Raw genomic sequence first — 115,343 nt, forward strand, 5'->3', positions numbered from 1 at the left:
AGGTCCAGTCATCCATGCCGCTGATTACGGCTGATATACATAAAAACAGGATTTCTTCCAACGGGTAAAGATGATGCCCTTTGTTCGTTCTGCGCGGGTCTTTCATGCTGGAAAAATAAGGACAAAAAACTTGGTGGGCTCGATATTCGGGATTTGAAAAGGCCATTTTTTTGACCTGAATCACTTATATCCTAAATATACACCTTTTTTCCTATTTCAAAAAGTTAAAAGCGATTTCCCTGCGGGTAAAATGTAACTCAGGTGTTTTACTACCGCAACCTCATTGCCCTTTAATCAAATAGCGTGTATTCGGCCGTATTTTAACGATATATCGCAGCGCTGTTATAAATTAATATTTATTAACTATTTGATTTTTAGTTATTTGTGTAACTGGCATTTGTTTGGTAAATGATGATGTAAAAAACAAACTCATTTACACTTAACACTACTACCATGAACGCATTATTTGTACTCACCCACATTACCATGGCCGTATGCCTGTTTGCCATTTTATATGAAGCCGTGTTACAGAGCGGTAACCCGCAGGCCGAAATAAAAAAATGGTTTACACTGTTTACCTCCTTAAAATTAAAACCTATCCGGCTAACCCGGCTCCAGCTTTACCGTGCGGCCATTGGGCTTATAACGATAATTATGAGGTAATGCTGCAAATAGTACCTTGTTCCAGGAGTCCCGGCGGTCTTTTGCAGGTACCATTGTTGTGGCTGGCTTATTGTTAATGTAAAAGCAGACTTGCCTTGCTACTAAAAAAGTAGCCAAGGTGCAGCAAAGCTGCAAACTTAGTGCCGGCGGTGAAAGCAATTCCGTCAACAGGCGCCTTGTTTTTTAGCCGGGTAATGGTTTCAAACTGGGTTTCTTTCCACCGCACGTTAAACAGGTTATTGACGGTTAGGCCAATTTCGTATTTGGGCCGGGTATAATTTAATACCAGGTCATTTATAAAATAGCCTTTGGCGGTAAGGCTATAATCGGCATTTGCGGGGCGGTCGCCAAGGTAGCGGTAGCGCAAGCTACCGTTGAATCCGTTTTTAAGCGTGTAGGTTATACCTCCTGTGCTGCTCCAAACCGGCGCCAGCGGAATATAATTTTCACCGGCCGGGTCACCGAGCGAGCGGCCTTGGGCGTAATTTACATCTGCATCAAAATACAGGGAATTAAGCGGCTGGTAACGGCCGGACAGATCGAACCCAATACGGCGGGTTCGGCCGCTAAACTCTACCGAGCCGCCATCGCCCGCATATACATATTCCTTCTGCAGGTAACTATACCACAAGGCAGCGTTAAACAACAGGTTTTTGAGTGGTTTAAATACAGTACCGGCATCTGCACCGTAAGCAGCGGGCAACGTTTGGAAACCACCTTGAGCTACTACCACACGGGTATCATTGGAGTGGAAGCCCCTGCCTGTTAATAAATAGAATTGGGTTTTATCATTAGCACGGTAGTAAAAGTTGAGTTTAGGGCTAATGGTGTTGTTATTGGCGGTATACATGCCAATGCCATTAAGTGTAGTGTCGGTAGCCAGTTTATTGTTATACCGGTAATAAAACTGGTCAAACCTTAACCCGGCATTCACCAAAAATTTTGAGCTGAACTGTACTGTTTCGCCCAGGTAGGCCCCGGCGCTCAGTTCGGTAATGTCGCCCAGTTTAATTGGGTTGATGACCGTGAAGTTATTAGCGGTATGGGATAATTCCGAACCTTTGGTCATATCCAGCCGGGTATTAATACCCACCTCCGTTGTTAATTTGGTATTGCCGATGTAGCCTTCGTGCTGGTAACTGCCGTTGTAGCCGTACAAATTGCGGGCTTCCCGTTGCCGTATCTCATCGCCGTTAACGGTATCTGCCAGGTAAAATGTAAAGTTGGTGTGCAAATCAAATTTATAACGCGAATAATAAAGCTGGTTTTTGACGATATCGTGGTTTGGAAGCGTGGTTAAAAGCTGGGCGTTTACGTTTGTGCGTGACGTCACCCCGCCTTCGTTGGGGTCAAGTGAGCCGTAAAAGCCTATGAGTCCATCATTTACTGCGCTTTCCGGGACCTGGCCCGATGCTTTCCACTTGCTGTACAACGTGGATGCGCTGATGGTAAGCCAGTTGTTGGCATTTAATCTTCCGTGGTATTTGGTGAAAAAGTTAAAGCGTTTAAAATGCTGCGGGTTGTCAAAATAACTGTCGCTATAGCGGTATTCAGAGGCTGCATACCACGACTGGTTATTGGCTTTGGCTTTTTGGCCAAGCAGGCTAAGCATGCAAAACACCCGGGAGGTATTAAACTGCCCGCCTTCTACCTTAAACTGGTTGGCAGCAATGGAGTTGGCCGTGTTAAAGTTTACAAAGCCGGTCACGGCCAGGTCGCCTTTTTCCACATTATACATCCCTTTTTGATAGTTTGTACTTTCTATCGTTTCGGGGATAATAAAATGGCTGTCGGCATAACCCTGGCCATGTGCCTGCGAAACCATATTTACCGGCATATAATCAACGCTCAAATTGATATCGGTACCATGGTCATTATCAAAACCACGCAAAAAAATCTGCTCGGCCTTACCTCCGCCCTGGTGCTGGCCAATGAACAGGCCCGGCACTATACGCAGCACTTCCTGTGAATTGGACACCCCGCGGAGCTTAATATCGGTTTCGCTGATCGCCTTATAAGGGTTCGGGTTATCAGCGGTTATTACTACATCGGTTAACAGCGTAAGCCTGGGGCTCAGGTCAATCAGCGGGCTCAGGTTAAGGTCGGCTAATAACACAATTCTTTTTTGGTAACCAACGGCAGTAATAGTAACTGATTGCGCCGCGGGCCCTACGTTTCGGTAAGCAAAGCGCCCTGTTTCGTCGGTAATGTCCGTTTTGTTTATGGGATTTAAAATCACAGTGACACCATTAAGCGGCATCCGGGTAACACTGTCGACAATAATGCCTGAAATGTTTTTTTGCTGCGCGTATAACCTGCTGCTCAACAGCAAAATGCTTATCGCCAATATTTTAAATTTCATATTACAAATCGTGTACAGATAGGGCAAAGGCTCTCGTTTTACCTTTTTTATCAAATTAAAACCTTGAAGCAGCACATGGGCAATTGTATTCCCCTGCTTTCCAGGTATGTGCTTTAACACCCAAATAACTGGTGTTTTTTAAACCTGATGTAAACGTAGCGGCAAACATTAGTTAAAAATAGAGGGTATGGATGAATGCCCATTTTTTGGTGGTGAAAGGTTTACCGTCGTTCAAAGTGCAGTATTTTTTAAGATCCTATGAGTACTTTAATCAGTATTTACCCGCTGCGTAAATTGCGCATTTGCCATTTCATCTATACATTTAAGCCAGTCACCGATGTTTTCACTTCTCTGCGGAAGCTATTGTGTTACTTTATCCTATGTCACGAATTAAAGTTATTTCCATCATTCTGCATGTTGCCGGCTGGATCGCGCTCATGGGTATCCCGCTTATTTTTCTGCATAGGGGCGGCAGTTTTGACGGTGACATCTCCTTGGTACAAAGCCCCGACTATTGGTTATTCGGACTTACTTTTATGGTCGTTTTTTACAGCAATGCTTACTTTTTTGTTCCGCGGCTGTTGCTCCGTAAAAAACATGTATTGTTTGGTGCCGCTGTTTTTTTTCTATTTTTTGGCGTTTATTGTATCCGGCCGTTCGACCGCTTACTGCACATCAGGGAAAGAGAAGACGATAGCAGGTCCCCCTCCAACCGGCGGCCGCCTTTAGACGCACCTGGTAGCGAACATTTTCAACCGGGAAGGCCGCCTGTGCAAAGCCACAATTTGTCAACCTTTCGCAATAGGCCTTTAAGCCGGTCGCCGTTTGGGCAGCCGCTTGATATTACCAGTTTTTTTATCTTTTTTACGGTAATTGCCTTTAGCACTGCCATTAAAACTATCCGGGAATGGTTGCTTACCGAGCAAAGGGCAGCCCGTGCCGAAGCGGATAAAGCCACCGCCGAACTCTCTTTTTTAAAGGCACAAATCAATCCGCACTTTTTGTTCAATACCATGAACAATATCTATACGCTGGTTTTAACCAGGGACGATCATGCCGCCGACAGCGTTATGCGGCTTTCAAAAATAATGCGCTACGTTACTGAAGACATTACCGGGAATTTTGCCCCCCTGCAGCGCGAGGTTGATTGTATTGCCAGCTATATTGAACTGCAGCGTTTGCGCACCGGCAACCTTACTGTTGTTAATTTTGAGGTAGCGGGCGATATCGACGGAAAACAAATAGCGCCTCTGTTGCTCATGACCTTTATTGAAAATGTTTTCAAATACGGTGTAAGCAAACACGAAAGCGCAACCATTCAAATTAAATTGGTTGCCGGCGAAAATACCCTGCACTTTTATTGTAAAAATCGCATATTCGGTTTAAACAACGGCGATAACCACAGCACCGGGATAGGTATCAAAAACACCTGCAAACGTTTAGATCATTTATATCCCGGCAAGTATGTATTAGATATCAGTAACGATAACCAGGAGTACATTGTTCAGCTAACCCTACCAACTTAATCCATGATGCTTAAATGTATAGCCATTGATGATGAACCTTTAGCTTTACGGCTTATTAGCGAATATGTATCGCGGTTTCCTGCGCTGCAACTCGTCCGCACATTCGAAGATGCGATTTCGGCGGCCGAATTCTTGAAAACCACAACCATCGACCTCCTTTTCCTGGATATCAGCATGCCCGATATCTCGGGTATCGACCTCATGAGGTCACTAACTGTAAAGCCAATGGTTATTTTCACAACCTCGTACCGGAAATATGCTTACGACGGCTTCCAACTGGAGGCGGTTGATTTTGTTGAAAAACCGTTAGAACTTGAACGCTTTACCCGTGCCGTTGAAAAAGCACTGGCCTATTACCAATATAAAAACCGGGCAAGTGACAAGCTAAATAGTCCCGATGAATGCCTTTACGTGAACTCCGAATACCGGGTGGTAAAAATAGACTTGAACACCATCGAATACATCGAAAGCATGGAAAACTACATCCGCATCCATTTAACAAACGACAAACCCGTGCTTACGCAAATGCCATTAAAGGAGGTGCTAAAAAAACTACCGCCCGATAAATTTCAGCGTATTCACCGCAGCTATATCGTGCCGCTAAGTAAAATAAAATCCATCCAAAACCGTAAAGCCCGGCTAACGGCTATCGAACTACCCGTGAGCGATGCTTACTATGAAATTATCCGGGGTTTGGTTAATTAGGTGTTTCAGCCGGCTTATCGCCATCTTAACCCAGTACTTTATTGTAATTAACAGTGTTGGCAAAAACTTCTTTTACCTCTAAACTATCTAAAAAGGCATTTGTTTCAGTCTCACTATCAGCCCATCCATCTCCTCGGTAACCCGCATCTGGCAGGCCAGGCGGCTGTGTTCATCGGCGTTGGGCAGGGTATCCAGCATGTCCAGCTCGTTATCTGTGGCATGAAAATATTGTTCGGGCCCTTCTATTACTTCTATGTGGCAGGTGGCGCAAAGGGCCATGCCGCCACAGGTAGCCAGTATATCGTATTCGGATGCTTTTAAAACCTCCATCAGGCTAAGGTTAATACCTTCGGGGATTTCTACGGGCTGGCGGTCGCCGTTGCGGTCTTCAATAATTAAGTTGATCATGGCTAAAAGGCGGTTACGCCGTAAACGGTGGTGTATTTAAAACTCAGTTTTTGTTCGGGGTAAACATATTTAAAGGCGCTTTGGGCCATCAGCGCGGCTTCGTGGAAACCGCAAAGGATCAGCTTCAATTTACCGGGATAGGTATTAATATCGCCAATGGCATAAATACGTTCTACATTGGTGCTGTAATCCCTGGTGTTCACCTCAATGGCCGAGAAGCTAATGTTTAAGCCCCAGTTAGCAATTGGTCCAAGTTTGGGGCTAAGGCCAAACAGCGGAATGAGGTGATCGGCGGCAATGTGGCTTACCTCGTTGTTTCTATCCAGCAAAGTTATTTCCTGCAAATGGCCTTCGCCTGTGAGAGCTACCACATTTGATTTTAAGATGAGGTCTATCTTACCCTCTTTGGCCAGTTCAAAAACTTTTTCGGCAGAATCCGGCACACCCCGGAAAGTATCGCCACGGTGAACAAGGGTAACACGTTCGGCAACGTTGGCTAAAAATATGGCCCAGTCCAGGGCAGAATCGCCACCACCGGCCAAAACCACTTTTCGATTACGGAACAATTCGGGATTTTTGACCATGTAGGCTACACCCTTGCCTTCAAAATCAAGCAGTCGGTCAATCTCCGGTTTACGGGGTTCAAAGCAGCCCAGGCCGCCGGCTATAACCACCACCTGGCAATGCACGGTAGTGTTATCGTTGGTTTGGATGGTGTATGAGCCGTCGTTGTTCTTATGCAGGGTTTCTACCCGTTCGCCCAGGCTAAAGGTGGGGTGGAAGGGGGTTATCTGCTCCATCAACCTGTCTACCAGTTCTTGGGCGGTAACTTCGGGGTAGCCGGGGATATCGTAAATAGGCTTGTGCGGGTAAATTTCGGAAAGCTGGCCGCCAACCTGCGGCAGCACATCAATAAGGTGGCAGCGCATTTTTAAAAGCCCTGCTTCAAAAACTGCAAATAAACCAACCGGCCCCGCGCCAATAATGCAAATATCAGTATCAATATGTTCCATAACCTGCTCTTTAATTCAGCACTCAAATGTGGCTGTAAAGCGGGAAGTAAACAAATGATATAAAGTAATATACGATTACTTTAAGTTATAATTAGCCAGGCAAAAACGTTTAAAAAGTTCAATGAGTTTGCTGTTTTTGCCATGCAGCTGGATAAACTGGAACGTGCGAAAAATCTCGAGCCCTTTAATATCGATAATGCTTAGTTCGTTATATTTTAACTCGCTTACTACCGATTGGATAGATAGGAAAGTAGCTGTATCTGAGTATAAAAGGTATTGTTTTATGGCGATGCTGCTCTCCAGCTGAATTTCGATATTTAGCTCTTTGGGGCTGATCTGTACGCCTGCCAAAGCTTCGTAAATAACATCCAGGGTACCCGATCCGGCCTCGCGTAAAACAAGGGGGATATCTAATAATTGCTTCGGGCTGATCTCGGCCTTTTTTGATAACTTATTGTTGGCCCGGGTTACTAATACAATCACGTCCTTGGCAAACGGCGAATAAGCCAGCTGGGGCGAATGTGATGAGCCTTCGATGATGGCAATGTCCAGCTTCTCGTCCATAATCATTTGCGATACCTGGTCGGTATTGGCCTGGATGAAGTTGAAGGTGATTTCGGGGTATGTTCTCTTAAACATAGCCAGTATTTTGGGCAAAATGGTTTGGGCTACCGTAGTACTGGCCCCAATGTGCAGGGTACCCGCCTCGATGTTGTTAAGCTGCGCCAGTTCGGTTTCAAGTGCGCTGTAGGTTTGGAATATCTTATCGGCATATTGCACCAGTACCTTGCCGGCGGTGGTAAGGGAAATGTTGTTGCCATTGCGTTTAAATAGCTGCACATTAAGCTGTTGTTCCAGTTCTTTAATGTGCTTGGTAACAGCGGGCTGGGTAATAAACAGCTCGCTGGCCGCTTTGGTAAAGCTAAGCCGCTGCGCAACCGTGTAAAATACCTTTAATCTGAAATCGAAGATCATTGGTTAAAGGTAGGGGTTTTTAAATAAAAGAGCCTCACCCTGCCCTCTCCAAAGGAGAGGGTTCTTGATTGGCATAATGCTTAGGTAAAATCGATAATTTCCATCATGCTAATAAAAGTCCTCTCCTTTGGAGAGGATTTAGGTGAGGCTCCCCCTTTGTCTTAACTCTTGATTCTTAACTCTTGGCTCTTCTCCCTATATTTGTACCATGACAGGAAAATCGCCTAAAGAATCATATACCATTATGAATGAACTGGTATTACCCAATGATACCAATACATTAAACAACCTGATGGGGGGGCGCCTGCTGCACTGGATGGATATTGCTGCCGCTATATCGGCGCAAAAGCATTGCAACCGTATTGTGGTTACTGCCTCGGTAGATAATGTATCTTTCCAGGCCCCCGTAAAGCTGGGCGATGTAATCAGCATAGAAGCCAGGGTAACCCGTGCTTTTACCACATCGGTTGAGGTGAGAATGGATGTATGGGCACAAAATATACCATCGGGCACCAAGGTAAAAAGCAACGAGGCTTACTACACCTTTGTAGCTTTAGATAACGACGGGCGAAAAACCCAGGTGCCGGCATCATTGCCCGAAACGGATGAGGAGATAGCGTTGTTTGAAGGAGCTCTTCGCCGCCGCCAACTGCGGTTAATACTGGGCGGCAAAATGCTTGCCAATGATGCAACCGAACTGAAAGCCCTGTTTTTTGGCGAACAGCTGCCGCTTAATTTGAAAGACTAAAGGCCGTAACAATTGCCGGGCGCATTGGTCTAAACCATAACAGTTTAACACTAAACAGCCATGAGATACTTTCTTTGTTTTTTATTCCCGCCCCTGGCCATACTCACAACCGGCCGCATCGGTGCGTTTATACTCAATATATTTTTAACACTTTGCTTCTGGATCCCCGGCGTTATCCACTCGATACTGGTAACCAGCGATTATTATGATGCCCGCAGGCACAGGCGATTGGTTAGGGCTGTGAGGAGGAGTGGGTGGTAGTTTTTGAATTTGAAAATTTGAGAATTTGAAGATTTGAAAATAGCTATGTTTGTGTGCTGATTTATTTCGTTGATGTTCGTAGAGAAAAGACCTGTCGGATGTTAATCGGTGAAATCAACATAAATCATATAATCAAAAAGTGCAACAAGGTAAGCTATTAATTATTGACGATGAGGAACGCCTGCGTAACCTGATGGCCCGCATTCTGCAACTGGAAGGGCATGAGGTAATTACGGCAGGTACGGCTAAAGAAGGTCTGCGTAAATTACAGCAGGAGAATATCCAGGTTGTTTTGAGTGATGTTAAGCTGCCCGATACTGATGGTATTACCCTTACCGATACCATCAAAAAAGCATATCCAACTACCGAGGTAATTGTACTTACCGCTTATGGCACTATCAACGATGGCGTAAAGGCCATTAAGGCAGGTGCTTTTGATTACATTACCAAAGGCGACGATAACGAAAAGATAATCCCGCTGGTAAGTAAAGCCATGGATAAGGCCCTTTTGCAGCAAAAGGTACTGGAGCTGCAAAGTAAACTGAACGATAAATTCGGGTTCGACAGGCTGATTGGCAAATCTACCGCCATTAGCGATGTAATTAAGCTGGCCCAAAAAGTAGCCTTAACCGATACCACCGTTTTACTATTGGGCGAAACCGGCACCGGGAAAGAAATTTTTGCCGAGGCCATTCACCAGGCCAGTAACCGCAATACCAAATCGTTTGTGGCTGTAAACTGCAGCGCCTTTACCAAAGAATTGCTGGAGAGCGAACTGTTTGGCCATAAAGCCGGCTCGTTTACCGGGGCAGTTAAGGATAAAAAAGGACTGTTTGAGGAAGCCTCGGGTGGCACTATATTTTTAGATGAAATTGGCGAACTTGACCACGACCTGCAAGCCAAGCTGCTCCGCGTGCTGGAATCGCAGCAGTTTTTAAAAATTGGCGATACCAAACCTACCCAGGTTAATGTGCGCATACTGGCGGCCACTAACCGCAACCTGCAAGCCGAAATTAACGAAGGGCATTTCCGGTCGGATTTGTTTTACCGTTTATCCGTTTTCCAGATCACCTTGCCCCCGCTACGCGAGCGTAAAAAAGATATTAAATTGCTGGGCGAATATTTTATGCAATACTTTGCCCTAAAAGTTAAAAAGCAGGTAAACCAGCTTAGCGACGAGTTTGTAAGCAAACTGGAAGCCTATAACTGGCCCGGCAACATCCGTGAGTTTAAAAACGTAATTGAACGCGCCGTAATACTCACTGATAACAATATTCTGGACGAAAGCCTGCTGCCTTACGAAATTCAACAACAGCAGGTAAAGGCCGGGGCGCCTATTTCCGCCTTTGATCTTTCATCGGTAGAGAAACTGCATATCCAACGGGTGCTTAACCATACGCACGGTAACCGGGCTGAAGCCGCCCATTTGTTGAATATTGGGGTGGCTACGTTGTACAGGAAGTTGAAGGAGTATGGGTTGGAGTGATTTTTGATTTCGGAATTGGGAATTTCGATTTCGGATTCAATTAAGGCTGGGCCGCCGCTGCCGCGAGTTTGAACTCGTGGTAAAACATGGTTTCAGCTTTCAGCTGAACTTGTAAGCAATCATGGTTAACAAAGGTTAACATAATTTCGATTTATTTTTACATAAATCATTTATAATCAATGTTTTATGTAAAAATCATGGTTAACATGTGTTAACCATGATTTTTGCGTTTTTCGTATTGCTCCGATATGAAACTTAAAGTTGCTGCTGCAATGCCGCTTTGCCCCATGCAGTTGCAAAACTTACAGCCGCACATCCCCGCATTGTTTTGCCCGTTTTCGCCCGAAGCTGTTCTGCTGACGGGAAGGGAAAGATACCTGGTAAAGAAACGATCGCAAGTGCTCCTGGCTCGGTGTCCTTTGCACAACACTGCGCTAAGAGGGGTAACTACTTTGTATAGGAAGTTGAAGGAGTAAGGGTTGGAATGATTTGATTTCGGAATTGGAAATTTCGATTTCGTATTTATTTTTGCTTTTAAAACATCTCATCATCTTATTCGAAATCGGTGTTATTAATGAGCAATGGCAACAAAAGAGGAACTTCAATGGCAATTGGCTGCTTTAAAGGAAGCAGTTAATAAGTCGAGTGATATTAAAGAAGAAGTAAAGAATTTATTTAAAAAATTCACTATAGCCAATTTCGAAGGTGGGCCTGTGATTTTAGAAAAAGATAACGCCTTTTCACTTTACACATTAAGGTATCAATTTAAAGAAAAAAAGGGCGTTTATAATGAAAGTTGGGCCAAACTTTTAAAAAGACTCGCCACTGCTGATATTTACGCTCATATAACGATCAGCGCATTAACAATTGATGACAAAGCATATATCTTTTTTTCAGACAATGATTATAAGGAGTGTTTTGGAGTTATTTATTGAATAGTTGGAATTATCGTAAATCACCTACTGGCCGCTATGGCAAGCTTTAACCTGTTGTAAACTATTGTATTAACTGAAGTAAGGCCTGGTAATAATTATCAAAAGCCTGTTCATGGCTGTTTAAAAACAAATACGGCTCAATAAGCTCAAGTTCCATTAAAACAAAAGTTCCATTTGATATTATTCCATCAACCCTGGCGTATAAGGTGCCTTTGCCATACTTTTCAACGTATTTGCCGGCTGTTTGAAGATGCGCAGTATCTGGTTTTATTTTTTGAACGGAGCCGCCATATTCACTTTGAACTCTAAAGTCGCCTGTTTTAGGAACTTTTAAAGTACAATGACTAAAGTTGCCGTTAAAGAACATAAAAGACAATTCACCTTGTAAAATTTCTTCCATAAAAGGTTGAACCAGGAAACTTTCATGAGCTAAAAGGCCGTTAATTGCATTCTGTACCAGTGAAACATTATCCAATGTAAGTAACATGGTATTTTTAGCGCTTGCACTTACGCATGGTTTAATAATCAATTTTTTGCTTAAGGATTTATCGAGTAATTCCGCCAGATCTGGCACGAGTCCTTTCTCGAGGAATGCAGATTGAATTACAGGTAGACCATCGTCGGCAATTTGCTGTAAATAATGCTTATCGCTATTCCATAGTACTGTTTTAAGCGGATTTAATATTTTGACTCCAGCCGCATCTAAATCACTTAGCCACAATATAAATGAATCAAAATTATCATGGTAATCCCAAGGCGATTTCAATATAACAACATCAAATTGTTTCCAATCTATTTGCAAATCGTTCCATACTATGCTCTTAATAATCAAACCTTTGGTTTCAAGGAATTTTGATAGTTGAAAATCTTCTTCTAAATGCGATTGAGTTGATTTTTTGTTTTGGTAACTGACTAAGGCTATGTTCATTTTCACTATGAAATAATGAGCGTAAATTTATGGTTTATCTTAGTGATCTACCGATAAAGCGCTAACAAACGGAATTATAAATTCCCAGCTGCCGCGAGTTTTTAACTCGTGGTAAAATATGGTTTCAGCTAAATAGTGAAGTTTTATAGCGTTCAATATCCGCTACTGCTTACTAAAAACCATAGGCGAAGGAACGCAACTGGCATTAAACGGGCAGGTAAAGTAAAGTGAAAGTTTATTTTTCTGGCCGTTGAGCGACACGCCGTAAGCAGCGTTTTTGGAGCCGTCAACGGGTATAAGTTCGGTTACGGGGCCGTAACTATTTTTTGAGTTTGAATAATTTACCTGGTCAAACATAATTAACGAATCATTTTTGACAGTGTATTTCCCTGTAACTCTGAAGCGGTATCCTATTATTTTTTTGGTAACCGAATCTGTGGCTATAATATCGTATTGAAATTGGTTGCCATTTTTAAATTCGTATTGTTGAATTCCCTGGAATTGCAGGATAGCCCATTTTCCTGTAATATCAATAGTGCCGCTTGTATCCTTTTCGCAGGCTGAAAAAGTAAACGCTAAAACGACTGCTAAAAGGCTTAAAATTCTGATAAGGGTAAGTTTTGTTTTCATATTGATAATTACGCACAAATAAATAGTACTGATACAGTTGCGATGTTTTTTTGTTAAAGTATCCGCATCTGCTACTCGCTGCCACGAGTGTTTAACTCCTGGTGCAATATTGTTTTAGTTTCAGCTTTACTGTGAAGCGAAGGATTTATTCAATATCATTCTGCTAATTCTCAAATTCTTTAATTCTGATTCAGACAACCTCCCCGCGTTAATGATTGCAGCGGATACCGCCAATGTGGCTAAGGCCTGAGCAGTATAAGCGGAAAGCGTGGGCCGGGAAAAGAATCAAGAGTCAAGAATCAAGACAGCTTCAAATAAATAAAGTTCCAGCATCCTTCAATCCTAAAAATCAAGGTTCAGACAATACGGCTATCAACCTAAAATCGCTCCTGCTTTTAGCCAAACTTTAAAGCCAACGGCTTCAGCCGGCTTTATCCACTGGTTACAACAAGACGATTACCAATAGTTATTTGGCTGAAAAAAAGCTGCTGAAAGGGCTATTCTGCCCTGCCTGGTGGTAATGCCTTTGGGTACTATTGTGCATGGTAATGGTTGAATAATTGAATTGATTTGCTTTTCAATTATTTTATTGGTTATTCCTCAAATAAAAGGATAATAACAATGTTCTACATCATCCCGAATAATCCTTACCCACTATTACCACCGTCAAATAAATAAAACATCCGATAACAAACCGTTAAAATTTAACCAATAAGCCAAAAGAATTATGACAACCGAGAATTTACAAATGCTTGAAGAGCAGATTGAACAATCAAAACCCCTGGATTTTGTACTGCAATCATACAATGTTTTTAACCCCATTATTGCCAAAAATCCTGAGTTATTACTGAGCCAGCTGAGCAATTATTTAAAAACGCCTTTAACCGATAATGATGTAAACACCCAAACGGTTAAGCAAACCTTTTCATCTACTTTTAAAGAATTTCAGTCTACCCAATCCTCTAATACGGAGTTTGCCGCTTCGGTGGGTATTGAGGGGAGTTATGGGTTTTACAGTGGTTCGGTAAAGGCCAGCTACAGTTCTGAAACTTACCAGGCTTCAACAGCTTTCAGCAGCAGTTTTAACGGCGTTATTAGCTGCGGCACGGTAACTTTTAAAAGGCAAAGCGACCACAACGCCATAAGGGCATGCCTGGCCACCGAATTATGCGCGGCGCTTGACAGCATTACCACACTTAAAGCTGCCGAAGCTTTTGTGGGCACCTACGGCACGCACCTGGTGCTTGGTTTAAACCTGGGCGGCTTTATCCAGCTAAAATCGGCATCAAAAACAAGCAATTACAAAAGCAAACAGGAGATGTCGCTTGCGGTAACAGCAGCCTATGAAGGTGCCGGGAGCATTAGCGCTGCGGCAAGCGCGACACAAAAATTATCGCAGGAAAGTTTTTCGTCGAGCCTGGAGCAAACGGTTGATACATCGGGAGGGCAGAGCAGCCTGGCGGCCCAAATAGACCCTAAAGATCCTAAAACAATTGTAGACTGGGCTAATAGCTGTACCAGCGATACTTCTTACGGTATAACCAGCGCTATCGAGATATGGGAGCTGGCCGCAAATGATCCGGCAAAAAACACGTTGAAGCAATATATTAACATGGTAATATTGGCGCAAAGCATTAAAAACCCCACCATATTTGCCGCCGAAGCAGCCTTGCAGCCATACGTTGTGGTTGATGTTAATGCTGTAGCTAACGATGCCCACTTCCGGATTATTGGGGGAGGGGCTATGATAGAAAAAAACGAAAGCAGCTTCCTGGTAAACTCTTATCCCCAAACGGATAGCCATGGCCATATCAATGGATGGACCGCCGGATCGCATGATATTGCGGATGCCGCATCGGTCAATGACTATATAACAGCATTTGCTATGGCCATTTACGATCCCAGCTATGTTGCCGGCAGCGCAGATAACCTGTTGCAGGTTCAATTAAAAACGGCACAGGGCAGCAACCCGGGTATAGGCGGCGATACCGCTGCAATTAGTGTAGATGGCGGTTATTTACTTTCGGGCGGTGGTATTCAATCTTTTACACCCGGAAATTTTAATAAATTCATTTTGGGCAGCTACCCGTCAAGTGATGATACCTGGACGGCCACCAACCACGATTATGAAAGAGCTGCATCGGATGTTGCGCTTACGGCTTATGCAATTGGTATAAAGAGTAACCACCCTTCGCTTACCATTATGCCGTATCTGGTTAGTACGCCCGAATCGGAACATGAATATGGCAACCAAACGGCAACCCTGGGCGATGGCGTATCTATTGCAGGTGGTGGCTTATCGATAACTAACGCAACCGATTGTGGTAACCTTGCGCAGCAAAGCTACCCATCATCATCAAACAGCTGGACGGAATATAACAAAGACGATGACGGCCACGTATCACATGCCGACGTTGTGGCCTATGCCATTGGGTTTACGGCTTCGCTTGAATTTTAGTAGTAAGTAGTTTTAGTAGTAAGTATCGAGTAGTAAGTAGTAAGACAGCTTCATTGAGGTAAGATTTGGGCTATTCTTTGATCCTGAAAATCAGAATTCAGACAAAAAAGATCAGCATAACAACGGCCCGTTCCAAAATCAAGAACGGGCCGTTTTAAATAATAGGGTGGGGGCTTAACTTAACCAACCCAATCAACCCAATCCAACCAACTATCCCAACAATTCTTCCAGTTGGTTAAGGCCGATAGTGAAGCCGCCCTGGAAGCCCATGGCTACCAGTTTTTCCAGGTCTGCTTCAGATTGGAAGGTGAGGGTTACATTAACAATTGTTTTATCGCCTTCCTGTTTCATGGCCACATGCCAGTTGGATGGTGAGAAGCCCGGAGCCTGTACGCCATTTTCGTCGCTGAAAAAGGAGGTGGCTTCAAAGGTGTTGGTACCCACGGCGGTAAACTGTACATTGCTCCAATGCACTTCGCCGGCGGGGCCCACCATCGAGTACAGCCATTGCCCGCCTGGTTTAAATTCCATTATTTTGGTTACGGCATTCCATGGTCTTGGTCCCCACCATTTGTCCAACAGTTCGGCCTGGGTCCAGGCGCTCCATACTTTTGCTATAGGCGCTTTAAATTCACGCACAACGTGCAGTTGTTTTTTTGCTAAATCTTTTTCAAAGGAGATCATAGTGTTTGTTTTTAAAGAGTATCTAATAAATTATCTAATTGGTTAAAACGGTCTGTCCACATGTTGCGGAAGGCTTCTATCCATTGGTCTACTTCTTTCATCTTGTTCAATTCTAAATGGTAGTAAATTTCGCGGCCTTGTTGTTCTTGTTTTAGCGCGCCACACTCGGTTAATATCTGTATGTGTTTTGATACCGCCTGGCGGCTGCTGTCAAAGTGTTCGGCAATGGCGTTGGGTGTCATGGCGCCTGTTACCAGCAGGGTTAAAATGGCCCGGCGGGTTGGGTCGGCAATGGCTTGATAAATATCGCGTCTCATATAACGTGCAACTGATTGATTGCAAATATAAATGCAATTGATTGATTGCACAATATTTTTTTGAAAATATTTTGGGAGTGGAGGGAGTGGTGGGGTTTGCAGTTGGGTTATACCAGGCGGGTGGGGGAATAGTTGGGTACAATATCCATTGCGAGTATCCATCAGCCTATGCTGAAAAAAAAGTAATGACATGGCTGCGACCGGGATTCTTGTAGAGACGCATCACATGCGTCTGCCGCCAGACCGGTTTCGATTTGCATGTGGGAGACGCATGTGATGCGTCTCTACAAAAAACAACCATTAAAAATCAATATGTTACAAACATGTCATTATAGGGTACGAAGCAATCTCGTTGCTATGTAAATCCGCCTGGGGTGGCTACGAGGTTGCCGCGCTGCGCTCGCAATGACATAACTTTTTATTTCCGCTCCCACATTGATAATCAACTATCAAAATGATAGGCTATTTTCATCAATTAAACTCGTTTTTTATAACTACGTAATGCTAATTGCCTGTAATTCAATTGTTTGATTTCTCGTGCCAATAATTGGCATCCACTTGGTAAACCCTCCTGCAAAAAACTAATAATATGGATATTTTACAGATTGTTATTTATGTGGCCACCTTCATAGCCATATTCTGGATCTTCTTCAAATCAGTTAATTACTTCGAAAACATTTAATCATCATGATCGCATTATTCATTGTAGCAGTGGCTGTGTTTGTATACATGGTGTATGTACTGCTTAAACCCGAAAAATTTTAAACTATTTAACCCATGAACACTGAAATTTCAGGTGTAATTTTTACCTACCTGCTCACGCTGGCAATTGCCATCCCCCTTGGCCGTTACATCGCCCGCATTTTTAAGGGCGAAAAAACCTGGCTCGACTTTTTAGCCCCCCTTGAACGTTTCATTTTTCGTTTCAGCGGCATTGATGCCAAAAAGGAAATGAATTGGAAACAGCATTTATTTGCCCTGCTTACTATCAATAGTGTATGGCTTATTTATGCATTTGTTTGTTTAATGGCACAAGGCCACCTGCCGCTTAACCCGGATGCAAATCCCGGCCAGTCGCCCGATACGGCTTTTAACACGGCCATCAGCTTTTTGGTAAACTGTAACTTACAGCACTACTCGGGCGAAAGCGGCGCCACTTACTTTACACAGCATTTTGTGTTTATGTTCCTGCACTTTGTATCGGCAGCAACAGGTATTGCTGCGTTGATTGTCCTGTACAAGGGATTGAAAGATAAGGTGACCGATAAACTGGGTAATTTTTGGGATTACTTTGTAAAATCAATTACCCGTATATTATTGCCTATATCATTTGTAATAGCTATCATCTTCGCTTTTAACGGCATGACTACCAGCTATGCAGGTAAAGATACATTCATCAGCATGCAGGGCGATACCGTTCATGTATCCCGCGGGCCGGTTGCTGCGCTGGTAGCTATTAAACACTTAGGTACAAACGGCGGTGGCTGGTTTGGTGCAAACTCGGCACACCCTATAGAAAACCCTAACTACTTAACTAACACAGTTGAGTTGGTTGCACAGCTTATTATTCCTATTGGTTTGGTGTTTGCCCTGGGCTTTTACCTTAACAAAAAGAAATTTGCTTACGTAATTTTTGGAGTGATGACGTTGGGGATGCTCATGCTGATGATACCAACCATTAATGCCGAACTAAACGGTAACCCCGCTATTGCCCACATGGGTGTTAGCCAGCCTACCGGCGCTATGGAAGGCAAAGAAGTAAGATTTGGGCCGGCAAACTCCGCTTACTGGAGCATAATGACCACCATTACATCAACAGGTTCGGTAAACTCCATGCACGATAGCGCTATGCCTTTATCAGGTTGTATGCAATTGCTGGGTATGATGGTTAACTGCTTTTATGGCGGTGTGGGTGTTGGTTTCCTTAACTTTTACATCTTTATTATCATTGCGGTATTTATATCGGGCCTGATGGTTGGGCGTACACCGGAGTTTTTGGGCCGCAAAATTGAAGCCCGGGAAATGAAGATAGCTTCGCTGATTGCTTTATTACACCCATTCATCATATTGGTAGGCTTAGCCGTATCATCATACGTGGTGGTGCATATGCCTGGAGCCGATTGGGCAGTAAAACCATCAACATGGTTAAATAACCCGGGCAACCACGGTTTTTCTGAAATGCTGTATGAGTATTCTTCAGCAGCCGCCAACAACGGTTCGGGCTTTGAGGGTTTGGGCGATGGTAACATCTTCTGGAACGTTAGTACCGGTATAGTAATGATTTTAGGTAGGTTTTTACCAATTATTGGTCCGCTGGCCATTGCAGGTTTACTGGCCAATAAAAAATTCATTCCTGAATCTGCCGGAACACTTAAAAGCGATACCTCAACTTTTGGGTTGATGATCTTCGCGGTGATTGTAATTATCGCTGCTCTGTCATTCTTCCCTGCACTGGCTTTAGGTCCAATTGCTGAACATTTTTCACTTAGATAAGCCCCACCTAAATCCTCCCCTGGAGGGGAGGACTTAAAAATTAAGTAATAAAGCAACAATAAAAAGTCATGCAAATCAAAAGTCTCCCCCTTCAGGGGGAGATTTAGAGGGGGCTTTTAAATTTTATAATCATGAAAACCTCAAATACATTATTCCAGGGCGATCAGATGAAGGAGGCTTTTAAACAGTCGTTCATCAAACTAAACCCACGCATACTGTTCCGTAACCCGGTTATGTTTACCGTTGAAATAGGAACGGCAGTAATGCTTATAGTAACCATATTTTCCTTTGCAAATAAAGGACAGGGCAGCTTTGCCTATAACTTCACCGTGTTTTTGGTGCTGTTGTTAACTGTATTGTTTGCCAACTTTGCCGAGGCTATTGCCGAAGCACGTGGTAAAGCCCAGGCCGAAAGCTTGCGCAAAACCCGCGAGGAAACTCCTGCCCGCTTGCTGGTTAACGGTAAAGAAACTATGGTAATGTCGAGCCAGTTAAAAAAAGGCGATGTGTTTATCTGCGAAACCGGCGATAACATCCCTACCGATGGTGAGATCATTGAAGGTATTGCTACCATTGATGAATCGGCCATTACCGGCGAATCTGCCCCGGTTATCCGCGAATCTGGCGGTGATAAATCATCAGTAACAGGTGGTACCAAAGTATTATCTGATAAGATAAAGGTTATGGTAACCACCCAGCCCGGCGAAAGCTTTTTGGATAAGATGATTGCGTTGGTTGAAGGTGCATCGCGCCAGAAAACACCAAACGAGATAGCTTTAACTATCCTGCTTGCAGGCTTTACGCTCATATTTGTTATCGTGTGCGTTACCCTGAAACCATTTGGCGATTATTCAAATACCCCAATAACAATAGCTGCATTCATCTCACTATTTGTTTGTCTTATCCCAACCACTATCGGTGGCCTGTTATCGGCCATCGGTATTGCCGGGATGGATAGGGCATTACGCGCAAACGTGATAACCAAAAGCGGTAAAGCGGTTGAAACTGCAGGTGATTTGGATACCTTGTTATTAGATAAAACAGGTACCATCACTATTGGTAACCGTAAGGCAACCAATTTTTATCCCGCCACAGGTGTTAGCAACGCCAGCTTTGTAGCCGCATGCGTATTAAGCTCACTGGCCGACGAAACCCCCGAAGGTAAATCGATAGTGGAACTTGCCAACGAGGATAAAACCTTACCTAAAGTGGTTGCCCCTGCCAATTCGGTATTTATCAAATTTACCGCCGAAACCCGCTCAAGCGGTTTGGATACGCCCGATGGTTTACGCATCCGTAAAGGTGCTTTTGATTCCATCCGTAACATTGCCTTAAAGGCTGGTCACCCCTTCCCAACCGAGGTTGAGGATAACGTTAAAAAAATCTCGTCAAATGGTGGTACCCCGCTGGTAGTATCGCAAAACGAGGAGATAATGGGTGTAATTGAATTACAGGATATTATTAAACCCGGCATTGCCGAACGTTTTGACCGCTTACGTAAAATGGGCGTTAAAACAGTAATGGTTACCGGTGATAACCCTTTAACAGCCAAATTTATTGCTGAGAAAGCAGGTGTGGATGATTTTATTGCCGAGGCTAAACCCGAGGATAAAATGAACTACATTAAAAAAGAACAACAAGGCGGCAAGCTGGTAGCCATGATGGGCGACGGTACAAACGATGCCCCAGCCTTGGCCCAGGCCGATGTTGGTGTAGCCATGAACAGCGGTACCCAGGCAGCCAAAGAAGCCGGTAACATGGTTGATTTGGATAACGACCCAACCAAGCTGATTGAGATTGTGGAAATTGGTAAACAATTGCTGATGACCCGTGGTACGCTTACCACCTTCTCAATAGCCAATGACGTAGCCAAGTACTTTGCTATTGTTCCGGCCTTATTCATGGTATCTATACCATCATTAAGAGCGCTTAACATTATGGCATTGCACAGCCCCGAATCGGCCATATTATCGGCAGTAATATTTAACGCCATCATTATCCCGTTGCTGATACCGTTGGCCTTACGTGGTGTGGAGTATAAACCGATAGGTGCCAGCGCGTTGTTACGCCGTAACCTGTTGATTTATGGCCTTGGTGGTATACTGATACCATTTATAGGTATTAAATTAATTGACCTTGCCGTAGGCGTATTTATATAATTCAGATGTGAGATTTTAGATATGAGATTTGAGACGAGCTTCAAATCCGTATCCAGAGAAATCTCACCTCTTATATCTCAAATCTCATATCTAAAAAGAAAAGAAAATGAAAACATATTTGTTGCCATCAATCAAGTTAACTATCATCCTGATAGTAATTACAGCCGGTATCTATCCATTAGCTATAGCCGGTGTGGGCAAATTAACTCCCGGTCATGGCGATGGGGAAACTGTAACATATAAAGGCCGTGTGGTTGGTTATGCCAACGAGGGTCAAAAATTCACTAAAGACGAATACTTCTGGAGCCGTCCATCTGCAGTTGATTATAATGCTGCCGGTTCGGGAGGTTCAAACAAAGGCCCCTCAAACCCCGATTATTTGAAACAGGTAGAAGGCCGCATCCAGGATTTTTTAAAGCACAATCCTGGTGTAACCCGCGCCCAGATCCCTGCCGAACTGGTTACCGCATCAGGTAGCGGGTTAGATCCTGATCTTTCGCCTGCAGGCGCAAAGGTACAGGTAGCCCGTGTTGCCAAAGTACGTGGCTTATCTGCCGATGGTGTAACCAAACTGGTTGACGAGCATACCGAAAAGCCATTATTTGGCGTATTTGGCCCATCAAAAGTAAATGTGCTGAAGTTGAATGTGGCTTTAGATGAACTAAAGAAATAAAAAGCCCCCTCTAAATCTCCCCCTGAAGGGGGAAGTTTTTGAATTAAGTAGTTAAAAAAAGCGGGGCCAGGTGCGATTCCCCTCTTGAGAGTGGGGAGGGGTGTGTTTAACCCGCGAAATGGCATAACACACCCCTGCTGCCGCACAATCCCAACGCACCCCTCTCGAGAGGGGAACTGAAAAAATAAATGATTTTTATACATAAATGAAAAAGACCTTCATATTAATACCTGCATTTTTACTATTAAGCGCTTTGATAACCAAAGCCCAGGACACTGTTAAAACAACATCCGATGCGCCATTGGTAATTTTTGGCTCGGTTGATACTTATTATAAATACGATTTTGCCGATAAAGGCAGCCAGATTCCAACCAGTTTTGCTACCGACCAGAATTCGGTTTCGATTGGGATGATAGACCTGGGGATTAAAAAGAAAGTTGGTAAAGCTGCCTTTTTAGGCGAAATATCTTTTGGCCCGAGAGGGCAGGTACAATCTATACCCAACGGTACCAGCGGCGATTCATATCATATTCAAAATTTGTATGTATCTTATGATGTAACAAATAAACTGACGCTTACCGGCGGCTATATGGCAACATTTATAGGGTATGAAGTGATAAGCCCTATTGGTAATTTTAATTATTCCACATCATACCTGTTCACTAACGGTCCGTTCCAAAATGCCGGTGTAAAAGCTACTTATGCTTTTACCGATAAAATAAGCCTGATGGTTGGGGCATTTAACGATAACTGGAATGCCTACCAGGCTACCAAAAGGGTTAACAATTTTGGCGCGCAGCTGATGGTTATCCCGGTAAAGGGGTGGACTGCTTATCTAAATGTTATTACTGGAGGTTTGCAGGGAACAGAATTTGATTTGACCACGGCCTACCAAATAACAGATGCATTTAAATTAGGCTTAAACGCCGCTGACTATAAAGCTAACAGCGGTGTAACAGGTGGTTTTACCGGGGTGGCATTATATCCGCAATACGCAGTTTCTAAAGATGTAACCTTAGGCCTTAGGGGCGAGTACTTTAAAACAAAAACCGGTACCTATATCTCGACAGCTGCTCCGGCACCTGGCGAAAACGTAACGGCTGTAACTTTTACAGCAAATATTAAGGCTGGTCCGCTGGCATTGATACCCGAGTTTAGGGTTGATAACGGATCGGCAAACGCGTTTAAAAATCACTCGGGCGACCCGACTAAAACGGCCTCGCAATTTGTGCTGGCAGCGGTGTACGCTTTTTAAGCCCCCTCTAAATCTCCCCCTGAATGGGGAGACTTTGGATTGCAGTTTTTTCTCAAGTCCTCCCCTTTAGAGGAGGATTTAGGTGGGGCTCAAGATATGTATGGATGGTTGTATAGTTAATTTTGGTTTAATTATATGTTAGTTTGAGAAACATTCATACCTTAAAAGGGGGGCCGCGAGGGCTCTCCCTTTTATGCCCCTCTAAATCTCCCCCTGAAGGGGGAGACTTTTGATTTGAGTGGGTTTCAAACCTTGGTTGTAAACCAAAAATGGAATTTGTGCGGGTTTAAACATAATGGTAATAAGTATTAGATAAATTAATTTTTAAAGTCTCCCCCTTCAGGGGGAGATTTAGAGGGGGCTTGGGACTTATGGACGGCGAAAAAGAACGATCGGTTGAGCATTTCCTGGAGCTGATAAAAAAATCAAGGCGCGGGAAATTCAAGGTTTACATAGGCATGAGCGCAGGCGTGGGTAAAACCTTCCGCATGCTGCAGGAAGCCCAGGCTTTAATGCGTAACGGCATCGATGTTAAAATTGGCTACATTGAAACGCATAGCCGCAAAGAAACCGTTGCACAGTTGGAGGGTTTGCCGGTAATACCCCGCCGCAAACTGTTTTACAAGGGTAAAGAACTGGAGGAGATGGATTTGAAAGCCATCATTAGCTTGCGCCCCGAGGTGGTTTTGGTTGATGAACTGGCCCATACTAATATTGAAGGCAGCAGCAACGAAAAACGCTGGCAGGATGTGCTGGAGATATTAAACGCCGGTATCAATGTGATCAGCGCGGTAAACATCCAGCATATGGAAAGCCTGAACGAAGAGGTGGAGCGCATAACCGGGGCCAAAATAAACGAGCGTATACCCGATAAGGTTTTGCAACTGGCAGACGAGGTAGTAAACATCGACCTTACCGCCGATGAGCTGATAGACCGCTTAAAGGAAGGCAAAATATACGATGAGAAAAAAGTGCCTATGGCGCTCAATAACTTTTTCCAGGCCGATAGAATTTTACAGCTGCGCGAACTGGCCCTGCGCGAAGTAGCCCACCAGGTAGAGCGGAAGATAGATATTGAGATACCCAAGACCATTAAACTACGGCCCGAGCTTTTTTTGGCCTGCATTAGTACCAATGACGAATCGGCCAAAATAATTATTCGTAAAACGGCAAGGTTATCATCATATTACCGCTCTAAATTTTTTGTTTTGTATGTGCAAACATCAAGAGAAAGCAGCGATAAAATAAACCTTGCATCGCAGCGCCACCTTATTAATAATATGAAACTGGCAACACAACTGGGCGGCGAAGTAATTAAAGTGAAAAGCGACCGGATAGCTCAAACCATTTGGGAAACGGCCGAAAAATACGACATTACAACTATTTGCCTGGGTAAACCCCGCTTTAAATTTTACCAGGTTATTATGAAAACGGCGGTGTTTACCCAATTGCTAAATAAAATGTCAAAAACTGATATAGACCTTGTAATACTATCATAACCATGACTATTAAAAATAAACTCCGTACAGGCATCGGTTTCTTGTTTGTACTGGCGCTCACCTGCTGCGGGTTATCTGTTTACTTCCTTAATCGCCTGTCGGCCGATGCCGGGGCAATACTTAAGGATAATTATAAAACCCTGCAGTTTACCCAAAACATGCAGGACGCTATCGACGCAAATGATAAGGCGCTTTCGCTAAAACAAATAGCGGTTATCGACAATAACCTTAAACTACAGCAACACAATGTTACAGAAAAAGGCGAGCAGGAATTAACAGATTCATTAACACTTGTTTACACGCAAATAAAGCAGCATAATAACAATATAGTTGAGCAACTGCCTTTAAGGAGCCATGCCCGCCGGCTTATTTATAGTATTATGCATTTAAACATGGATGCTATTTCCCGCAAAAATGCCATAGCTGCCGATACGGCAAGCAGGGCAAATGTGCTGGTGGCCGTGAGCGCTTTTTTATTGTTCACTATAGCTTTCACTTTCGCAGTAAACTTTCCGGGTTATATAGCCGATCCTTTAAAGGAATTAACAGCAAGGATAAAAGAAGTATCAAACCGTAATTACCACCAGCAGATAGACTTTCACTCCGATGACGAGTTTGGCGAATTGGGGCAGGCTTTTAATAATATGACCCGGAAACTGGATGAGTACGAGAACAGTAACCTGGCCAGCATCCTGTTTGAAAAAAAACGGATAGAGACTATTATTAATACCATGCACGATGCTATTATTGGTTTAGACGAAAAGCAGTTTATCATATTTGCCAACGAAGTAGCATGTAACCTGATAGGCATGACCACCGAGCAGCTAACTGGCCGGTACGCGCCAGATATAGCGTTGGAGAACGACCTGCTGCGCAACCTGTTAATTAATGAACAGCCACGGTTAAAGATTTTTGCCGATAACCGCGAAAGTTTTTACAGCCGCGATTCATTATCCGTGAGCAGCAAAAGTAAAGTGATAGGTAAGGTGATTATTCTTAAAAATATTACCGAGTACCAGCAGCTGGATGAAGCCAAAACCAATTTTATCGCCACCATATCGCATGAACTGAAAACGCCCATATCATCCATTAAAATGAGCCTGAAATTACTGGAGGACGACCGCATAGGTAACGTGAATACGGAGCAAAGGCAATTGCTGGAAAATATTGACGATGATGCCCGCCGCCTGCTGCAAATAACCGGCGAACTGCTGGATATGGCACAGGTAGAAACCGGTAAGCTACAGCTTAACTTTGGCAGCACACATCCCCGTAATATTGTTGATTATGCGGTAAAAGCCATCAAGTTTACCGCCGATCAAAAGCATGTAAATATCAAAGTAAAATGCGACGATACCCTGCCCGAGGTACATGCCGACCTGGATAAAACTACCTGGGTACTTATCAACCTGTTATCAAACGCCATAAAATACAGCCACGAAAAATCAGTTGTGGAGCTAACCGTTAAAAAACATAAGAATGACGAGATTGAATTTTCGGTAAAAGATCATGGTAAAGGGATAGAAGAGCAATACTTGTCGCGGTTATTTGAGCGCTACTTTAAAGTACCCAACGCCACCGCCGACCAAACCGGCACCGGCCTTGGCCTTGCCATTGCCAAAGATTTTATTGAAGCCCAAAGCGGGCACATCGAAGTTGATAGCGAGATAGGGGCAGGCAGCAGGTTTGCGTTTACGCTGAAGAGGGCGTTGTAGCCCCCCTCTAAATCTCCCCCTGAAGGGGGAGACTTTTAATTTCTAAAGCACATTGCTCTCTAATTTAAACTTACGAAGTTTTAAAAACTTCGTAAGTTTTTTGCTTGGTGTTGTCGTCTCGTCAAATCAAAATCCGAAAAATCTGGAGAATCTGTTTAATCCAGGTTCAGACAAAATTACCCTCAATTCACCTCCACAATTTTCATCCCCCAAGGTTCCAACTGCATAGCAGAGTTACTGGTCACACTTGCTCCTGAAAATAATTCCTTGCCGTTTCCGTAAGGATAAGTGAAGCTTGCTTCTTTATCGGAATAGTTGAAATAATAATGTACCGTTTTACCCGCCTGGTTTACGCCATACTTGGTAATTATCGGGAAAGCCAATTGCTGGTCGGTACCCCAAAGGCCTGCTTTTTTAACCGCGTCGGCCAGTATTTTATCGGTAACGGCGCTTGTTGTAACGCAGCCAATGTAAGTTGCCAGGCCTTTGCCGTATGTGTTTTCGGTAATAGCCGCGTATTTGCCCCAAACCGGGTGGTCATAATAGGCCAGTACCTTTGCAGTGTTAGGGGTAATGAGTTCCATCCAAGTATTAAGCTTTTTATCTTCCGGTTTCAGGTTAAAATCATCACCTTTTAAACCCACGTTTTCGGGCACCGTAAATTGGCTATAGTAAATTCCTAATGCTTCGTTTATTATGCCGGGTTGGTGAGTAGTGCGCACTTTAACATTTTCGTCGCTGAAGCCACTTTTAAAGGTGTAGATGATGTGGCCGCCGTTTTTCACATAGCGGTTAAGGCGTTGTAACAAACTATCGGGCGCCACATATAAAACCGGTACTACCAGTAATTTATAATTTTCGATGTTTTGGCTCGTAGGGTCAACAAAATCGCAGCCTACGTTCATGTGGTACAGGCCATCGTATAGTTGGCGCAATACCTCGTTGTAGCCGGTGCGTACTCCCCATCCAAAACCAAAAGCTTTAAAGGCTGTAAGTGCCTCGTTGCTGAATAGTATAGCCACATCGTTTTTCTTTTTCAGATTGATGAGTTTCGGGCTCAACCGGTCAAAATCCTTACCGATGGTTTTAGCTTCGTTGTAAACCGGGTTGGGTTCAAAATCGTGGCTTAATAACCCTTTCCAATAGGTTTCGGCTGAGTTATGGATAGAGTGCCATGGCCAGTAGCCTACCATATTGGCGCCCGAAGCCAGGTGGCTGAAAGCCTGTAACCTCAATTGTCCGGGGTATGGTGTCCATTGGGCAAACCCTTGGGCCTCGGTTTCTATGGTCAAATAATTTTTGCCGCCTTTCATGGAGCGGGCAACATCGCCGCCAAAAGAAATCTCGGCGCCGGTAAGCTTATCCTGGCTGGGGTGATAGATGTCTATCCCCGCAATATCCATAGCTTTGGCAGCCGCAAAATGGTCAACCTCGGGCTGGATACCAAAGGAAGCGCTACGCCAGTCAAGGTCGAAGTTTTGGGTAATGAATTGGTCGGGCCGCTTGTATTCGCGCACAATGGCCGCCTGCCAGCCTAAATATTGGGTAACCACCTGGCGCTGAAACTTGGCAAACTCAGATGATAAACTACCATTGATGGTGTTATTCATCGATGGAAAGTCTTCCCATGCGTTAATGCGGTTGCTCCAGTAATCCAGGCCGAAAATATGATTGATATTATCCAGCGTTTTGTATTTGGCCTGCATGTATTTAACAAACAGCGCCTGCACATTTGGGCCCGATGTACCGTATGATTTGGTTTCGTTATCAATTTGGTAACCAATAACTGCGGGATTATCTTTCACATGCTCCATTATTTTGCGGATCACCCGCTCGGCATACATCCTGAAATCGGTATTGGTAATATCCATATTTTGCCTTGGTCCGTATTGGTTTTGGCCCTGTGGTGTAATAGCTAAAATTTCGGGATGTTTTTTGGCCATCCAAGTTGGGATGGCATAAGTGGGGGTGCCGACAATCACTTTGATGCCACCTTTTTGCATGGCGGCCAGCACCCTGTCTATATGGGTAAAATCAAAAACACCATCCTGCTGTTCAACGGTGCTCCAGGTACTTTCGGCAATTCGTACTACGTTTATGCCGGCCTCCTTCATCATCTGCACGTCTTTGTCAAGGCGCTCGTAAGGCATATATTCATCGTAATAAGCTACGCCGTAAAGCAGCTTATTCATTTTGGGGTATTGCGCGAATGAAGCGGCGCAAAAAAATAATTGCACAATGAAAAGCAGCAGGAATCTCTTTTTCATAAAACTGGATTTTGGTACAAATTGGTTTACGCCATGAATCTACAAATTAATTGTGTTTTTAACACACAATAATAAAAAGTTTACGCTTTTAAGCATTGGTTGCCGGGTTTAGGCAAGCTTTTAGCCAAACCGGGCGCTTTTGTGCAGTAAATGTAGTAGTAAGCCATCTTTTAATTGTTGTTTAAAAACAGATATTAGCATCCTGTTATTACCTATATAAACCAGTGCATATATGATGAAGATAGCTGCCCGTATTTTACTGATACTATTGCTTTGCTTTTTCCTGCGGGATGCAGGCGCGCAAACCAAAAGGTTAACTTATTGCAACCCCCTTAACCTTGATTATGGTTATACACCCTTTGATAGTTTTGCAAGCTGGGGCAAACACCGCGCCACTGCCGACCCAACCATGACCTTGTTTAAAGGTAAATATTACCTGTTCAGCACAAACCAGTTTGGTTACTGGTGGAGTGATGATATGCTGAACTGGAATTTTGTATACCGCAAATTTGTACGCCCCTACAACCAGGTTGCCGGCGATGAACTTTGCGCGCCTGCAACATTAGTTTTAGGCGATACCTTGCTGGTAATAGGATCAACGTATAATAAGGATTTTACGCTGTGGATGAGTACTAACCCTACCAAAGATGATTGGAAAGCTGCTAAAGACTATTTTAAAGTAGGCGCCTGGGACCCTGGTATGTTTGCCGATGATGATGGCCGGGTTTACATTTACCATGGATCGAGCAACACCCTGCCGCTTTACGGGCAGGAGATTGACAGGAAAACTTTTGAACCTATAGGCCCCAAAAAAGAAATGGTTAAGCTGGATCCCGAGAAACATGGCTGGGAACGATTTGGCGAGCATAATGATAACGTGTTTTTGCTGCCCTTTATTGAAGGCTCCTGGATGAACAAGCACAACGGTAAATACTACCTACAGTTTGGAGCCCCCGGTACCGAACAAAGCGGCTATGGGGATGGCGTTTTTGTGGGCGATAAGCCGCTTGGTCCGTTCACCTATCAAAAGCACAATCCGTTCTCGTACAAGCCCGGCGGCTTTGCAAAAGGAGCAGGGCATGGGGCAACCTGGGCCGATAAGTTTGGTAATTACTGGCATATCAGCACCATGGGTATTTCGGTGAAAAATAACTTTGAACGCCGTATTGGCTTTTGGCCTGCCGGTTTTGATAAAGACGGAACGCTGTATTGCAACACCGCCTATGGCGATTATCCCCAATATTTGGCCACCGGTGCCGAAGACCACCTGCAAAGCAACTTTACCGGCTGGATGATACTTAACTATAATAAGCCGGTAGAAGTATCATCAACCCTGGGCGCTTATTACGCCAATAACGCGGTTGACGAGGATATTAAAACCTATTGGAGCGCCAAAACTGCCAGCAAAGGCGAATGGTTTAAAACCGACCTGGGCGAAACAAGCACCATCAACGCGGTGCAAATTAACTATGCCGACCAGGATGCCACGTTTATGGGTAAATCAATGGGTGTTTATCACCAGTATATAGTTTATTCATCCGTAGATGGAAAAATATGGAAACCTTTGATTGACAAAAGCCAAAACAAAAAAGATGTACCGCATGATTATATCGAACTAAAAACACCCGCAAAGGCGCGTTACCTGAAAATGGTAAACCTGCACATGCCATCTGGAAAGTTTGCGCTATCGGGCTTCCGGGTGTTTGGTAAAGGAGCAGGCGCAAAACCCGATACCGTTCAAAACCTGATTGTGTTGCGTGGCGATAGCGAGCGCCGCAACTCCTGGCTTAAATGGAAACCTAATGATAACGCCACCGGCTACACTATTTATTTTGGCATAGCGCCCGATAAACTGTACAATAACATGATAGTGTACGGCAAAAACGAATTTTATTTTAGCGGGATGGATAGGGATTTACCTTACTATTTCCAAATAGAGGCCTTTAATGAAAACGGGATTTCGGCACGAACAAAGGTGGTAAAGGTGGAATAGGAAGCCGGGAACGTTTCGTTTTAGTGAAATGTTTTTTTATCTTTATATTATGAAATCGAAGATCGGTAAGATAGTAAAGCCCAGCGCTTCTTTACGTCAGGAAATTTTAAAGTCGATGATTGCTTCTTTTAAAATTGAAGGAATTCATATCTCTGAAGAAGATGCTGCCGCCTCATTAAAGAGGGTAGAGACTAAGCAGGGAAAATAGATGTGATAAATTCTTCCATCTTGTCATATCTCTTTTCGGCTGATTGTTGAACTGCTGCTACGTAAAATTCAAACTCTTTTTCGCTAATTTTTTCGAATTGTAAGGCATTGTAGCCTTGTTTTCTTGCCATCAAATTAGCCAATATTCGAGCTGTTCGCCCATTTCCTTCTCTGAAAGGATGTATGAATAACAACTCACCATGCACAATGGCTATATCTTTAATCAATTCGGTTTGGTTATTATAAGTATTGCGTAACTTAACGAGAATATCGCGCTCGAACATTAACATACTCTCATGAAGAAAGCGAGCTGCCGGAAAAGGAAAACCTCCCTTAGATAGATTTACATCGCGATATTTGCCGGCAAATGTATATAAATGTCCTAAGGCTATTTTATGGATGTTGTTAATATACTTAATATTAAATTTTGTCCTTTTAGTTAGCGACTCTGTAAGTATCAATTCGGCCTCAAAAAAGCCGTTAAATTCCGACAAGAAAACTTTTTCGACTGACTTTAAACCAAGGATATTAGGCAGGATTTCGGTTTGATTATCGGGCGTATCGTATTTCATAACTACTGCTGCAATTTAAGAAATTAGAAGGTCAATGGCCCAGTTATTGTGGATTTTTCATAAACTGCACCATCTATGCTAAAAACAATACCTGTATTTATAATAACGCTGTTTACATATAGCGGAATTGTGGCACAAACGCCCGATAGCACCTTGAAAAAATCGCCGGTTAAAACTTTAACAGATGTGCAGTATTCGGCATTGTTAAAAGGAGATGATATTTATGGTATGCCGCCGGTGGCGTTGCTGAACCATTACCCAATGCCCGATGTGGCTATACAGTTTAAAAAGGAGGCAGCCCTTAGCCCCATACAAATTACTAAGATTGAAGCTATAGCTAAAGAGCTGAAGCGTAAACGAATTGAAATGGGCGGGTTTATTGTTACCAATGAAAAGAAGCTGGATGATTTGCTAAGCAAAGGAACCGACGAAGGCAGCATCATTTTTTATGGAAACCGTTCGGGCTTGTACTACGGCGAACTGCGGGATGCCATTTTAGTTGCCTGTTACAATACCTGGAAACTGCTATCGCCGGCCCAGATAAAAAAGCTGGAAACTTTGCAAAATCATAATTGATAAATTTGCCGATGGTTTTGTTTAATTTAGCGGCCCCAAATAAAGTGTATGAAAATAACTTTTGATTTTGAAAAACCCCTTGCCGAACTGATGCAGCAGATTGAAAAGGTGAAGCAGGTTGAAGATAAAAACAAGCTGGATATGTCGGCAACAGTTGCAGAACTGGAAGCCAAACTGGAAAGTGCAAAAAAAGAAATATACGGCAACCTAAACGGCTGGCAAAAGGTACAAATTTCCCGCCACCCCGAAAGGCCTTATACCTTGCAATATATTGAGCTGATGTGCGATGATTTTATTGAATTGCACGGCGACCGTACAGTTGGCGATGATAAAGCCATCATTGGTGGTTTTGGAACATTAAATGGCCAAACAGTGATGTTTATAGGCCAGCAAAAAGGGCGCAACACCAAAGAGCGCCAGTACCGTAACTTTGGTATGGCTAACCCCGAAGGCTACCGCAAGGCCCTCAGGCTGATGAAAATGGCCGAGAAATTCAACAAGCCCGTTGTTACATTAATTGACACCCCCGGAGCTTTCCCCGGCCTGGAAGCCGAAGAACGCGGACAAGGCGAAGCCATAGCCCGTAACCTGTTAGAAATGTCGATACTTAAAGTACCTATCATCTGCGTTATCATAGGCGAAGGTGCATCAGGTGGCGCATTAGGTATAGGTATTGGCGATAAAGTAATGATGCTGGATAATTCCTGGTATTCGGTTATTTCGCCGGAAAATTGCTCAACCATCCTTTGGAAAACCTGGGAAAATAAAGAACGTGCTGCCGAAGTGTTAAAACTGACATCTACAGAAATGCTAAAAAACAAACTGATAGATGGCGTTATTAAAGAGCCCCTTGGCGGTGCCCACCAGGATCCAGTAGCTATGGCTGCCACGCTTAAAAAACAATTACTAAAAGATCTTAAAATCCTCAAAGAAAAAGACGTTACCGAACTGGTTAACGAACGCATCGAAAAATTCTGTTCGATGGGAGTAGTGAACGAGGGATAGTTTTTGGACTTGAATAACATATACCAAAAAAAGCGGCAATTGCCGCTTTTTTTGGTATAATCCCTTTTTTGTTACAAGAGCGTCTATTTTTAACGTATTCGGTCTTTAAGGTAAGGGAGGCCTGTCAGTCTGAGCCTGTCGAAGACTCGCGCGGAGAGGCCTTTGCCCGCTATGGTTCGACGGGCTCACCATGACAGCCCATTTAAATTCTTAATTCTATTTCCCCGTACCCATGCCTAATTTTTTCTCGTAATCCTTAAACTGCGCGTCAAATTTGGCTTGTAGCTGTGGCTGTTTGTAGGTTTTGGTAAATTCTACCAGCCCATTTAGCATCGACATCGAGTATTGGATATCGCGGCTCTCCAGCGTGGTATCGCCGCTTTGCAGCAGTGTTAAATTATAAGCCAGCAGGTTGGTTACGTAGGCATCAACCAGGTTGGCCAGTTTGTTGGCCATCTGGGTCTCGCCCAAGCGATAAGCGGTTTCAATCAGGTAATATTTACGGATAGCTATCTCGGTATTCGGGATGGTTTCCGGCATTACCTCGTCGTATTTCTTTAGCGCGTTTTTAGCCAGGTCGGGTTTCCCTTCTTTTAACAGGTTATCGGCCAGGCTGGAGTATAACCTCGAAATAAGTGGGTAAAACATGGTGTTTGATTCATGATCAAGATAGCTGGCTGTTTTCATGTTGCCCCATTTGTATTGGGTCATCATGTTATGATACATTACCGGGGTGTTAATCAAATCGGCGGGGTTTGCAGCAGTATCCACTTTTAACGGCATCAGGCGGTTTGCAAAACCTTCGCTATACAAATATTTGCCAAGACCTATCAGGTTTTCATCAGGCACAGTGGTAGCAAAATAAATTGGCCTTTGCCAGTTATTGTGGGCCAAAATATCCATCATGGCCAAAATATCCTTGGTTACATATTTGCCGTTAAATGTCCAATCCATTTCGGGCGCTATCTGGTCCTTTTGGGTGGCAGGCACTGTTCCTGTTTTTACCACATCGTCTGCATTAACTGTTATTTTGAATTTTTTGGTTGGCAGGTAGTTGCCTACATCGCCATTACCATATTCAACCATGGTTGCTTTATCATCCGAAGTAATAAAATCAAAAACATCCTTTAACTCGGTTGAGCCCGGCAGATTTTTGTCGCTTAAATAAACTACATCGCGTACACCCGCTTTAAATTTATCGTCGGGCATCGTAATTGGCAAAGGCTCCGATTCATTCATCTTATGTTTCATGCCCCGGATATACCAATCGGTACCCAGCAAGCTTAAATTGACGATGCGTACATCGGGCCTTACATTTTCAACTTCCTGTATATACCAAAGCGGGTAGGTGTCATTATCGGCATAAGTAAACAAAATAGCATTTGGCGCGCAGGAATTCAGGTAGTTGTAGGCCATATCATGCGGTGTAAGCTTGGTCGACCGGTTATGGTCGTCCCACTCCTGGCTGGCCATTAAAACGGGAGCAGCTAATAAACAAACCAAGGTTGCAACAATTCCGCTGGTTTTAGCATCAATTACTTTTCTTAAAAGTTCGGCTATGCCCATAACACCAAGCCCAATCCAAATGGCAAAGGCATAAAACGATCCGGCGTAAGCATAATCACGTTCGCGTGGCTGTAAGGGGTCCTGGTTTAGGTAAAGTACAATGGCTAAACCAGTAAAAAAGAATAGAACCAACACCACACCTGCGTTTTTCTGATCGTTTTTAAAATGGAAGAACAAGCCCACCAGTCCAATTATTAATGGTAAAAAGAATAACCGGTTATAGCTTTTGCTTTGGGTAACCTCGGCAGGCAATGGCTTGTTAAAATTCCAGCCGCTTATCCAGTTGCCATCTGCGCCGCTGTTGCTGGTTTGGCCGTCAAGATCATTGGTACGGCCAACAAAATTCCACAGGAAATAGCGGGTATACATCTGGTTAACCTGCCAGGTGCCAAAAAAGCCCAGGTTGGTAGCAAATGTAGGTTTTTCGCCATCGGCCAGCTTGCTCCATGCACGGTAAAACTGCGCATGGCCGCCCTTATCGCTAAACATACGCGGGAAAATGGTATTACGATCATAAACGGTCGTCAGCTTTTTGCCTGCAACCTCGTACTGGGTTTTGCCGCGGCGGTAAATTTTGGCGCCTTCGGTTTGCTCGGTAGGGGTAGAATCAAAAAACTGGCCGTATAATAAAGGTGTATCGCCGTACTGATCGCGGTTTAAGTAGCTGTTGAGTGCAAAAGCATCCTGCGGATCGCTGTTATTCAGGTTCGGGTCGGCCTTGGCACGCACTACTATCATCACAAATGAGCTGTAGCCAAACAGGATAAATAAAAGGCACACAAAAAAGCTATTGAGGGCAAATCGTTTTTCACGAATTTTAATCCCGTACTCCAGCAAGGCCAAAATACCTATGCCAATAACTGCGCCAATAATGCCGGTACTGATACCTAGCGCCAATATAAAGCACACCGCCGAAGCTATAATGGCGGGCTGCGATTGTTTAATAGTATAATAAATGCCAAAAGCAATGGTGCCCACCAGCAAAACAAAAAATGCGATAGCGCCGCTGCCGAAGCCCATACCCAGGGTGTTTACAAAAAACAGATCGGAGAAGGCCGCGCCTTTAACCGTAAACTGGATAACGCCCCATAAAACAAAAGCTACTGATACCACTCCGGCAAAAAATGCCAGTAGCGTACCCTGGACGGTTATGGCTTTTGCCTTGCGGAAATAGATTACTAAAGCTATTGCCGGTATTACCAGCAGATTTAACAGGTGAATGCCTATTGATAGGCCCATGATATAGGCAATAAAAACAATCCAGCGGTTGGCGTTGGGTTCATCGGCATGGGCATCCCATTTTAATATGGCCCAAAAAACTATGGCTGTACATAAAGAAGATTGCGCGTAAACTTCAGATTCAACCGCCGAAAACCAAAACGTATCTGACCATGCATAGGCCAAAGCACCAACCAAACCCGAACCTATAATAATGATCAGGCTGGCGATATTAATATCTTCGGCTTTTTTTACCAGTATTTTTTTAGCAAGCGCGGTAACCGTCCAAAATAAAAACAGGATAGTTGCGCCGCTGGCCAATGCCGAGGCCATATTAGCCCAGTAGGCAACCTTGGTGTTATCGCCCATAGATAGCAGCGTAAATACTTTACCTATCATGGTAAATAACGGAGCGCCGGGCTGGTGAGCTACCTGCATGCGGAAGATACAGGCTATAAATTCGCCGCAATCCCAAAAGCTGGCCGATGGTTCGAGCGTTAAAATGTAGGTAACGGTAGCGATAACAAAGGCTATCCAGCCAAAAATATTGTTGATCTTAGTGTAATTCATGTCAGGTACTTTCGTGTAGCAAAAGGCTTAATTGAGCCGAAATTAGCAAAAAACTATTATGATGCCGAAACCAAACGCCTTGCGCTAACTCTTTTTAATCATTTTTAGCTGTAAAACAGGCTTGTAAATACTTTTTTCAAATTCTGTTTTGAGAGTTAAAAAATCGTCTTATATTTGCATTCCTTTTCGGAGAATAAAACATCCAGGGAGATTGCCTGATAGTATAATGGTAGTACGACGGTTTTTGGTACCGTTTGTCTAGGTTCGAATCCTGGTCGGGCAACAAGAAATTTCGGATTTCGAATTTTTGATTTCGGATTTATTCCGTTTTAGAAAATCGAGGTCCGAATTGTATTTTAGGGGGTTGTTAACGGCCTGGTTCATTTTATTTTGGCTTGATAAGCAATTGAAAATTAACCAAATCCGAAATCGAACATCCGAAATTCAAAATTCAAAAAAATGCCATTACAATTTAATCCGGTTAAATTATTTGCAGGTTCGGGCTCAAAAGCACTGGCGCAAAAAATTGCTGAAGCCTATGGCCGCGAATTGGGCGATGTAGTACTTTCACGTTTTAGTGATGGCGAATTTCAACCACATTTTAATGAAACTGTAAGGGGATGCGATGTATTCCTGATACAAAGTACCCACCAGCCTAATGATAACCTGATAGAATTGCTGATGATGATTGATGCCGCCCGCCGTGCATCGTCGCATTATGTAAACGCGGTTATCCCGTATTTTGGTTTGGCACGTCAGGACAGGAAAGACAAACCCCGTGTAGCTATTAGCGCTAAACTGGTAGCCAATTTACTGGTTGCAGCGGGTATTAACCGCATCATGACCATGGATTTGCACGCAGCGCAGATACAGGGGTTTTTTGATGTTCCGGTTGATCACCTGGATGCTTCTATTATTTTTGTGCCTTACATCAAAAGCCTTGGCCTTGGTAATTTAACCATTGCATCGCCGGATATGGGCGGCTCATACAGGGCACGCAGTTTTGCTAAGTTTTTTAATGCCGAGGTTGTAATTTGCGACAAACGCCGTAAACGCGCCAACGAAATTGAATCAATGACCTTGATTGGCGACGTAACCGACCAGGATATTGTATTGATTGATGATATTTGCGATACCGCCGGTACACTGGCCAAAGCCGCAGGCTTAATTATGGAACGTGGTGCACGCAGCGTACGCGCGGTTTGCACGCACCCCGTATTATCTGGTAAAGCTTACGAAACTATCGAAAACTCGGTATTAACCGAACTGATAGTTACTGATACTATACCGCTGAAGCACCAAAGCCCTAAAATTAAAGTATTATCAACTGCTGAATTGTTTGCAAAAGCGATAAGTAATGTAAACGAGCACGGCTCGATAAGCCAGCTGTTTAAGGTAGATTAAGTAGTATGTCCATAGCCAATGGTTGATAGTCCATGGCGGTGAACGTATATTGAATGAATAAAGCAAATCCATGGTCTATTGACCAAGGACTTAATAAATAAATAATAAAATAAAAACAATGAAATCAATTGCTATTAGCGGTTCTCCAAGAGAGAACGTAGGGAAAAGAGACGCTAAAGAACTGCGTTACCAAGGCTTAGTGCCTGCAGTACTTTACGGTGGGCCAACCCAAACCCACTTTTCAGTGTCCGCAGCTGATTTGAGAGCCGTAGTTTACACTCCGGTTGTTCATTTCATCGATCTTGAAGTTGCTGGTGTTAAATCACAGGCTATTATTAAAGATTTGCAGTTTCACCCTTTAACTGAACAAATTATCCACGTAGACTTTTTGTTGCTTGACGAGAAAAAGCCTATCGCTATCGAAATCCCTGTTAAATTAACCGGAACTTCGCCAGGTGTTAAAGTGGGTGGTAAATTAGTTCAAAAACTAAGGAAACTGCGCATCAAAGCATTACCTAAAGATCATTTAGATGCTATTGAAGTAAGTATTGCAGCTTTGGAAGTTGGTAAATCAGTAAAAGTGGCCGAAATTAAATTGCCAAACTTAACTATTACCAATGCACAGGAAGATACTATCGTGTCTGTAACTACTTCACGTGCATTACGCCAGGCTGAGCAGGAAGCTGCTTCAGGTAAAAAATAATTTTTACCTCCTGGTAAAAAAGACGCGATCGGGCTTTGCCTGGTCGCGTTTTTTTTTGAGCAAGAATTTCTGTGGCAAAAGCAAGGGTTTTAAACGAGTGTTCTATCTGGACTTACCTTTGCATGTAAAGCAAACAAAAAATGACTTTATACTTCCGGCTAAAGACTTTTGACTTAACGTTAGCTGTTTGAATTTCGTAATATTTAGTTTGATACGTATAACCGCATCGCTTTGCAGGTTGTTTAAATTTGTATCAACAAAAACATAATACCTATGAAATACAGAAATTTAGGGAATACCGGCGAGAAACTATCGGCCATTGGCTTAGGCTGTATGGGCATGAGTTTCGCCTATGGGCCGATAGATAATGACGAATCATTGGCCACGTTAAACCTGGCGCTCGACCTCGGCATTAACTTTTGGGATACTGCCGATATGTATGCCAACGGCAAAAACGAAGAGCTGATAGCCAAAGTACTGAAACAAAACCGCGATAAAGTATTTATAGCTACCAAATTTGGTTTCAGGGTGCGGGATGTAAACGCCCCTTATGCAGGTAGTGGCACCTCGAATGTTTATTTCGATGCCTCGCCGGCCTATATGAAAACAGCCGTTGAGCAAAGCCTCAAACGACTAAATATTGATACCATCGATTTATACTACGCGCATCGCATTGATCCCAATGTGCCTGTGGAGGAAATGGTAGGAGCCATGGCCGAATTAGTTAAGGAAGGCAAGGTACGTTACCTTGGTTTATCAGAAGCATCGGCTGCAAGTATCCGTAAAGCACACGCTGTGCATCCTATTGCTGCCCTGCAAAGCGAGTATTCATTGCTTACCCGCGATGTAGAGAACGAAATATTACCGGTACTGCGCGAACTAAATATTTCATTGGTGCCTTATAGCCCGCTATCGCGCGGCCTGGTAACCAATGCCCTAAATAAAGAAGGACTTGCCGATGGCGATTTTCGCAAAACACTGCCCCGTTTTAACGAGGACAACTGGGACAATAACCAAAAACTTGCCCACGAATTTGCTGCCCTGGCACAGCAAAAAAATGTTGCACCTGCACAATTAGCTTTAGGTTGGGTGCTGGCACAAGGCGATGATATCATCCCTATCCCCGGCACTAAAAAACGCAAATACCTGCAGGAAAACGCTGGAGCTGTTGATGTGAAACTATCGGCTGCGGATTTGCAGGAGATTGATGATCTGTTAAAAAAATATCCTGATACCGGCCAACGTTACTATGAGGCATCTTTAAAGATGACCAATCTGTAATTTTATTTAGGGGTGTTTATTTTTATGGTGATATTAGATCATGAAAGATCATCACTATAAAACCACCATCACCTGGACAGGTAATACCGGTGCCGGAACCAAAGATTATAGATCATATGAACGTGCCCACACCATCAGCATTGATGGTAAGCAGGATATTTCAGGCTCCTCAGATCCAAGTTTCAGGGGGGATAAATCCCGTTATAGTCCAGAAGACCTGTTGCTTTCATCAGTAGCTGCCTGCCACATGCTGTGGTACCTGCACTTGTGTTCGGTGGCGGGCGTGGTGGTAATCGCGTATGAAGATAACGCAGAAGGTACTATGGTTGAAACCAGCGACGGCGGCGGCTATTTTACCGAAGTAATATTAAAGCCGGTGATTACCCTTAAAGAAGCCACTATGCAGGCCAGGGCGGATGAGTTGCACCACGAGGCTAACAAATTATGCTTTATAGCCAACTCGGTTAAATTCCCGGTTTTGCACCAGGCGGAGTATCGGATGGAGGACTGAAGGATGCCTTGAAGAATCAAATGCGGCGATTATGTATTTTATTCGCCGCATATTTGCGGCAAATAAATGTTATATTTACCGCAAATATGCGGTAAATATGTATATACATCAACTAAAGGCCTGGCCAGATTTTACCTGGGATGCGGAATTTGTGCTGCCTCAACTGGGGAATGTGCGACATCGGCAGGGCCTCATACTTGGCCAGATGAACGCTTTGGGCTTTAAGTTAAAGGAGCACGCGTTGTTGGATACTTTAACGCTTGATGTAACAAAATCGAGCGAAATTGAAGGGGAACTGCTTAGCACCGACCAGGTGCGGTCATCAATAGCCCGCAGGCTTGGAATTAATTTAACTCACCCCGTTAATGCAAGCAGGGATGTTGAAGGCGTGGTAGAAATGATGCTTAATGCCACACAGCATTATAACGAAATTTTAACAGACGACCGGTTATACGGATGGCATGCAGCCCTGTTCCCTACCGGGAGGACCGGCATGCACAAAATAACAGTAGGAGCCTGGCGAACACCCGATGCCGGGCCGATGCAGGTAGTATCCGGGGCAATAGGAAAAGAGAAAATTCATTTTGAAGCCCCTGACGCAACATTGCTTCCACAAGAAATGATTTTGTTTTTGAATTGGTTTAACGGGCAAAATGACCTTGATCCGGTAATTAAAGCCGCTATAGCGCATTTATGGTTTGTTACTATTCATCCATTTGACGATGGCAATGGAAGGATTGCCAGGGCGTTAACCGATATGCAGTTGGCACGTGCCGATAATAGCCCGCAACGATTTTACAGCATGTCGGCGCAGATCTTAAAAGAAAAGTCTGTTTACTATAATCTATTGGAAAAAACGCAAAAGGGAGATTTGGATATCACTGAATGGATCAGTTGGTTCCTCGATTGCCTTGACCGTGCGATGGATAGTACTGTACAAACTTTATCGGGTGTTTTTAGCCGCTTTAACTTTTGGGAGCGTCACGGAAATACGGCTTTGAATAGTCGCCAGCGGCAAATGATCGGCACATTATTGGATGATTTTTTTGGCAAGTTAACAAGTTCCAAATGGGCGAAAATGGCCAAATGTTCGGCAGACACCGCTTTAAGGGATATACAGGATTTGGTTGAAAAAGGGATACTTGAAAAAGAAACAGGCGGAGGCAGAAGTACCAGTTATATATTGTTGTTATCAGATGTGGGGGAGCTATAATACCCTTCCCCCTTTAAAAGTAAATCACCGCATCGCGCGGTGATTTACAAAACCCAAAGGGATCAGAGACCAAGCTGCCCTTTGATATAAAAAGTAAACAAGAAGTTATCTTTTGAGCGCCAGGTATTGATATGGCTGTATGGTTAATTGAGTGCCTAATGTGATGTTGGCTTTGGTAAAACCATTTGTCCAGGTGGTGCCTTGTAAGGCAGCCGGAACGGCGTAGGTAATGCTGCTGTTTTTTGAATTTACCAGGACCAATACATCATCCGCTGCCGTCTTTTTCTCGAAGGATACAATATCATTATCGTTATAAGCGGTTAATGTTCCTGTTTTAACAGCCTCGTGCGCCTGGCGGAAGGCTATAATCTTTTTGTATTCGGCAATCATATCCGGGTTGGCGGTATAATCTACCTTTACGTTGTTAAAAAAGTTGATGGAATTTGGATAGCCAACTTCCTGGCTGCTGTATATCAATGGCACACCATCCATATAGGCTGCCAAAACAAACGCGGCCAGTGCACCCTGCTTGCCTTTATACTCGCTGATGGTGCTGCCATCTGACGAGGCATTATCATGGTTGGTAATATACCTTAACTTAATACCATTGGCCGGTAGCGAAGCTTTTTCGGCAGTGTTTGTTGAGAATAGGGCCGATGGGTTGGATGTGCCTGCAAATAAGGTTTTAAGTGTACCGTAATAGCTGAACGCAAAATTCATCTGGAAACCCGCGCTTATTTCGGGGCCTTTGGTGCCCTCAGCTAAATAGATCAGTTTATGGGTGGTAATTTTATTTAAAGTATCTATTGCCTGTACCCAGAAATCATTAGGGATATTATCGGCAAAATCGCAGCGGTAGCCGTCGATATTGGCAGTATACACCCAGTATTTCATGGCCTTGATCATGGCGGCACGCATGCTGGTGTTGTTGTAATTTAAAGCGGCAACATCAGCGTAGTTTGTGCCTGGCGGAATAATGATATTACCCGATGCATCCTGCTGGTACCAGTCTTTATTCTGGATCCAGGCATTATCCCATGAGGTGTGGTTGGCTACCCAATCCAATATAACGGCTATACCCAGCGTATGCGCTTTGGCCACATAAGCCCGCAAGTCATCCAGTGTGCCAAAATCGGAATTTACAGCCGTGTAATCCTTAACCGCGTAGGGCGATCCTGAAGCTTTAAGCACCCCTACCGGGTAGGTTGGCATCAGCCATACCACGTTAACGCCAAGCGCTTTGATAGAATCTAAGCGGGCCATCGCGCTACTTAAGCCAACCGGCGAGTAGGTTTTTAAATTCACCTCGTACATCACAATATCCTTGGTTGCGGGCACGCCGGTAAAAGGGGTGCCGTATTGTGCAGGGTCGGTATTGGTTGGGGGTGGGGTGGTGCCGCCGTCATCTGTTGTTGGCGATTTTTTGCCGCAGCCCAGTAGCGAGCCTATCAGCATTATAAATAGAATTAAACTGTTCATCTGGTTTTTTTTGTTACTCTTGATCATACTCACACTTCCTTTTTAATAATTTATCTGGATGTTATTTGGTGCATTACTGATGGTTACCGTTTTTACAGGACTGCTATCGGGCCTGTTTATGCTTCCTTGCGGGTCGGTATTTGCTGCGGCACCTAAAAACGCGATGCTGCTATCCTGTAGCTTTAAATTGCGGTTGCCTGCTTTAACTGATGTTGATTGTTCAAAGCCGTGCAGCACCAGCCTGATGTATTTAAAATTGGTTTTAAAGCTCCCTTCTGCCTTCTCAAATGTGATGGTTTTTTTATCGGGATCAAAACTGATGACACGTTTATAAAAATCACCTTTCTGGTAGCTGAAGCTTTTGCCATCATCCTCGTAATATACAAAATGATTGGCTTTGCTTCCCTTGTATACATGCACGGCGAGCGTATCGGTAGGCAATTCCGCAGTTGATTGGGTAAGGGACTGCATGGGGATAATGCTACCGCCTTTTACGTAAACCGGCAATTTGCTAACCGTTAGCGGGATAGTTACCTCCTGTGCGCCTTTTTGTTCGGCCCCGGTGTACAGATCATACCAGCTGCCTTCTGGGAAATATACCTTGCCAAAAGCCGCGGTACTTTCAAAAGGGGCAACCATAAAGCCGTTACCAAACTCGTACTGGTTTTGGTAGGTGGCGTCCATTACTTTCGGGTCAAAAGTATAATTGATAGCCAGCGAGCGCATTACCGGCAAACCGTTTTGCGTCGACTCATAAAAGCTGGAGTATAAATAAGGCATTAACTGGTAGCGTAAGCTGATATAGTTTCTTGCAATGTCCAGCACATCCTCGCCAAAAGCCCATGGCTCGGCTGCGCGGCTGTTGAGGGCGGTGTGGTTACGATAGTAGGGGATAAATGCGCCAAGCTCAATCCAACGGGTATATAAAGACGTGGTGGGATTGCCTGTAAACCCGCCAATATCCATCCCAGTAAATGATACGCCGCTTAGGCCAAGGCTGTTCATTAAACGTACGCCCAACAACATGTGGTCTTCTTCGGCACGGTTATCGCCTGTCCAAATGGCCGAGTAGCGCTGCAAACCTGCATATCCCGAACGGCTTAAAATAAACGGGCGCTCTTTAAAGTGCTCCAAAGCGCCTTCGTAACTTGAACGTACCATTTCTAATCCATACACGTTATGCGCCTGTAAATGGGTAGTTGGGTGGCCGTCATAATCAAACAAAACATTATCCGGCATTTTTTGGCCCCAGGTAGATATTTCGTTCATGTCATTCCAGATACCGCTTACGCCCGATTTGGCAAAAAAATCGACCTGGCTGCGCCACCATGCCCGGCCTTTATCGCTGGTAAAATCGGTAAAGTTGCACCAGCCCGGCCAAACCTGGCCTGTGTATGGTGTACCATCGGGGTATTTAATATACACATCTTGTTTCAGGCCGCTTTCATAAGCAGGTGCACCCTTTTCAACCTTAATTCCCGGGTCTACAATAACGGTAAGTTTCAGGTTCATTTTGTTGAGCGCATCGGTGATTTTTACAGGATCGGGGAAACGGCTTTTGTTCCAGGTGAATAGTTGGTACCTATCCATGTAATGAATATCAAGAGTAATACCATCAGCCGGGATTCGCTTTTCGCGCAGGGTTTGGGCTATACGCATTACCTCGGCTTCGGGGTAATAGCTGTAACGGTTTTGCTGGTAGCCTAAAGCCCATTTTGGGGGCAGAGGCATGCGGCCGGTAAGCCAGGTGTAGGAGGCAATAATATCTGCCATTTTTTTATGGTAGATAAAATAGTAGTTCATTTCGCCGCCATGCGCGCCGAATGATGAGAAGCGGTTATTGCTGGCACCAAAGTTAAAGTCGCTTTGGTAGGTGTTATCCATAAAAATACCATAGTTTAACCCATGGTGAATGCCGGCATAAAAAGGGATGGTGGAGTAAAGCGGATCGGCCATGGTACTGTAGCCATATACATCCGAGTTCCAGTTGGTATAGGCATTGCCCTTGCGGTCAAGGTTGCCGGTTTTTTCGCCAAGGCCTACAAAATGCTCATCATCCTGCATTTTTTTATAGGTAGTTACCGCATCGTTTACCCAGGATGTGGTTAAACCAGGTTCGTCCTGGTTAATTATCTTGCCATCTATTGTATAAAATGTTACGCTGAAAGGTTTCTTTTGGATTACCGCTTTTAATGAGTCGGTGCTGATATCAATCTCATTATCCGTTTGGCTGATCTGCACTTTTACAGCCTGCGCTTTGCCAACCACAGCGTACGAAAAATCGGCACCCAATACCTTTTTATCCAACCGCACCCGAATGATGGATGGGCTGTAAACAGATACGCTGCCGTAAGCATTGGTTGTTTTTAAAGAAACTTCCTGTTGCCCTATGGTAACGGTTTCGATATTGCCGGGCGTTACTACCGGCGATTGCGCCATAACACATGGCAAGTTTAAAACGCAGGCAAGTAAAAGTGTGATCGTAGTAAATTTCATGTATAAAAGGGGGTGGTGAATTGTTATCGGGAAGGTAACTGGCAGTAAAAAATCAGGAGCCCGGCAAACCCGGTTACTCCTGAAAATCAACTAATGCACACTTTTAAATCCCGTTAACATACTCAAAGTATAATAAAAAAGGTATGATGTAAGGCAGCAAACGCGCTGCCTTACCGGTTAATTTTTCTTTAACTTAAAGTTGTAATTGTTTGGATCATGTAGATCCAGTGTAATGGTATAATTACCATTTGACGGTACAGTTAAGTTGCCTAACGAGCCGTTGTACGGTAATGCAGGGTTATCGGCGTATTGAATTTTGCCATCTGCTGTGATACCAAAATCAATAGCCCACTGGTTATTGGCCCTGAACTTAAACGAACCACTGGCAAGCATATTGGCTGTAACTGTCCATACCTGTTTAGCGGCATCGTAGGTCATTTGGGTATCATTGCTCCAGCCGCCTGGTGTGGCATCGCCAATTATTCCCCAGGTAACCAGGGTGTATGACCAGGTAAGGGTTTGCGGGTTGGCAACCAGTTCATAAACACCCGGGCCAGGCAAAACCAAATCGCCTTTGGTGCCATCGGTGGTTAATAAGCCCGCGCCGCCATCGCCGTAATTGATGTGGTTCCAATCGGGTGCGCTGGTAAACTTAAAGTGGTAGCTGCCGCCTGCAGGCTCATAAATATAGCCTTCATAAATGTTAGGTACCGATGCCGCTACTGTTCCAGCAGTGCCCGGCGACCAGCCCTGGTAATCGCCCGGAAGGTATAATACCGGGTAATTGTTGCTTGGTGGCAGGATAATTTTATACGGGCTTATAGTTAATGTTACCGCTTTTGAATAAGCATTTCTATCCTGGTAGGCCTGCACCCTGAACACCATTTTACCCACTTCATTTGGCGTAACGCCTAACGCAAGGGCAAGGGTGTTTAAATCGCTGCCTTTGTAGGTTTTGGTTAGTACATCGTTTCCAATCAATACCGATGTAGCGTTTTGCCACGCGGTTGCACCTACGGTATCGGCAGGCAAATCGGCCTGCAGGGTGTAGGTTACGTGCGATTTGTAAGGGTAAACTACCGCAGGCCAGGTAAAGGTAATTACCGACTGATCGTCGGTAGTAGCAGACAGGGTGACTGTGGTTGTTGAGGCTGTCATGTTACCCGTAAAGGCAACCGGTTTCAGCGTGGTCAACTCCGCCTGCTTATGGCAGGCAACGGTCACGAAGGCCATTGCTGCAAATGTTAAGTTGATTATTTTTTTCATCACTTTATGAATAATTAATAACCTGGATTTTGTTTCAACGTGGTATTGGCGTTAAGCGCGTCAGTCGGTATCGGGAACAGCATCCTGTAGGCAGGTGTAGTTTGAACAAAACCGTGCGGCAGCAAAAACTTGCCAAACCTGATCATATCCTGCCTGCGGTGGCCTTCCATGTTCAATTCAAATCCACGCTCATCGTAAATGTTATCTAACGTAGGCGCGGCAATATCACCTAAGCCTGCACGCTCCCTAACCAGGTTAAGGAATGGGGCAGCTGCGGCGGTGTTTCCTAAACGTACATTACATTCGGCCTGCATCAGCAATACATCAGCATAACGGTAAACCGGGAAATCATTTGATTCGCCACTGCCGTCTGATGGTTTTACCGGGAAAAATTTATCATCCCTGATGCCTTCATCGGCTCCGGCACCCGGATCGATTAATGAGGATACCTCTTTGGTGTAGGTAATGCCGCCTGCCTGCGCGCCAATGAGGAATTGTTTTTTCCTGATGTCGGCGTTATCAAACTTATCATAAAACTCAGATGGGATAATGGTGCCATTCCAACCTGCAAAACCAATAAGGGCTACGCCGTTGGGGCTGTTTAAGCTCCGGATGGTATAAATGTTACCGCTTATGATGTTTTGTGTAATGTACAATGCAAATATGGTTTCGTCATTAGGGCATACATCGCCAAAAAGGTCGTAGTATGAATTGCCTAAGGCGCTGCCTGTATTTGCACCGGCAGGGTGTAATGTATAACCACCCGATGCTACTTTGGTGGCAGCCGCCAGCGCCTCGGCCCAATGCGGGGTACCGGTATACACCTGCGCGTTTAAATAAACTTTAGCTAATACCATGTAGCCGGCCCATTTGTTAAAACGACCGTAGTAAGAACCGCCCCGTGTTTCAGAAAGCAGGTCGACATTGGCTTTAAGCTCGGTTACAATAAAATTGTAAATGTCGGCCCTTTTGGCCTGCGGAATTTTTGAAACGTTGGTGTTATTGTCTGTGTAAAAAGGTACATCACCAAAATCATCTATCAACAGGTAATAAATCCAGGCGCGCATCACCTTAGCTTCGGCAATTTTTGACGGATCGGCTTTGGCAGATGTAAGCTGGGCTATAGCCAGATTTGCACTATAGATGGTTGAATAGGCCCAGTTCCAGGTATTGTTAATAATACCCAGGTTAGGCAGTTCGGTACGGGTATACAGCTGGGCAAAATCAAGTTGCCAGTCGCCAGATTTGCGGTGAGGTATCACCTGCTCATCAGATGAGAAACTGTTTAAATCGTACCAGCAATTATCGCGGCCGGCATAGTTTGAGCCCCAGCTGCCGGTAATTTTTGAGTACACATTGGCTAACGCGTCATCAGCACCCGCCGGGGTTGAATAAAACTGGTCAGCAGCATATTTGTCATACACATGCTCATTAACCTTGGTACAGCTGGCAGCAAGGCTAATAATACAAATACTGATTAATATTTTTTTCATGATCAAATTATTTTAGAATAACATTTAAACCTAAAGAAAAGGTCCTGGTGCGCGGATAGGTACCGTAGTCGCCGCCCGATGAGCTGTCGCCGCTCACGTTTACCTCGGGATCAAGTCCTTTGTATTTAGTTATAATGGCAAGGTTTTGGCCGGTTACAGATAAGCGCAAAGCGCTTACGTATTTAACTTTGGCCAGGTTAAACCTGTATCCTAATGATAGGTTTTCCCATCTTAAAAATGATCCGCTTTCTAACCAAAGGTCAGACCCGTAAGGCGACGATTGGATATTTAATGGTACCGCGCTGGTAACCACGTTTGATTTACCAAGGTTTTCTAATAAGCTTAAGCTTTGACGAAGGCCATTGTAAATTTTATTACCGCCCGATCCGCGCCAAACCATTGATGCATCAAAGTTTTTGTAAGTAAAGCTTGGGGTAAAGGCATAAGTATATTTAGGCTGTGCCTGTCCTTCTTCATACCTGTCTTTACTTTGCGAACCCTGGTCAATGGTGCCGTTTTTATCGCGGTCAACAACGGTTTCGGCATTGTTGGCATCTTTGCCCAGGTGTTTTAAAATAAGGAAAGTACCTACAGGTTTGCCCACAACAAGGTAAGCGTTTGGTCCCCAGCCAACATAGTTGGTAGGTACATCAAACCCTTGAATATTGCCGCCTAATTTAAGCACCTTGCTTTGCAGCAATGAGCCGTTTGCAGCAAGTGTAAGCGTCATATCCTGCTTTTTGATAACCATATAGCTTAATGAAAGCTCAACACCCTGCGAGCGTAAGCTACCTACGTTTGCCAGGATATTGTTTACAAAAAACTGGCCTACAACAGGCACTGTGTAATGGTATAACAGGTTATCGGTAGTAGCCCTGTACACATCAAAAGTACCGTTCAGCCTATCGTTAAACATCGCGAAATCGAAACCGGCGTTGGCCTGTTTGCGTGTTTCCCACTTTAGGTTAGGGTTGGCATTTTGTGTATAAAAATAGTTAGGGATGGTTGTGCCGCCAAAAAATACCGAACCCGCCTGGCCTACCAAAGCAATAGAGTTTTGTGGTGAAATGCCTTGCTGGTTACCGGTAACACCATAGCCCACGCGCAGTTTAAAGCTGCTGAACAGGGTTTGGTTTTTCATGAAATCTTCCTGGTCAACACGCCATGCAAGCGCGGCCGAAGGGAAGTTACCCCATTTGTTATTAACCCCAAATACGGTTGAACCATCGCGCCTGATGCTGGCGGTTAGCAGGTATTTGTTGTTGTAAGAATAATGGATTTGGCCGATGTAAGAAATTAATCTCCTGTCGTTTTTGTATGACGAAATATCATTCTGCAAAAACTTAGAAAAATCGCCCAGTTGTAAAGCATTATAAGTAGCAAAATCGTTTACAAAGCCGCGGCCTTGCGCAAAGCTGCCGTTATAAGTTTGTGCCTGCCATTCGTAAATAACCGATGCATCAAAATGGCTTAAGCCAAATTCGTGCTTGTAGCTTAAGCTGATATCCATCAGTTTTTCGTCAACATGGTTATTGCTGATATTGGCAATACCTTTATTATCAATAGCGGTTGATATGGTTGATGTTGCCGGGGCGTAATAGCCGGTGTTGGTGTCAGATTTTCTCCAGCTGCCAAACCATCCTGCCGATATCCCTTTATATATATCAAGATCGCCCTTTAAACTGGTAAACAGGTTGTTGGTGTTCACATCGTTTTTAACGGTTTTTGCAACCGCGTATGGGTTAATGTACTGGAACACGTTAGGATCTGAATAATAGGTTCCATCAGTGTTGTACACAGGGTCGGTTGGTCTTGATATGTAGGTATTACTAATCAGGTTTGATGTAAATGCTGCGCGACCAATGCCAATAGGGCTGTACACATCATTGTTAATCCCGCTGTTAACGTTCATGGTGATGGTTAATTTATCATCCAACGCTTTTTGGGTAGCGGTAATCCGGCCTATATATTTTTTATAGTTGGAATTGATAACAATACCTGTTTGGGTAATGGCGCTTACCGAAGCACGGTAATTAAAACCATTGGTACCACCGCCAAATGCAAGGTTGTGGTTTTGGGTAACACCATTTTGCGTAAGCAGGTTAAACCAATCGGTATTTGAACCATGATTGGCCGCTGCTTCTACACCTTGTTTTTCGGCCTGGGCAGTCCATTGCGCAGCTGATAATAGTTGCAATTTGTGAGATATCACATCCAGCGAACTGTTTTCATTATATTCAACGCTGCTTTTACCGGCGGCGGTTTTCCTGGTAGTAATCAGGATTACACCCGGCGCGCCACGCGAACCGTAAATAGCTGTGGCAGAAGCGTCTTTCAAGATGTCTATTGATGCAATTTCACTTGGCGGTACCTGGTTTAACAGGTCCATATTGCCCTGGATACCATCAACAACCACCAGCGGATCATTACCACCCTGTAACGATGTTAAACCACGGATGCGCACTGTTGGCGCAACACCTGGTTCGCTGCCTACCTGGGTAATACTTACGCCGGCCGCTTTACCTGCAATTTGCTGTAAAGGGTTGGTAACCGAACCCGGGTTGAGGTCTTTGGCGCTAATAGTAGCAACCGCACCGGTCAAATCAGATTTTTTAACGGTACCGTAACCCATAACCACCACTTCGGTTAAGGCTTTCGATGAGGGAACTAATTGAAAAGTGGGATTTTCGTTGGCTTTGATTACCCGCTCCAGCACATCGTAGCCAACAAAAGTAACCTGTACGGTTAATGCCTGTTGCGCATCGCCCGTAAGCGAAAACATACCATTAGCATCTGTTACCGTTGTTTGAGATGCGCCTTTAACGTGCACTGTGGCGCCAGGTAATGGCTGGTTAAGATCATCAACCACTTTGCCCCTGAAAGCGCCTTTTTGAGCAAAAGAAGCTATCGCCGAGATTAAAAGGAGCACAGTCAGGCCGTACTTAAATAAGTAAACTTTTTTCATGTAAAATTGGTTTTAAAAATTGGTTTTTGCAGATGTACCATAGCTGGCAAATCCGAATCAAATAAAAGGAGGGAATTTTGGCTAATCAATAGCCCGAAGGGTCAATATAGAAAATATAGACAGAATAATATTGTTAATTACTTGATTATTAGGTATTTGTTTTGGTGTTTTAAAGGCTGTAATATAGATTTAATATGGGGCGATATAGATGGGTTTTGAGTAGATGATTGGGGCTGTTGGGGGAAATAGTTGCAAAGCTGCCAATTATTCATCACATAAAAACTTAAATTGCAGTATCTTCAGCAATCCACAACAGATGAAAATAAAAATAGCCCTGGTCATATGCCCCGCATTGGTCGTTATTTTTTTAACCGGTCAGTCTTTTTATCACCGGTATCAAAAAAAAATCACAAAAACCGCGTTTTTGTATAAGGCTATTACACGTCCCGTGGTACTTTGCAGCGGCGGGTACAACCTGGCAGATGATTTAAAAGAAATTCCTGCTTTAAATGGCTGGGGAAATTATAAATGGAAAATCACTACCTCGTCTGACAGCGCCCAGTTTTATTTTAACCAGGGCCTGAGCATGTATTACGCTTTTCATTCTATTGAAGCCATAGCGTCATTTACCAAGGCAACCCGGTTTGATCCGGAATGCGCCATGGCCTGGTACGGCCGGTCGCTGGCTATGGGGCCAACCATCAATTACCCTAATGATGGCTACGCCCCGCCCACCGATGCTTACGAGGCATCAGTAAACAGCCGCAACTTTGCCAATAAATGCACGCCGTTGGAGAAAGCACTTATTGCGGCAATGCAACAGCGGTATAGTAAAGATACCACCATCACCGTGTTACTGTTACGCAGCAATTATGCCAGTGCCATGCAAAAGGTTTATGCCAGCTACCCTAAAAATGCCGAGGTGATAACATTATATGCCGATGCCCTGCTATTGCTACATCCCTGGGATTTATACACCCATGATTTTAAACCCAAACCATGGACGCCGGAGATACGCGCATTATTGGAGCAGGCTATTGCAATAAGCCCCAATCATCCGGGAGCCAATCATTTTTATATCCATACCATGGAGGCATCGGCCACGCCGCAACTGGCTTTAAAAAGCGCGCATTTGCTGGATACCTTAATGCCGCTGGTATCACATATTACACACATGCCATCGCATATTTACATACGTACGGGTAATTACCAGCAAGGTATTACAAATAATAACGCAGCGATTGCCGGTTTTAATTATTACGCGGGCCTTTACAACCCGGTGGTTAACGGTGCAGTGTTGTATCAAACGCATAACATTCACCTTAAAGTAAATTGCGCGCAAATGGGCGGTAACTATAAGGCGGCCATTAACGGGGCCAATGAAGCAAAGGCTACCATTATACCTGATTACCTGGCCGCCAAAGGGGCTGATGGTAATTTTTTTCAATACGTTTATATGCAGCCTGCGCTAACAGATGTGCGCTTTGGCAAATGGGACGATATTTTAAACACCCAGGTAGGCGATACGCTTGCCTATGCATCGGTATTGCTTCATTTTGCAAAGGGCATGGCCTGGTGCGGTAAGGGCGATGTACAAAAAGCCGCCTCAGAACTAAAATTGATGGAAGCCGGTTTAACAGCTGCATCGTTAAAAGCACCTATAGATAATTTCAGTTCGGCATTTGAGGCCGCCGGCGTGGGCCACCTGATATTGCAAGGCAATGTTGCTGCCACGCAAAAAAACTATGGTGCAGCAATCACTACTTTACAACAAGCAGTTATAGCCGAGGATAAACTCATTTATAACGAACCCCGCGACTGGCCCTTACCCGCCCGGCATTACCTGGGCAATGTTTTGCTAAAAGCAGGCCGTTACAACGAGGCCGTGGCTGTGTTAAATAAAGACCTGCAAATAAACCCCAACAATGGCTGGGCGCTTACAGGTTTGCAGTGGGCCTATCAAAATGAGGGGAATGCACTCGCTTTAAACAAAGTAAAACAACGTTTAAAAACCGCCTGGAAAATAAAGGATGTGGAGATAGACAGACCTGTTTTTTAATGCTTCTATAATGAAAATGCTTATCAATTTGACCTTTTTCCTCTTGTTGACCTCTGCGGGCTGTTTTGCACAATCAAAACAAGAGGTCGACAAATTATTGGGTGATATTTATAAAACAGGCAACTCAAAAAATATCATTACCAATGCTTCGACAAAAAAGTTAAAAGCTTATGGGAGCAAATTGCTGCCCACGATAACAACCTATTTTGGCGACACCTCCACCACCGGTATTCGTTCCGATTGCCAGGACAGGTTTTTAAATAAGGGAGAGGTAGCGATTATTATGGCCGACCATATAGAGCCGATGCCATATTATACAGTAACAGGTATCCAGAATTGCATACTTGACTATTGTAAAGGCAATCCCAACCTGATAGAATATTATTTATGGGCTATAAAACGTGATGGGGTATTGTTATTTCAAAAACGCTATACTATCTGGCTAAGCAGTGCCGACAGGCAAACATGGCCGCCTTATACTCATAATAAGAAGCGAAATAAAGTTTGAATTTAACAGCTTAAAACTACACCGCCTCTATCGCCATAATATGATCTTCAAACTCATCATTAGCGATAAATGATTTGTTTTTAATTCGGTTTTTGTAGGAGTAAATGGTATTTACCGAGTAGCCCAGCAGTTTGGCAATCCGGTCGTTATCGTGGATGCCCATTCGGATAAGGGCAAAGATGCGGTGCTCGGTGCTCAACAGCTGCCCGTCGGCAATGGCAATTTTATCGTCTTTGTGAAACAGGGCTTCAAACTTTTCGATAAAATCGGGGAAAAGGGAAAGAAAAACCTTATCGAAGGTATGGAACAACTGGTGCCTCTCGTTTTCCAGGTTCAGGCTTTTAATTGCTGCCTGGGCATCTTCGTAGCGTTTGCTGCTCAATTTTTTATCCAGCGATTTCTGGAAGCTTTCCAGCTTATCAATGTAGATGGAATTGATGTTGAAGTAATAGCCAATGTATTCATTCTTGATTTTATTGGCCGTACTTAAATTTCGATTTAGTGCTTCCAATGCAACGTTGCTTTCCTGTAACGATACATTGGCCTCCTTGATGAGGTTATCGGCAATGCGTAGCTTTTTAAGCTGGCGGAAGATGATGAACGCAAACATTACCACAAAAAGCACCAACACCGTAATTATAGAAGCATAAATAATCAGCGACTTGCGTTGCTGTTCTATCGTACTGATGCGCTGCGCCTCGATGATGGGCAATATACTGCTGATGGCAACCTGCCGGTGGCGTGCCCCATAAAAGGTGGCATCGTCCATAGCTTGTTTGATATAGACGAAGGCGCTGTTCAGGTCGCCTTTTTTATACAGGAAATCGGCCAGCTTATAAATGGCGACTGTTTCTTTAGTGGCCGACTGCAAGTCGGCAATGGCCGCCTGGATCAATAATTGGGTCGATTTGTCCTGCTCGCCGAGCACTTCGTAGATGTAACTTAAAGAGCAGGCGCTTATGGCAAACTGGTTGGGCGTTAAGTTTTTTAACTTAAGCAGGGCGGTATAATCTTTTACGGCACCGGTATTATCGGCCTTGCGTAAGGCTTGCAGCCCCCTTAATGCATAATAGTTGTAGGTTCCGGGCGAGGCTAATGAAAGGGCCGAATCGATAAACTGAATGCCTTTGGGATTATACATAGCCGAGTAATCAACATTACGGTCAAAATCGGATAAGTCGAAATAGCTGCGTGCTTTCAGGAAGTAATACTCCACCTTATCGTCGGTTGATAGATATTGCAGATTGATACTGTTCAGGGTTTCCAGCGTCTCTTTAAACATGCCCGATGAAATGAGTGTAAAGCCCAGTTCCATTTTAGCAAAAGCCATGCGGTTAGGGTCGTTTAGTTTGGCGGCGGTTTCCTGTAGCTTTTTGGCGTAGTTATAGGCCGAATCGTAGCTGAAGTTTTTATACTCGTTATACAGCTGCTGATAAATATTATATTTTTTATCCAGGTCGTTGGCCTGGCTTAGCTGTTTGCCCAGCTCATCAATGCGGTTTGTTTTTTGCTTTACGTATACATCCTTATCGGCCAGTACCGCGTTGAGCTTGTTGAGCAACGAATCGGTGGCAACTGACTGTGCATAGCCCGGCCGGCTTATCGAAACAAATAAGAAAAATAAAAGATATAAGCCTGGCCTCATTTAATTAAAGGTAGTAATTGGATGTTCACCCCTAAAGATAGGCAAACATATTAAAATATGGCGTATGGTTTTTGGGGCGCGGTGTATTTCGACCACGCCCACAATTTTTCCACTCCGTTCATACACCCAATCACAATAAGCCCTAACTTGCCATCCTGAACATGAAAGACATTCCCGTACATCTTTTAAAGGAACGTGCCTCATCGGGCCTGGAGATCAATCGCTTTTTTAAGGGCGATAAACCCAAGGCCGATGAACCCCTGGGTGCGCACCGCGATGATCATTATATATTTTTTGTAATTGAGGGGGGATGGGGATCGCTAATGGTGGATTTTAACGAGATTGTGATACAGGAATCCTGTCTTTATTATGTGCTACCCGGGCAGGTGCACCATCGTATCCAAAACGAAGGCGCTTATGGATGGTTCATAGCGGTGGATACCATGCTGATACCGCCCGATTATCGTAATGTGTTTGAAAATCAATTACTGTTGCAGCAACCTTATACCTTAAACGATGTACAAAAACGGCAGTGCGAAAGCTTGCTCAACCTGTTATTTGAGCGGTACCGCGAGGACGAGCAGGCTGTTTTTAATTTATCTGTTGTGCATTCGCTGCTACAGTCGTTCCTGGGGATAGCCGCCGGGTGCTTTAGCCAAACGGGTAAGCCGGGTATGTTAATGTCTCGGCCGGTGCAGTTGGCGCAGGATTTTAAGAAACTGCTGGTTGAGCATGTACGTACGCTCAAAAGCCCGTCGGCCTATGCCGCTAAGCTCAACGTATCTGAAACGTACCTGAATGAGGCTTTAAAAAAGGCTACAGGACTGTCGGTAAGTTACTGGATTCAACAGGAAGTTATTTTGGAGGCTAAACGTTTGCTGTACTATAGCCAGCTGAATGTTAAAGAAATTGCACATGCACTGGGGTATGAAGACCATGCCTATTTCTCGCGCCTGTTTAAAAAAACAGAAGGTGTAACGCCACTCGCCTTCAAGGCCGATTACCGCAAATAGTCCAATCATTACCGCAGGTATGCCATTTTATCGGGCATAGATAAGTCTTTTCTTTGTGATAATAATTCTACATCACATGGAAACATCCACTCTGCAAAAATTAAAACAAAAAACCGGCAAGCTATTTGAAGGCCGCCTGCAAACGGGCAATGTTTTGGAAGTAAGGTATTGGGAGCCCTGCACTTTAATTGAGGTTGACCTGCATCTGCCGCAAATAGATATGACCGGCTGGACCGAAATTCCTTATATTAAATTTAAGGTAGATAACCTTACCTTCAGGGATTACACCCCATCGGGCTGGGATGCCGAAACCCAAACCTGCACCATTTATGTTGATGCCGCTCATAACGGCCCCGGCAGTAATTGGGCACGGTTGTTAAAAAAGGGCGATAAGGTAAATTATCTTAAAACGGGTACTACTAATCAAAGTCCCGTGGCTACATCGGCAATAGTTGCCCTTGGCGACGAAAGCAGCATGGGGCATTTACTGGCACTGCAAAAAATGGTGCTGCCCCATACCCGTTTTTCGGGCGGAATAGTAATTGGCAACGAGCATCACCGTAAATTATTCCAGGAATACTTTTGGACACCGCTGGAGCCAATAGCCCGCCGCGATGTTTATGGCCATCACAGCCTCATTGAATGGGTGCTCGATCAGCGTTATAGTTTAGAGAACACCGTATTTTATTTAGCCGGCAATAATACCATGGTAGCCCAGTTACGTAAGCTGCTCAAAGGGCAGGGGTATCCTTCGGGACAAATTAAGGTTCAGGGCTTTTGGGATTAAGCTTTTTAAATACGCCGGCCAATATTTTTACGGCTGTTTCCAGTTCCTTAGGGTTGAGGGATGCAAAACCTATCCTGACGTAGGGATGGGTGCCAGTGTTATGGTAAAAATAATCGCGGCCGTTATTAATGGTAAGGCCCATAGCCGATGCTTTTTCGGCCACATCGGCAGGGTTAATGCCATCGGCATATTTAAGCCAAACGGCAAAACCACCATCGGGAATTTTAAAGCCTAACCAACTGCCAAGGTGCTCTTTCAACAGGGCGCAAAGTATATCGCGCCTTTCATGGTACAATTTATTGGCCTTTTTAAGGTGACGGCCTATGTCGCCATTTTTAAGCAGGTTGGCTATGGCTTCTTCCAGCAGGTGCTCGCCCTGGCGGTCAATCATTTTACGCAGCCTGGTTGCTTGCAGAATCAGGTTGGCCGGTGCAACCATAAACCCAATGCGGATGCCGGGGGCTATAGTTTTACAAAACGAACCTACATATATCACACTGCCATAATAATCGGCACTGGCCAGGGGCAGTATGGGGCTGCTGGCATAATGAAAGTCGTAATCGTAATCGTCCTCAATAATGGCAAAGCGGTATTTGTGGGCCAGTTCAAGCAGGCGCATCCGGCGGTCGGCGCTCAGCGTTACCGTAGTAGGGCGATGGTGATGGGGGATAACGTATACAAGCTTTACTTTTTTCTGCTGGCAAATTTCTTCCACAGCATCCAGGTTTATGCCGTGTTCATCTACCGGTACCAGTTTTAATTTGGCCCCGGTTTGTTCAAAAACCTCGTTGGCGCCCGGGTATCCGGGGTCGGCGGCAATTACAACATCATTTTTGCTTAGCAGGATTTGGGCAGCCAGGTAAATGGCCATTTGTGCGCCCTTGGTAATCAAGATATCATCGGCGCTAACCTGCAGGCCACGGGTTTCGCCCAGGAAACGGGCCAGCTCGGTACGCAGGTTTACCGAACCCTGCTCGGGGCCGTAGGTTAAATACTTTTGGGTGAAATGGTAGTTGGCAAACCTGCGGTACTCGCGCACCAGTAACTCAACCGGGGCTACGCGGGTATCGGGGAAGCCATCGTCAAATGTTAGCAGCCCTGGCTTACCATCAGTAAACAAATCGGGGTAGGGTACTTTCTCGGTAACATCAAAATGGGTTTTTAGGGGGTAAGCATTTTGTTTTAATGTGTTGTTGATTGGCCGGGGCGATACATCGGGCAGGTTTTTGGCTACAAAAAATCCTTTACGCGCGTAAACATCTACCCAGCTTTGGGCATACAATTCATCATAGGCAGCTACAACTGTTTTTCTGTGAACATTTAACGCGGCGGCAAGCAGTCTGCTGCTGGGCAGGGGCGATGCCGGTTTTAATGTGCCCTGCCTGATGTGCCCGATAATACTATTGGTTATCTGCAGATAAACCGCTATCTGTGCATCCTTATCAATGCTGATTAATCCTATGCTGAATTTCATACTGGACTATCTTGTTTGTATTTTCTGGACTATAAAGATAGGCCAACTGATGCGTAATTTTATACCAGTTAACAAAAAATGATATGCAACTTATTAAAAATTATGCCCTTCCGTCTGTCGCTTTGCGTGGTGCTTTGGCTACCAGCTACCTGTGGGAGGTGGCAGATCGCCTTGGTTTTTTTGGCGCCCATGGGCAACCCCATGTAGGCTGGGGCGATTGGCAGCACTTTATGGATTATGCCCGGCAGGTAATGGGCTTTTTGCCTTCCGGAATTATCCCCCCACTGGCTGTGATAGCAACCATTGGCGAGGCCGGCGTAGGGTTGTTATTGCTCGCGGGCTTGTTTACCCGTACGGCTGCATCACTTAGCTGCCTGCTTAGCCTGGCGTTTGCTTTGGCCATGGCTATATCAGGCGGTATCGAATCGCCGGTAGGTTACTCGGTTTTTACGGTGAGCGCGGCAAGCCTGCTGCTGGCCACACTGCCCGATTATAAATGGAGCATAGATTCAATCATCAACAAAAACTAAAACAATCATGACAACAGTTAACCAACAAAAAGCGCCCGCATTATTGGTGATCATAGCATTCGCTACAGTTTATATCGTTTGGGGCTCTACATACTTTTTTATCGGGATGGCGGTACACGGTTTCCCGGCTATGCTGATGGGGGCGCTCAGGTATACTACCGCAGGCCTGCTCATGCTGGGCTGGTGCGCATACAGGGGCGATAAAATATGGGTAAAGCGGGACATCATCAATTCGGCTGTTAGCGGTATGCTGATGTTGTTTGTAGCTACCGGCATGGTAATTTGGGTTGAGCAAACTTTGCCCAGTGCCATGGTAGCCATCACAGTATCGGCCAGCCCCATTTGGTTTGTGGTGTTAGACAGGCCCAACTGGCGTGTTAACTTCAAAAGCAGATCGACCATTATCGGGCTAATTGTGGGCTTTGCCGGTGTTGTGCTGCTATTTGGCGAACAGGTAGCCAAAGCCCTTGCCGATAAACACCATACAACCAGTTTTTTGGGCATGACTTTACTGATTTTAGGCCCAATAGTTTGGGCGGCCGGCTCATTATATTCAAAGCATAACGTAAACAGCGGCCCGGCAAGGTTAAATACAGCCTGGCAAATGGTTATTGCCGGACTGGCTTTTATCCCCGCAGGTGTACTGCATCATGAGTTTAACGGTTTTAGTTTGGCACAAGTGCCTGCTTCATCATGGATGGCCATTGCCTACCTCGTTATATTCGGATCCATTGGGGCATTTAGCGCATATGTTTGGCTGTTGCAGGTAAGGCCGGCTACACAGGTAAGCACACACTCGTATGTAAACCCGGTAATCGCGGTGCTTTTGGGTGTATTGTTTGCGGGCGAGCAGATATCCGTTTTACAAGTTGTTGGGTTGGTTATTATCCTCATCAGCGTATTGCTCATCAACCTGGTTAAGTACCGTAAACCTATGCCCCAAAAAAAGGTAGTGCCCATGCCAGGTTTACCAACCGGTGAGTTGCTGGTGAAAGCCTGTTAGCAAAGCCCCCTAACCTCCTGAAGGGGGAACGAATGTGCGGATTTTTAAACAACAAATGCCGGTTTCGAAGAAACCGGCATTTGTTGTTTATGCTAATCAAAAGCTCCCCCTTCAGGGGGCCGGGGGGCTTGGCTGCGTTCTTACCTCCAGGCCTTGTACAAATTAATCAACCCGTTAGTTGACGAATCATGGCTGCTTATTTCGCTGTCGTCCTTTAATTCCGGCAGAATTTTGCCGGCTAATTGCTTGCCTAATTCAACACCCCATTGGTCAAAGCTGTAAATGTTCCAGATTATGCCCTGAACAAATATCTTGTGCTCGTACATGGCAATCAGTGAACCCAGGCTGTGCGGAGTTATTTTTTTAAGCAGGAATGAGTTAGTTGGGCGGTTGCCTTCAAACACTTTAAATGGTGCAATGGCCGCAATTTCTGCTTCGGTTCTACCGGCGGCTTTTAACTCTTCAATAACTACTTCTTCTGTTTTGCCATTCATCAACGCTTCTGTTTGGGCAAAAAAGTTTGATAGTAACATGTTATGGTGCTCGCCAAGCGGATTGTGCGATTGTGCCGGAGCTATAAAATCACAAGGGATAAGTTTAGTGCCCTGGTGAATCAGCTGGTAAAAAGCGTGCTGGCCGTTGGTGCCTGGCTCGCCCCAGATGATTGGGCCAGTTGAGTACTCCACATGTTTGCCGTTACGGTCAACATGTTTACCGTTACTCTCCATATCGCCTTGTTGAAAATAGGCGGCAAAACGGTGCATGTATTGGTCGTATGGTAAAATGGAATTGGTTTCGGCTTCAAAGAAATTGTTATACCAGATGCCTAAAAGGGCAAGGGTTACCGGTATGTTTTCTTCAAACGGCGCCGTTTTAAAATGGTTGTCGGTAGCATGTGCGCCATCAAGCAGCTCGGCAAAATTATCAAAACCGATGCTTAGGGCAATTGACAGGCCGATTGCACTCCATAACGAGTAGCGGCCACCAACCCAATCCCAAAACTCAAACATGTTTTTGGTATCGATACCAAATTTTTCTACAGCGGCAGCATTGGTTGATAAGGCAGCAAAGTGTTTGGCTACATCGGCCTCGGTAGCACCGGCAGCTAAAAACCAATCGCGGGCGCTATGGGCGTTGCCCATGGTTTCCTGGGTAGTGAAAGTTTTTGATGCTATCAGGAACAAAGTAGTTTCGGGGTCAACAACCTTCAGCGTTTCGGCTATATGTGTGCCATCCACATTACTTACAAAATGCAGGTTGAGGTGGTTTTTGTAGGCTTTTAAAGCTTCGGTAACCATTACGGGGCCTAAATCGGAGCCTCCTATACCTATGTTTACCACATCGGTAATAGGTTTGCCGGTATAGCCCTTCCATGTGCCGGATATGATAGCTTCGCTAAACTCCTTCATATGATCAAGCACCTTATTTACATCGGGCATAACATCTTTGCCATCTACGTAAATTGGGGTATTGCTGCGGTTACGCAAAGCAATGTGCAGTACCGGGCGGCCTTCGGTAACGTTAATGGTTTCGCCCGCAAACATGGCTTCTATTGCCTTATTTACTGAACATTCTTTGGCCAGTTGTATCAATAAGGCTATAGTTTCATCGTCGATGCGGTTTTTGGAATAATCCAGCAAAATCTCCTCAAACTGGATAGAGAATTTATTAAATCGCTGATCATCAGCATCGAATAGTTCTTTCAGGCTTTTTGATACAATATCAATGTAATGGTCGGCTAAGTATTTATAGCTCTGGGTGGTGGTGAAATCGATATTTGGCAACATAGTTGATGTGTTTTTGACAAAAGTAACAAGTTAATTGTTAGGTGGATATAAATTATCAAACTTACTATTCTCTGTGTTGTTTTAACACTACACACATAGTGTTTGTTTTACACCTAAAAATTACGAAAATTCAAAAAATATTTGCAAATTATTTTGATATTTAAAATTATTATTTGATATCTTTGTATTGTTGGTAATCAAATGAGTGATTTATCATCAATTTGTAAATTTCAGTATAAAATTGTTGCTACTATGTTTGGAAAACTTTTTTTGCTTGTAAAAAATAACGCCGGGACGGCAGTTATTAACAACCCTTCAATTCCTGTAAAATACCATGAAAGTGTGCTTATTGAAGCATCGAGTGCTATCATTGAGGTATTAAAAGGACAAATGGAAAACGGTAAATTGAAAGATTTAGTGAAGTATTTTCGCTCGTCGGGTATTTACAATCAATCATTAGTATCCAGTATGGTTAGCAGGTTTGCTAACAGGCTCAATACTTTTTATCATATCGACCCTGAACAGGCCATGATCGCCTCAAAAGCATTGATCCCGGCTGTGATGACCGAACTGGTAAAAGCGTCAAAAAGCGAGCAGGTTAAAGAATTTGGCCTTAAAAATATGCTTACCAAGCTAAATGGTAACCGTGCCGACTTAAGTTTGCTGGTTGACCGCGCCATGGTTGCTTAATATATTCACCTACCTTGTAAAACGGGTCTGCAGATTGTTAATACAATTTGCAGACCTTTTTTTATTTATGCCGATAATCTAATTGCATATATTTGCCACATGACTAAAGAACAGATTCAGGATTTAAGGGATAGAGCAGCTTCCCTGAGGAGGCATCTTTGACATCGACAAGAAATTAGAGCTACTAAAAGCTGAACAGGAGATAACTATTGGTCCGCATTTTTGGGACCACCCGAAAGAGGCCGAAAAGGTACTGGCATCTATCAAAGTAAAAAAAGTTTGGACAGATGAGTTTCAAAAAGTATTGGYGGTAATAGAAGATACCGGTGTGCTGTTTGAATTTTACCAGGGCGGTGATGCTACCGAGGCCGAAATGCTGGAGCAGTATAACATGGCTATAAAGGCTGTAGAAGAGCTTGAATTTAAAAACATGCTCTCGGCCGAGGAAGATCAGTTTAACGCCGTACTGCAAATAACAGCAGGTGCAGGGGGTACCGAAAGCTGCGACTGGGCCGGAATGCTGATGCGTATGTACATTATGTGGGGCGAAAAGAACGGCTACAAAGTTACCGAGCAGGATTACCAGCCCGGCGATGTGGCCGGAGTAAAAACCGTAACCCTGCAATTAGAGGGCGATTTTGCCTACGGATATCTTAAAGGCGAAAACGGCGTACACCGTTTGGTCCGCGTATCGCCATTTGATGCCAATGCCAAGCGCCATACTTCGTTTGCTTCGGTTTATGTTTATCCGCTGGTTGATGATACCATCGAAATTGACATTAACCCAGCCGATATTGAGTTTGAGACTTTCCGCTCGGGCGGTGCCGGCGGACAAAACGTGAACAAGGTAGAAACCGCCGTGCGTTTATATCACAAACCATCGGGCATTATTATCAAAAACCAGGAGTCGCGCTCGCAGTTGCAAAATAAGGATAACGCTATCCGCTTGCTGAAATCGCAGCTATATGAAATTGAAATGCGTAAGCGCATGGAGATAAGTAATGCTATTGAGGGCAACAAAAAGAAAATAGAGTGGGGATCGCAAATCCGCAACTATGTGTTACACCCTTACAAGCTGGTGAAAGATTTGCGAACCGATCATGAAACCTCGAATGCCGCCGCCGTACTTGATGGTGAACTTAACGAGTTTTTGAAGGCCTACCTAATGGAGTTTGGCGGGCCGAAGAGTTAATATTTGATATTTTTAAATTATACCGGGGTGGTGTTATTGGGTTTTTACCGGTAACACCATTTTTATTTAATGCGCATATTTAACCCATTTTGCAGATACAAACCGGCAACTGGCAGAGTTTATTGATAAACCACGATCCTAAAAATGATTTTTGAACCATGTTTAATTTAAATAACAACAACATGAAAAAAACAGTTTGGGCAATTTCACTAAATATTGCCTATTGGTTTCCAAAACTCCTGCAAGCCTATTTTATCTTAAATTTAAATCCAGGTAATCCCCCCGGCAATTATTTAATTGTACCTGTTAGTTACGCCGGGCAGATTGTCATTTTTTATTTATTTTATTTTTTGTTTTTCTCGGTTTATTTGTCCAATCGCAAAATTTTCCTTTTTGTTGTTGCTGGTTTGCTGACTGCGGCATTAATAACGGCTGCGGAGTATTTGGGCTTGCGCGCTTTAGCGCCGGCTTCTTTCAATAATGTGGGGCTGGGTTTGGTAATTGGCAATATGATTACAGGAGTAATTTATTCGGCAGTTGCAGCCTGTCTAATCAGGGGGTTTGTAAATTGGTATGCCGATATCAGGTATAAAAAAGAGTTAGAAAGAAAAAATATCGAAACCGAGCTTGCGCTATTAAAAGCCCAGATTAATCCGCACTTTTTGTTTAACACGCTTAATAATATTGATGTGCTGATTGAAAAAGATGCCAAACAAGCCTCCATCTACTTAAAAAAACTCTCGGATATTTTGAGGTTTACACTTTATGAAAGTCCGTTGGAGCAAATTGAACTAAAGCAGGAGGTGGATTATATTGAGCAATATATCGAGTTGCAAAAAATTCGCACCGCCAACCCCGATTTTGTGAAGCTTACAGTAAATGGTAACCTGGATAACCGGCAAATTGCCCCCATGCTATTTATCCCTTATATCGAAAACGCGTTTAAGCACTCCACCAATAAAAAAATAAGTAACGCTATTGAAATTGGTATCGGTGTATTGGGCAATACCATTACTTTTACCTGTAGCAACGCCTATAATCAATCAACCGAGCTAAAGCAGCCGCATAGCGGCCTTGGGCTCGAATTGATAAACAATCGCCTTAACCTGCTTTATAAAGGAGCCTACGTGCTTAATATTACGCAGACAGATGAGCGTTTTAACGTAACATTAGCTATTAACCTGCATGGTAATTAATTGTATAATAATTGAGGACGAACCCCTGGCTATGGACCGAATCAGGGATTTTGTGCTTAAAGTGCCGTTTTTAAATTTACTGCAAAGCTTTGACAATGGTGTAGAGGCCATAGCTTTTATGCAAACTCAAAAAGTAGACTTACTTTTTTTAGATATACAAATGGATGGCTTTACAGGCATACAATTGCTGGAATGTTTGATAAAAAAGCCCGAGGTTATAATTACCACAGCCTTTGATAAATATGCCCTGCGCGGGTTCGATCTTAACGTGTGCGACTATCTTTTAAAACCCTTCACCTTTGAGCGTTTTATGCAGGGCGTAAATAAGGTTTATGATAAACTATCGGGCAGGGAGGAGGGTAAAACATTCATTTTTATAAAAACAGAATACCGGCTCGAAAAAATTAAGTTAGATGACCTGCTTTTTATTGAAGGCATGCGCGATTATCGCCGCCTGCATTTAAACGAAAAAAATATAATGACGCTGCAAACCTTTAGCGAGCTGGAGCAGGAACTCCCCGCCAGGCAATTTTGCAGGGTACACAAATCATTCATTGTTGCGCTTGATAAAATTGAAAGTATTGAGCGCGACCGCATCCGCATTAAAAATGAATTGATACCCGTGTCTGATACTTATAAAGAGAATTTTTATAAACAAATCAGGTAAGCATATTAGCAGTATGCTGCCAAATTCTAAGTCCCGCCTGCCACATACTCATTGGGCGTTGTTAAGGCCCGCAGGTAAATACATTTTTGTGATGTAAATAATAATTGTAAACTTCAACACACATCATGAAAAGTAAAATTTTTGTATTAATTGGCTGGTTACTACTTGGTATGGGCAACCTTTTTAAAGCACAGGCACAACAGGACAATGAACCACCCTTTGGCAATGTGATACAGGGCGACAACGTTGGATTTTTAGACGACCAGCTTTGGTATGGGCAAAAGGAAATTCAAAAATATAAGGATAAAAGATTTGCGAAAAGAACACTGTTTTTGGCAATAAAGCTTAACCCGAAACTGAAGTACTTTTTTGGCAGCCGGGTATACTCTATCTCCAAACAATACCAAAGCTACATTATTGCCGATAGCACAGATGCCGAACTAATGGCCCTGGGCATTAATAAAGAAAATGTTGACGATTACCGGTATCATGTTGTTGAAAATGATAGCGTGGAAGTGGTGCCGTGGATCAAACCCCGGCTCGAAAAAAAATATGGGGCAAAGTATCCATACGGTTTTATGGGTAAGTTTAACAGGCCCGGTAAACAATTGCTTGTAGAGGTTGTAAATATTCACGATTACAATATCAGGGATGGGGTAGTATTTGATTGGAGGGCCAATTTTACGCCGCAGGTTGGTGGAATATTTCTGGATGTGAAAGCCCCTGATGAACATATAGATGTTACTAATTTAAAAGCCAACAGGGGCTATGTAAAAAAGCTTGACCCAAAAACAGGCTTGCCGCTTGATCTGAAGTTTTTTGCAGATAGTTTAGACGGCTTTGACGTTACTTTTATGCACCATGAAACCTATGCCTATGTAGCATACCTGGTTAAAAATATTGGCGGCAAAAGGGACACTGTGTTAATAAAAGACAGGATACTTGATAATTCGGTAACAATTACGCCGGATATGTTTAAAGTTCCGGGTAGGTACGAGGTGACTGTATGGAGTTTTGGGAAACGTGGAGGCGATAGCCAGTCTGTGAAAATTCCTTTCGAGGTTTTGGCCCCGCCCGAAAAAAAGGCATCCATCACCATAAAACAAGCCTTACCTTATATTATAACAACACTCACGGGTGTTGTTTTGCTGTTTGGGGGCTATTACAGGCGCAACCAGGTAAAACTATTGCGGGTGGCGCAGGAAAAGCAAACGGCAAGCTTAAAGCTGCAATCCATCCGGGCTCAGCTTAACCCGCATTTTATGTTTAACGCTTTAACATCTATCCAAAACCTGGTAAATAAAAATGATATCGACGGTGCAAATCATTACCTCTCTAAATTTGCGGGCTTAACCCGACAAGTATTGGATACCGGCAACGAGGAATTAATAAGCCTGGAACAAGAGCTTGCTATTTTAGATGATTACCTGCAAATGGAGCAATTGCGCTTTGGCTTTAAGTATGAGATAACAACAGATCCTGATTTGAACCAAGCCAATATCGAAATTCCGGCCATGTTGCTGCAGCCCTTTGTAGAGAACGCGGTTAAGCACGGCGTAGCCATTTTAAAGGAGCAAGGCCGGATAATAGTATCGGTGAGCCGGCAGGGGCAGGACATTGTTTTTGCCATAAAAGACAACGGCAAATGGACAGCTACTGACAATCCTGTTGAAATAAGTGGTTACGGCTTAAAATTGAGCCAGGAACGTGTAGCTTTATTAAACCAGTTATATAAAGATCAGCCGCTGAGTTTACATATTGATAAGCAAGGGCAGGGTACTGTGGTAAGTATCCGTTTATCAAACTGGATATAAAATTTATGCCGATGAGTATCAAAAGTATTATTGTTGATGATGAGTCTAATAACATTGAAAACCTGCAACAGATCATCAAAACCTGGTGTCCGCAAATTGATGTTGTGGCAACAGCTTCAAATGCGGGCGATGCGATAGCCGCCATTAAAGCCAACCAGCCCGACTTGTTGTTTCTTGATATCCAGATGCCGGGACAATCGGGCTTTGATGTGTTGAGGGCTTTTGATAAAATAGATTTTGAAGTGATATTCATCACAGCCTATGATAAGTATGGCATCCAGGCCATTAAATTTTCGGCACTGGATTACCTGCTGAAACCGATAGATATTGCCGAATTTAAACTGGCCATTGAAAAGGCAACGCGAAAAATAAGCGGCAGGCAGCAAAATCACAGCATCGAAAACCTGTTGGAGTACATTAAGGCTGGCCAAAAAGAAACACCCAAAATAACCCTGCCCACGCTAACCGAGATCAGGTACGTAAAAATTACCGACATCGTCAGGTGCGAGGCATCAAACAACTATACCACTTTTTACCTGCAAAGCGGCGAGCAGGTATTGGTATGTAAAACACTAAAAGAGTTTGCTGATATTTTAAAACCTCATCATTTTGTACGTACCCATCAATCGCATTTAGTGAATGTTCAATTTGTAAAAAGTTATCTAAAAGAAGATGGCGGAACCTTATTGCTAAACGATCAAACCAAAATCCCCATCTCCCGCCAAAACCGCGAATTGGTAAAAGATACCTTGGGTAAAAGTTTATAATAAAAAACCTATAATTGCATATACCCAATAAATTATGAAAACCATTTTATCAGCCTTTATTTTCACCATGGCAACAACCATAGCCTATAGCCAGGAAAAACCGATGCCTTTGTATCCTAAGGGTGTACCAAATTCAAAACCTACCCCGGCAACATACGTAGAGAAAACCAATGGTGACTGGATTACCGGTGTAAGTATCCCAACGCTAACCGCCTATCTGCCCGAAAAGGGTAAAGCTAATGGCGCGGCTATTGTGGTTTGCCCGGGCGGAGCTTACGCTGGTTTGGCTAATGCTCACGAGGGTATGGCCATATGCAAGGAATTTAATAAGATAGGCGTCACCGCCTTTTTACTGAAATATCGCTTGCCAAGTGATGAAATAATGGTTGATAGATCGATTGGCCCCCTGCAGGATGCGCAGATGGCTATATATACCGTTCGTAAAAATGCTAAGGAATGGGGCATTAACCCTGCAAAAATAGGTATCATCGGCTTTTCGGCGGGCGGGCACCTGGCATCAACGGAGGGGACACATTTTGATAAGCCGGTGATTGACGACAAAGACAACATTAGCCTGCGTCCCGATTTTATGATGCTGATATACCCGGTGATTAGCTTTGGCGAGCAGGCCCACGTTGGCTCGCGCGAAAATCTGATAGGTAAAACACCATCGCAGGCACAACTTGATCTGTACTCTAACGAAAAACAAATTACAGCCAACACCCCGCCCTCGTTTTTGGTGCATGCCGAAGATGATAATGTAGTACCTGTACAAAACAGCCTGATGTTTTACGATGCCTTATTGAAAAATAAAGTTAAAGCCGAGATGCACCTTTTCCAGGAAGGCGGCCATGGCTTTGGGATGAATAACTCAAAAAACAAAGGCAAATGGTTTGATTGGGCAACCAACTGGCTGGAAGAGAATGGGTTTTTGAATGGGAAGTAAATATCAACATGCTATAATTTAATCTACAACCATCTCGTGATAAAATATACGCTTATTATCGGTTTCCTGCTATTGTGCACCTGTGTAAAGGCTCAAACGTTAAATGATAAATTGGCTAAAGCCATTAGTGATAAGGACACCTCCATGGTTGAAACATTGCTTAAACAAGGAGCGGATGCTAATTACAAACAAAAACTTGGCAACGTGGAGATGAGTTTGTTGATATTAGCCGTAAATAAAAAAGATTATAAATCAGTTAAATTATTGGTGGATCATAAAGCCGAAGTTGACTGGACGGATTGGTTTAGCACTACCGCCTAAATGTATGCTGCAAATTTAGGTGAAATCAATATTATTAGATACCTGCTTAAAAATGGTGCAGATATAAACGCGCATGATAACCAGGGTAATACGGTTCTATCTGCTGCAAAGGAGGGTAACCACCCCGAAGTCATAAAGCTGATAGAAGATAAATTAAACAAAACCAATTGATATAATCACCACGTTTTGAATTAAGATTGCCTAAATCAAAGGCAAACTTATATTGCATTCCGGTGCTTTATGTGCTGTAAATATATATCATGCTTGAAAAAATTTGCGTTTTAGCTTTTTTACTCGCCTTTTGCTTTTTTAATGTACAGGCTCAACAACTTGTTGATAGTAGTTCGGTTGCTCACCCTAAACGCGAGTTCCGCGGCGTTTGGGTAGCCACTGTCGAAAATATCGATTGGCCGGCTACGCCTAATGAAACTACAGCCCAACAGCAACAGGAATTATTAACCATTTTAGATGCCCATCAAAAAACGGGTATCAATGCTATTATGCTCCAGATTCGGCCGGCGGCTGATGCTTTTTATGCCAAAAGCCGCGAGCCCTGGTCCAAATGGCTTACCGGGAAGCAAGGCCTGGCGCCCAATCCTCTTTATGATCCCCTGGAGTTTGCCGTTATCGAGGCGCACAAACGCGGGATGGAGTTGCATGCCTGGATAAACCCATACAGGGCAACCAAGGATAGTGCCTATTCGCAGCTTAGCCCGCAGCATATTACCCGGATAAAACCCGAATGGTTTTTTACTTACGGCGGTATGAAACTGTTTAACCCCGGCCTGCCCGAGGTAAGGGAATACATAGTGCAGGTGGTGTTGGATATGATAACCAATTACGATATCGACGGCATCCATATGGACGATTATTTTTACCCTTACCATGTAGCAGGCCAGCAGATAAACGATCAGCAAGCCTATCAGCAATATGGTAAAGGTTTTACCAGTATTGACGATTGGCGACGCGATAATGTAAACACCCTGATAAAAATGCTGAACGATAGCATCCATCAGCACAACCCGCGGATGAAGTTTGGCATCAGTCCGTTTAGTATTTGGGCCAACAAAACCCAGTTAGCCGATGGTTCTGATACGCATGGCAGCGATTCGTACTTTGCTCTGTATGCCGATTCGCGCAAGTGGGTGCAGGAGGGCTGGGTAGATTATATTAACCCGCAGTTATACCGCCCCATTGATGATAAACTGGTGCCTTTTAAAACGATGATTGACTGGTGGGGCAACAATGCCTATGGCCGGCATTTGTACATTGGGCAGGCGCCATACCGTATTATCGAAAACAAACTGCCCGGTTTCAGATTGCCGGGGCAGCTTCCGGGCCAAATTCAATACCTGCGTAAAAATTCAAGGGTGCAGGGTAGTGTATATTTTAGTTCCAACTCATTAATGAATAATCCGCTGGGTTTTACAGATTCGCTGCGGGCCAATTATTACCATTACCCGGCCCTGCCGCCTATGATGCTCTGGCGCGATTCAATAGCGCCCAATGCGCCGGTAGGGCTTATTGCGAAGCCGGAGCTCAATGGGGTTAAACTGATGTGGCAAACGCCATTGATGGCAAAAGATAATGAGCCTGTTTATGGCTATGTAGTTTATCGTTTTAGCACAGGTGCTAAACTAAACTTAGATAATGCCGAAAACATATTAAGCATCCAATATAACAACAATACCCTCTATTTGGATACCACCGCGCAGAAAGGTAAAACCTATACTTACATAGTAACGGCAATTGACCGGTTAAAAAACGAAAGTGAAAAGGCGTTGCCGGTAGATGGGGCGAGGTTGTAAATATGCCAATTGAAATTTAAGATTACGTACTTGAGCAGAAAACTAATATAACGTAACGTCATTTCCTTTGAAGGGCTGGCAGATGTGGGGAAAAGGTTAGAAATCTTATTCGCCTTGTATTTCACGGGAGCAAGGCTGTATAGCAAGTCTTCAACGGCATGTATTTCATGGGAGCGCGGTCATAGCAAATCGTATAAGATTTTTCGCTACGCTCAAGAGATAGTTTCTCACTCGTGCCCCGTTTCGAAATGACAATTTATTTCATTATACGCTGATTTATTCCAGGATTATTATCCAATATCGCCAGCAATTCATTCAACTCCACCACCTTCTCGGCCGACCCTAAGTTTTCATAGGCACTTATCAGGTTACGGATAACGCGTTTAATGATATCGGTGTTGGAGCAGGGCTCGTAAAACTGCTTATCAAATTTAAGGTTAAGCTGTTTTAAAAACATATCCACATCGCGGCGGCCAAAAATAAAACCTTTATTAAATGCATTGATGTAAAACAGCACACCGCCTTCAAAGTTGTTCTCCATGCTTTCATCAACATAGGCCAAAATAAAATGCTGAGGCAGGTTTACGCCATATACGGGCACATCCAGCTTTTGGGCAATGATGGAGTAGATGATGGCCAATGATATCTGGTTACCTTTTTTTGTTTCGAGCACCTGGCTCAGGTAGCTGTTTTGCGGATCGAGGTGGTTAGATATATTACCGCTAAACCCGTAAATATTGTAAAATACATGGTTAATGAGCTTGATTTGCTCCTTAGGGCTGGCTTCGTTCATCATCTGTATCCAGATGTCGCGTTTGATTGATTCTACCTGGTTAATTACCCTTTGCTCGTCCAGGTCGGGGTATTGATAGCGGTTGATGATCAGGATGCCCTGTAGTAGGTCAAAAGCGCCGCTTTGGTGCCACAGCTGCAGGTCGGTTTTTAATGATCTAAACTGAATTTCATGTACAAGGTTAGCTATCCGTTCTTGCTGTACAGCATCAAAAGCCTGCTCAAAGGCGGTTTCAAGGTAGGCAATTACCTCGCTGCCGTAGCCAAGCAGTTTTTCGTGAACGTGATCATATATCTCGTTATCGGGATCGTCCAGCAATCGGATCAAAGAGTTTACTTCTGTCGGATTTATCATACGCTATCATGCTAAAATACTAAACTTTTTTACTTTTGCGGCGATGTGGAATCTCAGATTTGTGCAAGATTATTTAAAACACCGGTTTACGGCCAATAACCGCCATGGTATACACTCGCCATTTGTATATACACTGATAGACCATGTAATTTATGATTACACCAGCCAACAAGTATACCATGAGCCCGGATTTGTGCCAGAAAAAGGAGAGGGGAGGGCTGGACTTAAGCCGAAAGTTGCCCAATTGGTTTACCGGTTAACAAAGTATTTTAACCCGGCTATAATAGTTGAGTTGGGTACAAATAATCAGCAGGCAAGCCCTTATCTGCAAAAAGCAGCACCCGATGCCAAATTCTATCTCCCTCAAAATGAAAGCGAATTCATTACATTAAATAAAACACTATCGGGCCTGGTAGTTTTTCATGGCGAAAATCTCAAAGAAAAAATACTGCCATACTTCAATCAATACCTTGACAAAATTAATCCGGATACCGTGATGCTTTTTACCGGTTTGCATACCGCTAAAAACCTGAAGCATTCCTGGAGCCAAATCAAGCTAAATCCCAAAGTTACTCTCACCATAAACCTGTTTTGGATAGGCCTGGTTTTTTTTAAGCAAGACAGGAAAGAGCGGGAACATTTTAAGGTACGATATTGAGGATTTGCAGCGCGGTTAAATTAGGTTGTACGTGTTACGTTGTACGTTTGACGTCGTACGTTTTTATTAGTAATGTGCTAAGATGAGACGATGTAGCTTGATTATTTTGGATGATCGAAACGTATAACTTACGACGTCAAACGTACAACGTCAAACGTATAACCTACCCAATGTGCCACTCAAAACGCCTGTCCCAACGCAGCATAAAAACCGCTTTGGCGTTTTTCCCCGGGATTTTTTTGGCCTATGCCATAGTCGGCGCGGATACTCAGGCCTTTTTCAATGTCGAAAAAGTAGCGTACACCGCCGCCATAGTTGGGTTTTAGTTGTGCCCAGCTAAAGCTTTTGTTAAATACTTCGCCGGTGCCTGCAAAGGCTACAAAACCAATACGCGGACTTAGGCGGTAACGCAGCTCTGTTTGACCTGCAAGCATGTTACGGTCACGATAACGGCCGTTGTAATAGCCGCGCATGAGCTCATCGTTCCCCAGTGCAGGCAGCCAATAAAAAGGCGAACTGCGGCCGGTAAGGCTCTGTTCCTGTATGTCTACTCCTAAAACCAGCTTTTTTGTCAATGCAAAAAACTGGGAGTACTCTGTATTTAAAAAGCCACCGTTATAACCCTTGTTGCCAAATCCCTTAATTATCTCAAACGAGCTGGTAATTATCATCCCTTTTGTAGTGTAGGTATTGTTATTGCGGCTATCAAATGTTATGCTTGGCCCAAGGTATATATTACTGCCCCCGCCGTGGTTTTCTACCCGCCGGTCGGTATAAAAAATAGTATTGGTTGGTTCGGGAGGAATTCTGTATCTAATAGCCCCAGCCACTATACCTGCGTAAAGCCTGTCAGATAATTTCTTTTCGACGCCAACATACAATTTAGTCCGTTTTTGCCCAATACGCACCGCATCGGCGCTGAGGGTATTATTACCAATACCATAAAAGTTAACCGGGAAATTGATAAAACTAATACCCGCGGTGTAATGGTACCCATTATCGGGTGTCCAATAACTGGTATTTAAACTTAAGCGGCTTTGGCCTTTGGTGGTTATTGTGGCATAACCAAAGACGCTTGATACCCGGGTGCTGCTTTTTAGCGAATCGCTGTAAAAGGAATACAGGCCTGCCCCGCCCACCTCGAGGCCGGTTTCCGGTGCTGAGCTAAGCACCGGTAAAATAACAAAACTGCTTTTTTTACTGGTATCCTTATTTAAATACATTTTGCGCAAAAACTTTGGGAGAATGTGCGATTGTGAAAAAGCGGATTGCAGGAAAAATATCAGCAACAACGAGGTAAAGAATGTTTTCATATAAATTCAGCTAATATAACCCCATTTTTGTGATAAGGTTGATAGCGTAGGGACATTTTAAAGTAAAAAGTAATAAAAGACCTTTTGCTTTATTGGTATTCAGGTGCCGCGTTAAAATGATAACAAACAAGTAACATCAATAAAATTTCATTTAAAAACCATAATCCCGCAAAATTCCTACTTTTGCAGCTGAATTTTTATTGATACACTATGAGCATCACACGAGGACCAATTTCGCAGTTTATTGAACGCAACTACCTGCATTTTAACTCCGCAGCATTAATGGATGCCGCCAAGGGATATGAAACCCACCTTGATGAAGGCGGTAAAATGATGGTTACCCTTGCCGGTGCAATGAGTACCGCCGAATTGGGGATTTCATTGGCCGAGATGATTCGCCAGGATAAAATTGCCATAATATCCTGTACAGGCGCAAACCTGGAAGAGGATATCATGAACCTGGTAGCGCATTCGCATTACAAAAGGGTGCCCAATTACCGCGATTTAAGTCCGCAGGAAGAATGGGATTTGTTAGAGAATCATTACAACCGTGTTACCGATACCTGTATTCCCGAAGAGGAGGCTTTCCGCAGGCTGCAAAAACACATCCATAAAATATGGAAAGATGCTGATGACAGCGGCGAACGTTATTTTCCGCACGAGTACATGTACAAGATATTGTTAAGCGGCGAGCTTGAGCAATATTACGAGATAGATCCTAAAAATTCCTGGATGCTGGCTGCTGCCGAAAAAAACCTGCCTATTGTGGTACCCGGATGGGAAGATAGTACCATGGGCAACATATTTGCATCATACCTTATCAAAGGCGAGCTTAAAGCTTCGACCATGAAGAGTGGTATAGAATATATGGCCTGGCTTGCCGATTGGTATACCAAAAACTCATCGGGCAAGGGCATCGGCTTTTTCCAGATAGGTGGGGGTATTGCAGGCGATTTCCCGATATGTGTGGTGCCTATGCTTTACCAGGATATGGAGATGCATGATGTGCCTTTTTGGAGCTATTTTTGCCAGATATCTGATTCAACAACATCATACGGCTCTTACTCTGGCGCAGTGCCAAACGAGAAGATAACCTGGGGCAAGCTGGATATTCATACGCCTAAGTTTATTGTTGAGAGTGATGCCACTATTGTAGCCCCGCTTATATTTGCCTGGATATTAAAACAATAAAAAGTTTATAATCGATATTGATGGTGAAACCATCAATAAATTTTCAAAATGGCATTAATATGCTTTAAAGAGTATTTAAATGACATTTTTGTGTTTATTTAGAACGATTATAAATTATAGGTTACTGTCATTTATGTGTCAGCGATACTGTAATAAATTTTACTTTTGTGGCTGTAAAAAGCAGATGGGTTACACATCTTTACAGCAGAATAAAACATTAATATAAAAATTATTTAGCATAAATACACTTTATGAGAAGTTTCTCATTGATTTTTAAACAATTCTCAAGGTCGGTTTTACTGATTGTTGGGTTTGCTTTCTGGGGTTTTTCTGCTGCTTACGCGCAAACAGACGCTGCTAAGGGCGAAACCATTTTTAAAGCCAATTGTACGGCCTGTCACAAGATTGCAGAGCGAATGACCGGCCCTGCACTGGGTCCGCAGCTTACCTCTGAAACCGATGATAAGTACCTTATCAGTTGGATTCAGAATAACCAGGCCTTAATTGCTGCCGGTAACCCTAAGGCTCTTAAAATTGTTAAGGAGTTTGATGGTAAGGCAATGACCACTTTTACCAATCTTTCTGACGCTGATGTTAGTAACGTAATTACTTATATCCGCGCCGATTGGAAAAGGATTCAGGACGAAAAGGCAAAAGCTCCTGTTGGTCCCGTTGAAGCAAAAGGCCCAAGTGAGCTGGTTGTTTGGGGCTTAGTTGGCATTGTCATTATCGCTTTCATCTTAATACTTGTTTTAAACAAGGCTACCAATTCGTTGGAGCGCGTATTAGCCAGCAACCCAAACATTGTAGTTGAAGATGAGGTGGTTGCCGAAGCCGATAAAAACGTACTGCTTAAAAAGATCCTTAAAAACAAAAAACTGGTATTCTTTATACTGGTTTGCGGCACCATTGCGATGGGCAGCTGGGGATGGGTTACCTTGTGGAACACCAACGTGCACACAGGTTATCAACCGGTACAGCCAATCAAATACTCACATGAACTTCATGCCGGGCAAATGAAAATTGATTGCCAGTATTGCCACGGCGGTGCTTACAAATCAAAAAATGCTTCTATCCCATCACTAAACGTGTGTATGAACTGCCACAAGGTTGTTAAAACCGAATCGGCAGAGATTCACAAAATCTACGATGCTTTGGGTTACGATCCTAAAACTGATAAATACGATAGCACAGCAGCCAAGCCAATCCAATGGATTCGTGTTCACAACCTGCCCGATCTGGCTTACTTTAACCACTCGCAACACGTAAAGGTTGCCGGTATTAAATGCCAGGCTTGCCACGGTCCTGTTGAAACCATGAAAGAGGTTTACCAATACTCGCCGCTTACCATGAAATGGTGTATCCAGTGCCACAAACGCACCGAGGTTAACGCCAAAGGCAACGCTTATTACGACAGCATACTTGCAGCACATGATAAGATTAAAAAAGGCGAAAAAGTTACTGCCGCTGTTTTAGGTGGTATCGAGTGCGGTAAGTGCCACTATTAATAAATAAGAATTTAGCATTACAGTTTATATAGCTTAAATGGACAGCAATAAAAAATACTGGAAAGGTTTAGAAGAACTAAACAAAACCCCAGAATTTGTTGAGAAAAATAAAAACGAGTTTGCAGAGCCTATCCCTATCGAGGATTTGCTGAGCGGATCTGGTTTATCGGCTAAAACCCCACGCCGCGACTTTTTAAAGGCGCTTGGCTTTGGTGTTGGTGCTGTTACGCTGGCTGCTTGTCAAAAAGTGCCTGTACACAAATCAATCCCTTACCTTATAAAACCTGAGGAAGTTACACCTGGTGTAGCTAACTACTACTCTTCATCATATGAAGGCCAGGCTATTTTGGTAAAAACCCGTGAAGGCCGCCCTATTAAAGTAGAAGGTAACCCTAACGATATTTTTGCAAAAGGTGGTTTAAGTGCGCAGGGCCAGGCTTCGGTGCTTGATCTGTACGATGCAAACCGCACCCAGGACCCTAAAATTAATGGCGCAGATGCAGCATGGCCCGAAGTTGATGCGTATGTATTACGTGAGCTTGCCGCTGTTGCAGCATCAGGTAAAGGCATCCGTATAGTTACATCAACTGTACACAGCCCGTCTACCTTAGGTGTTATTGCCGATTTTATTGCAAAATACCCAACTACAAAACACATCAATTACGATGCGGTATCATACACCGGTATTATCCAGGCTAATCAGAACAGCTTCGGTAAAGCGGTATTGCCACATTACAATTTTGATAAAGCAGAAGTGATTGTAAGCTTTGGTGCCGATTTCCTTGGTTCATGGATCTCGCCTGAAGAGTTTACCCGCCAGTACGTATCAAACCGTAACAGCAAATCGCTTGAGGCAAAGAAAATGTCTCGCCACATTCAGTTTGAGGCAGGAATGAGCTTAACCGGTACCAATGCCGATAACCGTTTCCCTGTTAAACCATCTGAAGAAGGCGTCGCTTTATTAAGCTTATACAATGCTATTGCTGGCACAAGCCTGGCAGGTGCAAAAAAATTAAGCAATAAGGCTGCTGATACAGCTATCACTTTGGTTGCTAAAGAATTGTTGGCAGCAAAAGGTAAAGCGCTGGTAGTTGCAGGTTCAAATGATGTTGCTACACAAACTTTAGTAAACGCCATCAACTCCTTATTAGGCAGCTATGGCAACACTATTGATTTGGATAACCCGTCAAAACAATACGCCGGTAACGATCAGGATTTTGTTGGCTTTGTAACCGAATTGGCTGCGGGCTCAATTGGCGCGGTTTTATTCCTGAATGCCAACCCTGCTTACGATTACTTTAAAGCAAAAGAATTTACAGAAGCACTTAAAAAAGCACGTTTAACTATATCATTCTCTGATCATGGCGACGAAACCGCTTTACTATCAAAAGTAGTAGCGCCAAATCACCATTATTTAGAGTCATGGGGTGATGCCAACGCTGTTGAAGGTTATTATACCGTAATACAGCCAACTATCAACCCCGTTTACAATACCCGCCAGGCCGAGCATAGCTTATTGGTTTGGGCCGAAAACCCGGTTAAAGATTACTACACTTATGTACGTAACACCTGGGATAAAGGCTTATTAGCTAAGGGCGGTTTATCTGGTCAAAAAGGATGGGAAAGCTTATTGCAGGCAGGTTTGGTAAAAGCCGCCCCTGCAACTGCCGGAACCTACACTTTCAGCCACGATTTAAATGCGGTAGCACAAACTATTGTTGACCATAGCAACAGCCTTGTATCTGGTGAAAAATTTGAATTACAGGTTTATCAATCGGTAGCGATGGGCGATGGTAAACGTGCCAACAACCCATGGTTACAGGAGTTGCCAGACCCGGTATCTAAAGTTACCTGGGATAACTTCGCGGCCATGTCGATGACTGATATTCAGAAATTGGGTTTCGAAGAAGGTGATGTAATTAAAGTAGAAGCTAACGGGTACTCAGTTGAAGTTCCGGTATTGGCACAACCAGGCCAGGCACAGGGCACTATATCAATTGCTGTTGGTTACGGTCGCGTTAGCGCAGGCCTTGTAGGTAACAACGTTGGTAAAAACGCTTTCCCTTTCTACAGTTACCGTAACGGTACTTTCCAAACTACCGCGGTTATTACCGATTTCAAAAAAACAGGTATTATATCGCCGCTTGCGCAAACACAAACCCACCATTCCTACGAAGGCAGGAGCGTTATTCGTGAAGCTTCATTCACCGCATACAAAAAGAACCCTGCTGCCGGTAGCRGTAACGAGGGCGAACATAAAGATTATAACAAAACATCGCTTTGGGATGATCATGACCGCCCTGTTTATAACTGGGTTATGGCTATCGACCTTAACGCCTGTACCGGTTGCGGTGCCTGCGTTGTAGCTTGTAGCGCCGAAAACAACATCCCGGTTGTGGGTAAAGACGAAGTAAAACGTCGTCGTGAGATGCACTGGATCCGTATTGACCGTTATTACAGCTTTAACGATCATGGCGATAGCGAAGAGGCGATAACCAAAGAGAAAGATATTGCTAAACTTACCAATTTTGATAACGTATCGGTTGTTCACCAGCCAATGCTTTGCCAGCACTGCGATCACGCACCATGCGAAACAGTTTGCCCGGTATTAGCAACCGTTCACTCATCAGAAGGGTTAAACCAAATGGCTTACAACCGTTGTATAGGTACACGTTATTGCGCAAATAACTGCCCTTACAAAGTACGCCGCTTTAACTGGTTTAATTACTGGAACGACTCGCGTTTTGATAACTACCTGAATAATGAGCACACACAATTAGTATTAAATCCTGATGTTACTACACGTTTCCGTGGGGTAATGGAAAAATGCTCCATGTGCGTTCAACGTATCCAGGCTGGTAAGTTAAAAGCCAAAATCGAAAAACGCCCGCTTAAAGATGGCGAGATCAAGGTTGCCTGTCAGCAAACCTGTTCTGCAAACGCTATTGTTTTCGGTAACGCAAATGACCCTGAGTCTGAAGTTTCAAAAGCATTGAAGAGCGAAAGAACTTATTACGTGCTTGAAGAGTTAAACGTACAGCCAGGTATTGGTTACCAGGTTAAGGTTAGAAATTTATCAGAATTAGAGGCTTAAATTTTTTATATACAGATAACAAAATATATGTCATCTCATAGTGAATCAATAATAAGGGAACCGTTAATTACGGGTGAAAACATCACCTACGGTCAGATTACTGACGATGTATTACGCCCCGTAGAAAATATGCCGGGTAAAGCCTGGTGGATCGGTTTTAGTGTAGCATCATTGGGCGCCCTGCTTTGGGTTGTTGCCATCAGCTACACATTCTGGTTTGGAATCGGCGCCTGGGGCTTAAACAAAACAGTTGGATGGGCCTGGGATATTACCGGCTTCGTGTGGTGGGTAGGTATTGGCCACGCCGGTACGCTTATCTCGGCAGTATTGCTGTTGTTCCGTCAAAACTGGCGTAACTCCATCAACCGCTCGGCCGAGGCGATGACCATCTTCGCGGTAATTTGCGCCGCCACCTATATCGGTGCGCACATGGGCCGCCCATGGATGGCTGTTTATTCATTACCATTGCCAAACCAATATGGCTCATTATGGGTAAACTGGAACTCTCCGCTTATCTGGGACGTATTCGCGATATCAACTTACTTCTCGGTTTCATTGGTGTTCTGGTACACAGGTTTATTGCCTGATATCGCTACCATCCGCGACCGTGCAACCGGTTTACGCCGCCGTATATATTCTGTAATGTCATTCGGTTGGACAGGTTCAGTTAAAACCTGGCAACGTTTCGAGACCGTGTCATTAATCCTGGCCGGTATCTCAACACCACTGGTACTTTCGGTACACACCATTGTATCTATGGACTTTGCAACTTCACTGGAACCAGGATGGCACACCACCATCTTCCCTCCATACTTCGTTGCGGGTGCTATCTTCTCGGGTTTCGCCATGGTACAAACGCTGTTATTAGTAGCACGTAAAGTATTAGGGTTAGAAAACTACATCACCATGTTCCACATCGAATCGATGAATAAAATCATCCTTTTAACCGGTTCAATAGTGGGTGTGGCTTATTTAACCGAGCTTTTCATCGCATTTTACTCTCAGGCAGAATACGAGCAATACGCGTTTATGAACCGTATCTCGGGTCCGTACTGGTGGGCATACTGGAGCATGATGACATGTAACGTAATTACGCCGCAGTTATTCTGGTTCAAAAAAATCCGTACTAATATTCCATTGGCCTGGACACTGTCAATCGTAGTAAACATCGGTATGTGGTTTGAGCGTTTCGTAATTATCGTAACCTCGCTGCACCGCGATTATATCCCTTCAAGCTGGGCTATGTTTTATCCAACCTGGGTTGATGTAAGCATCTTTATCGGGTCTATCGGTTTATTCTTTACCATGTTCCTATTGTTTGTGAGGGTACTACCTTCAGTGGCAATGGCCGAGGTGAAACTGATCCTGAAAAGCTCAAGTGAGCAAGCCAAGAGAAAATTACTTGAAAGTGGCCATGTTGAACCTGCCGAGGCTGAGTTCTACATCAATTCATTAGGCAAGTTTGATAGTGTTGAACAGTCTTCATACGAAAAAGTATAAAAATGAGTAGCACCAAATATATATTAGGAATTTTTGATGATCCCGATGATCTGATGCACGGTATCGACAAATTACAAAAGAATAGTGTCCCTATTTACGATGTTTATTCGCCATGCCCAATTCACGGTATTGATGCTAAATTAGGCATTAAGGATTCGCGCTTAGGTTATGCAGCCTTCATGTTTGGCTGTTTAGGTGGCACCATCATGTTCAGCATGGTTTATTATATGCTTGTACACGATTGGCCAATCAACATCGGCGGTAAAAACTTTTTTGCCATCCCCGATTTTATACCGGTAACCTTTGAATGGACCGTATTGTGGACGGCCTTTGGTATGACATTTACTTTCTTTTTTGCCACCCACCTTTTCCCGGGCCGTGCACCAAGAGTAATGGACCTGCGTGCCACCAATGATAAATTTGTTATCGCCATTGATGCAAAAGGTAATACACCACACGCAGATATTGATAGTATATTAAAAGAAGCAGGAGCTGTAGAAGTTAAGCATAACGACAGAAAATATGTTAGCTATGAATAAGATTAAAATAATAGGAACATTAGTTATGATTATCGCTGCTTCGATAGTTATAACATCATGTAAGGATAAAAGAAGTACAGGTTGGGAATATGCGCCTAACATGTACGAGCATACCGCTTACGATCCAGATCAAAAGAACAGTCAATTTAAAGATGGTAAAACCGCACAGTTACCACCGGCCGGAACGATCCCGGTAGGTTTTACAAAGTTTGATTATCCTAATACCAAAGAAGGTTATGAGCTGGCAAGTGTTGAGGTTAAAACTGTAATTGCGCAAACCCAGGCAAATTATGCTGATGGAAAATTGCTTTTTGCACACTACTGCTCGCCATGCCATGGTTTAAGTGGCCAGGGTGATGGTTTAGTGGTTGCGCATGGTTACCCGCCGCCACCATCTTATTCAAAAGGACAATCATCACGCGGTGGCGCTATGAAGGATTTAACAGACGGTAAAATTTATCATACTATTACTTACGGTGTAAACGCGATGGGCTCTTATGCTTCGCAGCTAAACCCTGAAGAACGCTGGAAAGTGATCATGTATGTTCACCATTTACAAACTTTATAAGAATATATTGAATGAGCACTCATAATAGTTTTGACGAGCAATTTCATTTTACCGGTAAGGTAAAAACACTAAGCCTGGCTGCAATAGCGGTGGGGCTGATAGTAACAGTTGCCGGGTTTTTCATTGATGGCGAGCGTACGTTTGCAAACTTATTGCTGATGGCTTATTACTTTGCCTGTGTATGTATGGCCGGTGTATTTTTCTGCGCTTTACAATATGTGGCGCAGGCAGGCTGGTCGGCATCATTGCTTCGCATCCCGCAAGCATTTGCTAAAACATTGCCAATTGCCGCTACCATATTAGTAGGTATTATAGCCGCGGGTTTATTTATAACCCATACTACCGAAATTGAAGGTAAACAAGTTGTTGCCCCTTATTTATATAAATTATGGGCCATTGCTGGTGTAGAAATTAAAGGCAATGCCAATTTCGACCCTATCATTGCAGGGAAACACGTTTTTTTAAATAAAGGTTTCTTTTTTGCCAGGTTATTTGTGTTTTTAGGTAGCTACACTATTTTTGGCCGGATGCTGGTGAGATATTCTGAAGGGGAAGACGAACTAGGTGGTATGTTCTACTACAAAAAGAGCTTTGCCATGTCGTGCCTGTTCCTGGTAATATTTGGTTTTACAACGCCAATCTTCGCTTTTGATGTTATTATGTCGTTAGAAGCACACTGGTTCTCAACTATGTTCGGCTGGTATAACTTTGCCGCCATGTGGGTAAGTACCTTGGCTATCATTACTTTAACCATTATTATTTTAAGAGAGAACGGGTACATGCAATGGATCACACAAGATCACCTGCATAACCTTGGCCAGCTGATGTTTGGTTTCTCTATCTTCTGGACATATGTTTGGTTTGCACAGTTCTTATTGATCTATTACGCCAACATTCCTGAAGAAACAGTTTACTTTTTACGCAGGTGGGAGCCTGAATTTAAGCCATGGTTCTGGTTGAATATTGTAATTAACTTTTTAGCGCCACTATTGATTATCATGGCACGTGATTCAAAACGTACCACCAGTGTATTAAAGGTTACCTGCTTTATTTTAATTATAGGTCACTGGTTAGATTATTTCCAGATGATTATGCCAGGCACAGTAGGGCCAACATCACACTGGTATACCGAGATTGTTTGGATTGAACCAGGTGTAGCGTTATTGTTTTTAGGATTGTTTGTATTTTTGACGATGAACGCTTTAAGCAAATTCAAATCACTTCTGCCTAAAAAACACCCTTTCCTACAGGAGAGCCTTCATCATCACATATAATAATTGTTATTTTTGCATCAAATACAGAATACCAAACAAACATTAAAATGGCATTCAAAAAATTAATAAATTCTAAAACCATACTATCGTTTTTTGCAGCGTTTATGCTTTTTGGCACAAACCTGCTAATGGCGCAAACTCCGGCTGCCGCAGCTGGTACAGGCGAAGATGCCAACCAGGTTGACTGGACGGGTGTTGCCTATTATGTGCTGATATTTTTTCTGATATGCCTTGGTGTAGCTGTAATAGGTAAAATTTTAAAGATCTATGATCTTACCCTTAAAATTCAGGGAAAAAAAGGCTTAAGCTGGAACAATGTAATGGGCGTTATTTGCCTTATATTCCTGATAGCAGGTATATATGGTGCTTATTGGTCGTTTACTGTTCAAGGTAGCATGACTTTGCCGGAAGCCGCCTCAATCCACGGCGTTAAAATTGATGAAATGTTCACGGTTACAACTATTTTAACCATGATCGTTTTCTTTATCACGCAGATACTGTTGTTTGGCTTCCTGTTTCAGTACCGCCATTCTGATAAACGCCGCGCGCACTTTTTACCACACAACAATACCATTGAAAAAATATGGACAATTGTACCTGCTATAGTGCTTACAATCCTGGTAGTGTTTGGTTTCTTTACCTGGCAAAAAATTATGGATGATACCGATGCCAAAGGCGAGGTAGCCTCTATAAATATTGATATCACCGGTCACCAGTTTGCATGGGAATTACGTTACCCGGGTAAGGATGGCAAATTAGGCCCTAAAAACTTTAAGCTTACAACTGCGTCAAACAAGTTGGGTGTTGATTTCACCAAGAAAAGCAGCTTTGATGATTTATCAGCCGATACAATGTATCTGCCGGTAAACAGGTCGATTAAATTAAACATACAGGCCCAGGATGTAATCCATAGCGTTTATATGCCACATTTCAGAGTGCAGTTGAACGCAGTGCCGGGATTACCAACTTTCTTTAAGTTTACCCCGACTATTACTACAGCAGATATGCGTCACAGGCTTGATGACCCTAAGTTTGAATACTTAGTTTACTGTAATAAAATATGTGGCGGTGGTCACTACAACATGCAAAAAGTTGTACGTGTAGTTTCAGAAGCCGAATACCTGGAATGGTTGTCTCGCCAAAAACCTTATTTAACCGATGGTTTAAAAAAGGAGTTGCATTTCGCTGATGCGGAGCCGAAAAAAGCAGTATCAACAAACAGGTTAGCGTTAAATAATTAATATAAGATAAAAGAGCGATTATGTCAACAGTAGCAGTTCACGATCACGTAGTAGCACACCACGACGAGCACGGTCACGAACATCACCATAACGAAACTTTCGTGTCTAAATACATATTTAGCATGGATCACAAAATGATCGCCAAGCAATTCCTTATTACAGGTATTACTATGGCGGTTATCGCAATGATTTTATCAATCCTTTTCAGGATCCAACTGGCTTATCCAGATAAAACATTCCCTTTATTAACTACTTTACTGGGTCACTTTGCACCTAATGGCCGTATCAGTACCGAGTTTTACCTGTCGTTGGTTACTATTCACGGTACCATCATGGTATTCTTTGTATTAACAGCCGGCTTAAGCGGTACCTTTGCCAACTTATTGATCCCTTTGCAGATTGGTGCACGTGATATGGCTTCGCCTTTCATGAACATGCTGTCGTATTGGTTCTTTTTTATGGCCAGCGTGGTTATGTTATCATCATTTTTTGTTCAAAGCGGCCCCGCAAGTGGTGGCTGGACAATTTATCCGCCGTTATCTGCTTTGCCAAAAGCGATGCCAGGCTCTGGTGAAGGTATGACATTGTGGTTAATCAGTATGGTAATGTTTGTTGCATCATCATTAATGGGTGGTATCAACTACGTAAGTACTGTATTAAACATGCGTACAAAAGGTATGGACCTTTGGAAAATGCCTTTAACTATCTGGGCTTTATTCCTTACCGCTATATTGGGTATCCTTGCATTCCCTGTACTTGTTGCAGGTGTGGTGTTGCTGATATTTGACCGTAGTTTTGGTACCAGCTTCTACTTATCTGACATTGTTTTGAACGGCGTACAACAACCTTATGAAGGTGGTAGCCCAATCCTGTTCCAGCATTTATTCTGGTTCCTGGGTCACCCGGAGGTGTATATCGTTATTATGCCTGCGATGGGTATCTCATCTGAGGTTATGTCGGTAAACTCGCGTAAACCAATCTTCGGTTATCACGCGATGGTTTACTCGCTAATAGGTATTACGGTATTGTCTTTCATCGTATGGGGTCACCACATGTTTGTAACCGGGATGAACCCATTCCTTGGTGGTGTGTTCATGATCACTACACTGATTATCGCTGTACCATCAGCAGTAAAAACCTTTAACTGGCTGGCTACATTATGGCGCGGTAACATCAGGTTTACACCTGCTATGTTGTTCGCTATAGGTATGGTGTCATTCTTTATCTCTGGTGGTTTAACAGGTATTTTTCTTGGTAATGCTGCCTTGGATATCAACCTGCACGATACTTACTTTGTTGTTGCCCACTTCCACCTGGTAATGGGTTCGGCAGCGATATTTGGTATGCTTGCCGGTGTTTACCACTGGTTCCCTAAAATGTTTGGTAAACTGATGGACGAGAAGTTAGGTTACCTGCACTTCTGGTTAACTTTCATTGGCGCTTACCTGGTGTTCTTCCCGATGCACTTTATGGGTCTGGATGGCGTTCCCCGTCGTTACTACGCATTCACTGAGTTTGCTTCGATGCAAAAATGGTTAACTATAAACACGTTTATTACATGGGCGGCTATCATGGCAGCTTTGGCGCAGGTGGCTTTCATATATAACTTTATCGTATCGATATTTGCTGGTAAAAAAACCACGCAAAACCCATGGCAGTCAAACACCCTGGAGTGGACAGCTCCTGTAGAGCATTTACATGGCAACTGGCCGGGCGAAATACCTACTGTTTACCGTTGGCCATATGATTACAGCAAGCCGGGTGCCGAAGAGGACTTTATACCTCAGACAGTACCTTTCTCTCAAACAATGAGTTCAAACTTGCCGCATGATTTTGAAGATAATCCTGCCGGTATGGATGAGTTGAAAAAATTTAATGATAAGCTGAACGCAAACGACAGCGAAACACCAAAAGAATCTTAATACTGATCTGATCTTTTAGGGTACCGTGTTAAGTCTTAAGTCGGGAGTCTTAAGTTCTCAGTAAAACTCAGAACTTAAGATTTAAAACTTCCGACTTGACGAGGTACCCTAAATTTTTAGAAGATATTTTAAATGAACACAGCCGCACCCGATAAACGTTTTCAAAAAACAGGCCTCATAACAATCGTTTTACTTTTTGTTTTGATACTTGCGGGCGGCGTGGTACGTAGTTCAGGTTCGGGTATGGGATGCCCTGATTGGCCTAAATGTTTTGGCCGCTACATTCCGCCAACAAGTAGTGCCGATTTGCCCAAAGATTATAAGCAAACCTATGTTGAAAAGCGGCTGGCCAAAAATCAGCGTTTTGCCAAAACACTGGATGTTTTTGGTTACAGTGAGCTGGCCCGCAGGATTCGTGAAGACAGGTCGATCCTGGTTCCCGAGGAGTTTAATGCCGGCAAAACCTGGACAGAATATGTGAACCGCTTAATTGGGGCCATATCAGGAATATTTTTGCTGCTATCGGCCGTTTATTCATTTGGCTATTGGAGAATCGATAAGAAGATTACCATATTAAGCATATTTAATTTAATCCTGGTAGTTGTCCAGGCCTGGCTTGGATCTATCGTGGTATCAACTAACCTGGTGGCCTGGATAGTTACAGTACATATGTTATTGGCCCTGGCCATACTTGCCATATGTATTTATACTTATCACCTGGCCCGGGTTTATGGCAATGGTAAGTTAAATACAAGCCCGGTCATATACATTGTAACATTGGCGGCATTGGTGCTAAGCGTTTTACAAATAACATTTGGTACCGAGGTAAGGGAGAAGATAGACGCGGTTGCAGCCCATTTTCAGGGCGGTTACCGCAATAACTGGATAAAAGGGGCAGGTGAAATTTTTACACACCATCGCGATCTGGCAATTTTAGTATTTGTGATAAATGTGGTGTTGTATGCGTTAATTCGTAAAAAGTTTAACCGGCATTCAATCCATCAGCAGTTAATGAGCTTTAACTTTTTAATGATCATGCTGCAGATTGTTACCGGCATCCTGCTTTCGTATTCGGCCTTGCCGCCGGTAGCGCAGGCAGCACATATTGTATTGGCAAGTTTAATATTTGGGGCGCAGTTTTATTTGCTGTTGAATTTACATCAATCGGTTAATGTTAGGGGGGTAAGCAAATGAAATGGAGCGATTATTCAAAACTGATTAAATTACGGCTTACCTTTTTGGTTACGTTTTCTGCTTCGATATCGTTTTTGATTGGCAGTATGGCCAACAATCATGCACATTGGGTAAATGGTATTAATTGGGTTAACTGGGTAAAGCTGATCATAGGTGGGTTCCTGGTTACATCGGCAGCCAATGGTTTTAACGAGATTATTGAAAAGGACCTGGATAAGCTGATGAAACGGACAATGGACAGGCCATTACCGTCAGGTAAAATGACCAACGGGCAGGCCCTGGTTTTAAGCCTGGGCATGGGTATGGCCGGAACCTATTTGTTAGGCAGCCTTAACCTGCTCACAGGCTTGTTATCGGTATTTTCTATATTGTTATACGCATTTGTTTATACGCCGCTGAAACGTAAATCGCCCATAGCGGTATTCGTGGGTGCAATACCAGGGGCGTTGCCGCCGCTTATTGGATATGTAGCCGCGCAACAACACGGGCGTATTGATGAAATAGCGCTGATTTTATTTGCTGTTCAGTTTGTATGGCAGTTTCCACACTTTTGGGCCATTGCCTGGGTCTTGGATGACGACTATAAACTGGCCGGTTTCAGGCTGTTGCCTACGGGCAACCGCAATTTAGGAAGTGCGGTAATTACCTTTATATTTACACTGATATTGGTACCGGTAAGTTTATTGCCAACCATTTACCACTACGGCGGTTACTATGTTGGAGGAGTATCGTTAACATGTAGTATTGTTTTTTTATACCAGGCTTATAACCTGTTGCGTACACAGCAAATTGAGGCGGCCCGTAAATTAATGTTCGGCTCGTTTATGTATTTGCCCATAGTGCAATTAATGTTTTTATTTGATTTTATAGGAAAGTGAAAGTATGATGGCTTCGATTCAAAAAAATCCTGACAGGCTTGATCTGGAACCCAAAAAATTTAACATGTGGATTTTTATATTCACATCGTTTATGTTTTTTGCGGCTTTAACCAGTGGGTTTATTGTTTATAGTGGTGGTAAAGGGCACGGGCTTAACGTAATTATGCCAAGTGCGTTTATGTACAGCACGGCGGTTATTATCATGAGTAGCGGTACCTTGTTTTTGGCACAAAGGGCGGCTAAAAATATGCAGGTTGGTGTACAGCAACTGTATTTATGGCTAACGTTTTTATTAGGTGCAGCGTTTTTTGCCATCCAGGTTTATGGCTGGTACGTGTTAACCTACAAAATGAACGTGTATTTAACAGATCCTAATGCATCGCGCTCGTTTGTTTATATATTTACAGGTACACACCTGTTACACATTGTTGCAGCTATATTACTATTATTGAGCACCCTTTGGGGTACATACAGAAGTGTTCCGCAGGTACGTAACCTGTATAAAATGCAAATGACTTCTATTTTTTGGCATTTTCTCGGAATTATATGGATTTATCTGTATGTTTTTTTACTTTTGAACCAAAATTAACACACCATTATTTAAGTACAAATGAGTACAACAGTATCACAAATTGATGAAGTAAAAACAACTCCGTGGTCTGGAGGGAGGTCTCCCTTCAATGTTGAGTACGGAAAAATTATGATGTGGTTTTTTCTCCTTTCGGATGCATTTACCTTTTCGTCATTATTAATTTCTTACGGCTCACTGCGTTTCAGCGCAAGTGTTTGGCCGGCAGCAGATAAAGTTTTCCAATCAGTACCTGGCCTGCTTGACAGCGGCGCACCTTTGGTTTTTGTGGGTATCATGACCTTTATTCTGATTGTTAGTTCTGTAACAATGGTATTGGCTGTTGAGGCAGGTCATCGTAACGCCAAAAAAGAAGTTGTAGGATGGATGGTTGCAACTATTGTTTTTGGTTTCATGTTCCTGGGTTGCCAGGCTTTAGAGTGGGCACACTTACATCATGAAGGTTTTTGGTGGGGTAGTACGCCTGCATTAGATGAGTTAGGTAAATTCTTCAATGAAGGCGGTACCGAAGCGGCAAGGCATATGACCGCGCAGGAATTTGCCAACCTGTTTTTCACCATCACCGGTTTCCATGGTTTCCACGTATTTACAGGAGTTATCATCAATATCATCATTACTGTTAATGTATTGTTGGGCACCTACGAAAAAAGAGGTAGCTATTTAATGATTGAGAAGGTTGGTCTTTACTGGCACTTTGTAGACCTTGTTTGGGTATTTGTGTTTACCTTCTTTTACTTAGTTTAAAAATATTACATATATGTCAACAGAATCACACGAAGTTCACCACGAAGCTGGCGATCATCAATCAATGACCAAAGGAAGGATACTAAAAGTAGCTGGTATCTTGTCTATTATTACAGCGATTGAATTTATTATAGCGTTATACATGGTGCCAAAAGGTATCCTTCCGATACACTTTGCTAATCCTGTGTACATTGTATTAACACTGTTTAAAGCATTTTACATTGTTGCTTACTTTATGCACTTAAAGTTTGAGAAGCTTGGTTTGGCTTTAGCAATTATTGTCCCAATTTTATTTATAATCGGTTTAATCCTGGTGCTTACTAACGAGAGCCACCACTGGATTGATCTTCGGGGGTAATGAAAGCTGCCATCTGGAAAAAAATTACAGTCCTGGTGCTCATATTAGCAGTACCAGGATTTTTGTATTATTTACTAACCGCTAAAGGCAAAAACAGGTATAAGCCGCTTGCCCATTTTGGCCCTAAAGAGGTAGCCAAAACCAGCCACAGGTTTCACGGTAAGGATATCCCCGATACCAATTACTACCAGCTGCCCTCATTTAAACTAACCGATCAGGATGGAAAAACCTTTACAGAGGCCAACCTTAAGGGAAAGATATTTGTAGCGAGTTTTTTTTATACCCATTGCCCTACCGTTTGCAGCACCATCAATAATAACTTAAGTTACCTGGTAGGTACTTATTGGAAAAACAAGATGGTGTATTTTACATCAATCACGGTTGATCCAGACCGGGATACGCCAGGTGTTTTAAAAAAGTACCTGCAAAGCTTTAAGCCCGAATCAAACCGTTGGGTATTTTTAACCGGCGATACCACATCGGTATATAACCTGGCCCGCAAAGGCTTTTTGGTTGATGCGGTGCAAACAGGCAAAGACGATTTTATATACAGCGATAAGCTGATATTGATTGATCAGGATAAGCAGATCCGTGGGTATTACTCGGGGGCCAATACCAACGATGTAAACCGCCTGAACGACGAGATAAAAGTGCTGATAGCCGAAGAGCTGCGTAAAGTTGATAAAGCCCTATATTAACAGATATGACCGATAAATTTATACTCCGTTTTGTTGCAGCCGTTACCATATTTGTAATAGCCGTGGTTGTTGTATTAAACAGGCACCTTATTCCGGGCCCGGCGGTAGCACCCGCATTTACCCCATACCTGCCTATGCTTAACGCGGTGTTAAACGGCGCCTGTACCGTACTTTTATTGTTATCCTTATACTTTATCAAGCAAGGCAATATAACCTTGCATAAAAGGCTTAATATACTGACGTTTTGTTTATCATCAACATTCCTGGTATCCTATATCCTGTTTCACTACCTTATGCGCCATGATACCTTGTATGGCGATGCCAACTTTGATGGTATCCTGTCCGATTCGGAACGTGCCCAGGTAGGGGGGATGCGTACATTGTACCTTTCTATCTTAACACCACACATCATACTGGCGGCTGGTGTATTGCCACTAATATTACTAAGCTTTTACCGCGGCCTGCAAATGCAGGTTGAAAAACATCGCAAACTGGTACGCTGGACGTTCCCGATATGGTTGTTTGTAACAATTACCGGGGTAATAGTTTATTTGATGATAAAGCCGTATTACCAGTTTTAGGGAGGATAGGGGTATGGGCGTTGTCTTGGGCCGGTCTCTTTATGCTCACCAACAGCCTTACGCTCTTTAGCCGGTATCCGCATCAATACCTACTGCATCTGTTTGAATATATAGATTTATTGTTTTTTTTGTAGCGTTACGCTTATCGAACAAAAAATAAGCGTTTAAACCTTGTGCTTACCGCTTTTAGCTTGCACCTAACATAAAAAGCAAGTGTACCACTCCGTACCGGTACACACAGTGGTACATCTTCTACGTGGCCATAGTTTGACCAAATTATGAACGGTAAGCCCGTCATAATAATTAACTTTGCGGCGTGACGGCTAAACAACGCTATTTTATTGAACTGGCTTATGATGGCACAGCCTATCATGGCTGGCAGATACAACAAAACGCCCACAGCGTTCAGGAAGCTTTGAACAAGGCGTTAAGTATCATCCTACGCCAACCCATAGAAACAACCGGCTGCGGCCGAACCGATACGGGCGTGCACGCCAAAGAGTTTTTTGCCCATTTTGATGCCCCCCAACCCCCTGAAGGGGGAGTAAGCACCCCCTTCAGGGGGCTGGGAGGGCTTAACGCTATTTTGCCACCTGATATCGCTATAAAAAACATCATCCCGGTTAGCCCCGATGCGCATGCCCGGTTTGATGCTACGCTGCGTTCATATCAATACCACGTTCATTTTAATAAAGATCCGTTTTTAAGGGGATACTCCTGGCAGTTACGCGATGTGCCGGATATGGAACTGATGAACCGGGCGGCAGCTATGATAATGGATTATATTGATTTTAGTTGTTTCAGTAAATCAAATACCCAGGTAAAAACAAATAACTGTAAAATAAGCCGCGCCGAATGGGTTCGAACCGAACAAGGCATGGTATTCCATATTTCGGCCGATAGGTTTTTACGCAACATGGTACGCGCCATTGTAGGCACCCTGATGATGGTAGGCAAAGGTGAAATACCACCCGAAGCGGTGCGCCAGATCATCGAAAGCAAAAACCGATCAAACGCGGGCATGAGCGTACCGGCCTGCGGGCTATATTTAACAGAAGTGAAGTATTAGCCCCCTACCCCCCTGAAGGGGGAACAACAGGGCAAACGCATGTAAATAGCTAATTGCAATAAGCTATGGTGCCGGAAAGATATAAACATTAAACAGTCCTTGTTTTTATCCCCTGATCCTGGTTAAGAAATCGAGGTACCTAAGGGTTTGGATTGCCAACAACAGGCACAAATATTTGGATGCACATGAATTGCACGATACATCAGTAGTGTTAACCATGTTAAAATGTAATGTATTGATTATTAAATATTTATAAAAAATATATCTAAAATGTGTTAAGTTATGTTAACCCACTTTAGATAACTTTGCCCTGAATGGGCAACAATAGATTGCTAATTTTATCTATAACTTATAACTACATTTGAAATAAGTGAATAAGAATAAACAAGATAACGAAAAAAAAGCTGGCGACTCTGCTAATCAAAAAGCACCCCCTTCAGGGGGCGGGGGGGGCTCCGTTACCGGGAAAGCACTTGATTGGAAATTGTTAAAACGGGTAATGCGTTATGTAAAGCCCTATAATACCACGTTTGTGATTGCCGCTTTTTTAACGGTGTTTTTGGCTGTTGGGGCCTTGCTGCAACCCATCTTGATTCAACGTACGCTGGATGTAAATATCTTGAATGACGATTACGACGGGCTGGTTTTTATGGTTGGCCTTATGGTTGCGCAACTGGTTATACAAACCGTGGCGCAGTATTATCAAACATATTTAACCAACACCTTAGGTCAATCTGTTATTCGCGATTTGAGGATTGACATTTTTAACCACATTACCAGTTTAAGGCTAAAGTATTTTGACAGGACACCTATCGGGATGCTCATCACCCGTACGGTATCCGACCTGGAAACCATTGCCGATATATTTTCTGAAGGGCTCATCAGCATCATGGGCGATATGCTGCTGGTATTTGCCGTTATCGGCCTGATGCTGTTCCAGGATTGGAAACTGGCATTGATTACCCTTATCCCAATGCCCTTCCTGTTTGCATCTACTTACGTGTTTAAGGAGGCCATCAAGTCATCGTTCCAGGAAGTGCGTACCCAGGTAGCCCAGTTGAACACTTTTTTGGCCGAGCATATCTCGGGCATCAGCGTCATCCAGCTTTTTGCACGGGAAGACCAGGAGATGCGCAAGTTTAAAGCGGTTAATGTGAAGTACCGTGATGCCAACATCCGCAGTAACTGGTATTATTCTATATTTTTCCCGGTGGTCGAGATTTTGTTTGCTATCTGCATAGGCCTGCTGGTTTGGTACGGTTGCAAACGGATGCTTACCGATGGGCAGCTGGCCAGCTTATCTGCGTCAAAAAAGGGGATTACCCCCGGGTTGATAACCGGCTTTATTGTGCTGCTTAATATGCTTTTTAGGCCCATTCGCCAGTTGGCCGATAAATTTAATACCCTGCAAATGGGTATGGTAGGTGCCGATAGGATTTTTAAAGTGTTGGATACAGATGAAGTTGCCATTGATAACGGCACCCTGAAAACCGGCAGGCTGCAGGGCGAAATTGAATTTGACAAAGTGTGGTTTGCCTACAACGACGAAAATTGGGTACTTAAAAACATCAGCTTCCACGTAAAACCCGGCGAAACACTGGCCCTGGTAGGTGCTACCGGAGCTGGCAAATCCTCTACCATCAATATCCTTAACCGTTTTTATGAGATAGGAAAAGGCAGCGCCAAAGTTGATGGCCATGACATTCGCGATTATGAGGTTGAATTCCTCCGGTCGCAAATAGCAACGGTGATACAGGATGTATTCCTGTTTACTGATACTATTGCTAATAATATCAGCCTTAACAATCAATCCATCACCCGCGAGCAGATCATCGCAGCAGCAAAAGATGTTGGTGCCCACGAGTTTATTGAACGCCTGCCCGGCGGCTATGATTATAACGTAATGGAACGCGGGTCGACCCTTTCGGCGGGGCAATCGCAATTAATATCTTTTATCCGGGCGCTGGTATATAATCCGGCCATTTTAGTGTTGGATGAGGCTACTTCATCTGTAGACACCGAAACCGAGATCCTGATCCAGAACGCCATTAATAAATTAATGCAGGGCCGTACAGCTATAGTTATTGCCCACCGCCTATCGACCATCCAAAACGCCGACAGGATCATCGTACTTGATCATGGCGAGATCATGGAAATGGGAACCCACCAGGAACTCCTTAAAATTGAGCACGGCCACTACCGCAAACTTTACGATTTACAGTTTAACTCGGCCGGGATAGCGCGGTAGGTTGTAAGTTTTACGTGCTACGTTATACGTTTTTAACTGTTCTAACTAAACGTATAACTTAAAACGTACCACGTAAACCTCGTCAATGTTTAGGCACCGCCTTTACCGAATGTACCGGTTGCTCTTCCCTTTCGTGTTTTTTTGCAATGTTGCCGCCATGTGGTTCGTCGGCATGGTACTGCTTATCTTGGGGTTTCACTTTGCTTTTGCCGCCATTATCGTTTGGCCTGTCGGTTGGCGTATCCGAAGGCGATTGTTTTTGTTTATCGTTTGCTGGCTTTGTCATGAAGGTATAACAGGGCGGTAATGGCATTTGTTTATTCAGAACCGGAATTTTTAGGATTAAGCGAATTATTCGAATTGATTAAACGCGGGTGAGGTAAAACCTGCGATTAAATTCTGTTAATTCTTTAATTCTGCAAATTCTGATTCAGACAATTCGTTAATAAATGTTAAAACCCGCACACTATTACATTATTAAACCATTTTTATAAACAATAAACTTTTACCTTTAACCCGTGTTTCTTAATTTCGCACGAATATAGATGTGAGATGTTAGATATGAGATGTGAGACGAGCCTCAATTTTGCGGCAGTTTTTTTCTCAAATCTCAAATCTCATGTCTCATATCTAAACAAACATGGAAGAATTTGAAGCAAGTGCATCGTCAAAAAAGGTAAAAACCATATACATTTCAACTGTATTTGGTATTGCCATGGTGTTGTTAATGGTGGGTTTGTTAGGATTACTGCTAATAGATGCCAACAACATTTCGCGCTACGTAAAGGAAAATATTGTATTGAATATTTTTGTTGACGACGCCGCGCATGAAACTGACGTGTTACAGTTACAAAAACAATTGGATGCCAACCCTATGGTGAAGCAAACCCAATATGTAAGTAAGGAACTGGCCGCCCGTAACCTGCAAAAAGATTTGGGCGAAGATTTTGTGAAATTCCTGGGCTATAACCCCTTGTCGCAATCGCTGGATATCTACATGAAGGCCGATTTTGCCAACAACAAGGATATCGAAAAATTTAAGGCCGACTTGCTGAAAAATCCCCTGGTTAAAGAAGTTAAATACCAGCAATCGTTGGTTGATAAGATGAACGAGAATGTGAAATCCATCAGTTTAATCATCCTGGCTTTTGCAGGTATATTCGTTGTTTTATCAGTTGCCTTAATTAATAATACTATCAGGCTGGCCATCTACTCGCAAAGATTTTTAATTAAATCCATGCAGCTGGTTGGGGCCACTAAAGGCTTTATCCGTAAGCCATTTTTGCTGTACGGTATTTGGCATGGCCTTTTGGGCGGTTTAATTGCTATTGTTTTGTTGGTAGGTACCTTATACCTGGCCTATCAGCAAGTTCCCGACCTGGTTTTCCTCCAAACTTATACTGAATTTGGAATGGTATTTTTAGGTGTGGTAGGGTTAGGCATATTTATATCGGCCTTTAGTACATTTCTGGCTGTTAACAAGTTTTTACGTTTAAAAATATACGACCTATATAGATAGGTTAAAGGCAAAAGGTTAAAGCCAAAAGGTTTTATCGCGTAGCCAATAAAAAAATCAATATTAAAAAAATATCGAAGCAGTAATTAAATCAATAATTCACTAAATCGATAATTCAATAATTAAAAAACATGGCACAAAAATTTAAACCAACAACGCCTTTAAAAACATCGGCAACTGTATCGGCGCCAAAAGCGGCAAAAATTATCAGTAATGAGCCTGTAGAGTTTATTTTTGATAAAGGCAATTACAAGTTTTTAATCATCAGCGTATTAATAGTAGCCTTTGGTTTTGTGCTGATGTCTGGCACTACCGATATTTACAGCAATACCAAAATTGTTATAGCCCCTATTGTAGTATTGGCAGGCTTTGCTTTAGGTTTTTACGCTATTTTAAAAAAGCCGGAAGTTAGTAAATAGTTTACTGAGTTGATTGAGTGAATGTTGATTGGTTTTTCTTTTGAGCGATTGCGCTATATAAATCGATTAACCATTTAACCTAATTAATCTAATCTAACTTAATCAACCCCAAAATCTAACCCATCACCAACCCCTACATGGATACCGTTAAACTCATACAAATAATTGTACTTGCCGTAATAGAAGGAATAACCGAATTTTTGCCTATATCGTCAACCGGGCATATGATTATTGCCTCATCTGTTATGGGCATCGCTGCCGATCCGTTTATTAAATTATTTACCATAGCAGTGCAATTAGGTGCTATCCTATCAGTAGTTGTATTGTATTGGAAACGTTTTTTACAATCATTCAACTTTTACCTTAAGTTGTTGGTAGCATTTATACCTGCAGCGGTTTTTGGCTTACTGTTTAGCAAAAAAATAGATGCTTTGTTGGAGAGCGCACTTACCGTAGGCATTACACTTTTTGTAGGTGGTATCATTTTGCTTTTTGTAGATAAATGGTTTAATAAGCCAACTATTAAAGAAGAAAAAGATATCAATTATCTTACTGCCTTAAAAATTGGCTTTTTTMAGTGTTTGGCCATGATCCCCGGAACTTCACGTTCTGCATCAACTATTGTTGGAGGTATGAGCCAGAAACTTACCCGCACCGCGGCTGCCGAATTCTCGTTCTTTTTGGCCGTTCCTACCATGTTTGCGGCTACTGCTAAAAAACTACTTGATTTTTATAAAGAAGGGCACCGTTTTACCGGCGAGGAGATAAAATTACTTGCAATTGGCAATGTAATCGCTTTTATAGTGGCTATGCTGGCCATCAAAACATTCATTACTTTTTTAGAGCGTAAAGGCTTCGTGCTGTTTGGCTGGTATCGTATCGTTATAGGCGCGGTGATTATTGGGCTAATCATGACCGGTCATAAATTAGACGTGATCTAATTTCTACATTATTTCAGGAGTAACCTATTTGTTAAAGCGACAACGGAGGGAAGAAATTAAGACAGGCTTGTTTCTTGTTTTTCCATACCTTTGCCGCTTTAACAACATTACTTGAAAAGTACTTACCAAAATATCCAGGAATTTGCCGATGGCCAGTTGTTGCTGGTGAACAAACCGTATCAGTGGACAAGCTTTGATGTGGTGGGCAAAATCCGCAATTCTTTTAAGCCTCTAAAACTGAAGGTTGGCCATGCCGGTACGCTCGATCCGCTGGCTACCGGGTTGCTCATCATCTGCACCGGTAAAATGACCAAGCAGATTGACACCTTCCAGGCCGAAGAAAAAGAATACACCGGCACCATGGTGCTTGGCGCAACCACGCCATCATATGACATGGAAACCGAACCCGACAATAAGTTCGATATCGGCCAACTTACCGAACAACAGCTGCGTAGTAACTGCGCGCAGTTTACCGGCGATATACAGCAATACCCGCCGGCACATTCAGCAATTAAAATAGACGGCGAGCGTTTGTACGAAAAAGCCCGCCGCGGTGAAGAAGTTGAACGCCGCCTGCGCAGTGTTACCATAAGCGAATTTGAACTTACACGCGTTGAATTGCCCGAAGTTGATTTTAGGGTGGTATGCAGTAAGGGCACCTACATCCGCAGCTTGGTACACGATTTTGGCGCTGCTTTAAATAACGGGGCATACCTGTCTGGATTAAGGCGTACCCGCAGTGGTAACTACAAGGTAGAGGATGCCTGGGAGGTGATGGAGTTGTTTAATAACATTAAAGCCCTGAAAGCGCCGGTTGAGCCGATTGCCGACCAGCGCTAATTACATTTGCAGGTAAAAAATAACAGGCGGGTACAGCCCGCCGAACTAAAAAACTAAATTTGTGTTTTTACTCATCAAATGAGGATATACAACAATATTGACGAATTTACAGCGATAAACAACGCGGTTGTAACCATTGGCACATTTGACGGTGTGCATATAGGCCACCGCAAAATTATAGCAGGTATTAAGGAGCTGGCGCAGCAAACCGGCGGCGAAACCGTTATCCTTACTTTTTTTCCGCATCCGCGGATGATACTGCATCCCGAGGATGAAAGCATTAAGCTGATAACCACCATTACCGAAAAAGCTCAGTTGATGGAGCAGCTTGGTGTAGATCATTTGATCATCACCCCATTTTCTCGCGATTTTAGTAACCAAACCGCCGAAGACTATATACGCGATGTGCTGGTGAAAAAAATAGGCACCAAAAAAATTGTGATAGGGTATGATCATCGTTTTGGTAAAGACCGCCAGGGTGGCCTGGGAGATTTGTTAAAACTTGGCCCCGTTTATGGATTTGATGTAGTAGAAATTCCTGAGCAGGATATTGATGAAGTTGCCATAAGTTCAACCCGCATCCGCGCGGCTTTGTTAAACGACAAGATTGATTTAGCAAACGCTTTCCTTGGCTACCCGTTTTTTATAACCGGTAAAGTGGTGCGGGGCGACCAGATTGGAAGGCAGATAGGCTACCCTACAGCCAATATTGTGGTAGAGGAAAAGTACAAGCTTATACCGGCTGATGGCATTTTTGCGGTAACGGTAATAATTGCCGGCGAAAGTTATAAAGGCATGGCTTATATTGGCAGTCGGCCAACGGTAAATGGCCTCACCCGCAACATCGAAGTGAACATCTTTGACTTTGACCAGGAGATTTATAACCAAACCATCCAAATGGAGTTTCACCATTATGTGCGCGGCGACGTAAAGTTTGCCGGCCTTGATGAACTTAAGGCGCAGCTGGCGCAGGATAAGGTGGATGTACTGAATTGTCTGAACCGGGATTTATCGAATTAAAGAATTATTTGAATTTTATATTGAAGCTGAATATCCCACCTTTAAATAATTCTGTAAGTTCCTTAATTCAATAAATTCCGGTTCAGACAAAAATACCCTCAAACCTCGCCCCACGCATCAAATCCCTCATAAATCCCTTAAAACTAAAAACTAAAACTGTACCTTTGCCTGTCAATATGACTTTAATTGTCGCTGTGGCGTAATTATTGAGTTTGTTGCATCATATAAAAATAATATGTTAGATTTTATAAGTAAGCTTTTTGGAAGCAAATCAGAGCGGGATGTAAAAAGTATTAAGCCTATAGTTGAAAAGATTAAGGCTGAATATGCAAAACTCGGTACCATCAGCAATGATGAGCTTAGAGCTAAAACAATAGGTTTTAAACAAACAATAGCCGAAGGCCTATCGGGCATCGACAGCGAGATACAAGCCATAAAAGACCGTACGGAAAACGAGCTGGATATGGACGTAGCCGAAAAAGTTGAGTTATACACTCAGCTGGATAAGCTGGAGAAAGACCGTAATAAAGAACTTGAGGATATATTGATTAATATATTGCCCGAGGCGTTTGCCGTGGTTAAAGAAACCGCCAGCCGCCTTGCAGCTAACGAATTTATAGAAGTTACCGCAACCGATTTCGACCGTGATCTTGCCGGGCGTAAAGGTAACGTAACCATAAAAGGCGATAAAGCTTTTCACGCAAGTACCTGGCTTGCCGCAGGTAACCCAGTTACCTGGAACATGGTTCATTACGATGTACAGCTGATAGGCGGTATAGTGTTGCACCAGGGTAAAATATCTGAAATGGCTACGGGTGAAGGTAAAACGCTTGTGGCTACGCTGCCTGCATACCTTAACGCGCTTGCCGGGCAGGGTGTACACATTGTAACGGTGAATGACTACCTGGCACGCCGCGATAGCGAATGGATGGGACCGTTATATGAGTTTCATGGTTTATCGGTTGACTGTATTGATAAACATGAGCCAAACAGCGAGGAACGCCGCGCCGCTTACCTGGCCGATATTACTTTTGGCACAAATAACGAGTTTGGTTTCGACTACCTGCGTGACAATATGACACGTAGTCCTGAAGAATTGGTTCAGCGCAAATTGCATTACGCCATGGTGGATGAGGTGGATTCGGTTTTAATTGATGACGCCCGTACACCTTTAATTATATCTGGCCCTATCCCGCGTGGCGACGAGCACGAGTTTTACGAACTGAAACCACGTATTGAGCGTTTGGTTAACGCCCAAAAAGCGTATGTAAATACGGTATTGAACGAGGCCAAAAAAGCCATTAACGATGGCGACACCGATCCGGAAAAAGGCGGATTGGCTTTATTGCGTGCTTTCAGGGGTCTACCAAAAAGCAAAGCCTTAATTAAGTTCCTGAGCGAAGGTGGCAACAGGAGCACACTGCAAAAGATAGAAAATTATTACATGCAGGATCAAAGCAAGAATATGCCTAAGGTAGATTCGGAGCTTTATTTTGTTATCGACGAAAAAAACAACCAGGTTGAACTGGCCGAAAAAGGTATCGAACTGATTACCTCATCGGGCGAAGACCCTCACTTTTTTGTAATGCCGGATGTAGGCACCGAGATTGCGGAGATTGAAAAATCAACCTTGAGCACTGAAGATAAAATTGCCCGCAAGGACGAATTGATGCGCGATTTCTCGATCAAGTCTGAGCGTATTCACTCGGTTAACCAATTGCTGAAAGCATATACCTTATTTGAAAAGGATACCGAATACATTTTGGACGAAGGCAAAGTGAAAATTGTAGATGAGCAAACCGGCCGTGTACTGGATGGTCGCCGTTACTCTGATGGTTTACACCAGGCAATTGAAGCTAAAGAGAATGTTAAAGTTGAGGATGCTACCCAAACTTTTGCTACCGTAACACTGCAAAACTATTTCAGGATGTACCACAAGCTTTGCGGTATGACGGGTACTGCCGTTACCGAGGCAGGTGAGTTTTGGGAAATATACAAGCTGGATGTAGTAGAGATACCAACAAATACCCCTGCAAGCCGCGAAGACAGGCAGGATTTGGTATACCGTACCATCCGCGAAAAATATAATGCCGTAGCCGATGAAATTGTAAAATTAACGCAGGCGGGCAGACCGGTACTGGTAGGTACAACATCGGTAGAGATCTCGGAATTGTTAAGCCGTATGCTTAAACTGCGCGGTATTAAACATAACGTGCTGAATGCCAAAATGCACCAGAAAGAGGCCGATATTGTGGCCGAAGCAGGGCAGGCCGGCACAGTTACCATTGCTACCAACATGGCTGGCCGTGGTACGGATATTAAATTGGGGGCAGGTGTACAGGCAGCAGGCGGTTTGGCCATTGTAGGTACCGAGCGCCACGAATCTCGCCGGGTTGACAGGCAGCTGCGTGGTCGTTCTGGTCGCCAGGGCGATCCGGGTTCTTCACAGTTCTTTGTATCGCTGGAGGATAACCTGATGCGTTTATTCGGATCGGAGAGGATCTCGAACCTGATGGTGCGTATGGGTATCGAGGAGGGCGAAGTTATCCAGCACTCCATGATCTCAAAATCAATTGAGCGTGCGCAGAAAAAGGTAGAGGAAAATAACTTTGGCATCCGTAAACGTTTGCTGGAATATGATGATGTGATGAACTCACAACGTACCGTAGTTTACACCAAGCGCAAAAACGCCCTGTTTGGCGAACGTTTGGATGTTGATTTGAGCAATACCATTTTTGATGTGGTTGAAGATATTACAACCGAGTATAAAGAGGCTAACAACTACGACGGATTTAATTTAGAAATGATCCGCTTGTTCTCGGTTGATGTGGAGGTTGATGCCGATAAATTCGCGGTAAATTCAATTAACGCCCTGGTTGATCACGTTTTCCAAACGGTGATGGATTTTTACAAACGTAAAGGCGATGCCGTAGCAGCGCAGGCTTACCCGGTATTAAAAGATGTTTACGATACCCGCGGCCAGTATGTAGAAAATATTGTGGTTCCGTTTAGCGATGGCATCCATGGTATACAGGTTTCTGTTCCGTTGAAAAAAGCGATTGATAACCATGGTCACGAAGTGTTTAAATCATTTGAGAAAAATGTTACCCTGTACCTGATAGACGATGCCTGGAAAGAGCATTTGCGCGAAATGGACGAGTTAAAACAATCTGTTCAAAACGCGGTTTATGAGCAAAAGGACCCACTGTTGGTTTACAAATTTGAGGCTTTCAATTTGTTCCGTGGCATGTTGGCCAATGTGAATAAAGAGATTGTGAGTTTCCTGTTCCGCGGAGGTATCCCGGTTCAGCAACAGGCCGAAGAGGTGAGGGAAGCCAAACCAGAACCAAAATTGGATCTGCGTAAGCTAAAAACCACCAAAGCCGAAATGGTAAGCGAAAGCAACGGTGTGCCGGTGGACGATTTCCCACAAGAAATTCAAAAAGCCACCCCTGTAAGGGTTGAGCAAAAGATAGGCAGAAATGATCCTTGCCCTTGCGGAAGCGGTAAAAAATATAAAAACTGCCACGGGATAGGACAAAATTAGCCCCACCCGGCCTCCCCTGAAGGGGAGGAGGAGAAAAAAATAAAAAAACAAGCGTCATTGTGGGTAAAATCCAAGGGCCTCTGAAGAGGAAAATGACGTATATCGCATAGCGGCGAGTCGACTCACCCCGACGAGGCTCCGCCCGTCCACCCCTCTATGCGACGAAGTCGAAGAGAGGGGCGGAAAAATGAAAAATTGGAGGCACCCTCTTTGCGGCTTTAGCCGGAGAGAGGGTCGGCCAGCGCAGCGTAGCCGGGGTGAGTCGTAGCCAGCGTTTAGGCGAATGGTTATGTAAATTACATACATCGTGCCTCGCAATGATGGTTTTAATAATATAAATATGAAAAAAGCAGTATTTGATCATAAAGCTAAATCCGGCCTCATCAAGTATTGCTTTTTTTTTATGCTGATAGCGGCATCAACCCAAACCTTTGCCCAAACCCGCGGCAAGGTTGAGGTAGTTAAAGATCCCCTGGTTGATACCCTGATTGCTAAGCGTTTTTCGCTGAACAAAGAAACCGGTGTAGCGCCGGCAGTAACATCATCTTATGGCTACCGGGTACAATTCTTCAGCGGATCGAACCGCAAGGATGCCTATAATGCGCAAGCAAGGTTGCAACGCGACTATCCTGAACTGCGTACCTACATCTTATACAGCGAGCCAAATTTTAAAGTACGGGCGGGCGATTTCAGGACTCGGTTAGAGGCCGAAAAGCTGATACAGGAATTGCGGCCTTCGTTTTCAAGCCTGTTCATCATATCCGAAAAAATAAACCTGCCCAAAGCCGACACCGACAATGATTAAAGAAAAAATACAGGAACTATCCCAGAAAATATTTGATGATGTGGTAGCCAACCGCCGCCATCTGCATACCAATCCCGAACTATCATTCCACGAGCAAAAAACATCTGCTTTTGTGGCCGGTAAACTGGAAGAACTGGGCTTAACCTACGAAAAAATGGCCGATACCGGCTTGGTAGCCTTAATAAAAGGCGATCTGCCGTCGGATAGGGTAGTAGCCCTGCGCGCCGATATGGATGCGCTGCCTATTACCGAGGCTAATGATGTTCCTTATAAATCGCAAAATGTGGGTGTGATGCATGCTTGCGGGCACGATGCGCATACCTCATCGTTATTGGGCACGGCCCGTATTTTAACAGAACTGAAAAGCCAGTTTGGCGGTACTATAAAGCTAATCTTTCAACCGGCCGAGGAGAAACTACCTGGCGGTGCAAGCCTGATGATTAAAGAAGGCGTACTGGAAAATCCAAAACCGCAGGCAGTATTGGGGCAGCACGTAATGCCACTGATTGAGGCCGGTAAAGTAGGTTTCCGGGCGGGTAAATACATGGCATCAACTGATGAGCTGTACGTTACCGTAAAAGGTAAAGGCGGCCACGGTGCCCAGCCACAACAAAATATCGACCCGGTAATTATCACCGCACATATATTAACTGCTTTGCAAACGGTAGTAAGCCGCTTTGCTGATCCTAAAAGCCCATCAGTATTGTCATTTGGTAAAGTGATAGCCAATGGTGCCACCAACGTAATCCCCAACGAAGTTTACCTTGAGGGTACCTTTCGTACTATGGACGAGAACTGGCGCGGCGAAGCCCACAAGCGCATGAAAAAAATGGCCGAAGGTATAGCCGAAAGTATGGGCGGCAGCTGCGATTTTAATATTATGCGTGGTTACCCTTTCCTGATTAACGAAGAGGTACTAACTCACGCCACCCGCGGCCATGCCGAAGACTACCTGGGCAAAGAAAACGTATTGGACCTGGATATCTGGATGGCGGCAGAAGATTTTGCCTATTACTCGCAGGCAGCCGATAGCTGTTTTTACCGCTTAGGTACCCGGAACGAAGCCCGCGGCATCACCTCATCAGTACATACCCCTACGTTTGATGTGGAAGAAGATGCATTTAAAATAAGTACCGGACTGATGGCTTATTTGGCTATTAAGCAGTTAGGGAATTAAGGGTAATGCTCCTATAAAACCGATTGTCATCCTGACGAAGGAAGGATCTATTAGCCAACGCGTTTACTACCATGCGAGGTCGAAAGCCAGGTTGGCGAATAGATGCTTCGTACCTCAGCATGACAGGATTAAGTTAGGGAAAAATATAATTACAACAACCCCTAAGCCAAACCGTCAATAATCAGTGATGAAGAAATTATTATTATTTGTAGCGTTTACTATTTTCAGCAGTTTTGCTTTTGCCCAGCAAATACAACGTTTTAACCCCGATACCATCCGCACCATTGTTATCGATTCTGCAGTAGATATCCGTTCGCATAAACTACGGGCGCAGGATTTTATTGACGCGGTGATGGCCGATACCAGTTTTTACCGGGCTTTTCAGCATATGAAAAAATATGCCTTTACTGCCGAAAATCGCATTTACACCTACGATAAAAAAAACAAGGTTGATGGCAAGGTTTACCGCAAGCTTAAGCACAGTAATATAGCTGGTCAGCATAAAATTGAATATATAACCAGGCAGGATAGCGGCACCGTTTACAAAAAAAACGGCAAATACAATTTGTACACCGTTGAAATGTTCGATTACATTTTCATGAACGCCTACAACTCCGATTTTGTAGAGGGCGATGGCTTACCGGGCGAAAAAGGTAAAAACGAGAGTTATAAAGCTAAGCTTAAAACACTGGTGTTTACGCCGGGCCGCAGGGTTACCGGCATACCGTTCATCGGCGATAAAACCGAGATATTCAGCAGGGATATGCAGCAGTTTTACTACTATGAATTTGCCCGCGGCAAATACCTGGATACCATTCCTGTTTACCGCTTTAAGGTAAGGTGCAAGCCCAGCACATCTGATGGCGACACCATGATTAAGGAAATGACCACCATTTTTGACGAACGCACGTTCGAGATACTTGGCCGCTACATCGACCTTAAATTCAGTAATATGTTCGTCGATTTTAATGTGCAGATGAACATCGAACTCAACAACTTTAACGGGCAGCTACTGCCCATTAAAATAACCTACCAGGGCAACTGGGATATTCCTTTCCACAAAGAGGAGCGCGCAAGCTTCTTGATTGTGCACAAGGATTATAAGAGGGAGTAAGCGCGACTTTCAAAATTATGTCATATATCCTTTTAATAACCGGGGGTATAATCTTTCCTTACGGTTAACTTTTTTAACATTCATTTATTTTGATAACCATCTGCTTTGTAAGTATTTCAATATAATGCCCGATGGTGTGTTATTTATACACGCCGCCTCGATAAAAAAATATATTTTTGATGGATAACTTTTTAAGTTAAACCAATTGAAGCGCTTGCGTACCCTTAAATTAATTTTGCTTTTTACTGCTATTCTTGATTTTACACTGGCGCGTGGTCAGTCGGTAAATTGTACAGGCAGTTTGGGCGATCCGGTAATTACCGAAACCTTTGGATCGGGGTCAAATCCGGGGAATGCGCTTCCGGACGGAATCAGCAACATGTCGTTTAGCAGCTACTGCCCCAACGATGGCTCGTACACCATTGTAAATGCCACCAATATATATGGCGGGGTTACCGGTAATTGCCACCCGGAGGCCTGGCAAACTGTAACTCATGACCACACCGGTGATGCTAACGGCTATATGATGATGATTAATGCATCCTACACGCCAAGTATATTTTTTACAAAGACCACGCCCGCCGTGTTATGCGAAAATACCACATACGAATTTTCGGCCTATATCCTGAACCTGATTAAGGCGGGCTCACCAGCCATCCGGCCAAATATTAAATTTACTATCGAAACTACCGCTGGCATGGTATTGGATTCATTGGTTACCGGTGATATTTTGGAATCAACCAGTGGCGACGACTGGATACGTAAGAGCTTCTTTTTTACAACCCCGCCAAATACCAGCCAGGTGGTTTTAAAAATGACCAATGAGGCCCCCGGCGGCAACGGCAACGACCTGTTGCTCGATGATATCAATTTCAGGGCATGTGGCCCAATAGTGCAAACAGGTTTTACCACTGTCGATGCTAACCAGCCGCAAAATCAATGTGTGGGCGAAAGCAAAACTTATACACTTAAATCGAAGATCGGGGCCGGATACTCTAATCCTAAAATGCAGTGGCAGGTAAACAAAAACGACGGGAACGGCTGGCTCGATATTGCCGGGCAAACAGCAGATGCCTATACTTTTACACAGGGCGGAAGTGCAGCCAGTATGTATCAATACAGGCTTGCCGCAGCCGGAGGCTCAAACATAAACTCGCCTACATGCAGGGTGTTTTCGGAGCCGCTGAGTGTTAACGTAAACGCTTATCCTGTTGTGCCAGATGTATCACCTGTTCAGGAATGTGAGGGTAAAACAGTAACGTTAAATGTATTTGGAGGGGCAACTGTTGATTGGACGGGGCCTGGCATTACCGCCGCTAATAAAAATCAAAACCCACTGATACTTACAAATATAAAGCCTGCCGATGCAGGCACTTATAGCTTTATAGTAACATCGGCTGCCGGCTGCTCTACCTCAAAATCGACAACCATCACCGTTATCCCTAAGGCGGTTATTACCTTAAATACTCCAACAGTTACCATTTGTAAGGGCGCATCTACTAATTTAAGTGCGAGTGCCCTGGGTGCCATCAGCTACAAATGGACGCCTGGCAAAGGTTTATCTGATAGTACTATTGCTAACCCCGTAGCTTCGCCTGCAGACACTACAATATACAAGGTAATAGTCACCAACAATATTGGCTGTACCGATACCGCTGCTTTAACTGTTAATGTGTTGCCGCGGCCGGTTGCAATTACGCAAACCAAACAAAGCATGTTCCAGGACAGGCCAATTACCCTGGTAGCGTCGGCACAAAGCGCCGATGTTTTCAACTGGACACCCACCACCGGCCTTAGCGATGCCAATGTGTTAAACCCGGTTGCCAACCCGACCGATGATATAAAATATACATTGCATGTAAAATCGACCTATAATTGTGGCGAAGATACCAGCAGCGTTTTTGTAAAAGTTTATCATAAAGTGGTTGTGCCTAACGCTTTTTCGCCCAATGCCGATGGCGTAAATGATACCTGGGAAATTGAAGGCCTTTTTACCTACCCTGAAAGCGTAACAACGGTGTTTAACCGTTACGGACAGCAGATATTTAAAAGCATTGGCTACGCCAAACCCTGGAAGGGCACCTATAACGGCGCCAAATTACCACCCGGCACCTATTACTACATCATCGACCTTAAAACGGGCCAGCCTAAACTTACGGGATGGGTGTTGATTGTTTTATGATTTTTATATGATTTCACCGATTATTGGATGATTACATAGATTTGATTGCTGATTTAACCAAATGGATTGTTTACGATGTCATTCAGCCACATGAAAAATCGGTGAAATCAACCGCAATCGGTGAAATCATTAAAACAATATGAACTTATCTATCTGCTCGTTGGTAAACTTTATGGTATCGGCGTTTAACAGCTGGCCGGTTTCATCAAACTCCTTGTTGATGCCTGAAATATGTAGTTTAAGGGCCATCACATTCAGGTGTACATAGTGGCAAACACCGGTAAAATGATCAATACCCCTGATGTTGCCATATTTGCCCGATGATATGCCAACCAGCGCTGCTTTTTTATCATAAAAGCTCGCCGGAAAGTCGCAGGCGTCAATAAAAACTTTTAGTACCCCGGGGTAGCTGCCATTGTACTCGGGTATCACAAATATAAACTTATCGGTTTGGGTAATTGTTTTTTGAATTTCGGCAAATTCCGGGCTTCGCTTGCCATAAAGGTCGGTTTCAATAAGGTTGGACGGCAATTGCGCCAATGATAGTACACCCGCTTCAACTCCTTTTTCCTGCAGTTTTTGCTGATAATATTTGGCCATTTTTAAGGTAGAACTGCCGGGGCGGTTAGTTGATGCGATGATAGTTATCATTTATAATTATTGAATTATTGATTTATTGAATTATCGAATTGCAATTCTTTCAGCATCTAAATTGCTGATATGTACAGTATTAAATATAAAAGAGAAATAGCGTCATCTTGCTAATTCATCAATCATTAATTCAATAAATCGATAATTCAATAATTGCTAATTATGTTTGTAAATTGACTAAACCTGTGGATTTCGTAATTGTTTAATTCCGTATCTTTATCACCGGATAAAAACATTACGAAAGTAGAAATTTCTGACCCTACTTTACGTTTATATAAATCATTGTAACATCAAAATTTTTTATACTATAGAATGAGTAAAATTATTGCTTTAGCCAACCAGAAAGGTGGCGTAGGAAAAACTACATCATCTATAAATCTGGCTGCAAGTTTGGCTGTATTAGATTTTAAAACATTATTGGTTGATGCCGATCCGCAGGCAAACTCTACTTCGGGTATCGGTTTTGATCCCCGCAATATAAAGAACAGTATTTACGAGTGCATTATTAACCAGGTTGACCCGCACGAGGCTATCCAGAAAACGGAGACCCCTAATCTTGACCTGCTGCCCGCTCATATTGACCTGGTAGGTGCCGAGATTGAGATGATTAACCTGAGTGGGCGCGAATACAAAATGAAACAGGTATTTGAAGCCGTACGCGACGAATACGATTTTATTATTATTGATTGTTCGCCTTCGTTAGGTTTAATCACTATCAACGCTTTAACCGCAGCCGATTCGGTAATTATACCGGTACAGTGCGAGTACTTTGCATTGGAGGGTTTAGGTAAATTGTTAAACACCATCAAAATTGTACAATCGCGCCTTAACCCGCAGCTGGAAATTGAAGGTATTTTGTTAACCATGTACGATGTGCGCCTGCGCCTGAGTAACCAGGTGGTTGATGAGGTAAAAACGCATTTTGAGGATATGGTTTTTGATACCATTATACAGCGTAACACCCGCTTAAGCGAAGCGCCAAGCTTTGGTGTATCTGTTATTATGCACGATGCTACCTGTAAAGGCGCCATTAATTATTTGAACCTGGCCCGCGAAATTATCCAGAAAAATGGCCTTGTAAAAGCCGAAGCAACAACGGTAACAGCAACAGTATAAGTAAATGAGTAGTGAAAGAAGAAATGCCCTGGGCAAAGGATTAAGTGCGCTGTTGAATGACTCGGTAAACGTACAACCATACCAAAACAAAAGCACCAAAAAGGAAGAGGCATCAACTTCGGCCGCCGAGGTGAGCAGCCTTGGCTCGGTTAATGAGATCAGGCTTGATGAGATAGAAGTTAACCCTTTTCAGCCCCGTACTGACTTTGACGAGCTTGCTTTAAATGAACTGGCCGACTCCATCAAGCTGCAGGGCCTTATACAGCCTATTACCGTTAGGCGTATCAACGCGCATAAATACCAGCTGATATCCGGCGAACGCCGTTTCCGCGCATCAAAACTGGCAGGGCTAACCCAGTTGCCTGCTTATGTGCGTACTGCCAACGACCAGCAAATGCTGGAAATGGCCCTCATTGAAAACATCCAGCGCGAAAACCTGAACGCTATTGAAGTAGCCCTAAGCTTTCAGCGGATGATTGAGGAATGTAACCTGAAACAAGAAGAACTGGGTGACAGGGTAAGCAAAAACCGGTCGACGGTTACCAACTACCTGCGTTTATTAAAATTGCCGCCAAGCATCCAGGCATCCATCCGCGATGGTGCGCTTACTATGGGCCATGCCAAGGCACTCATCACTATTGATGACCCTGCCAAGCAATTATATTTGCACCAGCATATTATTCAGCAAGGCTTATCGGTTCGTAAGGTTGAAGAATTAGTTAGGGAAATGCAGAAGGCTCCCGTAAAAAAGGAGGGCAAGCAACCCGAGCCTGTTTCATACCAATTACAAAAAATACAAGACGATTTAGCTTCCAAATTCAGTTCGCGGGTAACGCTTAAGTTAGGCGCCAAGGGCAATGGGGTTATCGAAATTCCCTTCCTGTCAGAAGATGATCTTGGCCGTATCCTTGAAATGCTGGATTGGTAGGTAATGAGAATCAAGAGTTAAGAGTCAGGAATCAAGATAGAAAAGCAAATGAATTGATCTTTTTGTGATTCGAATAAAATGTAATTAAAATACCAAAAATAAAAAGCCGGCCGCTGATAAAAACTTATCAGGGGCCGGCTTTTTTATATAATAGTTAATGTGTGCATAATAATTAGTGGCTAAACCTGTTAATGATTTGTTTAATAAGGTGTTTTTGTAACGGCGGGATATAGCTTCTTAATCCGGCTATAAAAATTACCTTTGTAATCAAATAAAAGCGGGCCTCTTATCAAGTTTTAAAAGCCTGCGTTTATTTAAATTTTATCAGCTGCATGTATAAATATTTGTTAATTATTGGTTTTGTTATGCTATTTGCTTTTGCGGCCAACGCGCAGCAACAACATGCAGATACCACATCGATAGCCAAAAAAGATACTTTTAAAAAGGCATCGGGTACCGCGCCGGGCTCTTTTGCGCCACCTATCAAAAAAGAGAAGGAATACCACCCAGATAGCACCCACAGCCCGCACAAGGCGGTAATGCACTCGCTGATGATACCCGGCTGGGGGCAGTTGTACAATCACCGCTGGTGGAAAGTGCCTATCATTTATACAGGCATAGGCCTTTTGGCATCGGCAGTAATATTTAACCAGCATTACTACAACGAGTTTAATATACTTGCCCATTATTATAAAAGCGGGGTAGCACCGGTAAAAGGCGATGCCTATTACGATGAGTATATAGCCTATACCAATAATAAAGTTCCGGCCCAGAATATATATGATGCGCTTGACAGTTACCGCCGCAACCGCGATTTAAGTATCCTGGGTATTTTAGGCGCATGGGGTATTCAAACCATTGATGCCTATATTGATGCCAAGTTTATCCACTCGTACACGGTTGATAACAACTTTGCTTTTAAGGTTAGTCCGGGAATGATTAACCGGCCGGTTTACGCGCAAACTGCTTTTGGTAGCTATATTCCGGCTGTAAAAGTTACCTTTACGTTTTAACAGCACATTTATAACTTAGCTGTTAATCTCAACACATACATTAAAAATGAAAATAGCGTTACTCGGCTACGGAAAAATGGGCAAAATGATTGAAAAAATTGCTCTTAGCCGCAATCATGAAATTGTTTTAACCATCGATCAGGATAACCTGCATGAACTAACTGCCGAAAACCTGCAAAAGGCCGATGCGGTTATCGAGTTTAGCATGCCCGCAACAGTGTTGGGCAATATTCAACATTGCTTTAACGCCGGCGTACCTATAGTAGTTGGCACCACCGGCTGGTATGATAAGCTTGATGAGGTAAAACAACAATGCGAGGAAAGTAACGCTTCACTAATGTATGCCACCAACTTTAGCGTAGGTGTTAACATATTTTTCCATATTAACCGGATGCTGGCTAAAGTGATGAACAACTACCCATACTATGATGTACAAGTAGAAGAGATTCACCACATGCAAAAGCTGGATGCCCCAAGTGGCACCGCCATAACCATTGCCGAAGGGATCATCGATAATCTTGACTCCAAAAAAGACTGGCTGAATGTGCTGACAACCGACGACGGGGCAGATGATCAAAACCCGCTGCCAGATCAGCTATTAATAGAATCCTTGCGGATTGACAGCGTACCCGGCACCCACACCGTTATCTACGATTCGGAAGTGGACACCATCGAATTTAAACATACTGCTCATAACCGCAGCGGCTTTGCCCTTGGCGCTGTTTTAGCTGCCGAGTGGATACAGGGTAAAAAAGGCTTTTACACGGTTGATGCCATGTTCGATTTTAAAAGCTAACCCCCTGTTTTATCAATGGATATAGCGGGTTACGTAGGCGTTTATTTACTGTTGGCCCCTGTATTGTTATTGATGCAGGTTGGGCTTTGGAAGCTGTTTCAAAAAGCCGGCCGCCATGGCTGGGAGTCCTTGATTCCGGTTTACGCTACCTATGTAATGCTGAAAATAAGCGGCAGGCCCGTGTGGTTGCTACTGTTGTTATTGATACCGGGTATTGGTGTTATTGTAGCTATTGGTATCACCATTGATTTTGTAAAAAGCTTTGGCAAAACAAAAATGCGCCAGATAGCCGGTGCGGTACTTTTGCCATTCATTTTTTTGCCCAAATGGGGTTTTGATAGAAATACCCGGTACCTGGGCCAATCGGCCAGCTATGAGTTTCGCGAAGAATATCACCACCTGTTACATAAATCCTCAGCCCGCGAATGGGCCGAGACTGTCTTTTTTGCTGTAGTTGCCGTTACGCTTATCCGTTTGCTGCTTATCGAAGCTTATACCATTCCATCTTCATCCATGGAAAGCTCGCTTATGGTGGGCGATTACCTGTTTGTGAGTAAGCTTAACTACGGTGCCCGGTTGCCTATAACACCGGTTTCATTTCCGTTTACACATAATACCATGCCCGGTATGGGTATCAAATCATATTGGGAGGGCATCAAGTTGCCTTACTTCAGGTTGCCGGGTTTTGGCGATATCAAAAGGGGCGATGTGGTGGTTTTTAACTTCCCGATGGAGGCCGATTCGCCATGGTACCGCCCGGTTGACAAGCGCGAGCATTTCATTAAGCGCTGCGAGGCAATACCCGGCGATAATGTGCGGCTAATAAGCGGCCAGGTATATATTAACGGCCGGCCCATACCACCACCACCAAATGCCGAAATGGAGTATGCTGTGCATACTGATAGTAACACGTTTAACTTTAATCCCGAACTGATTTATAAACTTCACATATCCGATATACAACCATTTACCCGTACCGATTATTTGATGAACATGACGCGGCCATCGTTGCTTGTGGCAAAAAAAGTTGCGGGTGTTAAATACATCAGGCCTAACATTCAGTTTGGTGGTGTATATGATCCCGAAGTATTTCCGCACAGCCCAGGCCACCGGTGGAATGTAGATAACCTTGGCCCTTTCACCGTACCCAAACGTGACCTCACCATAAAATTAGACACACTTAATCTCCCCATTTACCGCCGCGCCATCGAAGTTTATGAAAATAACAAGCTGCAGGTAAACGGCAGCAGCATCAGCATCAACGGCCGCCAAACCAATTCCTATACCTTCAAAATGGACTACTACTGGATGATGGGCGATAACCGCCACAACTCCATCGACTCCCGCTTCTGGGGCTTTGTGCCCGAAGACCATATTGTAGGCAAAGCTATTTTTGTGTGGATGAGCTGGGACACCAATGCCCCTTTTGCGGATAAAATACGCTGGGATAAGGTGATGCGGATAATCAGGTAGAGGTTGTAGATGTGCAGATTTCAAATGACAGATGTGCAGATGCAAACCCCATGTTATTTGGCGTTGTAAAATCCGGGGACTATGAATGAGGAAGAGGGTTCAGAATAAGAATAGTGTCATCATATCACCACTATCCTGATCGCCTTCTACCGCGGGCACGACTTTGATACCGCTTACCTTTGGCCTTTTACCTTTTACCTTTCGCCTATAGTTCGTCCAATTCCCGCAGAAGCTCCAGGCCTGCCTCCCATGTTCCTAATCCCGATGAAGCGTTAATATGGCTGGCATCACCTATGCTTACCAGTTTGCTGCCCCAGGCATCGGCAAATAGTTGGGCGCGTTGGGGTGTTACGTAAAAATCATTGGTGCTCATTACCGTGGTACTTTTAAACGGCAGCTTTATTAGCGGCACAGGCGCAAAGCCGGTTGTTCCGGTTGGGTAGCTTTCGGCTTCGGTATCGCTGGGGGCAACCAGCAGGGCAGCTTTAATGGCTACATTATATTCCATTGCCCAATAGGCAATGGTGGCGCAGGCCAGGCTATGGCCTACCAATATCACATCTTTAGCATCATATTTGTCTACATAGGCCTGCAGGGTGGTTATCC

At 43.6% G+C, this 115,343-nt stretch carries 99 protein-coding genes and 1 tRNA gene (1 of these 100 running past the window's edge); 75 read left to right on the plus strand and 25 right to left on the minus strand.

Annotation, left to right across the window (positions count from 1 at the left end; genetic code table 11):
* Positions 1–166, minus strand: a 166-nt coding sequence (locus AC1DU2_RS06955; protein ID WP_477383642.1) for a transposase family protein, incomplete at its 3' end; no start/stop codon positions are given.
* A 287-nt stretch (positions 167–453) separates the two neighbouring features.
* On the opposite strand from AC1DU2_RS06955, the gene AC1DU2_RS06960 reads away from it, so the two are divergent.
* The gene (locus AC1DU2_RS06960) at positions 454–663 is read left to right on the plus strand and encodes a hypothetical protein (protein ID WP_477353926.1); all 210 of its coding nucleotides are present in this window, start codon (positions 454–456) and stop codon (positions 661–663) included.
* Positions 664–736: 73 nt separating this feature from the next.
* On the opposite strand, the gene AC1DU2_RS06965 is transcribed toward AC1DU2_RS06960, so the two are convergent.
* A complete protein-coding gene (locus tag AC1DU2_RS06965) occupies positions 737–3,025 on the minus strand; it encodes a TonB-dependent receptor (protein WP_477383499.1) in 2,289 nt (762 codons plus the stop codon).
* 380 nt (positions 3,026–3,405) lie between these two features.
* On the opposite strand from AC1DU2_RS06965, the gene AC1DU2_RS06970 reads away from it, so the two are divergent.
* Both AC1DU2_RS06970 and AC1DU2_RS06975 read left to right on the plus strand, forming a co-directional pair.
* The gene (locus AC1DU2_RS06970; RefSeq protein WP_477383500.1) at positions 3,406–4,551 is read left to right on the plus strand and encodes a sensor histidine kinase; all 1,146 of its coding nucleotides are present in this window, start codon (positions 3,406–3,408) and stop codon (positions 4,549–4,551) included.
* A 3-nt stretch (positions 4,552–4,554) separates the two neighbouring features.
* Entirely contained in the window at positions 4,555–5,256 is a 702-nt protein-coding gene (locus AC1DU2_RS06975; protein ID WP_477353932.1) for a LytR/AlgR family response regulator transcription factor, read from the plus strand.
* 87 nt (positions 5,257–5,343) lie between these two features.
* Here the strand turns inward: AC1DU2_RS06975 and AC1DU2_RS06980 are convergent, their stop codons facing one another.
* The 3 genes from AC1DU2_RS06980 to AC1DU2_RS06990 all read right to left on the minus strand — a co-directional run bounded on the left by AC1DU2_RS06980 (position 5,344) and on the right by AC1DU2_RS06990 (position 7,652).
* Complete coding sequence (locus tag AC1DU2_RS06980; RefSeq protein WP_477383501.1) at positions 5,344–5,664, minus strand: 2Fe-2S iron-sulfur cluster-binding protein; 321 nt, start codon at positions 5,662–5,664, stop codon at positions 5,344–5,346.
* A gap of 2 nt (positions 5,665–5,666) precedes the next feature.
* Positions 5,667–6,677, minus strand: a complete 1,011-nt coding sequence (locus tag AC1DU2_RS06985; protein ID WP_477383502.1) for an NAD(P)/FAD-dependent oxidoreductase — start codon at positions 6,675–6,677, stop codon at positions 5,667–5,669.
* Positions 6,678–6,752: 75 nt separating this feature from the next.
* Positions 6,753–7,652 carry a LysR substrate-binding domain-containing protein gene (locus AC1DU2_RS06990; protein ID WP_477383503.1) on the minus strand — a complete coding sequence of 300 codons (900 nt, stop codon included), beginning with the start codon at positions 7,650–7,652 and terminating at the stop codon, positions 6,753–6,755.
* 208 nt (positions 7,653–7,860) lie between these two features.
* On the opposite strand from AC1DU2_RS06990, the gene AC1DU2_RS06995 reads away from it, so the two are divergent.
* The 4 genes from AC1DU2_RS06995 (at position 7,861) to AC1DU2_RS07010 (ending at position 11,082) form a co-directional block, all read left to right on the plus strand.
* The gene (locus tag AC1DU2_RS06995; RefSeq protein WP_477353940.1) at positions 7,861–8,400 is read left to right on the plus strand and encodes an acyl-CoA thioesterase; all 540 of its coding nucleotides are present in this window, start codon (positions 7,861–7,863) and stop codon (positions 8,398–8,400) included.
* 60 nt (positions 8,401–8,460) lie between these two features.
* Positions 8,461–8,661, plus strand: coding sequence for a YqaE/Pmp3 family membrane protein (locus AC1DU2_RS07000; protein WP_477353942.1), 201 nt, complete (start codon positions 8,461–8,463; stop codon positions 8,659–8,661).
* Between the two features lie 139 nt (positions 8,662–8,800).
* On the plus strand, positions 8,801–10,147 hold the full coding sequence (locus AC1DU2_RS07005) for a sigma-54-dependent transcriptional regulator (RefSeq protein ID WP_477383504.1): 1,347 nt from the start codon (positions 8,801–8,803) through the stop codon (positions 10,145–10,147).
* A 581-nt stretch (positions 10,148–10,728) separates the two neighbouring features.
* Positions 10,729–11,082: a hypothetical protein gene (locus AC1DU2_RS07010; RefSeq protein WP_477383505.1), complete on the plus strand. Its 354-nt coding sequence runs from the start codon at positions 10,729–10,731 to the stop codon at positions 11,080–11,082.
* A 61-nt stretch (positions 11,083–11,143) separates the two neighbouring features.
* Here the strand turns inward: AC1DU2_RS07010 and AC1DU2_RS07015 are convergent, their stop codons facing one another.
* The gene (locus AC1DU2_RS07015) at positions 11,144–12,010 is read right to left on the minus strand and encodes an ATP-grasp domain-containing protein (RefSeq protein WP_477383506.1); all 867 of its coding nucleotides are present in this window, start codon (positions 12,008–12,010) and stop codon (positions 11,144–11,146) included.
* Positions 12,011–12,172: 162 nt separating this feature from the next.
* A complete protein-coding gene (locus AC1DU2_RS07020; RefSeq protein ID WP_477383507.1) occupies positions 12,173–12,640 on the minus strand; it encodes a lipocalin-like domain-containing protein in 468 nt (155 codons plus the stop codon).
* A 727-nt stretch (positions 12,641–13,367) separates the two neighbouring features.
* Between AC1DU2_RS07020 and AC1DU2_RS07025 the strand changes: the two genes are divergently transcribed.
* Positions 13,368–15,098 carry an MAC/perforin domain-containing protein gene (locus AC1DU2_RS07025; protein WP_477383508.1) on the plus strand — a complete coding sequence of 577 codons (1,731 nt, stop codon included), beginning with the start codon at positions 13,368–13,370 and terminating at the stop codon, positions 15,096–15,098.
* 210 nt (positions 15,099–15,308) lie between these two features.
* Here the strand turns inward: AC1DU2_RS07025 and AC1DU2_RS07030 are convergent, their stop codons facing one another.
* Positions 15,309–15,782, minus strand: a complete 474-nt coding sequence (locus AC1DU2_RS07030) for an SRPBCC family protein (protein ID WP_477383509.1) — start codon at positions 15,780–15,782, stop codon at positions 15,309–15,311.
* A gap of 11 nt (positions 15,783–15,793) precedes the next feature.
* Positions 15,794–16,099, minus strand: coding sequence for an ArsR/SmtB family transcription factor (locus AC1DU2_RS07035; protein WP_147053289.1), 306 nt, complete (start codon positions 16,097–16,099; stop codon positions 15,794–15,796).
* A gap of 687 nt (positions 16,100–16,786) precedes the next feature.
* Between AC1DU2_RS07035 and kdpF the strand changes: the two genes are divergently transcribed.
* From kdpF to AC1DU2_RS07070, 7 genes are all read left to right on the plus strand, one after another.
* Entirely contained in the window at positions 16,787–16,864 is a 78-nt protein-coding gene (kdpF, locus tag AC1DU2_RS07040; RefSeq protein ID WP_090651871.1) for a K(+)-transporting ATPase subunit F, read from the plus strand.
* 12 nt (positions 16,865–16,876) lie between these two features.
* Positions 16,877–18,592 carry a potassium-transporting ATPase subunit KdpA gene (gene kdpA / locus AC1DU2_RS07045; RefSeq protein ID WP_477383510.1) on the plus strand — a complete coding sequence of 572 codons (1,716 nt, stop codon included), beginning with the start codon at positions 16,877–16,879 and terminating at the stop codon, positions 18,590–18,592.
* Between the two features lie 131 nt (positions 18,593–18,723).
* Positions 18,724–20,751, plus strand: coding sequence for a potassium-transporting ATPase subunit KdpB (kdpB, locus tag AC1DU2_RS07050; protein ID WP_477383511.1), 2,028 nt, complete (start codon positions 18,724–18,726; stop codon positions 20,749–20,751).
* Between the two features lie 106 nt (positions 20,752–20,857).
* On the plus strand, positions 20,858–21,424 hold the full coding sequence (locus AC1DU2_RS07055; protein ID WP_477383512.1) for a K(+)-transporting ATPase subunit C: 567 nt from the start codon (positions 20,858–20,860) through the stop codon (positions 21,422–21,424).
* Between the two features lie 205 nt (positions 21,425–21,629).
* Entirely contained in the window at positions 21,630–22,679 is a 1,050-nt protein-coding gene (locus AC1DU2_RS07060; RefSeq protein WP_477383513.1) for an outer membrane beta-barrel protein, read from the plus strand.
* Positions 22,680–23,050: 371 nt separating this feature from the next.
* Positions 23,051–24,178 (plus strand): sensor protein KdpD, encoded by a 1,128-nt coding sequence (locus AC1DU2_RS07065; protein ID WP_477383514.1) that lies wholly within the window; start codon positions 23,051–23,053, stop codon positions 24,176–24,178.
* Positions 24,179–24,180: 2 nt separating this feature from the next.
* Positions 24,181–25,893 (plus strand): HAMP domain-containing sensor histidine kinase, encoded by a 1,713-nt coding sequence (locus AC1DU2_RS07070; RefSeq protein ID WP_477383515.1) that lies wholly within the window; start codon positions 24,181–24,183, stop codon positions 25,891–25,893.
* 182 nt (positions 25,894–26,075) lie between these two features.
* Here the strand turns inward: AC1DU2_RS07070 and AC1DU2_RS07075 are convergent, their stop codons facing one another.
* On the minus strand, positions 26,076–28,160 hold the full coding sequence (locus AC1DU2_RS07075; RefSeq protein ID WP_477383516.1) for a beta-galactosidase: 2,085 nt from the start codon (positions 28,158–28,160) through the stop codon (positions 26,076–26,078).
* A gap of 232 nt (positions 28,161–28,392) precedes the next feature.
* Here AC1DU2_RS07075 and AC1DU2_RS07080 point away from each other — a divergent pair, with 232 nt between their 5' ends.
* Positions 28,393–30,153 carry a family 43 glycosylhydrolase gene (locus AC1DU2_RS07080; protein ID WP_477383517.1) on the plus strand — a complete coding sequence of 587 codons (1,761 nt, stop codon included), beginning with the start codon at positions 28,393–28,395 and terminating at the stop codon, positions 30,151–30,153.
* A 49-nt stretch (positions 30,154–30,202) separates the two neighbouring features.
* Positions 30,203–30,361: a hypothetical protein gene (locus AC1DU2_RS07085; RefSeq protein ID WP_477353977.1), complete on the plus strand. Its 159-nt coding sequence runs from the start codon at positions 30,203–30,205 to the stop codon at positions 30,359–30,361.
* Here the strand turns inward: AC1DU2_RS07085 and AC1DU2_RS07090 are convergent.
* Entirely contained in the window at positions 30,345–30,932 is a 588-nt protein-coding gene (locus AC1DU2_RS07090; protein ID WP_477383518.1) for a Fic/DOC family protein, read from the minus strand. The genes AC1DU2_RS07085 and AC1DU2_RS07090 overlap by 17 nt on opposite strands.
* 75 nt (positions 30,933–31,007) lie before the next feature.
* On the opposite strand from AC1DU2_RS07090, the gene AC1DU2_RS07095 reads away from it, so the two are divergent.
* Together AC1DU2_RS07095 and AC1DU2_RS07100 are read left to right on the plus strand one after the other, a co-directional pair.
* Positions 31,008–31,508, plus strand: a complete 501-nt coding sequence (locus tag AC1DU2_RS07095; RefSeq protein ID WP_477353981.1) for a hypothetical protein — start codon at positions 31,008–31,010, stop codon at positions 31,506–31,508.
* 48 nt (positions 31,509–31,556) lie between these two features.
* The gene (locus AC1DU2_RS07100) at positions 31,557–32,513 is read left to right on the plus strand and encodes an acetyl-CoA carboxylase carboxyltransferase subunit alpha (protein ID WP_477353983.1); all 957 of its coding nucleotides are present in this window, start codon (positions 31,557–31,559) and stop codon (positions 32,511–32,513) included.
* 216 nt (positions 32,514–32,729) lie between these two features.
* On the opposite strand, the gene AC1DU2_RS07105 is transcribed toward AC1DU2_RS07100, so the two are convergent.
* Entirely contained in the window at positions 32,730–35,867 is a 3,138-nt protein-coding gene (locus AC1DU2_RS07105; RefSeq protein ID WP_477383519.1) for a glycosyltransferase family 117 protein, read from the minus strand.
* 212 nt (positions 35,868–36,079) lie between these two features.
* On the opposite strand from AC1DU2_RS07105, the gene AC1DU2_RS07110 reads away from it, so the two are divergent.
* The 6 genes from AC1DU2_RS07110 to AC1DU2_RS07135 all read left to right on the plus strand — a co-directional run bounded on the left by AC1DU2_RS07110 (position 36,080) and on the right by AC1DU2_RS07135 (position 40,979).
* A tRNA-Gln gene (locus tag AC1DU2_RS07110) sits at positions 36,080–36,150 on the plus strand.
* Between the two features lie 176 nt (positions 36,151–36,326).
* Entirely contained in the window at positions 36,327–37,271 is a 945-nt protein-coding gene (locus AC1DU2_RS07115; protein ID WP_477353987.1) for a ribose-phosphate pyrophosphokinase, read from the plus strand.
* Positions 37,272–37,389: 118 nt separating this feature from the next.
* The gene (locus AC1DU2_RS07120) at positions 37,390–37,974 is read left to right on the plus strand and encodes a 50S ribosomal protein L25/general stress protein Ctc (RefSeq protein WP_477383520.1); all 585 of its coding nucleotides are present in this window, start codon (positions 37,390–37,392) and stop codon (positions 37,972–37,974) included.
* Between the two features lie 273 nt (positions 37,975–38,247).
* Positions 38,248–39,255, plus strand: coding sequence for an aldo/keto reductase (locus AC1DU2_RS07125; protein WP_477383521.1), 1,008 nt, complete (start codon positions 38,248–38,250; stop codon positions 39,253–39,255).
* Positions 39,256–39,295: 40 nt separating this feature from the next.
* Positions 39,296–39,766: an OsmC family protein gene (locus tag AC1DU2_RS07130; RefSeq protein ID WP_477353993.1), complete on the plus strand. Its 471-nt coding sequence runs from the start codon at positions 39,296–39,298 to the stop codon at positions 39,764–39,766.
* Positions 39,767–39,863: 97 nt separating this feature from the next.
* The gene (locus tag AC1DU2_RS07135) at positions 39,864–40,979 is read left to right on the plus strand and encodes a Fic family protein (RefSeq protein ID WP_477383522.1); all 1,116 of its coding nucleotides are present in this window, start codon (positions 39,864–39,866) and stop codon (positions 40,977–40,979) included.
* A gap of 105 nt (positions 40,980–41,084) precedes the next feature.
* Here AC1DU2_RS07135 and AC1DU2_RS07140 read toward each other — a convergent pair whose 3' ends face one another.
* From AC1DU2_RS07140 to AC1DU2_RS07160, 5 genes are all read right to left on the minus strand, one after another.
* Entirely contained in the window at positions 41,085–42,458 is a 1,374-nt protein-coding gene (locus AC1DU2_RS07140; RefSeq protein WP_477383523.1) for an alpha-amylase family glycosyl hydrolase, read from the minus strand.
* 42 nt (positions 42,459–42,500) lie between these two features.
* Positions 42,501–44,954 (minus strand): glycoside hydrolase family 31 protein, encoded by a 2,454-nt coding sequence (locus AC1DU2_RS07145; protein ID WP_477383524.1) that lies wholly within the window; start codon positions 44,952–44,954, stop codon positions 42,501–42,503.
* Between the two features lie 177 nt (positions 44,955–45,131).
* The gene (locus AC1DU2_RS07150; protein ID WP_477354003.1) at positions 45,132–46,220 is read right to left on the minus strand and encodes a SusE domain-containing protein; all 1,089 of its coding nucleotides are present in this window, start codon (positions 46,218–46,220) and stop codon (positions 45,132–45,134) included.
* A gap of 14 nt (positions 46,221–46,234) precedes the next feature.
* Entirely contained in the window at positions 46,235–47,713 is a 1,479-nt protein-coding gene (locus tag AC1DU2_RS07155; RefSeq protein ID WP_477354005.1) for a RagB/SusD family nutrient uptake outer membrane protein, read from the minus strand.
* A 7-nt stretch (positions 47,714–47,720) separates the two neighbouring features.
* A complete protein-coding gene (locus AC1DU2_RS07160) occupies positions 47,721–50,678 on the minus strand; it encodes a SusC/RagA family TonB-linked outer membrane protein (RefSeq protein WP_477383525.1) in 2,958 nt (985 codons plus the stop codon).
* A gap of 316 nt (positions 50,679–50,994) precedes the next feature.
* Between AC1DU2_RS07160 and AC1DU2_RS07165 the strand changes: the two genes are divergently transcribed.
* Positions 50,995–52,737 (plus strand): tetratricopeptide repeat protein, encoded by a 1,743-nt coding sequence (locus AC1DU2_RS07165; protein WP_477383526.1) that lies wholly within the window; start codon positions 50,995–50,997, stop codon positions 52,735–52,737.
* Positions 52,738–52,753: 16 nt separating this feature from the next.
* Positions 52,754–53,245, plus strand: a complete 492-nt coding sequence (locus AC1DU2_RS07170; RefSeq protein WP_477383527.1) for a hypothetical protein — start codon at positions 52,754–52,756, stop codon at positions 53,243–53,245.
* A gap of 16 nt (positions 53,246–53,261) precedes the next feature.
* On the opposite strand, the gene AC1DU2_RS07175 is transcribed toward AC1DU2_RS07170, so the two are convergent.
* Complete coding sequence (locus AC1DU2_RS07175) at positions 53,262–54,890, minus strand: DUF6377 domain-containing protein (RefSeq protein ID WP_477383528.1); 1,629 nt, start codon at positions 54,888–54,890, stop codon at positions 53,262–53,264.
* Positions 54,891–55,051: 161 nt separating this feature from the next.
* Between AC1DU2_RS07175 and AC1DU2_RS07180 the strand changes: the two genes are divergently transcribed.
* Positions 55,052–55,903, plus strand: coding sequence for a helix-turn-helix domain-containing protein (locus tag AC1DU2_RS07180; RefSeq protein ID WP_477383529.1), 852 nt, complete (start codon positions 55,052–55,054; stop codon positions 55,901–55,903).
* 76 nt (positions 55,904–55,979) lie between these two features.
* Complete coding sequence (locus AC1DU2_RS07185; protein ID WP_477383530.1) at positions 55,980–56,690, plus strand: SIP domain-containing protein; 711 nt, start codon at positions 55,980–55,982, stop codon at positions 56,688–56,690.
* Here the strand turns inward: AC1DU2_RS07185 and pdxR are convergent.
* Positions 56,665–58,164, minus strand: a complete 1,500-nt coding sequence (gene pdxR, locus AC1DU2_RS07190; protein WP_477383531.1) for a MocR-like pyridoxine biosynthesis transcription factor PdxR — start codon at positions 58,162–58,164, stop codon at positions 56,665–56,667. The genes AC1DU2_RS07185 and pdxR overlap by 26 nt on opposite strands.
* Positions 58,165–58,247: 83 nt before the next feature.
* Here pdxR and AC1DU2_RS07195 point away from each other — a divergent pair, with 83 nt between their 5' ends.
* Together AC1DU2_RS07195 and AC1DU2_RS07200 are read left to right on the plus strand one after the other, a co-directional pair.
* Positions 58,248–58,694 carry a DoxX family membrane protein gene (locus tag AC1DU2_RS07195; RefSeq protein ID WP_477354019.1) on the plus strand — a complete coding sequence of 149 codons (447 nt, stop codon included), beginning with the start codon at positions 58,248–58,250 and terminating at the stop codon, positions 58,692–58,694.
* 7 nt (positions 58,695–58,701) lie between these two features.
* Positions 58,702–59,697 carry an EamA family transporter gene (locus AC1DU2_RS07200; RefSeq protein WP_477383532.1) on the plus strand — a complete coding sequence of 332 codons (996 nt, stop codon included), beginning with the start codon at positions 58,702–58,704 and terminating at the stop codon, positions 59,695–59,697.
* Between the two features lie 140 nt (positions 59,698–59,837).
* Here the strand turns inward: AC1DU2_RS07200 and pgi are convergent, their stop codons facing one another.
* The gene (gene pgi / locus AC1DU2_RS07205) at positions 59,838–61,484 is read right to left on the minus strand and encodes a glucose-6-phosphate isomerase (RefSeq protein WP_477383533.1); all 1,647 of its coding nucleotides are present in this window, start codon (positions 61,482–61,484) and stop codon (positions 59,838–59,840) included.
* A gap of 252 nt (positions 61,485–61,736) precedes the next feature.
* Here pgi and AC1DU2_RS07210 point away from each other — a divergent pair, with 252 nt between their 5' ends.
* From AC1DU2_RS07210 to AC1DU2_RS07255, 10 genes are all read left to right on the plus strand, one after another.
* A complete protein-coding gene (locus tag AC1DU2_RS07210; protein WP_477354026.1) occupies positions 61,737–62,174 on the plus strand; it encodes a hypothetical protein in 438 nt (145 codons plus the stop codon).
* A gap of 99 nt (positions 62,175–62,273) precedes the next feature.
* Positions 62,274–63,366, plus strand: a protein-coding gene (gene prfB / locus AC1DU2_RS07215; protein ID WP_477383534.1) for a peptide chain release factor 2 whose coding sequence is annotated in 2 segments (ribosomal slippage) — positions 62,274–62,333 and positions 62,335–63,366 — 1,092 coding nt in all. Because the reading frame shifts where the segments join, the coding sequence is not laid out codon by codon here.
* A 182-nt stretch (positions 63,367–63,548) separates the two neighbouring features.
* The gene (locus AC1DU2_RS07220; protein ID WP_477383535.1) at positions 63,549–64,562 is read left to right on the plus strand and encodes a sensor histidine kinase; all 1,014 of its coding nucleotides are present in this window, start codon (positions 63,549–63,551) and stop codon (positions 64,560–64,562) included.
* Entirely contained in the window at positions 64,552–65,229 is a 678-nt protein-coding gene (locus AC1DU2_RS07225) for a LytR/AlgR family response regulator transcription factor (protein WP_477383536.1), read from the plus strand. Before AC1DU2_RS07220 ends, AC1DU2_RS07225 begins: the two co-directional genes overlap by 11 nt.
* A 125-nt stretch (positions 65,230–65,354) precedes the next feature.
* On the plus strand, positions 65,355–67,043 hold the full coding sequence (locus AC1DU2_RS07230) for a sensor histidine kinase (RefSeq protein WP_477383537.1): 1,689 nt from the start codon (positions 65,355–65,357) through the stop codon (positions 67,041–67,043).
* Positions 67,044–67,054: 11 nt separating this feature from the next.
* Positions 67,055–67,810: a LytR/AlgR family response regulator transcription factor gene (locus tag AC1DU2_RS07235; protein ID WP_477354035.1), complete on the plus strand. Its 756-nt coding sequence runs from the start codon at positions 67,055–67,057 to the stop codon at positions 67,808–67,810.
* Between the two features lie 34 nt (positions 67,811–67,844).
* On the plus strand, positions 67,845–68,756 hold the full coding sequence (locus AC1DU2_RS07240; RefSeq protein ID WP_477383538.1) for an alpha/beta hydrolase: 912 nt from the start codon (positions 67,845–67,847) through the stop codon (positions 68,754–68,756).
* 36 nt (positions 68,757–68,792) lie between these two features.
* Positions 68,793–69,077: a hypothetical protein gene (locus AC1DU2_RS07245; protein WP_477383539.1), complete on the plus strand. Its 285-nt coding sequence runs from the start codon at positions 68,793–68,795 to the stop codon at positions 69,075–69,077.
* Positions 69,078–69,248, plus strand: a complete 171-nt coding sequence (locus tag AC1DU2_RS07250; protein WP_477383540.1) for an ankyrin repeat domain-containing protein — start codon at positions 69,078–69,080, stop codon at positions 69,246–69,248.
* Between the two features lie 89 nt (positions 69,249–69,337).
* A complete protein-coding gene (locus AC1DU2_RS07255) occupies positions 69,338–70,885 on the plus strand; it encodes a glycoside hydrolase family 10-like protein (RefSeq protein WP_477383541.1) in 1,548 nt (515 codons plus the stop codon).
* 256 nt (positions 70,886–71,141) lie between these two features.
* Here the strand turns inward: AC1DU2_RS07255 and AC1DU2_RS07260 are convergent, their stop codons facing one another.
* Entirely contained in the window at positions 71,142–72,032 is an 891-nt protein-coding gene (locus AC1DU2_RS07260) for a transglutaminase family protein (protein ID WP_477383542.1), read from the minus strand.
* Between the two features lie 43 nt (positions 72,033–72,075).
* On the opposite strand from AC1DU2_RS07260, the gene AC1DU2_RS07265 reads away from it, so the two are divergent.
* The gene (locus AC1DU2_RS07265; RefSeq protein ID WP_477383543.1) at positions 72,076–72,690 is read left to right on the plus strand and encodes a hypothetical protein; all 615 of its coding nucleotides are present in this window, start codon (positions 72,076–72,078) and stop codon (positions 72,688–72,690) included.
* Positions 72,691–72,869: 179 nt separating this feature from the next.
* On the opposite strand, the gene AC1DU2_RS07270 is transcribed toward AC1DU2_RS07265, so the two are convergent.
* The gene (locus tag AC1DU2_RS07270) at positions 72,870–74,003 is read right to left on the minus strand and encodes a BamA/TamA family outer membrane protein (protein WP_477354053.1); all 1,134 of its coding nucleotides are present in this window, start codon (positions 74,001–74,003) and stop codon (positions 72,870–72,872) included.
* A gap of 210 nt (positions 74,004–74,213) precedes the next feature.
* Here AC1DU2_RS07270 and AC1DU2_RS07275 point away from each other — a divergent pair, with 210 nt between their 5' ends.
* From AC1DU2_RS07275 to AC1DU2_RS07360, 18 genes are all read left to right on the plus strand, one after another.
* Positions 74,214–75,194 (plus strand): deoxyhypusine synthase family protein, encoded by a 981-nt coding sequence (locus AC1DU2_RS07275; RefSeq protein WP_477383544.1) that lies wholly within the window; start codon positions 74,214–74,216, stop codon positions 75,192–75,194.
* 251 nt (positions 75,195–75,445) lie between these two features.
* Positions 75,446–76,702, plus strand: a complete 1,257-nt coding sequence (locus AC1DU2_RS07280) for a c-type cytochrome (protein WP_477383545.1) — start codon at positions 75,446–75,448, stop codon at positions 76,700–76,702.
* 37 nt (positions 76,703–76,739) lie between these two features.
* Entirely contained in the window at positions 76,740–79,796 is a 3,057-nt protein-coding gene (locus AC1DU2_RS07285) for a TAT-variant-translocated molybdopterin oxidoreductase (RefSeq protein ID WP_477383546.1), read from the plus strand.
* Between the two features lie 27 nt (positions 79,797–79,823).
* Positions 79,824–81,296: an NrfD/PsrC family molybdoenzyme membrane anchor subunit gene (gene nrfD, locus AC1DU2_RS07290; RefSeq protein ID WP_147053251.1), complete on the plus strand. Its 1,473-nt coding sequence runs from the start codon at positions 79,824–79,826 to the stop codon at positions 81,294–81,296.
* A gap of 2 nt (positions 81,297–81,298) precedes the next feature.
* The gene (locus AC1DU2_RS07295) at positions 81,299–81,835 is read left to right on the plus strand and encodes a DUF3341 domain-containing protein (protein WP_477354068.1); all 537 of its coding nucleotides are present in this window, start codon (positions 81,299–81,301) and stop codon (positions 81,833–81,835) included.
* Positions 81,828–82,403 (plus strand): c-type cytochrome, encoded by a 576-nt coding sequence (locus AC1DU2_RS07300; protein ID WP_477354071.1) that lies wholly within the window; start codon positions 81,828–81,830, stop codon positions 82,401–82,403. Before AC1DU2_RS07295 ends, AC1DU2_RS07300 begins: the two co-directional genes overlap by 8 nt.
* 11 nt (positions 82,404–82,414) lie before the next feature.
* Positions 82,415–83,677: a quinol:cytochrome C oxidoreductase gene (locus tag AC1DU2_RS07305; RefSeq protein ID WP_477354074.1), complete on the plus strand. Its 1,263-nt coding sequence runs from the start codon at positions 82,415–82,417 to the stop codon at positions 83,675–83,677.
* Between the two features lie 47 nt (positions 83,678–83,724).
* Positions 83,725–84,918 (plus strand): cytochrome c oxidase subunit II, encoded by a 1,194-nt coding sequence (locus tag AC1DU2_RS07310; protein ID WP_477383547.1) that lies wholly within the window; start codon positions 83,725–83,727, stop codon positions 84,916–84,918.
* 122 nt (positions 84,919–85,040) lie between these two features.
* On the plus strand, positions 85,041–86,840 hold the full coding sequence (locus tag AC1DU2_RS07315) for a cytochrome c oxidase subunit I (protein ID WP_477383643.1): 1,800 nt from the start codon (positions 85,041–85,043) through the stop codon (positions 86,838–86,840).
* 132 nt (positions 86,841–86,972) lie between these two features.
* Positions 86,973–88,034 carry a COX15/CtaA family protein gene (locus tag AC1DU2_RS07320; RefSeq protein ID WP_477383548.1) on the plus strand — a complete coding sequence of 354 codons (1,062 nt, stop codon included), beginning with the start codon at positions 86,973–86,975 and terminating at the stop codon, positions 88,032–88,034.
* A complete protein-coding gene (gene cyoE, locus AC1DU2_RS07325) occupies positions 88,031–88,912 on the plus strand; it encodes a heme o synthase (protein WP_477354083.1) in 882 nt (293 codons plus the stop codon). Before AC1DU2_RS07320 ends, cyoE begins: the two co-directional genes overlap by 4 nt.
* 4 nt (positions 88,913–88,916) lie before the next feature.
* A complete protein-coding gene (locus AC1DU2_RS07330) occupies positions 88,917–89,501 on the plus strand; it encodes a cytochrome c oxidase subunit 3 (protein ID WP_225976458.1) in 585 nt (194 codons plus the stop codon).
* A gap of 21 nt (positions 89,502–89,522) precedes the next feature.
* Positions 89,523–90,245 (plus strand): cytochrome c oxidase subunit 3, encoded by a 723-nt coding sequence (locus AC1DU2_RS07335; protein ID WP_477383549.1) that lies wholly within the window; start codon positions 89,523–89,525, stop codon positions 90,243–90,245.
* Between the two features lie 13 nt (positions 90,246–90,258).
* Complete coding sequence (locus tag AC1DU2_RS07340) at positions 90,259–90,603, plus strand: cytochrome C oxidase subunit IV family protein (protein ID WP_439694661.1); 345 nt, start codon at positions 90,259–90,261, stop codon at positions 90,601–90,603.
* Entirely contained in the window at positions 90,603–91,301 is a 699-nt protein-coding gene (locus AC1DU2_RS07345) for an SCO family protein (protein ID WP_477383550.1), read from the plus strand. The genes AC1DU2_RS07340 and AC1DU2_RS07345 overlap by 1 nt, the downstream gene beginning before the upstream one ends.
* 5 nt (positions 91,302–91,306) lie before the next feature.
* The gene (locus tag AC1DU2_RS07350; protein WP_477354092.1) at positions 91,307–91,882 is read left to right on the plus strand and encodes a DUF420 domain-containing protein; all 576 of its coding nucleotides are present in this window, start codon (positions 91,307–91,309) and stop codon (positions 91,880–91,882) included.
* 316 nt (positions 91,883–92,198) lie between these two features.
* A complete protein-coding gene (truA, locus tag AC1DU2_RS07355; protein ID WP_477383551.1) occupies positions 92,199–92,951 on the plus strand; it encodes a tRNA pseudouridine(38-40) synthase TruA in 753 nt (250 codons plus the stop codon).
* A gap of 499 nt (positions 92,952–93,450) precedes the next feature.
* Positions 93,451–95,199, plus strand: coding sequence for an ABC transporter ATP-binding protein (locus AC1DU2_RS07360; RefSeq protein ID WP_477383644.1), 1,749 nt, complete (start codon positions 93,451–93,453; stop codon positions 95,197–95,199).
* 82 nt (positions 95,200–95,281) lie between these two features.
* Here the strand turns inward: AC1DU2_RS07360 and AC1DU2_RS07365 are convergent, their stop codons facing one another.
* Positions 95,282–95,485 carry a hypothetical protein gene (locus AC1DU2_RS07365; protein ID WP_477354098.1) on the minus strand — a complete coding sequence of 68 codons (204 nt, stop codon included), beginning with the start codon at positions 95,483–95,485 and terminating at the stop codon, positions 95,282–95,284.
* Positions 95,486–95,839: 354 nt separating this feature from the next.
* On the opposite strand from AC1DU2_RS07365, the gene AC1DU2_RS07370 reads away from it, so the two are divergent.
* From AC1DU2_RS07370 to AC1DU2_RS07415, 10 genes are all read left to right on the plus strand, one after another.
* Complete coding sequence (locus AC1DU2_RS07370; protein WP_147060935.1) at positions 95,840–96,718, plus strand: cell division protein FtsX; 879 nt, start codon at positions 95,840–95,842, stop codon at positions 96,716–96,718.
* A gap of 128 nt (positions 96,719–96,846) precedes the next feature.
* Positions 96,847–97,134: a DUF3098 domain-containing protein gene (locus AC1DU2_RS07375; RefSeq protein ID WP_477383552.1), complete on the plus strand. Its 288-nt coding sequence runs from the start codon at positions 96,847–96,849 to the stop codon at positions 97,132–97,134.
* Between the two features lie 137 nt (positions 97,135–97,271).
* Positions 97,272–98,075, plus strand: coding sequence for an undecaprenyl-diphosphate phosphatase (locus tag AC1DU2_RS07380; RefSeq protein WP_477383553.1), 804 nt, complete (start codon positions 97,272–97,274; stop codon positions 98,073–98,075).
* A gap of 111 nt (positions 98,076–98,186) precedes the next feature.
* Positions 98,187–98,915 carry a tRNA pseudouridine(55) synthase TruB gene (gene truB / locus AC1DU2_RS07385; RefSeq protein ID WP_477383554.1) on the plus strand — a complete coding sequence of 243 codons (729 nt, stop codon included), beginning with the start codon at positions 98,187–98,189 and terminating at the stop codon, positions 98,913–98,915.
* Between the two features lie 78 nt (positions 98,916–98,993).
* The gene (locus AC1DU2_RS07390; protein WP_477383555.1) at positions 98,994–99,935 is read left to right on the plus strand and encodes a bifunctional riboflavin kinase/FAD synthetase; all 942 of its coding nucleotides are present in this window, start codon (positions 98,994–98,996) and stop codon (positions 99,933–99,935) included.
* A gap of 235 nt (positions 99,936–100,170) precedes the next feature.
* The gene (gene secA / locus AC1DU2_RS07395; protein WP_477383556.1) at positions 100,171–103,482 is read left to right on the plus strand and encodes a preprotein translocase subunit SecA; all 3,312 of its coding nucleotides are present in this window, start codon (positions 100,171–100,173) and stop codon (positions 103,480–103,482) included.
* A 340-nt stretch (positions 103,483–103,822) separates the two neighbouring features.
* Positions 103,823–104,287, plus strand: a complete 465-nt coding sequence (locus tag AC1DU2_RS07400) for an SPOR domain-containing protein (RefSeq protein ID WP_477354115.1) — start codon at positions 103,823–103,825, stop codon at positions 104,285–104,287.
* Positions 104,280–105,464 (plus strand): M20 metallopeptidase family protein, encoded by a 1,185-nt coding sequence (locus AC1DU2_RS07405; RefSeq protein WP_477383557.1) that lies wholly within the window; start codon positions 104,280–104,282, stop codon positions 105,462–105,464. Before AC1DU2_RS07400 ends, AC1DU2_RS07405 begins: the two co-directional genes overlap by 8 nt.
* A 187-nt stretch (positions 105,465–105,651) precedes the next feature.
* Positions 105,652–106,578, plus strand: coding sequence for a hypothetical protein (locus tag AC1DU2_RS07410; RefSeq protein WP_477383558.1), 927 nt, complete (start codon positions 105,652–105,654; stop codon positions 106,576–106,578).
* Between the two features lie 214 nt (positions 106,579–106,792).
* The gene (locus AC1DU2_RS07415; RefSeq protein WP_477383559.1) at positions 106,793–108,760 is read left to right on the plus strand and encodes a gliding motility-associated C-terminal domain-containing protein; all 1,968 of its coding nucleotides are present in this window, start codon (positions 106,793–106,795) and stop codon (positions 108,758–108,760) included.
* A gap of 129 nt (positions 108,761–108,889) precedes the next feature.
* Here AC1DU2_RS07415 and AC1DU2_RS07420 read toward each other — a convergent pair whose 3' ends face one another.
* The gene (locus tag AC1DU2_RS07420; RefSeq protein WP_477383560.1) at positions 108,890–109,411 is read right to left on the minus strand and encodes an NADPH-dependent FMN reductase; all 522 of its coding nucleotides are present in this window, start codon (positions 109,409–109,411) and stop codon (positions 108,890–108,892) included.
* A 312-nt stretch (positions 109,412–109,723) separates the two neighbouring features.
* Here AC1DU2_RS07420 and AC1DU2_RS07425 point away from each other — a divergent pair, with 312 nt between their 5' ends.
* From AC1DU2_RS07425 to lepB, 5 genes are all read left to right on the plus strand, one after another.
* Positions 109,724–110,527, plus strand: coding sequence for a ParA family protein (locus tag AC1DU2_RS07425; RefSeq protein WP_090641197.1), 804 nt, complete (start codon positions 109,724–109,726; stop codon positions 110,525–110,527).
* A 4-nt stretch (positions 110,528–110,531) separates the two neighbouring features.
* Entirely contained in the window at positions 110,532–111,455 is a 924-nt protein-coding gene (locus tag AC1DU2_RS07430) for a ParB/RepB/Spo0J family partition protein (RefSeq protein WP_147053342.1), read from the plus strand.
* Between the two features lie 332 nt (positions 111,456–111,787).
* Entirely contained in the window at positions 111,788–112,468 is a 681-nt protein-coding gene (locus tag AC1DU2_RS07435) for a DUF5683 domain-containing protein (RefSeq protein WP_477383561.1), read from the plus strand.
* Positions 112,469–112,514: 46 nt separating this feature from the next.
* On the plus strand, positions 112,515–113,264 hold the full coding sequence (gene dapB / locus AC1DU2_RS07440) for a 4-hydroxy-tetrahydrodipicolinate reductase (RefSeq protein ID WP_477354136.1): 750 nt from the start codon (positions 112,515–112,517) through the stop codon (positions 113,262–113,264).
* Between the two features lie 15 nt (positions 113,265–113,279).
* Positions 113,280–114,737: a signal peptidase I gene (gene lepB / locus AC1DU2_RS07445; RefSeq protein ID WP_477383562.1), complete on the plus strand. Its 1,458-nt coding sequence runs from the start codon at positions 113,280–113,282 to the stop codon at positions 114,735–114,737.
* 205 nt (positions 114,738–114,942) lie between these two features.
* Here the strand turns inward: lepB and AC1DU2_RS07450 are convergent, their stop codons facing one another.
* Positions 114,943–115,343, minus strand: the 3' portion of a protein-coding gene (locus tag AC1DU2_RS07450) for an RBBP9/YdeN family alpha/beta hydrolase (protein ID WP_477354142.1). It continues 148 nt past the right edge of the window; only the last 401 of its 549 coding nucleotides appear in the window; its start codon lies off the right edge, out of view; its stop codon occupies positions 114,943–114,945.

This window comes from Mucilaginibacter sp. P4_C11 (assembly GCF_056402115.1).

Bases quoted from the DNA above. Each gene is read 5' to 3' on its own strand.
- AC1DU2_RS07055 (WP_477383512.1), top strand. From the start codon at position 20,858: ATGAAAACATATTTGTTGCCATCAATCAAGTTAACTATCATCCTGATA.
- AC1DU2_RS07140 (WP_477383523.1), bottom strand. From the start codon at position 42,458: ATGAACAGTTTAATTCTATTTATAATGCTGATAGGCTCGCTACTGGGC.
- AC1DU2_RS07225 (WP_477383536.1), top strand. From the start codon at position 64,552: ATGGTAATTAATTGTATAATAATTGAGGACGAACCCCTGGCTATGGAC.
- AC1DU2_RS07255 (WP_477383541.1), top strand. From the start codon at position 69,338: ATGCTTGAAAAAATTTGCGTTTTAGCTTTTTTACTCGCCTTTTGCTTT.
- AC1DU2_RS07425 (WP_090641197.1), top strand. From the start codon at position 109,724: ATGAGTAAAATTATTGCTTTAGCCAACCAGAAAGGTGGCGTAGGAAAA.
- AC1DU2_RS07175 (WP_477383528.1), bottom strand. From the start codon at position 54,890: ATGAGGCCAGGCTTATATCTTTTATTTTTCTTATTTGTTTCGATAAGC.
- AC1DU2_RS07360 (WP_477383644.1), top strand. From the start codon at position 93,451: ATGCGTTATGTAAAGCCCTATAATACCACGTTTGTGATTGCCGCTTTT.
- AC1DU2_RS07120 (WP_477383520.1), top strand. From the start codon at position 37,390: ATGAAATCAATTGCTATTAGCGGTTCTCCAAGAGAGAACGTAGGGAAA.
- lepB (WP_477383562.1), top strand. From the start codon at position 113,280: ATGGATATAGCGGGTTACGTAGGCGTTTATTTACTGTTGGCCCCTGTA.
- AC1DU2_RS07070 (WP_477383515.1), top strand. From the start codon at position 24,181: ATGACTATTAAAAATAAACTCCGTACAGGCATCGGTTTCTTGTTTGTA.
- AC1DU2_RS07300 (WP_477354071.1), top strand. From the start codon at position 81,828: ATGAATAAGATTAAAATAATAGGAACATTAGTTATGATTATCGCTGCT.
- AC1DU2_RS07035 (WP_147053289.1), bottom strand. From the start codon at position 16,099: ATGAGACGCGATATTTATCAAGCCATTGCCGACCCAACCCGCCGGGCC.
- AC1DU2_RS07080 (WP_477383517.1), top strand. From the start codon at position 28,393: ATGATGAAGATAGCTGCCCGTATTTTACTGATACTATTGCTTTGCTTT.
- AC1DU2_RS07090 (WP_477383518.1), bottom strand. From the start codon at position 30,932: ATGAAATACGATACGCCCGATAATCAAACCGAAATCCTGCCTAATATC.
- AC1DU2_RS07250 (WP_477383540.1), top strand. From the start codon at position 69,078: ATGTATGCTGCAAATTTAGGTGAAATCAATATTATTAGATACCTGCTT.
- secA (WP_477383556.1), top strand. From the start codon at position 100,171: ATGTTAGATTTTATAAGTAAGCTTTTTGGAAGCAAATCAGAGCGGGAT.
- AC1DU2_RS07435 (WP_477383561.1), top strand. From the start codon at position 111,788: ATGTATAAATATTTGTTAATTATTGGTTTTGTTATGCTATTTGCTTTT.
- AC1DU2_RS07115 (WP_477353987.1), top strand. From the start codon at position 36,327: ATGCCATTACAATTTAATCCGGTTAAATTATTTGCAGGTTCGGGCTCA.
- AC1DU2_RS07320 (WP_477383548.1), top strand. From the start codon at position 86,973: ATGAACACAGCCGCACCCGATAAACGTTTTCAAAAAACAGGCCTCATA.
- AC1DU2_RS07260 (WP_477383542.1), bottom strand. From the start codon at position 72,032: ATGATAAATCCGACAGAAGTAAACTCTTTGATCCGATTGCTGGACGAT.
- AC1DU2_RS07420 (WP_477383560.1), bottom strand. From the start codon at position 109,411: ATGATAACTATCATCGCATCAACTAACCGCCCCGGCAGTTCTACCTTA.
- AC1DU2_RS07170 (WP_477383527.1), top strand. From the start codon at position 52,754: ATGCTTATCAATTTGACCTTTTTCCTCTTGTTGACCTCTGCGGGCTGT.
- AC1DU2_RS07025 (WP_477383508.1), top strand. From the start codon at position 13,368: ATGACAACCGAGAATTTACAAATGCTTGAAGAGCAGATTGAACAATCA.
- AC1DU2_RS07330 (WP_225976458.1), top strand. From the start codon at position 88,917: ATGATGGCTTCGATTCAAAAAAATCCTGACAGGCTTGATCTGGAACCC.
- AC1DU2_RS07365 (WP_477354098.1), bottom strand. From the start codon at position 95,485: ATGACAAAGCCAGCAAACGATAAACAAAAACAATCGCCTTCGGATACG.
- AC1DU2_RS07165 (WP_477383526.1), top strand. From the start codon at position 50,995: ATGAAAATAAAAATAGCCCTGGTCATATGCCCCGCATTGGTCGTTATT.
- AC1DU2_RS06975 (WP_477353932.1), top strand. From the start codon at position 4,555: ATGATGCTTAAATGTATAGCCATTGATGATGAACCTTTAGCTTTACGG.
- AC1DU2_RS07230 (WP_477383537.1), top strand. From the start codon at position 65,355: ATGAAAAGTAAAATTTTTGTATTAATTGGCTGGTTACTACTTGGTATG.
- AC1DU2_RS07145 (WP_477383524.1), bottom strand. From the start codon at position 44,954: ATGAAATTTACTACGATCACACTTTTACTTGCCTGCGTTTTAAACTTG.
- AC1DU2_RS06985 (WP_477383502.1), bottom strand. From the start codon at position 6,677: ATGGAACATATTGATACTGATATTTGCATTATTGGCGCGGGGCCGGTT.
- AC1DU2_RS07280 (WP_477383545.1), top strand. From the start codon at position 75,446: ATGAGAAGTTTCTCATTGATTTTTAAACAATTCTCAAGGTCGGTTTTA.
- AC1DU2_RS07305 (WP_477354074.1), top strand. From the start codon at position 82,415: ATGAGCACTCATAATAGTTTTGACGAGCAATTTCATTTTACCGGTAAG.
- dapB (WP_477354136.1), top strand. From the start codon at position 112,515: ATGAAAATAGCGTTACTCGGCTACGGAAAAATGGGCAAAATGATTGAA.
- AC1DU2_RS07430 (WP_147053342.1), top strand. From the start codon at position 110,532: ATGAGTAGTGAAAGAAGAAATGCCCTGGGCAAAGGATTAAGTGCGCTG.
- AC1DU2_RS07155 (WP_477354005.1), bottom strand. From the start codon at position 47,713: ATGAAAAAAATATTAATCAGTATTTGTATTATTAGCCTTGCTGCCAGC.
- AC1DU2_RS07065 (WP_477383514.1), top strand. From the start codon at position 23,051: ATGGACGGCGAAAAAGAACGATCGGTTGAGCATTTCCTGGAGCTGATA.
- kdpF (WP_090651871.1), top strand. From the start codon at position 16,787: ATGATCGCATTATTCATTGTAGCAGTGGCTGTGTTTGTATACATGGTG.
- AC1DU2_RS07370 (WP_147060935.1), top strand. From the start codon at position 95,840: ATGGAAGAATTTGAAGCAAGTGCATCGTCAAAAAAGGTAAAAACCATA.
- AC1DU2_RS06960 (WP_477353926.1), top strand. From the start codon at position 454: ATGAACGCATTATTTGTACTCACCCACATTACCATGGCCGTATGCCTG.
- AC1DU2_RS06990 (WP_477383503.1), bottom strand. From the start codon at position 7,652: ATGATCTTCGATTTCAGATTAAAGGTATTTTACACGGTTGCGCAGCGG.
- AC1DU2_RS07270 (WP_477354053.1), bottom strand. From the start codon at position 74,003: ATGAAAACATTCTTTACCTCGTTGTTGCTGATATTTTTCCTGCAATCC.
- kdpA (WP_477383510.1), top strand. From the start codon at position 16,877: ATGAACACTGAAATTTCAGGTGTAATTTTTACCTACCTGCTCACGCTG.
- AC1DU2_RS07340 (WP_439694661.1), top strand. From the start codon at position 90,259: ATGTCAACAGAATCACACGAAGTTCACCACGAAGCTGGCGATCATCAA.
- AC1DU2_RS07185 (WP_477383530.1), top strand. From the start codon at position 55,980: ATGGAAACATCCACTCTGCAAAAATTAAAACAAAAAACCGGCAAGCTA.
- AC1DU2_RS07295 (WP_477354068.1), top strand. From the start codon at position 81,299: ATGAGTAGCACCAAATATATATTAGGAATTTTTGATGATCCCGATGAT.
- AC1DU2_RS07310 (WP_477383547.1), top strand. From the start codon at position 83,725: ATGGCATTCAAAAAATTAATAAATTCTAAAACCATACTATCGTTTTTT.
- AC1DU2_RS06970 (WP_477383500.1), top strand. From the start codon at position 3,406: ATGTCACGAATTAAAGTTATTTCCATCATTCTGCATGTTGCCGGCTGG.
- AC1DU2_RS07195 (WP_477354019.1), top strand. From the start codon at position 58,248: ATGCAACTTATTAAAAATTATGCCCTTCCGTCTGTCGCTTTGCGTGGT.
- AC1DU2_RS07220 (WP_477383535.1), top strand. From the start codon at position 63,549: ATGAAAAAAACAGTTTGGGCAATTTCACTAAATATTGCCTATTGGTTT.
- AC1DU2_RS07350 (WP_477354092.1), top strand. From the start codon at position 91,307: ATGACCGATAAATTTATACTCCGTTTTGTTGCAGCCGTTACCATATTT.
- AC1DU2_RS07125 (WP_477383521.1), top strand. From the start codon at position 38,248: ATGAAATACAGAAATTTAGGGAATACCGGCGAGAAACTATCGGCCATT.
- AC1DU2_RS07275 (WP_477383544.1), top strand. From the start codon at position 74,214: ATGAGCATCACACGAGGACCAATTTCGCAGTTTATTGAACGCAACTAC.
- AC1DU2_RS07410 (WP_477383558.1), top strand. From the start codon at position 105,652: ATGAAGAAATTATTATTATTTGTAGCGTTTACTATTTTCAGCAGTTTT.
- AC1DU2_RS07210 (WP_477354026.1), top strand. From the start codon at position 61,737: ATGTTTGGAAAACTTTTTTTGCTTGTAAAAAATAACGCCGGGACGGCA.
- AC1DU2_RS07160 (WP_477383525.1), bottom strand. From the start codon at position 50,678: ATGAAAAAAGTTTACTTATTTAAGTACGGCCTGACTGTGCTCCTTTTA.
- pdxR (WP_477383531.1), bottom strand. From the start codon at position 58,164: ATGAAATTCAGCATAGGATTAATCAGCATTGATAAGGATGCACAGATA.
- cyoE (WP_477354083.1), top strand. From the start codon at position 88,031: ATGAAATGGAGCGATTATTCAAAACTGATTAAATTACGGCTTACCTTT.
- AC1DU2_RS06965 (WP_477383499.1), bottom strand. From the start codon at position 3,025: ATGAAATTTAAAATATTGGCGATAAGCATTTTGCTGTTGAGCAGCAGG.
- AC1DU2_RS07400 (WP_477354115.1), top strand. From the start codon at position 103,823: ATGAAAAAAGCAGTATTTGATCATAAAGCTAAATCCGGCCTCATCAAG.
- AC1DU2_RS07010 (WP_477383505.1), top strand. From the start codon at position 10,729: ATGGCAACAAAAGAGGAACTTCAATGGCAATTGGCTGCTTTAAAGGAA.
- AC1DU2_RS07105 (WP_477383519.1), bottom strand. From the start codon at position 35,867: ATGAATTACACTAAGATCAACAATATTTTTGGCTGGATAGCCTTTGTT.
- nrfD (WP_147053251.1), top strand. From the start codon at position 79,824: ATGTCATCTCATAGTGAATCAATAATAAGGGAACCGTTAATTACGGGT.
- AC1DU2_RS07180 (WP_477383529.1), top strand. From the start codon at position 55,052: ATGAAAGACATTCCCGTACATCTTTTAAAGGAACGTGCCTCATCGGGC.
- AC1DU2_RS07075 (WP_477383516.1), bottom strand. From the start codon at position 28,160: ATGAAAAAGAGATTCCTGCTGCTTTTCATTGTGCAATTATTTTTTTGC.
- AC1DU2_RS06995 (WP_477353940.1), top strand. From the start codon at position 7,861: ATGACAGGAAAATCGCCTAAAGAATCATATACCATTATGAATGAACTG.
- AC1DU2_RS07405 (WP_477383557.1), top strand. From the start codon at position 104,280: ATGATTAAAGAAAAAATACAGGAACTATCCCAGAAAATATTTGATGAT.
- AC1DU2_RS07335 (WP_477383549.1), top strand. From the start codon at position 89,523: ATGAGTACAACAGTATCACAAATTGATGAAGTAAAAACAACTCCGTGG.
- AC1DU2_RS07265 (WP_477383543.1), top strand. From the start codon at position 72,076: ATGTGGAATCTCAGATTTGTGCAAGATTATTTAAAACACCGGTTTACG.
- AC1DU2_RS07030 (WP_477383509.1), bottom strand. From the start codon at position 15,782: ATGATCTCCTTTGAAAAAGATTTAGCAAAAAAACAACTGCACGTTGTG.
- AC1DU2_RS07345 (WP_477383550.1), top strand. From the start codon at position 90,603: ATGAAAGCTGCCATCTGGAAAAAAATTACAGTCCTGGTGCTCATATTA.
- AC1DU2_RS07100 (WP_477353983.1), top strand. From the start codon at position 31,557: ATGAAAATAACTTTTGATTTTGAAAAACCCCTTGCCGAACTGATGCAG.
- AC1DU2_RS07150 (WP_477354003.1), bottom strand. From the start codon at position 46,220: ATGAAAAAAATAATCAACTTAACATTTGCAGCAATGGCCTTCGTGACC.
- kdpB (WP_477383511.1), top strand. From the start codon at position 18,724: ATGAAAACCTCAAATACATTATTCCAGGGCGATCAGATGAAGGAGGCT.
- AC1DU2_RS07240 (WP_477383538.1), top strand. From the start codon at position 67,845: ATGAAAACCATTTTATCAGCCTTTATTTTCACCATGGCAACAACCATA.
- AC1DU2_RS07315 (WP_477383643.1), top strand. From the start codon at position 85,041: ATGGATCACAAAATGATCGCCAAGCAATTCCTTATTACAGGTATTACT.
- AC1DU2_RS07020 (WP_477383507.1), bottom strand. From the start codon at position 12,640: ATGAAAACAAAACTTACCCTTATCAGAATTTTAAGCCTTTTAGCAGTC.
- AC1DU2_RS07085 (WP_477353977.1), top strand. From the start codon at position 30,203: ATGAAATCGAAGATCGGTAAGATAGTAAAGCCCAGCGCTTCTTTACGT.
- AC1DU2_RS07060 (WP_477383513.1), top strand. From the start codon at position 21,630: ATGAAAAAGACCTTCATATTAATACCTGCATTTTTACTATTAAGCGCT.
- AC1DU2_RS07095 (WP_477353981.1), top strand. From the start codon at position 31,008: ATGCTAAAAACAATACCTGTATTTATAATAACGCTGTTTACATATAGC.
- AC1DU2_RS07390 (WP_477383555.1), top strand. From the start codon at position 98,994: ATGAGGATATACAACAATATTGACGAATTTACAGCGATAAACAACGCG.
- AC1DU2_RS06980 (WP_477383501.1), bottom strand. From the start codon at position 5,664: ATGATCAACTTAATTATTGAAGACCGCAACGGCGACCGCCAGCCCGTA.
- AC1DU2_RS07135 (WP_477383522.1), top strand. From the start codon at position 39,864: ATGTATATACATCAACTAAAGGCCTGGCCAGATTTTACCTGGGATGCG.
- AC1DU2_RS07200 (WP_477383532.1), top strand. From the start codon at position 58,702: ATGACAACAGTTAACCAACAAAAAGCGCCCGCATTATTGGTGATCATA.
- AC1DU2_RS07130 (WP_477353993.1), top strand. From the start codon at position 39,296: ATGAAAGATCATCACTATAAAACCACCATCACCTGGACAGGTAATACC.
- AC1DU2_RS07015 (WP_477383506.1), bottom strand. From the start codon at position 12,010: ATGAACATAGCCTTAGTCAGTTACCAAAACAAAAAATCAACTCAATCG.
- pgi (WP_477383533.1), bottom strand. From the start codon at position 61,484: ATGTTGCCAAATATCGATTTCACCACCACCCAGAGCTATAAATACTTA.
- AC1DU2_RS07375 (WP_477383552.1), top strand. From the start codon at position 96,847: ATGGCACAAAAATTTAAACCAACAACGCCTTTAAAAACATCGGCAACT.
- AC1DU2_RS07235 (WP_477354035.1), top strand. From the start codon at position 67,055: ATGAGTATCAAAAGTATTATTGTTGATGATGAGTCTAATAACATTGAA.
- AC1DU2_RS07000 (WP_477353942.1), top strand. From the start codon at position 8,461: ATGAGATACTTTCTTTGTTTTTTATTCCCGCCCCTGGCCATACTCACA.